Annotated in this window: 82 protein-coding genes, 2 tRNA genes, 1 rRNA gene and 1 pseudogene (1 of these 86 running past the window's edge); 59 read left to right on the top strand and 27 right to left on the bottom strand. The window is 47.5% G+C overall.

Features of this window, described 5'->3' with window-relative positions; genetic code table 11:
• From M2134_RS09955 to M2134_RS09900, 12 genes are all read left to right on the top strand, one after another.
• Positions 1-229 carry the 3' portion of a helix-turn-helix domain-containing protein gene (locus tag M2134_RS09955; protein WP_280751158.1) on the top strand. 50 nt of this gene lie to the left of the window's left edge, so 229 of the gene's 279 nt are visible here — the last part of the coding sequence; its start codon lies beyond the left edge, outside the window; the stop codon is at positions 227-229.
• Positions 230-332: 103 nt separating this feature from the next.
• Positions 333-524, top strand: a complete 192-nt coding sequence (locus M2134_RS09950; RefSeq protein ID WP_280751157.1) for a hypothetical protein — start codon at positions 333-335, stop codon at positions 522-524.
• The gene (locus M2134_RS09945; RefSeq protein WP_280751156.1) at positions 521-934 is read left to right on the top strand and encodes a hypothetical protein; all 414 of its coding nucleotides are present in this window, start codon (positions 521-523) and stop codon (positions 932-934) included. The genes M2134_RS09950 and M2134_RS09945 overlap by 4 nt, the downstream gene beginning before the upstream one ends.
• A complete protein-coding gene (locus M2134_RS09940) occupies positions 931-1,947 on the top strand; it encodes an AAA family ATPase (RefSeq protein WP_280751155.1) in 1,017 nt (338 codons plus the stop codon). The genes M2134_RS09945 and M2134_RS09940 overlap by 4 nt, the downstream gene beginning before the upstream one ends.
• 135 nt (positions 1,948-2,082) lie before the next feature.
• Positions 2,083-2,469: a RusA family crossover junction endodeoxyribonuclease gene (locus M2134_RS09935; RefSeq protein ID WP_280751154.1), complete on the top strand. Its 387-nt coding sequence runs from the start codon at positions 2,083-2,085 to the stop codon at positions 2,467-2,469.
• 11 nt (positions 2,470-2,480) lie between these two features.
• Positions 2,481-2,741, top strand: coding sequence for a hypothetical protein (locus tag M2134_RS09930; protein WP_280751153.1), 261 nt, complete (start codon positions 2,481-2,483; stop codon positions 2,739-2,741).
• A 21-nt stretch (positions 2,742-2,762) separates the two neighbouring features.
• On the top strand, positions 2,763-6,827 hold the full coding sequence (locus tag M2134_RS09925; protein ID WP_280751152.1) for a hypothetical protein: 4,065 nt from the start codon (positions 2,763-2,765) through the stop codon (positions 6,825-6,827).
• A 13-nt stretch (positions 6,828-6,840) separates the two neighbouring features.
• Positions 6,841-7,110 carry a hypothetical protein gene (locus tag M2134_RS09920; protein ID WP_280751151.1) on the top strand — a complete coding sequence of 90 codons (270 nt, stop codon included), beginning with the start codon at positions 6,841-6,843 and terminating at the stop codon, positions 7,108-7,110.
• 160 nt (positions 7,111-7,270) lie between these two features.
• Positions 7,271-7,606, top strand: a complete 336-nt coding sequence (locus tag M2134_RS09915) for a hypothetical protein (protein ID WP_280751150.1) — start codon at positions 7,271-7,273, stop codon at positions 7,604-7,606.
• A complete protein-coding gene (locus tag M2134_RS09910) occupies positions 7,596-7,853 on the top strand; it encodes a hypothetical protein (RefSeq protein ID WP_280751149.1) in 258 nt (85 codons plus the stop codon). Before M2134_RS09915 ends, M2134_RS09910 begins: the two co-directional genes overlap by 11 nt.
• A complete protein-coding gene (locus M2134_RS09905; protein WP_280751148.1) occupies positions 7,843-8,067 on the top strand; it encodes a hypothetical protein in 225 nt (74 codons plus the stop codon). Before M2134_RS09910 ends, M2134_RS09905 begins: the two co-directional genes overlap by 11 nt.
• A 323-nt stretch (positions 8,068-8,390) precedes the next feature.
• Positions 8,391-9,071, top strand: coding sequence for a hypothetical protein (locus tag M2134_RS09900; RefSeq protein ID WP_280751147.1), 681 nt, complete (start codon positions 8,391-8,393; stop codon positions 9,069-9,071).
• Positions 9,072-9,505: 434 nt separating this feature from the next.
• On the opposite strand, the gene M2134_RS09895 is transcribed toward M2134_RS09900, so the two are convergent.
• From M2134_RS09895 to M2134_RS09885, 3 genes are all read right to left on the bottom strand, one after another.
• Positions 9,506-9,754, bottom strand: a complete 249-nt coding sequence (locus M2134_RS09895) for a hypothetical protein (protein ID WP_280751146.1) — start codon at positions 9,752-9,754, stop codon at positions 9,506-9,508.
• Positions 9,755-9,934: 180 nt separating this feature from the next.
• The gene (locus tag M2134_RS09890; protein ID WP_280751145.1) at positions 9,935-10,366 is read right to left on the bottom strand and encodes a hypothetical protein; all 432 of its coding nucleotides are present in this window, start codon (positions 10,364-10,366) and stop codon (positions 9,935-9,937) included.
• 201 nt (positions 10,367-10,567) lie between these two features.
• Entirely contained in the window at positions 10,568-10,816 is a 249-nt protein-coding gene (locus M2134_RS09885; protein WP_280751144.1) for a helix-turn-helix transcriptional regulator, read from the bottom strand.
• Positions 10,817-10,888: 72 nt separating this feature from the next.
• Here M2134_RS09885 and M2134_RS09880 point away from each other — a divergent pair, with 72 nt between their 5' ends.
• The 5 genes from M2134_RS09880 to M2134_RS09860 all read left to right on the top strand — a co-directional run bounded on the left by M2134_RS09880 (position 10,889) and on the right by M2134_RS09860 (position 12,820).
• Positions 10,889-11,293: a hypothetical protein gene (locus tag M2134_RS09880; protein WP_280751143.1), complete on the top strand. Its 405-nt coding sequence runs from the start codon at positions 10,889-10,891 to the stop codon at positions 11,291-11,293.
• 24 nt (positions 11,294-11,317) lie between these two features.
• Positions 11,318-11,647, top strand: a complete 330-nt coding sequence (locus M2134_RS09875; RefSeq protein WP_280751142.1) for an SH3 beta-barrel fold-containing protein — start codon at positions 11,318-11,320, stop codon at positions 11,645-11,647.
• A gap of 312 nt (positions 11,648-11,959) precedes the next feature.
• On the top strand, positions 11,960-12,154 hold the full coding sequence (locus M2134_RS09870) for a hypothetical protein (RefSeq protein WP_280751141.1): 195 nt from the start codon (positions 11,960-11,962) through the stop codon (positions 12,152-12,154).
• A gap of 10 nt (positions 12,155-12,164) precedes the next feature.
• Positions 12,165-12,560, top strand: coding sequence for a hypothetical protein (locus tag M2134_RS09865; protein WP_280751140.1), 396 nt, complete (start codon positions 12,165-12,167; stop codon positions 12,558-12,560).
• Positions 12,557-12,820, top strand: a complete 264-nt coding sequence (locus M2134_RS09860) for a hypothetical protein (RefSeq protein WP_280751139.1) — start codon at positions 12,557-12,559, stop codon at positions 12,818-12,820. Before M2134_RS09865 ends, M2134_RS09860 begins: the two co-directional genes overlap by 4 nt.
• A 237-nt stretch (positions 12,821-13,057) precedes the next feature.
• On the opposite strand, the gene M2134_RS09855 is transcribed toward M2134_RS09860, so the two are convergent.
• The 9 genes from M2134_RS09855 to prmC all read right to left on the bottom strand — a co-directional run bounded on the left by M2134_RS09855 (position 13,058) and on the right by prmC (position 18,362).
• Positions 13,058-13,145: transfer RNA gene (locus M2134_RS09855), tRNA-Leu, on the bottom strand.
• Between the two features lie 22 nt (positions 13,146-13,167).
• A tRNA-Gly gene (locus M2134_RS09850) sits at positions 13,168-13,240 on the bottom strand.
• Positions 13,241-13,368: 128 nt separating this feature from the next.
• Positions 13,369-13,806, bottom strand: coding sequence for a hypothetical protein (locus M2134_RS09845; protein ID WP_280751138.1), 438 nt, complete (start codon positions 13,804-13,806; stop codon positions 13,369-13,371).
• Between the two features lie 8 nt (positions 13,807-13,814).
• Complete coding sequence (argH, locus tag M2134_RS09840) at positions 13,815-15,155, bottom strand: argininosuccinate lyase (protein ID WP_280751137.1); 1,341 nt, start codon at positions 15,153-15,155, stop codon at positions 13,815-13,817.
• Between the two features lie 23 nt (positions 15,156-15,178).
• Positions 15,179-15,607, bottom strand: coding sequence for an SRPBCC family protein (locus M2134_RS09835; protein WP_280751136.1), 429 nt, complete (start codon positions 15,605-15,607; stop codon positions 15,179-15,181).
• Positions 15,608-15,627: 20 nt separating this feature from the next.
• On the bottom strand, positions 15,628-16,260 hold the full coding sequence (gene pyrE, locus M2134_RS09830; RefSeq protein ID WP_280751135.1) for an orotate phosphoribosyltransferase: 633 nt from the start codon (positions 16,258-16,260) through the stop codon (positions 15,628-15,630).
• Between the two features lie 84 nt (positions 16,261-16,344).
• The gene (locus tag M2134_RS09825) at positions 16,345-17,040 is read right to left on the bottom strand and encodes a ComF family protein (protein ID WP_280751133.1); all 696 of its coding nucleotides are present in this window, start codon (positions 17,038-17,040) and stop codon (positions 16,345-16,347) included.
• A complete protein-coding gene (locus M2134_RS09820; protein WP_280751132.1) occupies positions 17,021-17,506 on the bottom strand; it encodes a regulatory protein RecX in 486 nt (161 codons plus the stop codon). The genes M2134_RS09825 and M2134_RS09820 overlap by 20 nt, the downstream gene beginning before the upstream one ends.
• 4 nt (positions 17,507-17,510) lie before the next feature.
• Positions 17,511-18,362 carry a peptide chain release factor N(5)-glutamine methyltransferase gene (prmC, locus tag M2134_RS09815; RefSeq protein WP_280751131.1) on the bottom strand — a complete coding sequence of 284 codons (852 nt, stop codon included), beginning with the start codon at positions 18,360-18,362 and terminating at the stop codon, positions 17,511-17,513.
• 694 nt (positions 18,363-19,056) lie between these two features.
• Here prmC and M2134_RS09810 point away from each other — a divergent pair.
• The 9 genes from M2134_RS09810 to sufD all read left to right on the top strand — a co-directional run bounded on the left by M2134_RS09810 (position 19,057) and on the right by sufD (position 34,003).
• Positions 19,057-21,966 (top strand): hypothetical protein, encoded by a 2,910-nt coding sequence (locus tag M2134_RS09810; protein WP_280751130.1) that lies wholly within the window; start codon positions 19,057-19,059, stop codon positions 21,964-21,966.
• Between the two features lie 11 nt (positions 21,967-21,977).
• Positions 21,978-24,929, top strand: a complete 2,952-nt coding sequence (locus M2134_RS09805; protein WP_280751129.1) for a GLUG motif-containing protein — start codon at positions 21,978-21,980, stop codon at positions 24,927-24,929.
• A 157-nt stretch (positions 24,930-25,086) separates the two neighbouring features.
• Positions 25,087-25,551, top strand: coding sequence for a ribosome assembly cofactor RimP (gene rimP / locus M2134_RS09800; RefSeq protein WP_280751128.1), 465 nt, complete (start codon positions 25,087-25,089; stop codon positions 25,549-25,551).
• 6 nt (positions 25,552-25,557) lie between these two features.
• The gene (gene nusA / locus M2134_RS09795; protein ID WP_280751127.1) at positions 25,558-26,820 is read left to right on the top strand and encodes a transcription termination factor NusA; all 1,263 of its coding nucleotides are present in this window, start codon (positions 25,558-25,560) and stop codon (positions 26,818-26,820) included.
• A 21-nt stretch (positions 26,821-26,841) separates the two neighbouring features.
• Positions 26,842-29,811: a translation initiation factor IF-2 gene (infB, locus tag M2134_RS09790; protein ID WP_280751126.1), complete on the top strand. Its 2,970-nt coding sequence runs from the start codon at positions 26,842-26,844 to the stop codon at positions 29,809-29,811.
• Positions 29,812-29,814: 3 nt separating this feature from the next.
• On the top strand, positions 29,815-30,303 hold the full coding sequence (locus M2134_RS09785) for a CvpA family protein (RefSeq protein WP_280751125.1): 489 nt from the start codon (positions 29,815-29,817) through the stop codon (positions 30,301-30,303).
• 35 nt (positions 30,304-30,338) lie between these two features.
• Complete coding sequence (gene sufB, locus M2134_RS09780) at positions 30,339-31,784, top strand: Fe-S cluster assembly protein SufB (RefSeq protein WP_280751124.1); 1,446 nt, start codon at positions 30,339-30,341, stop codon at positions 31,782-31,784.
• Positions 31,785-31,903: 119 nt separating this feature from the next.
• Positions 31,904-32,653, top strand: coding sequence for a Fe-S cluster assembly ATPase SufC (gene sufC, locus M2134_RS09775; RefSeq protein WP_280751123.1), 750 nt, complete (start codon positions 31,904-31,906; stop codon positions 32,651-32,653).
• Between the two features lie 6 nt (positions 32,654-32,659).
• Positions 32,660-34,003 carry a Fe-S cluster assembly protein SufD gene (sufD, locus tag M2134_RS09770; protein ID WP_280751122.1) on the top strand — a complete coding sequence of 448 codons (1,344 nt, stop codon included), beginning with the start codon at positions 32,660-32,662 and terminating at the stop codon, positions 34,001-34,003.
• 111 nt (positions 34,004-34,114) lie between these two features.
• Here the strand turns inward: sufD and M2134_RS09765 are convergent, their stop codons facing one another.
• On the bottom strand, positions 34,115-35,953 hold the full coding sequence (locus tag M2134_RS09765) for a glycoside hydrolase family 13 protein (RefSeq protein WP_280751121.1): 1,839 nt from the start codon (positions 35,951-35,953) through the stop codon (positions 34,115-34,117).
• A gap of 206 nt (positions 35,954-36,159) precedes the next feature.
• On the opposite strand from M2134_RS09765, the gene M2134_RS09760 reads away from it, so the two are divergent.
• Genes M2134_RS09760 through M2134_RS09740 form a run of 5 tightly spaced genes read left to right on the top strand, consistent with a single transcriptional unit; the run spans position 36,160 to position 40,017 of the window.
• A complete protein-coding gene (locus tag M2134_RS09760; protein WP_280751120.1) occupies positions 36,160-36,459 on the top strand; it encodes an STAS domain-containing protein in 300 nt (99 codons plus the stop codon).
• Positions 36,460-36,481: 22 nt separating this feature from the next.
• On the top strand, positions 36,482-36,901 hold the full coding sequence (locus M2134_RS09755; protein WP_280751119.1) for an ATP-binding protein: 420 nt from the start codon (positions 36,482-36,484) through the stop codon (positions 36,899-36,901).
• Positions 36,894-38,024 carry an ATP-binding protein gene (locus M2134_RS09750; RefSeq protein ID WP_280751118.1) on the top strand — a complete coding sequence of 377 codons (1,131 nt, stop codon included), beginning with the start codon at positions 36,894-36,896 and terminating at the stop codon, positions 38,022-38,024. The genes M2134_RS09755 and M2134_RS09750 overlap by 8 nt, the downstream gene beginning before the upstream one ends.
• The gene (locus tag M2134_RS09745) at positions 38,017-38,844 is read left to right on the top strand and encodes an ATP-binding protein (protein ID WP_280751117.1); all 828 of its coding nucleotides are present in this window, start codon (positions 38,017-38,019) and stop codon (positions 38,842-38,844) included. Before M2134_RS09750 ends, M2134_RS09745 begins: the two co-directional genes overlap by 8 nt.
• A gap of 9 nt (positions 38,845-38,853) precedes the next feature.
• Positions 38,854-40,017, top strand: coding sequence for a SpoIIE family protein phosphatase (locus M2134_RS09740; protein ID WP_280751116.1), 1,164 nt, complete (start codon positions 38,854-38,856; stop codon positions 40,015-40,017).
• An 81-nt stretch (positions 40,018-40,098) separates the two neighbouring features.
• Here the strand turns inward: M2134_RS09740 and M2134_RS09735 are convergent, their stop codons facing one another.
• Positions 40,099-40,926, bottom strand: coding sequence for a hypothetical protein (locus tag M2134_RS09735; protein WP_280751115.1), 828 nt, complete (start codon positions 40,924-40,926; stop codon positions 40,099-40,101).
• Between the two features lie 31 nt (positions 40,927-40,957).
• Entirely contained in the window at positions 40,958-43,876 is a 2,919-nt protein-coding gene (locus M2134_RS09730) for an ATP-binding cassette domain-containing protein (protein ID WP_280751114.1), read from the bottom strand.
• Positions 43,877-44,049: 173 nt separating this feature from the next.
• Here M2134_RS09730 and M2134_RS09725 point away from each other — a divergent pair, with 173 nt between their 5' ends.
• Together M2134_RS09725 and M2134_RS09720 are read left to right on the top strand one after the other, a co-directional pair.
• Entirely contained in the window at positions 44,050-45,189 is a 1,140-nt protein-coding gene (locus M2134_RS09725; RefSeq protein ID WP_280751113.1) for an esterase, read from the top strand.
• An 11-nt stretch (positions 45,190-45,200) separates the two neighbouring features.
• A complete protein-coding gene (locus tag M2134_RS09720) occupies positions 45,201-46,322 on the top strand; it encodes an esterase (protein ID WP_280751112.1) in 1,122 nt (373 codons plus the stop codon).
• A gap of 113 nt (positions 46,323-46,435) precedes the next feature.
• Here M2134_RS09720 and M2134_RS09715 read toward each other — a convergent pair whose 3' ends face one another.
• Entirely contained in the window at positions 46,436-47,590 is a 1,155-nt protein-coding gene (locus M2134_RS09715) for an alpha/beta hydrolase-fold protein (RefSeq protein WP_280751111.1), read from the bottom strand.
• Positions 47,591-47,860: 270 nt separating this feature from the next.
• Between M2134_RS09715 and M2134_RS09710 the strand changes: the two genes are divergently transcribed.
• Together M2134_RS09710 and M2134_RS09705 are read left to right on the top strand one after the other, a co-directional pair.
• Entirely contained in the window at positions 47,861-49,024 is a 1,164-nt protein-coding gene (locus tag M2134_RS09710; RefSeq protein ID WP_280751110.1) for an alpha/beta hydrolase-fold protein, read from the top strand.
• A gap of 39 nt (positions 49,025-49,063) precedes the next feature.
• Complete coding sequence (locus tag M2134_RS09705) at positions 49,064-50,632, top strand: alpha-L-arabinofuranosidase C-terminal domain-containing protein (protein WP_280751109.1); 1,569 nt, start codon at positions 49,064-49,066, stop codon at positions 50,630-50,632.
• A gap of 517 nt (positions 50,633-51,149) precedes the next feature.
• Here M2134_RS09705 and M2134_RS09700 read toward each other — a convergent pair.
• The 5 genes from M2134_RS09700 to M2134_RS09680 form a co-directional block, all read right to left on the bottom strand.
• Entirely contained in the window at positions 51,150-52,298 is a 1,149-nt protein-coding gene (locus M2134_RS09700; protein WP_280751108.1) for an MFS transporter, read from the bottom strand.
• 637 nt (positions 52,299-52,935) lie between these two features.
• Positions 52,936-53,811, bottom strand: a complete 876-nt coding sequence (locus tag M2134_RS09695) for a carbohydrate kinase (RefSeq protein ID WP_280751107.1) — start codon at positions 53,809-53,811, stop codon at positions 52,936-52,938.
• Position 53,812: 1 nt separating this feature from the next.
• Positions 53,813-55,414 carry a glycoside hydrolase family 32 protein gene (locus M2134_RS09690; protein WP_280751106.1) on the bottom strand — a complete coding sequence of 534 codons (1,602 nt, stop codon included), beginning with the start codon at positions 55,412-55,414 and terminating at the stop codon, positions 53,813-53,815.
• A gap of 43 nt (positions 55,415-55,457) precedes the next feature.
• The gene (locus M2134_RS09685; RefSeq protein ID WP_280751105.1) at positions 55,458-57,185 is read right to left on the bottom strand and encodes a RagB/SusD family nutrient uptake outer membrane protein; all 1,728 of its coding nucleotides are present in this window, start codon (positions 57,183-57,185) and stop codon (positions 55,458-55,460) included.
• Positions 57,186-57,228: 43 nt separating this feature from the next.
• Entirely contained in the window at positions 57,229-60,348 is a 3,120-nt protein-coding gene (locus tag M2134_RS09680) for a TonB-dependent receptor (RefSeq protein WP_280751104.1), read from the bottom strand.
• A 188-nt stretch (positions 60,349-60,536) separates the two neighbouring features.
• Here M2134_RS09680 and M2134_RS09675 point away from each other — a divergent pair, with 188 nt between their 5' ends.
• From M2134_RS09675 to M2134_RS09620, 13 genes and pseudogenes are all read left to right on the top strand, one after another.
• Positions 60,537-62,228 (top strand): M23 family metallopeptidase, encoded by a 1,692-nt coding sequence (locus M2134_RS09675; RefSeq protein WP_280751103.1) that lies wholly within the window; start codon positions 60,537-60,539, stop codon positions 62,226-62,228.
• Positions 62,229-62,455: 227 nt separating this feature from the next.
• The gene (locus M2134_RS09670; RefSeq protein WP_280751102.1) at positions 62,456-64,156 is read left to right on the top strand and encodes a glycoside hydrolase family 43 protein; all 1,701 of its coding nucleotides are present in this window, start codon (positions 62,456-62,458) and stop codon (positions 64,154-64,156) included.
• A gap of 144 nt (positions 64,157-64,300) precedes the next feature.
• Positions 64,301-67,390, top strand: a complete 3,090-nt coding sequence (locus tag M2134_RS09665; protein WP_280751101.1) for a TonB-dependent receptor — start codon at positions 64,301-64,303, stop codon at positions 67,388-67,390.
• A gap of 12 nt (positions 67,391-67,402) precedes the next feature.
• Entirely contained in the window at positions 67,403-69,346 is a 1,944-nt protein-coding gene (locus M2134_RS09660; protein WP_280751100.1) for a RagB/SusD family nutrient uptake outer membrane protein, read from the top strand.
• A gap of 106 nt (positions 69,347-69,452) precedes the next feature.
• Positions 69,453-71,969 carry a glycosyl hydrolase 115 family protein gene (locus M2134_RS09655; RefSeq protein WP_280751099.1) on the top strand — a complete coding sequence of 839 codons (2,517 nt, stop codon included), beginning with the start codon at positions 69,453-69,455 and terminating at the stop codon, positions 71,967-71,969.
• An 11-nt stretch (positions 71,970-71,980) separates the two neighbouring features.
• Positions 71,981-73,462, top strand: a complete 1,482-nt coding sequence (locus tag M2134_RS09650) for an MFS transporter (protein WP_280751098.1) — start codon at positions 71,981-71,983, stop codon at positions 73,460-73,462.
• A 66-nt stretch (positions 73,463-73,528) separates the two neighbouring features.
• Positions 73,529-74,608, top strand: coding sequence for an endo-1,4-beta-xylanase (locus M2134_RS09645; protein WP_280751196.1), 1,080 nt, complete (start codon positions 73,529-73,531; stop codon positions 74,606-74,608).
• Positions 74,609-74,645: 37 nt separating this feature from the next.
• The gene (locus M2134_RS09640) at positions 74,646-75,614 is read left to right on the top strand and encodes a glycoside hydrolase family 43 protein (protein WP_280751097.1); all 969 of its coding nucleotides are present in this window, start codon (positions 74,646-74,648) and stop codon (positions 75,612-75,614) included.
• 136 nt (positions 75,615-75,750) lie between these two features.
• Positions 75,751-76,767, top strand: a pseudogene (locus tag M2134_RS15785) (glycosyl hydrolase family 8); the annotation flags it as partial.
• 207 nt (positions 76,768-76,974) lie between these two features.
• Complete coding sequence (locus M2134_RS15780; protein ID WP_348525043.1) at positions 76,975-78,984, top strand: alpha-glucuronidase; 2,010 nt, start codon at positions 76,975-76,977, stop codon at positions 78,982-78,984.
• A 23-nt stretch (positions 78,985-79,007) separates the two neighbouring features.
• Entirely contained in the window at positions 79,008-80,348 is a 1,341-nt protein-coding gene (locus M2134_RS09630; protein ID WP_280751095.1) for a family 43 glycosylhydrolase, read from the top strand.
• Between the two features lie 98 nt (positions 80,349-80,446).
• Positions 80,447-82,873: a glycoside hydrolase family 95 protein gene (locus tag M2134_RS09625; protein ID WP_280751094.1), complete on the top strand. Its 2,427-nt coding sequence runs from the start codon at positions 80,447-80,449 to the stop codon at positions 82,871-82,873.
• Positions 82,874-82,929: 56 nt separating this feature from the next.
• Positions 82,930-85,569, top strand: a complete 2,640-nt coding sequence (locus M2134_RS09620; protein ID WP_280758168.1) for a glycoside hydrolase family 3 C-terminal domain-containing protein — start codon at positions 82,930-82,932, stop codon at positions 85,567-85,569.
• Positions 85,570-85,631: 62 nt separating this feature from the next.
• Here M2134_RS09620 and M2134_RS09615 read toward each other — a convergent pair whose 3' ends face one another.
• On the bottom strand, positions 85,632-89,615 hold the full coding sequence (locus tag M2134_RS09615) for a two-component regulator propeller domain-containing protein (RefSeq protein ID WP_280758167.1): 3,984 nt from the start codon (positions 89,613-89,615) through the stop codon (positions 85,632-85,634).
• A gap of 516 nt (positions 89,616-90,131) precedes the next feature.
• On the opposite strand from M2134_RS09615, the gene M2134_RS09610 reads away from it, so the two are divergent.
• The 6 genes from M2134_RS09610 to M2134_RS09585 all read left to right on the top strand — a co-directional run bounded on the left by M2134_RS09610 (position 90,132) and on the right by M2134_RS09585 (position 104,382).
• On the top strand, positions 90,132-93,116 hold the full coding sequence (locus tag M2134_RS09610; protein ID WP_280758166.1) for a glycosyl hydrolase 115 family protein: 2,985 nt from the start codon (positions 90,132-90,134) through the stop codon (positions 93,114-93,116).
• A 133-nt stretch (positions 93,117-93,249) separates the two neighbouring features.
• Complete coding sequence (locus M2134_RS09605) at positions 93,250-96,438, top strand: TonB-dependent receptor (RefSeq protein ID WP_280758165.1); 3,189 nt, start codon at positions 93,250-93,252, stop codon at positions 96,436-96,438.
• Positions 96,439-96,459: 21 nt separating this feature from the next.
• A complete protein-coding gene (locus tag M2134_RS09600) occupies positions 96,460-98,535 on the top strand; it encodes a RagB/SusD family nutrient uptake outer membrane protein (protein WP_280751089.1) in 2,076 nt (691 codons plus the stop codon).
• A gap of 12 nt (positions 98,536-98,547) precedes the next feature.
• Complete coding sequence (locus M2134_RS09595) at positions 98,548-99,264, top strand: DUF1080 domain-containing protein (protein ID WP_280751088.1); 717 nt, start codon at positions 98,548-98,550, stop codon at positions 99,262-99,264.
• Positions 99,265-99,543: 279 nt separating this feature from the next.
• Entirely contained in the window at positions 99,544-101,094 is a 1,551-nt protein-coding gene (locus M2134_RS09590; protein WP_280751087.1) for a glycoside hydrolase 43 family protein, read from the top strand.
• A 303-nt stretch (positions 101,095-101,397) separates the two neighbouring features.
• Positions 101,398-104,382 carry a sialate O-acetylesterase gene (locus M2134_RS09585; protein ID WP_280751086.1) on the top strand — a complete coding sequence of 995 codons (2,985 nt, stop codon included), beginning with the start codon at positions 101,398-101,400 and terminating at the stop codon, positions 104,380-104,382.
• Here M2134_RS09585 and M2134_RS09580 read toward each other — a convergent pair.
• On the bottom strand, positions 104,363-105,646 hold the full coding sequence (locus M2134_RS09580; protein WP_280751085.1) for a DUF2851 family protein: 1,284 nt from the start codon (positions 105,644-105,646) through the stop codon (positions 104,363-104,365). The two genes, M2134_RS09585 and M2134_RS09580, sit on opposite strands and share 20 nt — an antisense overlap.
• Positions 105,647-105,758: 112 nt before the next feature.
• Here M2134_RS09580 and dapB point away from each other — a divergent pair, with 112 nt between their 5' ends.
• Genes dapB through M2134_RS09560 form a run of 4 tightly spaced genes read left to right on the top strand, consistent with a single transcriptional unit; the run spans position 105,759 to position 109,389 of the window.
• A complete protein-coding gene (gene dapB / locus M2134_RS09575) occupies positions 105,759-106,475 on the top strand; it encodes a 4-hydroxy-tetrahydrodipicolinate reductase (RefSeq protein WP_280751084.1) in 717 nt (238 codons plus the stop codon).
• An 18-nt stretch (positions 106,476-106,493) separates the two neighbouring features.
• Positions 106,494-107,891, top strand: coding sequence for a S26 family signal peptidase (locus M2134_RS09570; RefSeq protein ID WP_280751083.1), 1,398 nt, complete (start codon positions 106,494-106,496; stop codon positions 107,889-107,891).
• Positions 107,892-107,899: 8 nt separating this feature from the next.
• A complete protein-coding gene (gene lepB / locus M2134_RS09565; RefSeq protein WP_280751082.1) occupies positions 107,900-108,739 on the top strand; it encodes a signal peptidase I in 840 nt (279 codons plus the stop codon).
• The gene (locus tag M2134_RS09560) at positions 108,739-109,389 is read left to right on the top strand and encodes a WbqC family protein (protein ID WP_280751081.1); all 651 of its coding nucleotides are present in this window, start codon (positions 108,739-108,741) and stop codon (positions 109,387-109,389) included. Before lepB ends, M2134_RS09560 begins: the two co-directional genes overlap by 1 nt.
• On the opposite strand, the gene M2134_RS09555 is transcribed toward M2134_RS09560, so the two are convergent.
• The 4 genes from M2134_RS09555 to M2134_RS09540 are packed head-to-tail and all read right to left on the bottom strand — an operon-like array spanning position 109,364 to position 114,444.
• Positions 109,364-111,619: an inorganic phosphate transporter gene (locus M2134_RS09555; RefSeq protein ID WP_280751080.1), complete on the bottom strand. Its 2,256-nt coding sequence runs from the start codon at positions 111,617-111,619 to the stop codon at positions 109,364-109,366. The genes M2134_RS09560 and M2134_RS09555 overlap by 26 nt on opposite strands.
• 11 nt (positions 111,620-111,630) lie before the next feature.
• Positions 111,631-113,001: a sodium-dependent transporter gene (locus tag M2134_RS09550; RefSeq protein ID WP_280751079.1), complete on the bottom strand. Its 1,371-nt coding sequence runs from the start codon at positions 112,999-113,001 to the stop codon at positions 111,631-111,633.
• Between the two features lie 23 nt (positions 113,002-113,024).
• Entirely contained in the window at positions 113,025-113,684 is a 660-nt protein-coding gene (locus M2134_RS09545) for an ABC transporter ATP-binding protein (protein WP_280751078.1), read from the bottom strand.
• Positions 113,685-113,730: 46 nt separating this feature from the next.
• Positions 113,731-114,444: a tRNA threonylcarbamoyladenosine dehydratase gene (locus M2134_RS09540; RefSeq protein ID WP_280751077.1), complete on the bottom strand. Its 714-nt coding sequence runs from the start codon at positions 114,442-114,444 to the stop codon at positions 113,731-113,733.
• Positions 114,445-115,262: 818 nt separating this feature from the next.
• Between M2134_RS09540 and M2134_RS09535 the strand changes: the two genes are divergently transcribed.
• Positions 115,263-115,343: ribosomal RNA gene (locus tag M2134_RS09535) — 16S ribosomal RNA — on the top strand; the annotation flags it as partial.

Here is a 115,343-nt window from a genome sequence, read left to right as displayed (position 1 = left end):
TAATGCGTTTGAAATGAAAGAAGCTTTCTTAGCATGGCATAGGGAGCTGAAAGAAGAAGCATCTCCGGCGGAAGAAATCCTTCTCACGGCGCAAGAGGCAGCAGACAGAATACCTTGTGACCCAAGCACCTTATGGCGGTGGAATAAAAGTGGGTACCTAAAGAGTATAAAGGTTGGATCAAAGGTTCGTTATCGAATGTCTGACATTCAAAAATTGATGGAGGGTTAATAAAATGAAAAAGAGCAGACCACAACAGCCTACCCTTCCTCGACAAGACAAAGGTAGTAATTCTTCTCGAATACGTACCACCGTTAAAGCCCTTTTTTCTTCAATGGGGCGATATACAGCGAAGCAAATCAACGAGATTACCGGCAGCAATGACGCACGTAAAGTAATATCCGACCTCCGTCGTGATGGCTGGGACATTACGGATATGATACTGCCGGGCGGATGTAAACTATACTGGTTAGCTAAGGACGTAAGACAATATGAACTCTTCCCACAGGAGGGGGAACAGTTATGATATACTACGACAGCCTCGAAGTAGAGCGATTAAAGAGTTTGATCGATAATAAGCGGACATATCTATCAAAGATACAGAATAAGACCTCTTATCAGCATACCGAGAAAGAGATTCTGTTTCTAACTAACGATATCCTTCCGATAGTCGCCGGCAACACGATGATCTCACACAATGACTTTGCCAAGTATGCTATTAGATCCTACAATGCAGCCATTGACTATAAATGCAACGGATTGCTAATGTACGTGCCTATAAGCGATCAGTACGAAGAACGCCCAGTCGTTGGTATAGTCAATAGCCGGGAGCTTGTACGGTTTGAATATGGAGCGATTGAAGTCTGTATTGATAACATGGACGGCTTCGGCTACCCAGTCACTCCTATTAATTTACCTCTAAACTGTGTGCTATGAAAGAAGTGCAAGTATATGATTTTAGAGCCACAGCTAAAGCGGAGGGAAATACAGAGATCGACTTACAACCGTGTCTGATTGATATTGCCGAGCCTCTTCCTGATCCGGAACCGCTGATTGTTCGTAATGGCAAGACCGTTTTGTCAAAAAAAGACTTTATCACCATATCCGGAGCGGAGAAGTCACGCAAGTCGTTTCTAGTTCACTCTCTATGTGCTGCATTTTTAGGAGCGGATAATGCTTTAGGCTTTGAAGGGACTATGATGGACGGTACTTGTATTCTATTTGATACGGAACAATCGAAGCCGTTTGTTCAACTTGCGGCTAAGCGTATACACAGGATGCTTGAATGGGAATATATCAACAATAAACGTTTAATCATTCTTGCACTCCGTGAGTTAAGTACACAGGATCGAATCATGGCAATAGAGCAAGCGACAGCAATGTATAAGCCGAGCTTGATTATTATCGATGGCGCTGTCGATCTACTGGACGACTTCAACAGTATTTCGGAATCAAATACAGTTAAGCAGTTCTTTCTACGGTTAACCTCGCAGTACCAATGCGGACTTATTACCGTGATCCACGAGAATAAAACGAATGGGTTCATGCGGGGTAATTTGGGGTCATTCTTAGCACAGAAGGGTGTAGGAGTATTGTCTGTTAAATCAGAAGGCAATCACTCTATTGTAACGCCGAGAAGCTACCGAACACTACCACCGGATGAGTTTCACTTTATGATTGATGGTACTGGTTTACCGGAATTATGTGAGGTGGGACCTTTGGCGCCAAGCGCTTCCAAGTATGAAACTATATTTTCTGATATGCTTCCTGAATCTACAACATTGTCTTATTCTGAATTGAGGGATAAAGTTATGGATAAGTTAAGCGTAAAGGTTGCAGCCGCAGAGAATAGAATTAAAAAAGCAACTGACATGGGGATCATAAAAAAGAACTCCGTAGGCAGATATTATAAAGAGTATTACCATGAAGATACTACCCTACCTTTTTGAACCCTACACCCCACCCTATATTTTTCTATATATAGAAATATAGGGTAGGGTAGGGTAAGGTAAAATAGGGTAATGTAGGGTAGAATATAGGGTAAAACATAGGGTAAGTAAAATAAACATACAATTCGATAAACAATGAAGGAAAATAATACTGAAATAATACTTGGCCAGTGTATCGGCAAAAGCAACAACTATCTTGCTGTGCCCGGTCAGTCAGGAGAGCGGCGGATCATCAAAAACGATAAGATCAGAGCCTATGAGAAGTCTTTCATCAACCAATGTCAGATATACAAAGGCAGAGGCATTTCAGGGCGGTTTAAGTTATCTGTTACTGTCTGGCATAGCTCGGTTAGGTTCGATCTTGACAACTCGCTGAAAACGGTTTTGGATTGCCTGCAATCTGTTGGAGCGATAACTAACGATAGTCAATGTTTTGCCATACAAGCGGAAAAGCGAATTGACAAGAACAATCCACGGATTGAATACAGTATCGAAGAAATCAATAAGCAATTATCAATTTAATTTTCAACAATATGAAACCAAGATTAATCGAATTTGAAGAGGACGAAAAGAACTACTATTGCCGCTTTTTAGTGAACGGTGGAAAGACTATCAGGGCAACCGTTGATAAAGTAACTAAGGAGATTCTATTTTCTATTGATGACGTATGCCAGCTACTGGGGTATAAGTCTATGAAAGATTATTTCTCCAGCGATGCGGGATTGGACGGAATCAACAGGTGGAAAGAGGCGAATCCGGGGAAAGAACTGTTCGGGGACTGTATAAAAAAATAATAACAATAAATAAGAAGAATCATGGCTGGATTATATTTTAGGATCGGAGCGGATTTTCAGGCATTGGCCAAATTAAAAGCCAAGCTGGAAGAGTTAAAGAAGCAACTTGCTACCATTGACACAGGCGCAGAACCGCAACTCGCAAAGAAGTTGACAAAAGAACTCAATGAAGTGCAAAAGAAGATTGAGACCACCGCAGAGAGGGTCAGCAAAGAAACAAATGCTATTCAAAGTGATTTCCAACGGTTGGGCACTACGATAAGTAGCACGTTTGATGGTCTCAAGAGCGCCAACGATTTCAAAGAGGCTATCACCGCCCAAAGACAGGCTATCCGTGGGTTGGAAGCGGAATTAACAAAGCTAAATGACAGTTTGCCCGAAGCAAGAAAGAGACGTAACGCAAACGAACAAACGCAGAAGAGTTACCAAGACCTTGTTAAACAAGTTGCTAACTATAAGGATGAGGTCAGGGGTGAAAAGCAGGCATTGAAGGAACTTGAGAAAGGATACAAAGATCTATTAAAAGAACAACAGAAACTTGCTAAAGAGCAAGGTAAGCCCGGAAAGACCGACACGTCTGTATTCACCCAGTTGCGTATGGTTCGTGAAGAAATGATCAAACTGGAGTTGGCCGGAAAAGGCGAAACAGCGAGATACAGAGAACTACAAGCCGAACTGGAGAGAACTGGAACGGCCTATCGGAAGATCCAACAGGAACAAAAAGCCCTTACCACTTCCGGTACACAGTTGGCCGGTATCTTCTCGGGCATGACAGGAGTTATGGGAGCGTTTACAGCAGCACAGGGCGGTATGTCTTTATTTGTTGATGATAACGAGAAACTAATAAAGGTGCAGACCAGGTTACAGGCTTTAATGTCTATGACTATCGGCCTTCAACAGATCTCAAACACCATGCACCAGACATCTGCTTTCCGGATCTCAACAGTAACGAAGATTACCCAGCTTTGGTCAGCAGCACAAAACAGACTTACCATTGCTTTAGGTGGGTCAACTGTTGCGGCACAGGTCCTCATGGCTACCCTTACTTTAGGTTTGTCTGCTGCTATTACCGGCATTGTTGTTTTGATCGACAGATACAGGAGTAAGCAAAAGCAGGCCTCCGAAGAAGCCAAGAAGTTTGCCGATTCTGTTTCTTCTTCCGCTCAGCAGACAATGGCGGATTATGAAGCATTGAGAGCCAGTTATGAAAAGTTGGGTAATGAGATCCAAAGCAAACAGAAGTTTATCACCGAGAACCAAGACGCTTTTAAGAAGCTGGGGATAGAGATAAACAACGTCAATGACGCCGACAATGCGTTTATCACCAACGCACAAGCCTTTCGAGATTCTGTTGTGTTGAGGGCTAATGCGGTAGCTGCTATGGAGGTCGCCAGCGAAAAATATAAAGAAGCGATGAAAAAAGGCATGGAAGCCGATAACACGGAAAAAAACATTGGCTGGCTGGATCGCACCTTTGGGCAGAGTGGTATGTTTCAACGTGATGGCGAAAAGGTTAAACTGCCTAAACATATTGCCAAGAAAGGGGATGAACTTCGCCAGGCTGGTGAGGAGATACGACAAGAAGGTGATAAGTATATTGCCAAGTATCTTGAGTTTACAGACAAGGCGAATGAAGCCTTAAAGAACGCCGGGATCAAGTCTGCCGGGAAGCCCACCACCTCGTCCAACTCAAACAGGATTGATGCCCTAAATGACAAAGAAGGCCTCCAGCGCATGAAGATGGAAAAGGATTTGCAGAACCGTATATCCCAGGCTAAGGTTGATGCAATGGCCGATGGTTGGGAAAAAGAGAAAGCACAATTAGCATTGAACCACAAGAAAGAGTTGAGCGATCTTGAGACCCAACAAGAAGAGTATTTGCAGAAGCTCCGTGAGTATGAACGCAAACGGTTTGAAGCTGATCCGGCCAACAAGGGAAAGACCTTTGACGCAAGTAGTGTGCAGCTGAATGCTTTGGATAATCTCTACTTTGGAACCCTGAATAAAGAAATCCTTAACAAACAGGAAAAGGAAACGGCCGACTTTGCCAAGAATCTAAAGCGACAACAGCAAGACATCACGAATGAGTTTGCCTCCGAACTTGATAAACGTCTGTTGGATATTGACCGCTACTATGAAGATGCTATCCAAAAGGCTGAAGGACATCAAGAGATGATTGCACAATTAGAGGCTGCATGGACAGAAAAGAGAAAGCGTGCAGCACTGGAAAGCCAGTTAGAGAGCAATTCCTTCAATCAGGAAATAGCTACCGGTGAGGTGGACATTAAGTTTGATAACACCGGAATGATAGAGAGTGCCGAACGTGAGAAAACAGAAATCCTCAAGCGGTATGCCCAAGAGAGAATTGCCATATTATCTCAAGTAGGAGACCAGCAGAGCCAGCAAGAAGTAAAAGCCTTACAACAAACTGTAAAGGGCTACGATGCGGCATTGAAGAAGCCGAAGGGCATTAAGCAGCTATTTGACGAGAAGGTATTCAAATCTGTACAGAAGCATTTTGAAAAGACTTCCAAAGACGCAGAAGAAGCCGAAGGGAAAACTACCGCTTTCTTTCAAGCGACCTCAAATGCCGGAGCGATAGCTTCTGATGTGGCCGGGGCGATGCAAGGTGCTTTCGGTGGTGTAAGTGATGAGTTGGACATGGCTTTGGATGCTGTTGGGAATATCGCTAAGGGATTTGCCGAAGGTGGTCTGATTGGTGGTATTAGTGCCGCTGCCGGGCAGTTGATAAGTATTACCACCGACCTCATCACAGCAAAAAAAGAAGTATCACAAGAGACGCTGGATAACTATAAAGCATACATAGATGTGCTGGATCAACTAATTGATAAGCAAATCGAATCTTTGGAGTCACTCGGAGGATCGGAGTTTACGAAAGCGATAAGCAAGACCTATACTGACCTTAAAAAGCAGATCACCGCCGCCCAGAAGTTATTCAAAGAAACAATGGCTTCCGGATCGGGCTTATTCAGCCATTCGGTTGGTTACGGAGCAAATAAGACGCTAAAGGAATACTCAAGGGAGTTGAAGAGGATTGGTATTTACCAAACCGACCTGTCAAAGATGAATGCTAAACAGTTGATGTCTTTACAGGAGATCCCAGAACTATGGGCAAAGCTACCTGAAGAGTTGCGACAGTATATTGAGCAGATCATCAACTCGACCGAGGAAATAGAGAATATGCAACAGACCTTGCAAGATATGCTCCTCGGATTCTCCGCTGATGATATAACGCAAACTATTGTAGACAGTCTGACTGATCCGTCCATTGATAACGCAATGGAAGATTTATCAGATAAGATGGATGAGTATATTGCCGGTATTGTAAAGAATATCATTACCAAGATGGCGCTTGTTCAGCCGATCACCGATGCGGTCAACCAACTGATGAAAGGTATTGCCACGTATGATAAGGACGGTAATATAAGTGGATTCAAGAACGTGAAAGACATTGAGACCAGCGTTCTATCCACCTTCAAAGATACAGTCATGGGGATTGCTTCCGGGTTTGGTGATGTCTGGAAAGACCTGGCGTCTACCTTTGGGCAGGCAGGGATCAATCTAAACGGAAAGGTTGGTGAAGAGAGTTCCTCGTCTGACAACTCAATGAAAGGAGCGTTAGCTAAAGCATCACAACAAAGTATCGACCTACTCGCCGGACAGATGGGAGCCGGAAGGGTTGCTTTAGAACGTGGCGCCAATGCTGCTGAAAGCATCCGGGATTTACTAAGCGGCAAAGGATTTGAAATTGATATGACAGCCATAGATTCGCTAAAGGAAAGTTTTCAGTTGAGTCAGGATATTATGACCAACAGTTTTGGCGAGCTTACTGCTATCCGTGAGCTAAACGCAAAGATCGAAGCAAACACAGCGCAACTGAACAGCATATCTGATCGTATGGCCGGAGGAATTGATACCATTGCTGCCAACACAGAGCAGTTGTCGCAGCTTGAGGGCATAGCAGAATCTGGCAAAGCTATTGCCGGAAATACTGATAGTGTCGCCAACTCGCTCAAAGGGACATTGGACGTGAAAATGAAAGGCGGAGGCGGATTAGGATTATAAAAAATGCAATATTATGGAAATAAGAGAATTACCTAAAGAATTCACAAAGAACAAAGAAGTGTTCACACAGATTGGCTACAATCCTGAAACACAAGTATATCTCTATAAGCGTACATTTCCACGTGGAGCAGTCGTTTATGAGGTATTCAAACGCAGAATAAACAAACGTTTTAATTGCGTGAGTTATCCCGGTGATGAGGCGTTCGGATTTTGGGCTTTGACCTTCCCGAAGTATGAACAAGCAAAGGCGCACATGGATAAAGGATTGAAATATGACGTATGAGCGATTTTAAGGTGAACGAAAATCATGTTCAGATTAAAATGGTACTCGGTATCACCTGAATAATAAAAGTGATTATTTGCGCATACAGATAATAAAAAATAAAATAGCCTCCGGGCGGTTAAGTCTTCCCGGAGAGCTTACTAAAATAGTTTTAAGTAGTATGAGAAAAAAAGACGACGGTAAAGGTAGGTTAGGCGGGCGAACTAAAGGAACGCCTAATAAAGTAACAGGCGACATTAAAGCACGTTTACAGGCTATTATCAACGGCTACGACATAGAGGCTGACCTCAACGAGTTAGAGCCGCAACAGCGCATTACTGTAATGGAGCGATTGATGCAGTATATTATCCCCAAACAGCAGTCTGTGAGTGTAGATGCGCAGATCCAAGCTGAATATAAAGAGTTAGAGAAGCTGTTACTATCTGCTCCTGATGAGGTTGTAGATAGGCTGGCAGAGCGAATACAAACACTAAATAATTTGAATCATGAAGATTAAACTATCAAAAGAACAGAAAGCAAAATTGTTGTCATCTGTGGCAACTGGAGTTTTGGATACGAGCGAGTTCCCAGAGTGGTATGAAGCGTTTACAGGATTAAAACCGATGTCAAGAGGTATGGCCAAGAAGATTGCTGTTGCCCTTGAACTGGAAGGATTGACGGATGAAGAATTAGAATCAAGAATTGACGATCTGTCTGAGAAGCTCGGATGGAAAATTATAAAACCAGCGCAAGATGGCAAGTGAAGAGAAAGTAAGGGATATCATCCGCATGGCACAAGGTAAAGATCGCAAGTATGTTATATTCTACTCTATCAACGAAGAGAATGAGATCGTCGTCTTTTCGGGGGTAGATAGTTTTCAGATCGATAAGAATGACATTCGATTAATGTTCAACAAAGGAACAAGATCTACACCAACGGACGAGGAGGTTATTAAGGCATATCATAATCGCAAATGATATACGCTTTGACTCAGCGTGAAGGGGGTGTCCTGTAATGGGATGCCCCTTTCTTTGGAGTGGAATAATTCCGCCCTAAACGCCATCCATAGTTAGGGGCTTACAAGGGGCTACCTGTAAAGGTGGAGTGTTCACAACATGGTAGATTAAGTATTCTTTACTTATAAGCACCTTGCTTATGAAAGAAAAAGTACTACTTTTGCGCACAATTAAGCCTAAATCGTGCAAAAAAGTGCTTTAAAAGCGCAAAAAAACTCATTTTTATGCTTACATTGCAAAACTATAAGAATAATACAAATGTTCTATAAACAGACGTACACGCTATGGAATCCATATTAACATATTTACTTGAAAACTGGCATGGAGCTATATGGCTAATTGTGGGTGGCGTTATTGTATGGCTTTATTTTAATATTAGAAACCATTCCAAGGATGCTAAAAAGGAAGCTGATATCGCTAACAATATTGCGGCAGAAGCTCATATTAAAATAGAGAAATTACCGTGCGAAAAACATGGGGATAAAATGGAGGCATTGCGCACTGAGGTAAGCAAAATAGACGCAGTAAATGCTAAAATAGACGGATTATTACTTGCTATACAAGCATTGCAACAGAACAAAGAAAAAGCGATTGTTATGGCACAAAGCCCTATAAAATTAACACCATACGGAGAACAATTAGCTAAAGAGTTGAAGTTTGAGTTTTATGTAGACCAGAATTGGGATAACATCCATGCAAACATAGAAGCTAATTCAACATCTATGAATCCGTATGATATACAGCAATTATGTTTTAATTTTGTTGTATCAAATCCAGAAGCAGTTCTGACGGATGAAGGATATAATAATTTAAAAACAAAAGCTTTTGCCATAGGGGTTGCTTCTGTAAGTCTTTTACAAGGCGCATCTATTATCATAAGGGATAAATATTTTAAAGAACATGGTATTTCATTAGAGGAGGTCGACAAACATGATCCCACTAAACAGTCTTCTGAATCTGAATAAAGCAGATAAAATAAGCACTATAGAAAGGCAGACTACCCCTCTGCCTTTTTCATTTTCCGAAACTCCAATACGATTTTAGCCCGATGCCCCAACACTACTGCATGCGTACCTTGCATTGCATAGTACCGCTTTGATGATGCTGGCATAATTTAGTAGATATTATCTTCTATGAGCTTCTTTATATCAGAAGGAAGGAAACGAGTAGATCTACCGATTTTTACGACTCTTAACTGACCTTTTTTAATCAGTTCGTACACAGTCGTTGTCTTGATCTGTAATGCCTTTTCTACGTCTTTGATTGTCCCATAGTATTACTCCATTGGGAAGCATTGTTATGTCGATGGATTTCTTCTCCATGGTTAGGATTGAGGGTAATGAAAAGAGGTAGGGTAGGAAAAGAAAAAGAATAATCTTTTTACAGGAGTGGTTTTAGTTTATGCTTCAACCATCTCCAGTAATTCACTGTTGATATTATGTAATTGTAATGACTCGCCTTCATTTACATAATTTGCAAGCAATCTATTTATCTCAGCTTTATCTATGCTATTTTTTTTATGATTTCCTCTTTTAGGGTAGATATCTAACAAAATTATACTTTTCTTTTCTTTGTGTATTAAATAAATTAACCTAAAACCATTTGCTTTTGATAAATTCTGCCCAGAATTAGGCAGTCTCAATTTCACAATTCGAAAATTCTTTTCATCACGCATCCAGTCGTAAAATTGAAGTATATCATTGTGATTGTGCTTGCATAGTGCATCACAAATGTCATTTTTAACAGAACTATATCCTTCTTTAGGTTTCTTTATTAGTAAATTGAGGCTTTTTCTGAAATCAGATGTAGAGTAAAATTTGCACACTGTTTAAAGATCGTTTATTATGTTAACAAAGTGTTCGTACTCACGATCTTCATCCAATTCGATTCGGAATATACGGAAATCATCAATAGACTCTTTTAGATTGTTTATGCTACAATGTAGATTCTTGATGTATGATTTTGCAACTAAATAGCACTTTTCATCGTTCCGTTCTTTCACATAAAGTTCTACTAACTTTTTATGCAAAGAAACTAAGCCCTTCTCGATTTTATAAAATTCTTGTATCGATATTTTGTTTTGTGCTTTGATAATACTCTCAGTAAGTTCATCTATTGTGTCATAAAGGCTTTTGAGTGATGCCTGATAATCTAAAACAATATCAAGAAACTTATTAAGTTGAGTCTCCATAGACTCAACGGTTTCATAAGACTCTTTTACCGTAGAAATATTATTACTTATAACCTCAATATAACTCATAGAATAAATTATTGATTGTAATTCCTTGTAGATAAAACAATTAAATAGGTTCTATTGTTTTGCTTCATAGCTTAATTTAACAGTATACCGCAGAACTTTCTCTTCAAAAAAGCATCTTTGTAAGAAATTTTGCGCTACAAATATAGTTATGTTTTGTCACAAAAGTGTTAAATAGGCAAGAATTTACATGTTTTAAAACTTTTACTCCTTTCCTATCTTTATCTTCCCACCACAATGCGGACAATTCACAACGTCTTTCGCCGGTTGCTCGAAGAGATCAGACATTGAAACTCCTAACGCAGTAGCTATTTTTTGTAATGTGTCTAATGTGGGATTACCATTTTCACCTAATGCCCGGCTAAGGCTTGTTTGAGTTGTGCCTATTTGTTCTGCAATAGAACTAATAGTTACTCCTTTCTCTTTACACAGTTCTTTAATTCTTGTACTCATCATTATATCTTTTATGTTATATCACAAAAGTAATAGAATAATACCAATAAATAGCATGAAAGATATAAAATAATGTTAAATATAGCTTTTACGGTAAAAATAGTTGGCAAAACGCTTGCACGGATATATCTTATACGCTATATTTGCAGTATAGAAAAGAACATAAAAGATATAATCATGACAACATCATCAAAAATAAGCAAGAGAGACGTAATGAACCGGGCATGGAACATCTACCGTCGTGGAAGTTATTCTAAGAACTTCGGTGAATGTCTGTCAAGAGCTTGGTGGGTCGAAAAAGAAACTATCATCTACAACGCTAAGCAAGCAGCTATCGAAGCAGAGAAAGAAAGATTAGCTAAGTGGCACGCATCTGACGAATACAAAGCGTTACAGGCGCAACCAAGAAAGGTCGATGCAAGCCTCATCGCTTCAATGGAAAGAACATACAGCGCTTGGGCTTATTCAGGGGATTAATACAAACACTTAAATACAACGATTATGAGTACATCAAAAAGAAACGAGTTAAAAGGAATCATGGCAATGGCATGGCGCTTATTCCGGGTAACGGGTGAAGCCTTCGCAGATTGCCTACGTAAAGCATGGGCAAACTTCAAGCTGGCAGCAGCTATGAGAACAGGTATTGTAAAGTTCTACTATCAGAAGGTAAACGGTGAGGTTAGGCAGGCGTTCGGCACTTTGTCTGATAAGTATATCAACGTTGAGGTGAAAGGGACTCAAAGGGCAAAGAATGACCTACTTTTTACTTACTGGGATACCGAGAAACAAGCGTTCCGCTCATTCAAGAGGTTTAATATTCAATCAATCTAAAGCCATTAGGGGCGATTTGCGGTGTTATTTCGGATTTACAGTATAAGTTATGGTTTGAAAAGAAAACGTCTTAAATCGCCTTAAAATGGCTTATAAATTAAAGATGGGATTTCCCATATTAAAAAACAACATTAAAAACAGTACAGACATGGAAACAAAGTTAGTATTTAGATCATCCACCCACCTAAACAGCAACGAACTGTTAAAGGCATTGGGGCGTAATGACATCAAAGAGATCACAACTACCGACATCTACAATTATTCGATTGATGAAGGTAAAGTTTACGAATGCACACTTTATGAGGTAAGGTTATGAAAACACCACTATTCACACTTGAGCCGGGCGACCGGTTCAGGTTTCTTCACGAGAGAAGCGTGTACAGGGTTACGGATAGAGATTTCAACGACTTTCACGGCACAGAGGTAGTCTTTGTTCGCCTTGTCACAGAAAAGGCTTATTTAGCCACAGGCAACGCAATAAACAACGAAGTAATAATAATCAACTAAGTAAAGCAACATGGAAACAATACTAATAGACGAAAAAGAAATAAAGAACAAGTTGGTCTCTAAGATTAAAAGCAAGAACAAAGAACTACGTTCTCTAATGAGGCAAAAATCAATTGATATGGGCATAACCCCTGATAGCTATTTAGGTGGTTTGTCTTACGCCATAAGTAGCGAAGAGTTAAGCCTTGAATCCAATATCAACAATCTGTTAGCTGTGTATAATAACAACTTTGTAGAAAGTGTATTCTTTCAACTTGACAATATAAAGAAAGATAGAACGCTCGGCATAGTGCTTGCTTATTTACAAAGCCGTGGACTTGAAAGCGATTTCTCCCAATTCAAAGATAATATGATGAAAGAAGCGTCTGCTAAAACTCCAATCAAAACAAAAAGTATAGAAGCATGAAAACAATAGACATCAACAAAGTAAAGATCGAAGCTGTGCATACCGGATTACTCGAAGTGATTATAGCATTAAAAGAAGCACGCAACAAAGTTAATGCCCTTATGGACACAGAAGAGTTAGAACCTTATATTAAGCGAACCGAGAAGCTCGGCAACATAAGCGACACCTTATGCGAGTTCGGGACTGATATAGCGGAACTGATAGGTGTTTTCTTTTTTGATAGGGCAGAAGAGGAGATCAACAAGCAGATTGAGAACTAACAGAAGTATGACAGGATGCCCCCGGATTTCAGTTGAGGTTCGGGGGATTTTTATATCTTTACAGGTGAAATGCCAATCGGTATTTTAATCGCAATAAAAGGGCTGTTTGTCAAGAGTGATAGACGGCTCTTTTTATGTCGTATCATGGTATAAAATTAGCGAAGTGACATTTAAGTGACACAGAAGGGCAAAAGAAAAACGTCAACAGCTTGATAATAAGCTACTGACGTTAAAATATGGTACTCGGAGCGGGACTTGAACCCGCACAGCCGCAATGGCCAAAGGATTTTAAGTCCTTCGTGTCTACCGATTCCACCATCCGAGCATCCTTTTCTTTAAAAGAGATGAGCGAAAGACGGGATTCGAACCCGCGACCCTAACCTTGGCAAGGTTATGCTCTACCAACTGAGCTACTTTCGCATTGTGTCAACGTGTGCATCACGCGTATTAGCAGAAGATGCTTCTATTTGTTTTGCGTGTGCAAAGGTAGAGAAATCTTTTATTTGTGCAAATTATCGGGGTGAAAAAAGTTATAACGATACTTCCAATCAATACTGAATAATCAGTTCCTGGCCGTTGGGGATGGTGTTAAACTTTCGGAGCATATACTTGGAGGGGCCGCTCGTGGGGCTTCCGGTGCCGTATCCGATATCGTACACCGTGTTGCAACTCGGGCAGGTAGCTGTGCCATCCGTATTGGGCACAATGGTCTTGTTTCGCAGGGCTTCGTGCGGACAACAGAGCTCATAGGCATGATACACATTATCGAAGCCACAGACCACCAAAATGCCCGCATAGCCAACATATTCACTGGCCAGCCTCGGTTTGGTAAATGTCTTATAACTTAATATGCCATTTAAATCATGATCCTGTCCACTCAGATAGACCTTAAAATTAACAGGAGCGTAGGGCATATCCGGGTTTTCCGACTTTTCGCATGAGGCGAAAGTAAGGAGCACCAAACATATCAACAACACCCTTTTCATTCTTCTTCTTATCCTTCGATTAGTTTCTTTTCGGCCTGGCTGACCTTCTCAAAAGAGAATTCGTCGATCACATGTTGCATCAACACCTTAATATGATCATTGCAAAGGTTGCCTACGCTGCCCTCGTGCGTATGCCGCACAGTCTTGTCGGGCGTAAACTCCCCGGCTTCGATCGCCAGTCCCACCTCTTTGTAGGCATCGCGGAAAGGCACCCCTTCCAATACCCGGCGGTTCACCTCCTCCACACTGAAGAGAAGCGCATATTTCGGATCGTCCAGGATATGGCGGTTCACCTCAATCTCACGCATCATAAAGGTCACCATGCGCAGACAGTCTTTCAGTTCGTCGAATGCCGGCAGGAATACCTCTTTGATGATCTGCAGATCGCGGAAGTAGCCCGAAGGCAGGTTGTTGGTGATCAAGGTGATTTGCTGTGGCAGTCCTTGTATTTTATTACATTTCGCACGTGTCAATTCAAACACATCCGGGTTCTTTTTATGCGGCATAATACTCGATCCGGTGGTGAACTGATCCGGCAGTTTCACGAATCCGAAGTTCTGGCTGTTGAACATACAGGCGTCGAAAGCCAGTTTGGAAAGCGTAGCCGCTATACCGGCCATGGCAAAAGCCACCGTCCGTTCCATCTTACCCCGTCCCATCTGTGCATACACCACGTTGTAATCCATCGAGTCGAACCCAAGCAGATCGGTTGTCATCTGCCGGTTCAGCGGGAAAGAAGAGCCGTAGCCTGCCGCAGAACCCAGCGGATTCCGGTTCGTTATCTTATAAGCCGCCTGCATCAGTTGCAGGTCGTCGACCAGGCTTTCGGCATACGCGCCAAACCACAGTCCAAACGAAGAGGGCATCGCTACCTGCAAATGGGTATACCCCGGCAGGAGCACCTCCCGGTATGCATCGCTTTGCTCGATAAGTACCTCAAACAATTCATTCACCAACACCACCAGTTCCCGGATCTCAGCCCGCGTATAGAGCTTCAGGTCGAGCAATACCTGGTCGTTGCGCGAACGGCCGCTGTGGATCTTTTTCCCCACATCGCCCAGGCGGCGGGTCAATATCAACTCCACCTGTGAGTGAACATCCTCTACCCCCTCTTCAATCACGAACTCGCCCCGGTCGGCCATCGCATAGATCGATTTCAGCTCTTTCAGAAGCAACGTTAGTTCCTCCTTCTCGAGCAGGCCAATACTCTCCAGCATCGTGCTATGTGCCATCGATCCCAACACATCGTACTTGGCCAGATAAAGATCCATCTCCCGGTCCTTGCCGACCGTAAATCGTTCAACCTCCTGGTCGACTTTTACGTTTTTTTCCCAAAGCTTTTGAGCCACGTGGATTAATTATGAATGGTGAATTATGAATTATGAATGGAAGAGTAAGGAAGACTGGCGAGCATGTCGGCAATCTTTTCTACTCCATCTTGTAGCGGTTTAGAGACCATCGGCTTGATCAGCGGGCTCAGATCCGCACGCACAGTGACGCGCATGCGGGTATCATCTTCGGCAACCGTTTTCAGCTGTATCCACAGAAAAAGGGGAACAGGCGAATTGGAGGTTGCAAATTTGATGGTTTTGTTAGGCTCGCGCTCAACGATCTGAAAGGTGATCGTGCCGACGGGGTTGACATTGAGACTACAGCTATCGCTGTCGAAAGTAAAATCTTTGATCTTATCTTCCGGAATCCGGTCGCGTACCTTTTCCAGATTGGACAGGTCGGATAGTGTCGCAAAAATATATTCATCCTTGTGCGGGATCGATTTTGTCCCGCTCACAAATTCTGTCATTCCTTCTATTTGTCAGATTATCAGGGTTTCCAGTGCGCCGGATCCTTGCGCCATTCCTGCAGGGTAGCAATCTCCGATTCGTCGATATAATCGGTGCGCAATGCCTCTTCGATCACAGCGTCATAGTTGCTCAGCGTCGTCAAAGTCACTTTCGCTTCTTTGAATTGCTGTTCAGCCACCGGGAAACCATGCGTAAAGATAGCGACCATACCGATCACGTCGCAACCGAAATTGCGTACGGCTTCAACGGCTTTCAGGCTGCTTCCCCCTGTTGATACAAGATCTTCAATCACCACCACCTTCGATCCGGGCTTCAATTCGCCTTCGATCAGATTTTCCAATCCGTGATCTTTCGGGGTAGAACGAATATATACAAACGGCAGTCCCAACAGATCGGCCACCAACGCACCTTGGGCGATGGCTCCTGTGGCAACTCCCGCGATAGCATCTACGTTTTCATATTTTTCGCTGATGACACGGGCCAGTTCCAACTTGATAAAAGTGCGAACGTCCGGATAAGAGAGAGTTTTTCTGTTATCGCAATAGATCGGTGATTTCCAACCGGAAGCCCACGTAAACGGATTGGCCGGTTGCAGTTTGACAGCTTTGATCTTTAATAATTTCTCTGCCACTAATTGTTCGAGTGTTTTCATACAGTCGTAATATATATATTTTTGTATCAACCGACAAAAATAGGCAAAACTCACGGATATTTGTCTATTTCTTAACGCTTATTTTTATTGCGCGGCCATTGTTAACGCGAAAACACTTATCCGGACACCCGGAACGACAGAGAGCGCATCCATGCAGGCACCTATCGTTGATCCGGAGGTGATTACGTCGTCGACCAGGAGAATATGTTTGCCCACCAGTCGCTCCGGTTCGATCACCGAAAATATATCTTTCACATTCAGCCAGCGGTTGTACCCTTTCAGTCGGGTCTGACTTTCGGTCATCACATCGCGCCGGATGGCCGTTGTCAATAGAGGGATCTTCGTCTCTTCCGCGATCCCGCGCGCGATCCATTCCGACTGGTTATAACCCCGTCGTCGTTGTTTTTTGGGGTGAAGAGGCAATGGTACGATGAAATCGGCCTTTTGGAAAGGATGATCCGCCTCCCGCCATTCCCTGGCAGCCTGGCGTCCGAACTGATAACCCAATTCCTTATGGCCATAATATTTGATGAGATGAACCAGTTTTTGCACCTGTCCGCCCTGTTCATAATAATACAGCGCGGTCGCGGCCTCCAATGCCTGGCGGTCGATCAACAGATGGAATACCGGATTATCGGCATAATCCCGGTAACCCGTCCGGGGCAAATGATAAAGACAGTCGAGGCAAACGGCCGTTTCCCCTTCGATCAATACTCTTTTACATAGTCTGCACAGGTTTGGATAAAAGAGGTTTATGAGGCTAATCAGTATTTTCTTCATAGTCGTCGGTTTCGATATCGAGTTCTTTCAGGCAGCGGATCGTTTCACCACTTTCAAATCCGCGTCCGGCGGCAAAGCGCAATAGTTTGTAGAACACCTCCCGCTGGTCTTTCCCCCGCACCGATCGTTTTTTCTCGCGAAGCAGACCGGACAGGATCGCGCGGTATTCCTCCATATCGAAGCCCTCCAGCGCGTCGGCATAACAGCTATAAGGAATGTTCCTCCGGCGTAGCTCGTAGCCCACTTTCACCCTACCCCATTTGTTGAAACGGATCTTATCGCGGACAAAGCTCCGACAGAAGCGTTCCTCGTCGATGAATTTCTCCTGCAACAGGCGGGCTATGATCCGCTCTTTGGCCTCCGGTGGCAGATCGGCCGAAGCCATTTTCTTCTGAATATCCTGTATGCAATGTTCGCTGCCCGAGCAGAGGGCGGCCATACGGTTTAATAGTTCGGGTTCTGTCATGGCATCAATCGATTTTGGCTTTGATAATCCGGTCTTTGCCGGAAAGGTCTTTGATCAGTTCAATCGCCCGGTAGCCCTCTTCGCGGAGCATAGCGACCGTTTCGTTTCCCAACAGGGCATTGATCTCGAAATAGAGCCATCCCCCTTGGTTCAATCGTTCTTTCCCGAAGCGGGCAATCGCGCGATAGAAAAGAAGCGGATCGTCGTCGGGCACAAAAAGGGCGGTGCCCGGCTCGTAGGCAAATACGTTTTCTTTCATCGCACTTTTCTCTTTCTCCATGATATAGGGCGGATTGCTGACGATGATGTCAAACTTGTCGGGCAACCCCACCAATGCCTGCCCGCAGTCGAGGATATCGATCTGTCTGAAACAGACATTGTCGCAATCAGCCTTTCGCGCGTTTTGCGTGGCTACAGCCAGTGCTTCCTCAGCGATATCAATGCCAGTGACCGTCGCCCCGGGCAGGTGTTTGGCCAGTGCCACGGCGATGCAGCCGCTTCCCGTACCGATATCCAATAGCGACAGCGACTCTCTCTGCCGGTTGTCACCAATAATCAGCTCCACCAACTCCTCCGTTTCGGGGCGGGGAATCAGGGTGGAGGCATTCACCTGAAACAGGAGGTTATAAAAAGTCGTTTCGCCTATTATATATTGTATAGGCTCTCCCGCTTGCAGCCGTTCGACAATCATACGAAGCCTTTCCGCCTGTTCATCCGACAGCGAAGGCCGCGTCATCAGGATCCGGTAGTAGGGCATACCCCAGAGATCTTCCTCAATAAGCCGTAAAAGCGCCTCCGCCTCATCCGCCGGATAGAGACCACTAAGCGATTGCCGTATATATTCACCTGTTTCCATACTATGATACAAAAATAACAGGATTCGGATGAAACCACAAAAAGAGGGGGTTTTTCTTTTTTGCCTTAGGAGGTTTTGACGATCGAATTAGACAGTTGTAGGCAGATCAGCCCAACTATCATTTTGTCAAAATCGACCGACTTTTTTTCCGTAAACGTAGGGGTATTTAAAATTACCCGCAGGAGTAACACTTTTTAACGTATCATATTGTAAAGCAAAATGGCGATTTTGCTTACACTTTGCATTTTGAGAATTTCATAAGAAAGGGGAACACAGATTACGCAGGTTTTTCTTCAAATCGGAGGAAATGGGAAGGTTTTAGAAAGCCCGAAAGGGCTTCAACCCGGATAACCCCGTGCAAACCGTAGGTGCAGCTCGGGGTAGACGTAATATATATATCATGAGTTCCGTAGGAGGTCAACTGTTGAGCACCTACGGAGCTCGTTTCTATGACACAATCAACCCCGAGCTGCGCCTTAGCGGCTTGCACGGGGTTATCCACATCTAAGTCCTTGCGGACTTTAGAACCTTCACATTTTACAATATCTGAAGACACCCCTTTCTCCTTTCTCCTTTCTCCCATCTCCTTCACCTCTCCTTCACCTCTCCTTCTTCGGATATACTCTGCTCATGTAAAAAGTAATAAAAAAAACTTATCTTTGTCACGTACAAACAATTAGCTAAACCAATTGGGATGAATAAAATAAGTCGTTGTTTCTTCTTCTTTCTGTTGAGTCTGTTTACCCTTCTGATAACCGGTTGTAATAAAGATAATGACGAACCGGATGAGCCTGTTCCTCCCCGGGATGAATATGTAGGCATCCACAAAATCCTCACCTATCTACAGGAAATGAGGGAGTTGCAGGAGGGTGAGTTTGTCTGTTATCTGCGAACGGATAAGGGTGAGATCATCAGCCGTGTGGCGGATCATTCCCGTCGACAGCAGGTGTCGACACTCCTCTTACGGGATGGTTTGAAAGAGGGTGTGTATGAGTTTCTCCGCATGGAGTACGAGAGCAAAAAGGAAGATGCGACCATCCGTATGATGTCGGTCGGTTTCGGTGCCCAGCTTCAGGTGACTGCCGAAGGGATTACCAACAGGCGTGACTACGACCCATCGGTCGGCTTTTTCGGAGCCGGCACAAAAGAGAGTCCCTATATTATCAGTGCCGACAACCATTTGTTGAAGTTGGCTAAATTGGTCAACGACACGAACGATGAGCGATATCTCCTGAAAGAGGGAAGTTTCTTCCGACAGACCGATGACATCGATATGGACGACATCAGTTATGAGAGCGACCATAAATATGGCTGGCGGCCGATCGGTTTAGAGCCGGGACTCCCTTTTGTCGGCAGCTACGACGGTGGAGGCTATTCGATTACCGGACTCTACACGACACGTCCGAACACCACCGGTGTAGGGCTGTTTGGCTATGTTTGTCAATCTTATCTTCAAAATATCGTTATCGAGGGAGCCTCCATAGGGGGGAATAGCAGCGTGGCGGCTTTGGCCGGCAACGTGGTGACCTACGGCAACGAACGCGCCCGCACGATTATCCGCAACTGCCGCGTTGAACAGAGTCGTGTCGTGTCGGAAAAAGGTGGGGTCGGCATTGGCGGACTATTGGGCACGATCGACGGTCGCGCCTTGGTCTTTATCGATTCCTGCTCGGTTGATCAGGAGAGTACGATCGAAGGAGATACCGGTATCGGCGGACTCGTAGGTATGGGCTTGACCTTCTCCTCTATGTTTATTTCCAATAGCGACAATCACGCGTCTATCCATGCTGATAACACCGGAGCGGGCGGAATCATCGGGTTGGCGGATACGCTCTTAGTGGTGACATGCGACAACTACGGCTTGATCCGGGGAGCTATAAGCCCAAAAGGCGAACACGAACGATATGGTGCCGGAGGCATTGCCGGGGGAAGTGGCAACGCAGTCTATGCCGGTTGCTCCAACCTGGGGTCGATCCAGGGTGAGCGAGGCGTAGGGGGCATTCTGGGCAGCACCCTGGTTAATGTCGACGAATGCATCTACAACAGCATCGCTATGCAATCGTGCCACAACAACGGCGAAGTGAAAGCGACCCAATATGCCGGAGGCATCTGCGGCGAAGCGCAAGGCATGATATCAGACTGTTTCAACCAGCAGACAGTCCAGGTCACCAGCGGATATGTGGGTGGCATTATCGGTTATCTACCGGGAGGTACGATCTATGATGTAAGTAATTTCGGCACGATCGTCAGCACAGGTAAATGTGGCGGTATCAGTGGAAAGACAGATGTCGGCATTATCGGAATCGCCAACAACTTTGGTGAGATACAGGCCAACGGTGAATGTGTCGGTGGTATTCTCGGCATGGGCGGCAGCAGTAGTATGGTGCATTATTGCAGCAATTTTGCCTCAGTCAAAAACCCTGGTGGGAAGAATACCGCAGGGCTGGTGGGTATGATCGGTGATATGAGAGAATGGACCGACGAGGATATAGCCAACATCGTTATGGGAGCTATCGATATTGTAGGAGGGGCTATCAGCTTTGCGACGATCGGTTTAGAGGCGTTGGAGGGCGGATTGAAATTGGGGCTCGGCATTGCCGGGATCGTCACCGCTGGCACGATCTGGATTGGCGACGCTACGCTGTTTACGCTCGGATTTCTATTGGAGGACTACGGTCTGTCGGAAGAGGCGCATTTGTGGTCGGATGCCATTCAGGCAAAGCTGATGGCAAAAGCCCATCTGTTAGACAGCCAATACGACCAGGCTATTCATGAGGCGATGGGGAAATGGAATATTAAGTTGGATACGAATTTCAATAAAGCGGTGATCGCGGATCACTTCAAGGCGAATATTTTTCAGCTGAAATCGTTCTATACCAATCAGGCGAATGAAGGTGCCAATTCTATTCTTTTCAATAAAAATGTCAATCAGGCGCGTGACGACAGAGGTCTGCTTGTAGTCAAAGAGAAGGACGATAGAAGTTTGGCGCATACCATCATATCGGGCATCTGCATCGGTTTGGCATTGGTTGTCACTGTTGCTAGTATTGTGGCTACGGTCGTTTCAGCCGGGACACTCACCGCGGTGGCGATTGGCGTGACGGGTGGCTTGATAGCCATTGTGGGCGGTGCGAATACGATTCATGGCGTATGTACCGATTTTGCGGAAAACGTTTGTGTGGTCGATCAATGTATGAATGCCGGAGATATCACCGGTGGCGACAACACCGCCGGGTTGGTCGGCACACTGGAGCAGAATTGCAGGATCGCGAACTGCATCAATATAGGAAACGGCAATGGCAATAGCCCTGCTTTTGCCCATATCCATTCCAATACCGAGGTGGAGAATTGCCTAAATGCCGGTATGTCCTGGAAAAAAGTGGTCGATACGACAGGTGAATACGAAACGGTCACCAATTGTTATTCGCTTAAAAACAATAATGAAAGCTTAGGACGCTGTACCCCGCTCGAATCGGGATTCAACAAAGCCTCCACATACCATGGCTGGTCGATAAACGAAAAGGAATCGCCTTGGCATATCCCCGAATCGACAGAGGGTGCTTTTCCTATTCCCTATTATTCGCAGATGCAAAAAGAAAAATAAGATATAATAATATGAAAAAGAACCTATTTGTACTTTTCCTATTATCGGCCTTTTGTTTTGCCGGTTGCCAGGATGAAAAGGATCCGGTTATCGAAACCAACTCTTACGGATCGACCAAAGAGATCAGTGGCGATTATAAAATCAGCCGCTATACGATTTCGAACAGGATATTAGAAATCAAAGAGAAATTGGGCCACCTCAATCATCACCTGCGTTCCGTTGAGAGCGGCAGGGAGTACACCTTCGAAGGTCGCTTGGCTGAAGTGGGCGATATGTTGCGTGTGGAGATGTTGATCCCGCTGCGCGAAGAGCTGGCTGATGGTGAATACAGTCTGTGTTTCTCGACGAAAGCCGAGGAGCGGTTGGTGGCTACATTCCAGATTAAGGTTGCCAATGAAATGGTCTCCGCCGTTACCGTCGAAAAGATCGATTACGGAAATAAATTCAAGGGTTCGGGTACGAAGGCGGATCCCTATATCGTTGAAAAACTAAGTACCCTCTTCAGTCTTCTTCATAAGGACAGCCTGCAACACGCCGCCGGCCTCCATTTCCGGCAGAGCAATATCTATCAGCAGATCGATATGCAAGGCTCTGATTGGGAAGGACGCGGGCATACGCCGTTCCCTTTTGCCGGTCATTACGATGGAGATGGGGTCATTCTTGATCGCTTGGTCCACCGGGGTGATCAAAACGCGGAGAAAGACTCCTACGTGGGACTTTTTAGTGAATTGTTGGATGGAGCGGTTGTCGAGAATGTGCATTTCACCAATGTGGATATCACCCGACCAGCGAAATATGTGGGGGTAGTTGCCGGCTATTCGTCTGGTGACGTCACATTGAATAATATCTCTGTCAGTGGCCATATCATTGACGCTCTCTCCTCTGTCGGAGGACTGATAGGGCGCGCGGGCGACGGTCATGTATCCATCCGGGATATCAAATCGAATCTCTATATTGAAGGGACAGATTTTGTCGGTGGGTTGATCGGGGAGGCGCTTAAGGCAGAACTGTCGATCTACCGGGTTGATTTCGAAAGAAGCAGCCAGATCATAGCGAAAAGATATGTCGGAGGGCTTATCGGTTGTGCGAAAGAGAGCCATCTGGATATAAATAATATTGGGGCGGTCTACCGGACAGATGACGAGGATGGCGATCTCTCGACCATGAAGGCAGAGGGAATTTATCTTGGATTTATTGCGGGTTACCTATCTCATGACGCCTCTTATGGCTATGTAAAAAACGTGAGATGCAAGGCGCCTTTACAAGGCAATGGCTATGTGGGTGGCCTGTTTGGTTATGTAGAGGGAAAGAATGGCACGCTTGAATTAAAAAACATAAAAATCAATGGCTATAAGATACAGAACAACGCCAACTACACAGGTGGTGTCGCGGGCCATTGGGTGAGTTTAGGACTGAGAATAGACTCACTCGATATGAAATCTTCCCTGATAGGAAAAGAATACACGGGAGGAGTGCTCGGAAAAATATCGAGTATTGCCTGGGAGAAAGAAAAGATTACGCGGGTGATGATTCAGCCAGCCGATGGCATCACTGGTACCAACCATGTAGGTGGTGCGTTTGGCTCTATTTCAGGCGGTTCATCGGTCGTGCCGGCTCATACGAAAGCGTTTGTTTTTTCAACTTCGACCTCGGTCAATGGCGCAAATAATGTGGGCGGATTTGTCGGCTCCGCTGATAATATCGATTTTGAAGGGGATGTCTATTTCGATAAGGATATAATTAAAACGACCGATATCACCGGCGAATCGCTCTTTGGCGGGAAGGTGAATGAAGGCTCCAAGTATGAAACCAGCGCGATAGATGTTGGGGGGCTTTTTGGGCGTTTACTCGGTTGTACCGTCTCCCATGTGATGGCCGACGGGGTAGTAAAAGGGAAACACCGGGTCGGTGGGATCGTTGGGCTGGGTACTATTGCTACCTTAAAAACCATTGCCCGGAAAGGCGAAGAGGTAAGGAGTAGTGATGGTAACGTGGGAGGCATTTGCGGCACGCTGACCAACGAGACCGGGAACCTGGAATTGTTGGTTAATTTCTCATCGGTGGTAGGCAATGGCAATAGCCATAATACCGGCGGCATTATCGGATATACCGATCCCAACGTGATCACGATCACCAACGCGATCAATCGGGGGAAAGTCACCGGAGGTGAATCAATCGGGGGTATTGTTGGCAAGATATCGACCAAAGAGAAGGGGCACAACCGGGGCTCTCTGATGGCGATCAAAGAATCGGTCAATTACGGTGTCATCACCGGAAGCTATAAAGGAGGAAGTGTATTACGCGGCTTGGGCGGTATCGCCGGGGCGATAGAATACTGTGTGGAGGTCACTCGTTGTGCCAACCACGGCGCTGTGACGGCAGATACCAATACGACCTACAATGGCGTTGGCGGAATCGTTGGTGTCGCCGGGCATGACGGAACGCTTCAAAGCAGTGACAATCAGATAAACGTACACCATTGTTGTAATACTGGAACCATTACGACTAAGATGGGAACCGGTAATAAGAAATGGGCGATCGGCGGTGTTGTCGGACGGCTCTATTTCGGCTATCCGGGCGATCTCACCTCCGCTCGGGTGCATAATTGCTACAACACCGGCACGGTCGTAGGAGATTCCAATAAAGACAACGGAGGCATTGTGGGCACGTTGGAGAACTATGGGCATGTAAACGAATGTGTTAATATCGGGAAAGTGAATTATGGCAACGGAGGTGTCGGAACACATACCGGTGCCACTTATGACATCAATAATGTGTATTTCCTGAGTGGCTCCGGAAGTGATTGGAAAGCCAAGAAATTCACTACCTCCGACAAAGGTAAGAAGAGCTCTTTTTCTGGCTTGACCTTTAATTCCTCATTCTGGGCTATCGACGCGAGCCATATCAAGAACGATGGTTACCCCTATCTCTCTACTTGTTATTATCAATTCCGAAAAGAATAAAAAGAAAGGGAAGAGGTTGTTTTTTTGGTGTCTATTAGCGAATTAAAGATCAATATTTTGGAAAATTCGGGTAGTATATGTATATTTGCACCCGATTTAGAGAAGTTGAGGAGGGGGCGGGGTCGTCCCCTTCTTTTATTATAGTGCCATATAAAGGATGGATAAGGACAAAATAAAACAAATTGTAGAAGAGGGACTTGCCGGAACAGAACACTACCTGATAGAGGTGGCGGTGAAGCCGGGCAATCTGATTCTAGTGGAGATCGATAGCGATCAGGCATTGGGAATCGACGACTGTGTAGCCCTCTCAAAATATATAGAAAGCCGGTTGGATCGGGAAGTGGAAGATTATGAATTGGAAGTAGGTTCCGCCGGTATCACCTCGCCTTTTAAGGTGCTTCGTCAGTATCAGAAAAATATAGGTAATGAAATCGAAGTCCTGACAAAGGACGGAAAAAAGCTGACGGGTATACTGAAAGCAGCCGATGAGGCAGCCTTTGTATTGACAGTGACCAAGCAGGTGAAGGAAGAAGGTGCTAAGCGAAAAGTGACGATTGAAGAGGATTGTCGTTTCGCGTACGAAGAGATAAAATATGCTAAATACGTAATAAGATTCAAGTAAAAAATTATGGCTAAGAAAGAAGAAGCAATCAGTATGATCGATACCCTTGCGGAATTCAAAGAACTTAAAAATATCGATAAAGACACGATGATCAGCGTTTTGGAAGAATCCTTCCGGAATGTAATCGCCAAAATGTTTGGGACAGACGAAAACTATGACGTGATTATCAATCCGGAAAAGGGAGACTTCGAGATCTGGCGCAACCGCACGGTGGTGGCCGATGATGAGCTGGAAGATTCGAATCTGGAGCTTACTTTATCACAGGCTCGGGAGATCGACCCGGATTGCGAGATTGGCGAAGAGGTGACCGATGAGGTTCATTTCGCTAAATTCGGACGCCGCGCTATCTTGAATCTGCGTCAGACATTAGCTTCGAAAATATTAGAGCTCCAAAAAGACAATCTGTTCGCTAAATACCGCGACAAGGTTGGTACAATCATAGCGGCGGATGTCTATCAGGTGTGGAAGAAAGAGATCCTCCTATTGGATGACGAAGGCAATGAACTGTTGCTTCCGAAATCGGAACAGATCCCTTCGGACTTCTATCGCAAAGGCGAGACGGTACGTGCCATCGTACAACGGGTAGATAATATCAATAACAACCCGAAGATCATCCTTTCGCGTACCGACAAGGTGTTCCTGCAACGGTTGTTCGAACTGGAGGTGCCGGAGATCAACGACGGTCTGATCACCATCAAAGCCATCGCCCGTATCCCGGGAGAGCGTGCCAAGGTGGCGGTGGAGTCGTACGACGATCGCATCGACCCGGTAGGTGCCTGTGTGGGGATGAAAGGTTCGCGTATCCACGGCATCGTGCGTGAGTTGCGCAATGAGAATATTGACGTGATCAATTATACGGCCAATGTGGCTTTGTTTATTCAGCGCTCGTTGAGCCCGGCGAAGATCTCTTCGATCCGTGTCAACGAGGAAGAGCGCAAAGCCGAAGTATATCTGCGGCCGGAAGAGGTGTCGTTGGCTATTGGTAAGGGAGGGTTGAATATTAAACTTGCCTGTATGCTGACCGAATATACGATAGATGTGTTCCGTGATATTGACGGAGCTGATGAGGAAGATATTTATCTGGACGAATTCTCGGACGAAATCGATAGCTGGGTAATTGAAGCGCTGAAAAACATCGGCGTCTACACGGCGAAAGCGGTATTGGCCATCTCGCGCGAAGAGATCATCGAACGTGCCGACCTGGAAGAACAAACGGTCGACGAAGTGTTAGGGATTTTATCGGCTGAATTCGAAGATGAAAAAGAATAAGTTTTTACGACAAAGTGAAATATGCCTATTAAATTAATAAAAGTACAGAGAACGTTAAACGTAGGAAAGAGCACCGTAGTGGAGTTCCTGCATAAAAGAGGTCATGATATTGAGGACAACCCCAATACCCGGATCAGTGATGAACAGTATGCTTTGCTCGTAAAGGAGTTTGGAAAAGATTTGTCGGAAAGTGAACGTATGGCCTTATTGACCGAACAAAGTTCACCGAAAGAGAAACCGCAATCTCCCCGAAAAGAAGAAAAAAGAGAAGAGATAAAGACTGTTGTTCCGGATGAGTATCGTCCGAAGATCGTCACCAAAGGACATATTGACCTGGAGAAGAAAGCTCAAAAAGAGGAAGTGGCAGAAAAACCTGTGGTGGAAGAGAAGCCCAAGGTAGAAGCCAAACCGGAAGAGAAGCCGGTGGCTAAGCCGGAGCCGGTAGCTACCCCTCCTGCCGCAGTGGTTGAAGAGAAAAAAGAAGAGAAGAAAGAGGCGAAAAAGGAACCTGCCAAGCAGGAAGAGATCGCTAAGCCGGAACCTCCCAAAGCCGTTGTTCAGGAAGAGATCAAAGAAGAGAGAAAGCCTGAGCCGGAGAAAAAAACAACACCTGTTGAACCACAACAACCCAAGATGGAAGAGGTCGTAGAGACGGTGGCTGTGGAAGAGGACTCATCGGAGCCTTTCCGCCTGAACACCCCCAAGATCGAGTCGAATATCAAAGTAAAAGGCCATATTGACCTGACAGCCCTGAATCAATCGACTCGCCCGAAAAAGAAAACAAAAGAAGAACGTCGCAAAGAACGCGACGAGAAACATAAACCGGCAGCGGGCAACCGCCCTGGTGGACAGAATCCTCCCCGCAAAGAGGGTGATGCTAAACCGGGACAAGGCAACCAGGCCGGACAAAAGAAACCGGGAGAAGACCCGAATGCGAAGAAGAAACGTACCCGTATCAAGAAAGACCGGGTAGACATCAACAACACACCGGGTACCAACACACGTCCTTCACGCCCGCATGGCGGTGCCAGTGGTGGCGACAGTCATCACAAATCGCGCGTTAAACGTCCGGTGAAAGCCGAGGTGAGCGAAGAGGATGTACAAAAGCAAATCAAAGAAACACTTGCCCGCCTGACTAATAAAGGCAATAAGGGTAAGGGTGCCAAATACCGTCGGGATAAACGTGATGCGGCTGTTCGCCGTGAGCACGAACTGATGGAACAGGAGGAAATGGATAGCCGCGTATTGAAGCTGACCGAATTTGTGACGGCGAACGACTTGGCTAACATGATGAATGTGCCTGTGACGCAGGTTATCGCGACTTGTATGTCGATCGGTATCATGGTGTCGATCAACCAACGCTTGGATGCGGAAACCATCAATATCGTTGCCGATGAGTTCGGATTCAAGACCGAATATGTGAGTGCGGAAGTGGTGGAAGCCATCAAAGATGATGAAAATGACAACGAAGAGGACTGGGTATCACGTCCGCCGATTGTGGCTGTGATGGGACACGTAGACCATGGTAAGACATCGTTGCTCGACAATATCCGTAAAGCGAATGTGATCGCGGGCGAAGCCGGTGGTATCACGCAGCATATCGGGGCATACAATGTGAAGCTGGCGAGCGGCGGACGCATTACCTTCCTGGATACACCGGGTCACGAAGCCTTTACGGCGATGCGTGCCCGTGGTGCGAAGGCGACCGACATCGCGATCATCATTGTGGCTGCCGACGACAGTGTGATGCCTCAGACGGTGGAAGCGATCAATCATGCTTCTGCAGCAGGCGTTCCCATTGTGTTTGCTATCAATAAGGTGGATAAGCCGAGTGCTAATCCGGAAAAGATAAAAGAGGAACTGGCGAATATGAACTACCTCGTCGAAGAGTGGGGTGGTAAATACCAAAGCCAGGATATCTCTGCTAAGAAGGGACAAGGCGTTGAAGAGTTGCTTGAAAAGGTATTGCTCGAAGCCGACCTCTTAGACCTGAAAGCCAATCCGACGAAACGTGCTACCGGTTCGATTATCGAATCCTCTTTGGACAAAGGACGTGGATATGTTTCTACCGTACTGGTTGAAAACGGAACGCTGAAGATGGGCGATATTGTTATTGCCGGAACACATTACGGACGTATCAAAGCGATGTTCAATGAGCGTAATCAACGGGTAGAGAAGGCAGGTCCTTCCGAACCGGTACTGATACTCGGTCTGAACGGCGCGCCGCAGGCAGGTGATACCTTCAATGTACTGGAAACAGAGCAGGAGGCTCGCGAAATCGCTACGCGCCGCGAACAGTTGCAACGTGAACTGGGACTTCGTACGCAGAAAATGCTTACGTTGGACGATATCGGCCGCCGCATAGCGGTTGGAAGCTTCCAGGAATTGAACGTGATTGTGAAAGGTGACGTGGACGGTTCTGTTGAAGCACTGTCGGATTCACTGATCCGCCTCTCAACCGAAGAGATCCAGGTGAATGTGATTCACAAAGCGGTAGGGCAAATATCCGAATCGGATGTGGTACTGGCTGCAGCTTCCAACGCGATCATTATCGGATTCCAGGTGCGTCCTTCAGTGGCTGCTCGTAGGAATGCCGAGAAAGACGGTGTGGAGATCCGCTTGTATTCAATCATCTATGATGCTATCGAAGAGGTGAAGAGTGCGATGGAAGGCATGCTTTCACCGGAAATCAGAGAAGAATTTGCCGCCAATGTGGAGGTACTGCAGGTGTTCAAGATCACGAAAGTGGGAACGATTGCCGGTTGTATCGTGAAAGAGGGAAAGATCAAACGAACGAACAAAGTACGTCTGATCCGCGATGGTATCGTGGTGCATACCGGAGAACTCGAATCGCTGAAGCGCTTTAAGGATGAGGCGAAAGAGGTGGTATCCGGTCAGGAATGTGGTTTGAATATCAAGAACTTCAATGATATCCAGGTGGGCGACATCGTGGAAGCATACGAAGAAACAGAAATCAAAAAAACTCTATAAACAATGAACTGGTTGGACATCGTCATGCTATGTCTGGCAGGAGTAGGAATTGTGAAAGGCCTGTTTGATGGAATCATCAAACAGGTTGTTTCGCTTGTAGCCCTGGTTGCCGGTATTTTCTTTTGCGGAAAAGCGGCTCTGTGGCTGCGTGGCTACATTCTCGAACTGGATTGGATTCCATCGGAAGGGGTGACTATCATCAGCTATGTGTTGGGATTCTTCCTGATCGTAGCGGTGGTCTTACTCGCCGGAGAGATCGTCAACCGGTTAGTGGGGGCGACGCCTTTGAGTATAATAAATCATGTGTTTGGTGGGGTGTTTGGCCTATTGGTGATGATCCTTTTCATTAGCCTTGTCTTCAATCTGCTGGAAGCGATCGACAGTGGCTCGGTACTGATCCGCATGCAAACCAAATTGGATTCTCGTTTTTATTATACGATCAAAGAGATACTACCAACCATTTTCCCTTCAGGTTTGTTCTCTTTACAATAGGAAGCCCCGAAGGTTTCTCAATAGATCATTAATTTATGCAAGACTCAAATGCCATTATAAATGAGGTAACAAACAGCGATTATAAATATGGCTTTGTTACCGACATCGATACGGAACTGATCCATCGTGGGTTGAATGAACAAACAGTCCGTATCATCTCTGCCAAGAAAGAGGAACCGGAATGGTTGCTTGAATTCCGCCTGAAGGCTTTTCGCCACTGGCAAACCTTGGAGATGCCCGACTGGGCGCATCTGAATATTCCTCCTATCGACTACCAGGATATCATCTATTACGCGGCTCCCAAACAGAAAGAGGGACCGAAAAGCTGGGATGATGTCGATCCGGAACTGGTTAAAACATTCGATAAACTCGGTATTCCCCTGCACGAGCGCGCCCAATTGGCAGGTATGGCGGTCGACGCGGTGATGGATAGTGTATCGGTAAAGACAACCTTTAAGGAGGTGTTAGCCGAAAAAGGCATTATCTTCTGTTCGTTCAGCGAGGCAGTACGCAACTACCCCGATCTGGTCAAGCAGTACCTGGGCACGGTAGTCAGCTACCGTGATAACTTCTTTGCTGCCTTAAACTCGGCGGTATTTTCGGATGGTTCGTTTGTTTATATACCGAAAGGGGTGCGGAGTCCCATGGAGCTGAGTACCTATTTCCGTATCAATGCCGCCAATACGGGTCAGTTTGAACGCACCCTGATCGTGGCCGACGACGAATCTTACGTGAGTTACCTGGAAGGGTGTACGGCTCCGATGCGTGATGAGAATCAATTACACGCGGCCATTGTGGAGATTATCGCCCTGGAACGTGCCGAAGTGAAATACTCCACCGTGCAGAACTGGTATCCCGGTGATAAAGACGGCAAAGGAGGGATTTATAATTTCGTGACCAAACGGGGTATTTGCAAAGGAGAAGGCAGTAAGATTTCCTGGACACAGGTAGAGACAGGCTCTGCCATCACCTGGAAATACCCAAGCTGTATACTGGCCGGTGATAATTCGGTGGGCGAATTTTATTCCGTCGCTGTGACCAATAATCACCAGCAAGCCGATACGGGCACGAAGATGATCCACCTGGGCAAGAATACCAAAAGCCGGATCGTATCCAAAGGGATCTCCGCCGGATTCAGCCAGAACAGCTACCGGGGCTTGGTGAAGGTATCGCCCAAGGCGGTCAATGCCCGAAATCATAGCCAGTGCGACAGCCTGCTGCTCAGCTCCACCTGCGGTGCGCATACCTATCCCTATGTCGATATCCAGAACGAAACAGCCGTTGTCGAGCATGAAGCAACGACCAGTAAGATCAGCGAAGACCAGCTTTTCTATTGCCAGCAGCGGGGCATCGGGGTCGAAGAGGCGGTAGGACTCATCGTAAACGGCTATGCCAAGGAGGTGATGAATAAGCTGCCGATGGAGTTTGCTGTCGAAGCACAAAAACTACTTACGATCTCGTTGGAGGGAAGCGTTGGATAAGATTATGAAGAAGAATTATGAATTATGAATTATGAATTATGAAGAGTTCCCTACACGCTGGGAAATAATCTCTTTGTCATTCATAATTCATAATTCATAATTCATAATTAAATAAAGTTATGTTATTAGAAATTAAAAACTTACATGCCGAGATAAACGGTAAAGAGATATTAAAAGGGATTGATCTGACGGTGAATGCCGGTGAGGTGCATGCGATCATGGGGCCAAACGGTTCCGGAAAGAGTACGCTGAGCAGCGTATTGGTCGGGAATCCTATGTTCGACGTGACGGAAGGCTCCGTTCGTTTTGGCGGGAAAGACCTGTTGGAACTGGAACCCGAAGACCGCAGCCGCGAAGGTATTTTCCTTAGTTTCCAATATCCGGTGGAGATACCGGGGGTCAGTATGGTGAACTTTATGCGCGCCGCCCTGAACGAACATCGCAAATACAAAGGACTGGATCCTATCTCTGCCTCCGACTTCCTGAAGCTGATGCGCGAGAAGCGGGCGATTGTCGAGCTCGACAATAAATTGGCCAGTCGCTCCGTGAACGAAGGATTCTCCGGTGGAGAGAAAAAGCGTAACGAAATATTCCAGATGGCTATGCTGGAACCGAAATTGGCTATCCTTGACGAAACAGATAGCGGATTGGATATCGATGCCCTGCGCGTTGTTGCCAATGGCGTTAATCAGTTGCGCACACCGGAAAATGCCGCTATCGTCATCACCCACTACCAGCGCTTGCTCGATTATATCAAGCCCGACTTTGTGCATGTACTATACAAAGGCCGCATCGTCAAAAGCGGTGGCCCGGAACTGGCCCTTGAATTGGAAACCAAAGGCTATGACTGGCTGAAGGAAAATGAATAAAGAATTATGAACGCTGAACAACAATATATAGAACTATTTGCCGGGTATGAAGATATGGTTTGCCGGCATAGTACGCCGGTGATGAATGCGCTCCGGGCAGAGGCGTTGGCTGATTTTACCCGGTTGGGGTTTCCGAAATATAAATCGGAGAACTACCAACATACCGACGTAGCCGGGTCGTTTGCCCCCGACTATGGCATCAATATCAACCGGGTCAAGATACCGGTGAATCCCTACGATGTATTCCGTTGCGACGTGCCCAACCTGAGCACCGCCCTTTACTTCATCGTCAACGACGCCTATTACGAGAAAGAACAACCCAAAGGCATATTCCCCGAAGGGGTTTATGTCGGCGGACTAAAAGCCTTCACCGAGCAACACCCGGAATTGGCAGCCCGCTATTATGGCAAGGCGGCTCCGAGCGCCCAGGACGGCCTGATCGCCCTGAATACCATGCTGGCGCAGGATGGTTTCGTGGTCTATGTGCCCAAGAATGTCGTTGTTGAGAAACCGATCCAACTGGTTAATATTTTTCGTAGCGATGTCGATACGATGGCCAACCGGCGTGTATTGGTGATTCTCGAAGAACATGCCGAAGCCAAACTATTGGTGTGCGACCATAGCATCGACGATGTGAAGTTCCTCTCTACGGAGGTGATCGAGATCTTCGCAGCTGAAGGGGCTGTGTTTGATTATTATGACCTGGAAGAAAGCAGCGAGTCGACCACCCGGTTCACCTCCCTGCACGTGAAGCAGGCTGCCCATTCCAACGTATTGGTGAATGGCATCACCCTGTATAACGGATTGAGCCGCAATAATTACTACATCGATCTTAACGGCGAACAGGCGGAGACCACCCTTTGCGGCATGTCGATCCTCGACAAGGAACAGCAGGTCGATATGTATAGCCGTATCATTCATGCCGTTCCGCATTGTACCAGCAACGAATTGGTAAAGAATGTGCTCGACGATCGTTCGCAGGCTGCCTTCAGCGGTCGTATCCTGGTGAAGCAGGAGGCGCAGAAGACCCAGGCGTATCAGACCAACCGCAACCTGGCGTTGACCCGCGAGGCGCGTATCTTCAGCAAGCCGCAACTCGAGATCTATGCCGACGACGTGAAATGTTCGCATGGCATGACCACCGGCCAGCTCGATGAAAACGCTCTTTTCTATATGCGAAGCCGCGGTATTCCCGAAGCGGAAGCGCGTATGTTATTGAGCTTAGCCTTCACCGACGACGTCATAGAAAACGTGCGCCTCGATATCCTCAAGGATCGACTCCACAAACTGGTGGAGAAACGCTTCCGTGGCGAACTGGCCAAATGTGCGGGGTGCAGGATTTGTAATTAAGGAGCGAAGCAACTTTGAAATATACCCTCAAAATTTCTCCTCCTTTGCTAAGGAGGAGAAATTTTGAGGGTATAACCTTCCATGATCAAGGAAAATCGGAACAGTTGCCTGTTACATCTCAATGATCAGACTTTCTTTTGGTTCCAAGGTAAGGGTTTCTTTCAAGGCGATGGTGCGTCCTGAAAGGATTTCTTTGCCGCTTTCTTTTCCGTGTAATACCTCTGCGTAGCGGGCAAGGGGTAGATCCACCTTGTTATTGGTACCATTCAATACCACCAAAACACTTTTTCCGTCCAGATTGCGTTCGTACACGTAGACACCCTGATTCACCTGGAAATGTTTCATCTTGCCTTTGGCAATCACCTCATTGCCTTTGCGCCATGTCAATACTTTCTGCAGGAAATCCCAGGCTTCGTTCTGAATAGCCGTACGCCCGGATGGCTCAAACTGATTAACCGCATCGCCCGGCCAGCCTCCCGGCACATCCCGGCGGACATTCCCGTCGCTACCGTTTTTCTTTCCGTTCATCAATAATTCCTGTCCATAATAAAGCTGTGGCATGCCCGGAATAGTCAATAGGAAAATATGCGACTGCTTAAACGCCTTCAGATCCTTCGGCATCTCGGGCAGGAAGCGTTCGGTGTCATGGTTTTCGAAAAAGCGCAATACATTGTCGATATCGGGATAGACATAATCGTAACACATATGTTCGTAGATCGCGCTCAAGCCACTGCCCCAGCCGGTCTCTTCGTGGAAACAGTTACTGCCAATAGCCGCCAGCCGGAAATCCATCACCGACTTCAACTCCGTATCGCGTCCGAAATTCAATTTACTTCCCGTTTGCCAATAGGCCGAACCGATCGTGTAGTTCATCCAGGCCTCTCCTACAATATTGTACTGCGGATATTCAGCCATCACATCGCGACACCAGTCGATCATCATATCCAGGTCGGCATAGGGGTAGGTGTCCTGACGAATACCATCCACGCGGGCGTATTCGATCCACCAGATAGAATTTTGAATCAGGTATTTTGCCACATGCGGATTCTTTTGATTCAAGTCGGGCATGGTCGGCACAAACCATCCGTCGAGCATTTTCTTCCGGTCGAAGTCCGATGCATAGGGATCGAAATAAACCTCTTTCGCATGGTTGGTTTCCATGTATTCATCGAGGTTATTGAACCAGTCGTGGCTCGGCACATCCTCCATCCAGGGATGATTGCTGCCACAATGGTTGAAGATCATATCCATCACCACACGCATGCCCCGCTGGTGGCATTGGTCGATCAGGCGTACATAGTCTTCATTCGTGCCAAAACGGCGATCCACCTGATAATAATCGGTCGTTGCATACCCATGATACGAACCGCCCTCCATATCGTTTTCGAGCACCGGATTGAGCCAGATAGCCGTTACGCCCAGGTCTTCGATATAGTCGAGGTGCTGCTCGATACCCGCCAGGTCGCCGCCATGACGCGCGTTCGTGTCGTTGCGATCCACCTTGTAGGGCTGTTTCATCGGGATTTGGTCGTTCGTCGGGTCGCCATTGGCAAAACGGTCGGGCATGATCAGGTAGAGCACATCCGAAGAATCGAACCCGGCGATATCCGCCGTACTCGCTTTCCGCTCTTTCAGTTCATAGGTGTGTTTTATCTTTTTCTTCCCGTTCGTGAAGGTAATAGGGAAAGTACCCGCCGCAGCATCGGCAATATCGAGGTATAACAATAGGTAATTCGGGCTCTCCAGAGCAACCGCGCTTTTGATCCGTACACCCGGCCAGTCCACCGAAGCACGATATGAACCGATGTCTTTTCCATAAACCATCAACTGCAGTTCACTGTTTTTCATGCCGCTCCACCAGAAGGCAGGCTCCATTTTCAGATTTTGGGCAAATGTCCCACAGATCAATAGAAAAGAAAAAAGAAACGAAAGGCTTAGTCTTTTTCGCATGATATAGTTTTTTTTATGGTTATAGCTTTCTCGCAAAGATATGAATTCTCCTACAAAGCAGCGTGCTCTCGCGGATGAACTCCCTGAAATAGAATGCAATCGTTTGCGAATTTAGCCTCCTACTTTTGGGCAGACGTATGTAAATAATGGTGGCGTAGCAACCTGTTTTTGAAGAATATCATTACATTTGTCAAAACAAGGATTTTATGAAGATACAAGTAGAACCAGGAAACGAGACGGTGATTACCCTTTCCGGGCAGTTGGACACCCTGGCTGCCGTCGATTTTGAGAAAGAGATACGGACCGTTTTAGAGAGTGATGCCCAGGCAGTCGTACTGGACGGTGCGGGATTGACCCATGTGAGTAGTGCCGGTTTGCGCCTTTTATTGACTTTGCAAAAAGGGATGACGGCCAAGAAAGGAACGTTGCGCCTGACGCATATCAAGGGGGAAATCATGGAGATTTTCCATATTACCGGATTCTCTTCGATCCTTACCATCGAATAATTGTAGCGAACGACCCTCGTCTATGGTGAACGAAGTACACATCGTCAACGATCTCGGCCAACTGCGGGTATTGAATGATTTTGTTGATCGAACGATTGAATCGTTCGGGCTGAATCAGCGAATGAGTATGCCGTTGTTTCTGGCGCTGGAGGAGGCGGTAGTCAATATTATCATGTACGCCTATCCCGGAGAACAGGGGAAAGATATTCTGATCCGCATGGAACGGGAGGAGGAGAAGCTGACGGTTACCCTGGTCGACTCCGGCGTCAGTTTCGACCCGACAGCCCAGGCGGAGCCGGACACGACGCTTTCCTTGGAGGATCGTCCGATAGGAGGGCTTGGCATACACCTGATAAAGAAACTTATGACAGAGGTGTATTATTGTAGAGAGGGGGATAAGAATGTACTTACCATGGTTAAAGAATTGAACGAATATGGCTGATTTTAATGTAAAAGAGATACAACAGTTAAAGCTCAAGATACAGGTTGGGGAAAAGGTTGGCATTGGCGCAGCCGTACTGACTGGTGTCGCTCTCTATTATGATTGGGATACCTGGATCGGATTGCTGATTGCTTTCCTGATCGTCCTGTTGATCGTGATGTCGCGCTGGAAGAAGAAGCTCCGTCAAAAGGAGTACCTGGCCAAAGTGGTGGAAGAGCGTACCATAGAACTGCGTGTGCAGCGCGATCAGGTATTGAAAGAATCCGAAAAATTATCGAACACCTTAGACGCCCTGGCGGAGGCGCAGGATGAGCTGGTGCGCAGCGAACGTCTGGCAACGGTGGGACAACTGACCAAGGGGCTGGTCGACCGCATCCTGAACCCATTGAATTATATCAATAATTTTGCCGGTCTGTCGGTGGAATTGGTGGACGACCTGCGGAAAGACCTGACCGACGAAAAGGCGGTGATGAGTCGGGAGGCCTACGAAGATTCCCTGGAGATTATGGAGATGTTGCAGAATAATCTGCAAAAAATAACCGAGCATGGCGCCAACACGGTGCGCATTGTGAAAGCCATGGAAGAGCTATTGAAAGATCACAGGAGCAGCTTTACGCAGGCCGACATCAGCAACCTTTGCAAGGTGAATCTCGACGTGGTAGCGAAACTATTCGAGAAAGAGATTGGTGATAACGATATAAAAATTGATTTCCAAGGGCTTGCGCTGCCTATTATGATCGATATGCACATCGAACAGATGAGCAAGGCCTTGCTCAATATCTATAAGAACGCCGTGTATGCCTTACTGAAAAGAAGAGAGAAAGAGGCGTATGCACCCGAACTCAGTGTGCGAGTGAGGCGGGAGGGCTATTCGATTGTGATCTATATCACCGATAATGGGATCGGGATAGAAGAAAATATCCAGAGTCGCATCTTTGAACCCTTCTTTACGACGAAGCCTACGGCGGAAGCGGCCGGGACAGGGCTTTACCTGAGCCGCGAGATTGTATTGAACCATCGCGGAACGATCGAGGTGAAGAGCGAGAAGGGGAAAAAGACGGAATTTACCATCACCATCCCGATTAATCAACGTGTGGAAATAAAAAAGGAAATAGATGAATGAACTGAAGGAACGAATCGACTACCTGGAAAAGCAGCTCAAACGGCAGGACAAATTGGCTTCGCTGGGTATGCTCAGTGCCGGAATCGCACACGAGATACAGAATCCGCTTAATTTTGTGATCAACTTCAGCAAGTTGTCGTCGAAACTATTGAGCGAAATGGAGGAGATACTGGAAGAGGCGGGTGATCTGTTTACGGACGAATCGAAGGATGAGTTTCAGGAGATTATGGACGATCTGAAGGGGAATATGCAAAAGATCGAAGAGAATGGGAACCGTGCCTCCAGCATTGTACGGGGCATCCTATCCTATTCGCGCGGGAAGGATGAACTGATCCCGACAGATCTGCAGCAGCTGATCCACGAATATATCTGGCTGTCGTACCACGCGGTGCGTGCCAACAACAAGAGCTTCAACGTGACCATCCAGGAAAACTACGGAACGGATATCCCATTGGTTCGGGTTATTCCGCAGGATCTGAGTCGGGCGGTGATCAACCTGATGAACAACGCCTGTTATGCTGTGTTTGCCCGGGCAAAGAGAGCCTCGGAAGGTCCTTATGTGCCGACGATCAAGATAGACCTTCGGCAAGAGGGCGATTGGGTGAAGCTGACCCTGGAGGACAACGGTACGGGAATGCCTGCCGAGGTGTTAGAGAAATTGTATACCCCCTTCTTCACCACCAAGCCGGTTGGTGAAGGCACCGGACTGGGTCTTTCCCTGACCAAATCGATCGTTGAAAAACATAAAGGAGAGATCCAAGTAGAGACGGAAGAGAACCTGTTTACCCGTTTCACGATCTCGATTCCTGTTACCCAATAATAGATAGATATGGCAATCAAGATACTAAGTGTAGATGACGAACAGGACCTGGAGATATTATTGACACAATACTTCAGGCGTAAAATAAAGAAAGGCGAATACGAGTTTACCTTTGTGCACAATGGGTTGGAAGCCCTGCAGGCGATATTGGCAGAGCCCGATTTCGATATTATCCTAAGCGATATCAATATGCCGGAGATGGACGGGCTGACACTGTTGACCAAGATCAACGAATTGCGCAATCCGGCCATGAAATGTATTATGGTGTCGGCCTACGGCGATATGGAAAATATCCGTACGGCGATGAACCGCGGCGCTTTCGACTTCACCACGAAACCGATCAACCTGGAAGATCTCGACATGACCATCGAAAAAGCGATCGAGCAAATCCGCTTTGTGAAAAACGCGCAGAACGAGCATCTGCAACTGAAGTCGATACAGTCGGATCTGAAGGTGGCGCGTGAGATACAGGAGACGATCCTGCCAAAAGTGTTCGAGCCTTTCCCCCATGAGAAGCGATTCGATATGCATGCCTATATGAGTGCCGCCAAGTATGTCGGAGGTGATTTCTATGACTTTTTCACGATCGACGACGACCGGCTGGGGTTTGTCATCGCCGATGTATCGGGGAAAGGGGTGCCGGCGGCAATCTTTATGGCAATCAGCCGAACGGTGATACGGGCGATTGCCCTGAACGAAAACTCGGCGGCTATGTGTATGAAGCGGGCAAACGATATCTTATGCAAAGAGAGCGTGAACGATATGTTCGTGACGGTCTTCTACGGCATACTGAACATCCATACGGGTGTGGTCACCTATAGCAATGCCGGGCATAATCCGCCTATTCTGATGAAAAACGACAAAAGCGTGTCGTTTGTGCCTCTTACGGGCGATCGGATCTTGGGTGCCCTGGACGATTCCGTGTATCACGAGAAGGAGTTGCGATTGACACCCGGCGACAGCCTGTACCTTTATACGGACGGGGTGACGGAAGCGATCAATAAAAGCGGTGAATTGTTTGGCGAAAAGCGGTTATTGGCTTGTTGTGAGGCCCTGATCGGAAAGCCTTCCAAAGAGATTATTGAAGAGGTAACGAAAAGGGTAGGCGACTTTGTGGTGGGTGCCATCCAATCGGATGATATTACCCAGTTGACCATTTCCTACAAAGGATAGTCTTTCAAATAGACACATCAAAAAAGACCTTAAAGACGTTGAAGTCCTTAAGGTCTTTTTTCTATATATAACCGTCTTTGTTTATTTCAATAATCCGTCGCGGATAGCCAGGATATCAGCATTGGCTTCGCGGGCAGCCTGGATAGAGATCGGTTGATCTTTCAGGGGAGTAAGCACTGCCGCCAAAGAGGTCAATTCCGGGTAGTAAGCGGAAAGATCGCTGGTGATCTCACCTAATACCGCTACTCTTTTTTCCATATTCTCTGATAAACCGGCTGAAGTAGCATCGCCTTTCACTACCAAAGAGGGATTAGCAAACAGACAAGCATATTCCGCTGTGGCACCACCAAGGATCTCAACGGCATAATTGATCTTATCATCATCGGCAAGCGCGGTGATCAGTTTCTTTTCCTGCGCGTTGAAGAAGGCTTGCAACTGTTCGTTTGTCGCATTCTCCGGAGCAGCCTCTTTCAGGATGTTTAATACATAGGAAATATTCAGGTCGGCAGTCAATTTAGCCAATACCGCTTCTACTTCCGCTGTTGCTTGTTTCGTTACCGATAAGATATTATAATCGGAAAGATAGATACCGCAAGCACGTGCTTTCTGAGAAGGAGTCGTCAGGTCGGCCGCCTTGGCAACCGGCAACATATATTTCAGATCGCCAACACTCACCGTTACTTCACCCGAAGCAATGCGATGAGGGATGTCAGAATTAGGCATGTCATTCAACAGCTGAATGGTTTCTGTTTTCAGCTCTTCTGTCAACAGACTCTTCGGAATGCTTCCTGCGATAACCGCAGCCTCTTCTGCTTTGGTGGCATCTTCCTTCGCTTTTTTACCACTACAGGAAGTCATGCCAAATACGACTGCCGCTATGGTAAGCAGGCTTACAATACTTTTTTTCATAACATTCATTTTAATTGTTTTATCTTGTTTTTTATTTAATCTTCCGCCTCCTGATATATATCGTGGGAAACTCTGCGAATATAGCGATTATGGCTAAAACTGCAAAAAAACCGAGAACCAATAAATTAAATTTGTGTGTCGGAACCTCATTCCCGGCAATATTCTTCACCGGCGAATAGAAGTGGGCACGCCCCCATGGGCTGTCGGGATTGAAATAGATAATACCTACCTGGGGGTAAATCCGATCGTTGCTTTCTTTGTAGAAATGCTTTGTACCGGTGTTCATCACAAGCTCTTCTATTGCCAGGTTGTGGTTGTTTTTCTTTAGGTCATTGAACCACGCAGTCGTATGATCCCGTATCATTTCTTCTTGCCGCTGATCCAGTAGGGCGGTGAAGTTATGGGCTCGTTGGTGCAACGCTTTTTCTGCTTTTTCTAAATAGGGCAGGGGCATTTCCTCCTTTCCGATGGGAGCTATACGCGCGGCGCGAGCTACGACCGCCAGTTCATTTTGTAACGTTTTCCGGATAATAGCGCTGTCTTTCCCCTCTTGATTATGAATCAGTGCGCGCATCTCGGGCAGGTGAATGCTTTCGTAATACTGCGCTTGAAACTTTTCCTTTTCGATATGAAAGAAGTGTTTGTTGTAGGCATTGCTTTTGAACTGTTCAACCACCAGCCCCTCGAACGCCCAGCGCGAAGGGATAATCTCGCCGATGAGAGGCACGATATTCTTTTCAGATGCCTTGGTGTTCAAGTCGTCAAAGCTAACCACCAGTCCGCATAACAAGATCTGAGGGATCAATAATAGCGGGATGGTGATGTAGATGGAGACAATCGAACTGAGGGTTTGCGATAGCCAAAGACCGGTCAGATTCGCCAGGAAAGCGGTCATCCACAAGACGCTCCACCAGACGCCCAACATATCGAATCCGACTCCCATAATAAGATTTCCCACCAGGATAAACAACAGACTCTGTATCCCCGATAAGACACCCAGGTAGATGATCTTGGAGGATAGGTAGCTGCCCCGGCTCAGCTGCAGGAAGCGTTCCCGCTTCAGGATGATTCGGTCTTTGATAATCTCTTCCGCGCTGATGCTAAGGCCTATAAAGGTCACCACGATGATGGCCATGAATATGTAGGAGACAAAATTCTTGTTGGCAAAAAGGGTATAGGTATCCCCCTCTACATAGCGTGTCAATAGCGCCACAATAATCGCCAATAGAGGCGCTTCGATCAAAGCCAGCGTCAGGTATTGTTTGTTGGTCAACTTTCTGCGGATATTCCTTTCGGAGAATATCATGAATTGCTTCCACCAGGGTGGTTTCTGCTGGCGGTTATCGGGCAGATGATGAGTCGCCACCCTCTTTAAGGGCGGACGCGATTCCCGGTAGCGCTCATGCCATTCCTCCGGCGTGAATTTACGGATATTGGTCGGATGTCCCGAGTCGTCGATCTTCTTCGAGTCGATGATATTCAGGATCAGTTCCGGATTGACATTCCCACAGGTGCTGCAAACGCTGATGTCCTGATCGGTATAGCGCGCCGCCTGTTTGAAATAGGTGATGGCTTCGATCGGGTTGGCGTCGTAAATCGGATAGCCCCCTTTGTCTAATAGCCACAAACGATCGAACAGCTTGTAGATATCTGATGAGGGCTGATGAATATTCACCACCACCAGGCGCCCCTGATGGGTTTGCTCTTTTAAGAGCATCATGACCTTTTCCGAGTCGGTCGACGAAAGCCCTGAGGTGGGTTCGTCGAGATATAGAATGGCCGGTTCCCGGATCAGTTCGAGGGCGATATTTAATCGTTTGCGTTGTCCGCCGCTGATCGTTTTATGCAAGGGGGATCCTACTTCTAACTCTTTGATCTCAAGTAGATCCAATTCGGCTAATACTTTGTCTACACGCTGCTCTATCTCCTCTCGCGAGAAGCCGTCGAAAGAAAACCGGGCAGTGAACCAAAGATTCTCGAAAACAGTCAGTTCCTCTATCAATAGATCATCCTGGGGCACAAAGCCGATCAACTGTTTGACCTGAGGCGAACCGATCGGATGCCCATTTACGGTAATAGCCCCCTTATCAGGTGTGATATTCCCGTTCATGATATTTAATAGCGTGGATTTGCCAACCCCGCTACCCCCCATGATCGCCACCAATTGCCCCGACCGCAGATCGAAAGAGAAGTTGTGCAGCCCGTTCGAGCTGTTTTGAAAGCAAAACTCCACCTCTCTGCCGGCCAGATGAACCACCTCTTTTTTCTCTTTTGTATTGAAGACGGCCTGTAGGTCGCTATGGTACACAGGCAAAAAGAGAGGCCCTTTCACAACACTGCTATGCTGCCAGGCATAAAACATATGGGGCGTAAGCGGAATATCGTTCATAAACACCAACTCATGCCCGTAGTAGGTGAAAATGTATGTGTCAAAGCGTTTAATGAAATAGACAAGGAAATGTCCCTCCAATCCTTCCCGATACAAATGATTTTCCCGCGAGGACGATTCCTTGCCATCGATCAATAATAAAGCCGGAGAACCACTTCCGGTTACAAAAGAGAGTATCTCTTCGAATTCCGCGGCAGAGAGGTTGAATATCTCCGCGACAAGGCGAAATATATGCAGGTGGTTTTCCAATTCATCACTGTTGGTATAAGCAAATTCCAGGAAACGCACCAGCATGAGAAATTGCTCTTCCGTTGTTAGCTTCATCTTCATCTGCGCGCAGATATTCCGAACAACATCTTCTTTGTTGACAGCAATCAGATCGTCATCGTAGACGCTTCGCAGTTCTTTGTAAAGCTCGATGTATTCTTGGTGTGAACGTACGCCGAAATGGCTTGAGAGGTAGGCATGTACGGCTTGTATGGCTCGCTTATCCTCTATGTGTACCATAGAAGCAAAGAGAGCAAACAAATTAAGCAAACCGTTCAGGATACTTTCATTCATGGGTTGAATACCAATTTATAAGATATCTCCGCAAATTTACATAGAAAATGTTATCCAAATAGATAATTTAGAATTTATCCGCTTGGAATGATAAATAATCCACCTGTTTCCTTTTTGTATGTCTTACGTTTGTATCAGTGATTTTTTGTTTATACTATTAATACCACTAATTTATGAAGAAGACATTGATTTTGAGTGTTGTATTTTGTCTCTTTATGGTCGGATGCGGCCAAAAAGAGGCAAATGACGGGCGTCCGCGCCGCCTGTCGATTATCTCGCCGGAGGTACATGCCGACCATACGGTTACCTTCCGTTATCTGGCGCCCGATGCCAAAGAGGTAAAGGTCGATCCTCAGTTTATGGAGGGCATGGCCAGTATGGAAAAAGACGAAAATGGCGTATGGAGCGTCACCTTAGGTCCCATCGAACCGGATATGTATCCGTATGGTTTTGTCGTTGACGGTGTCACCGTGATGGACAACAACAACCCGTTCTATTTCGAGAACGAACGATTCAAAGGCAGCATCGTCGATATCGAAGGAGATTCACCGCTGGTACATGCCATCAAGGATGTTCCTCATGGCACGGTCAATTATGACTATTACCCATCCGACGTTTTGGGTACTACCGGGCGTATCTTGGTGTACACCCCTCCCGGCTACGACGAAAACCCGGATCAGGACTATCCGGTGTTCTACCTGATCAGCGGTACCACCGACACGGATGAGACCTATTTCAAAGTAGGACGCGCCAACTTTATCTTCGATAACCTGATCGCTCAGGGATTGGCTAAGCCGATGATTGTGGTGATGCCGTACGGTAACCCCGCCGCCTATTTCGACGCAGGCGACCCACGCGGCATGGAAGCCGGCCGTCGCTTGAACGACGACTTCCTGCAGGTGATGATGCCATACGTTGAAAAGAACTACCGCACGATCAACAATGCGGATAACCGTGCCATCGGCGGGTTCTCAAGAGGTGGCAACCAGGGCTTAACGCTCGGCATGAACAACCTCGATAAGTTCTCTTACCTCTGCTCGTATGCCTCTTTCGCAGGCAACGTGGCCGAATTCGAGAACCTGTTCAAACACTTCATCCAACATCCGGCACAGACCAATCAGCGCATCAATCTGTTCTGGCTTGGTGTAGGAACCGATGACTTCCTGTATGATAACGCGAAACTTTTCATGGATAAACTGGAGAAAAACGGCATCGAAACCACTACGATGATCACCGGTGGCGGACATACCTGGATGAATGCCAAGTTGTATCTGGCAGAATCTGCCAAGCTTTTGTTTCAACATAAAAAATAAAAATAGAACGTATGAAAAGAATAAATCTCCTATTGATATACAGCCTGGCATGCCTGTTTTTCTTCGCGGCGGACGCTCAGGCACAGATGATGAGATACCAAATCGTATCGCCTGAAGTGCATAAAGACCGTACGGTCACCTTCCGTTACAATGCGCCCGAAGCGACAAAAGCAGAACTCAGCGCGCAGTTTCTGAAAGAAAATCTCCCGATGACCAAGGATGAGAATGGCATCTGGAGCGTTACGACACCGCCTGTGGCTCCTGATTTATATCCTTACAACTTCATTATCGACCAGGTGACGGTAAACGACCCGAACAATGTCCTTATTTTCCCGAACGAGAAATTCAAAGGCAGCCTGGTGGATGTGCAGGGCGATACCCCGCCGACTTATGCTGTATTGGATGTGCCTCACGGAAAAATATCCTATCGGTTCTACACCTCTAAAACGTTGAACGACACCCGTCCGTTGGTGGTCTATACCCCTCCCGGATACGATCCGAATGACAAAAGTAAAACCTATCCGGTGCTTTACCTGATACATGGAGCGACCGACACACACGAGACCTGGTTTAAGGTGGGACGTGTCAATTTCATTCTGGACAACCTAATCGCTCAGGGCAAGGCAGAGCCTATGATTATCGTTATTCCTTATGCGAATCCACGCATGACCTATGCCGGTAAAAACATCGAAGGTAATCCGGTTGATTTCACCGACGAACTTATCAAAGAGGTTATCCCCTATACGGAAAAAAATTACCGCGTTCGCACCGATGCCGACAGCCGTGCCATCGCGGGATTCTCTCGTGGCGGTTCTCAAACGCTGAATGCGGGTCTTGGCCATCCGGAATTGTTCCATTACATCTGCCCGATGGCTCCGGCTGTCAACGCACAGCGCGTGGATGAGAGCTTCAAAAACGGCACGTATGCCTCAGTTGATGTGTTGAAATCCAACCTGAAACTGCTTTGGCTGGGTTGTGGCACGGAAGACTTCCTGTATGAAGGCGCCGTTGGCTTTGCCGCTAAAATGGACGAACTGGGTGTCCCCTACGAAAAGAAATACACCCCGGGCGGACACACTTGGATGAACTGCCGTATATACCTGTACGAGATAGCTCAAAAGCTGTTTAAGTAGCCCTGCCCTTTCAGAGTGGATCAACGTATTGATTCCATTCCATTAAAATAGTAAACCCGGCATACCTCAAACGAAGGTATGCCGGGTTTACTATTTTTTTGACAATCAAACTTTTATTTGAAAAGCTTCGAAGCCATACTATGCAATGACTTACGCCATACCTGCCATTCGTGGTCGCCAGGGAAGGTTTCGAAGGTGACGTTCAAGCCATATTCTTTGAACAGACCGATCTGTTTTCGGGTGGCATCGATACGCATATCCTGTTCGCCTACCGATATATAGAGCAATTGCAATTGCTCGTTGAACCGCTTCGAATTGGTCAGTAAACCGGGGATCTCTTTTTCGGCATCGAACGCCGGCGTATCTTGCCGGGCAATGCCTCCGAATATGCCTGAGCTGAAAATACCTACGGAACCAAACAGGTCGGTGTTCTGTAATCCGGCGTAGAATGCTTGCCCACCACCCATCGACAAGCCGGCAATGGCACGGTTCTTCTGATCGGTCAATACCCGGTAGTTGGCTTCCACGTAAGGAATGATATTCTTTGTCATCTCATGGATAAAAGGCTCCATGCCTTTTTTGTTGTATCCGCCTCCGCCCCGGCTGACATTGCCGTTGGCGATCACTACAATCATCTTTTCCGCTTTCCCGTCGGCAATGAGGTTGTCGAGTATGGTGGCTGTTTTTCCCTGAACGGCCCATCCCCGGTGGTCTTCGCCTCCGCCATGTTGAATGTAAAGCACCGGGTATTTCCGGCCACTCTCTTTGCCATAACCCGGTGGGGTGTATATATTGATCGGGCGCCAGCTATCCGTTTCATTCGAATAATAGTTCGTGGAGCGTATGACACCGTGGGGCACATCCCGCAAGGCGTAGAAGTCGCATCCCGCTTCGGGCACATCGATCGCGCTGCTCATCTTCCCGCATCCGTAGAACGATTCGCTGGCCGGATCAGACACGCTAACACCGTCGACGATCAGGAAATAATAATGAAAGCCCGGCACCTGCGGATCGGTCGTGCATGTCCAAAAACCATCAGCGTCCTTTTGCATATCATATTTCTTCCCCAGGTCGAGCTGCACCCGTTGCGCGTCGGGGGCTTTCACTCCGAACATAACCCGCAAATCGGGCAGGATTCTCGGATAGGATTCTGCGTTGATATTGGTCTCTGCCGCTATGCCCGGCAACCGATTCTGTCCGAAGGCGACATTGGATAGGGCAACGAATAGGAGCATTATAAGCATCCTGCATTTGGTGGTGTGATTCATGATGTGATTTGTTTGATTATGTTGTAAATTCTATAAGATACAATTACTCATTTACAAACTTAGGAGCTATTTCCGGCTTCGGGGATTGTTATTCTTTCTAATTGGCGGACTTTTCTATTTTTTGCTTTTGCTCGCGATGATAGCGTTTCGTCCACCAATAAAGTCGAATCGTCCTCCATGCTCTTCTGTTCTTTCTCTACATTAGCTTGCGATTTCGCATGTGCGTAAGTTTTTGATATACCAACAATTTATTTATCTAATATCTATTTTATGAAACGATTCATACTGATTTCTTTTTGTTTGTCGTTAGCTTGCTTTGTCATGGCACAGGGCGGGTTTGCAGAGGAGGAAACGCTTCCCGGGAACCCTTCGGAGACAAATGTCAGGGGGGCGAAATATCCCCGTATCCTTTCCGACAACAGTGCTGTTTTCCGGATCAAAGCGCCTGAAGCACAAAAGGTGCAGGTACGCATTGGGCGGGATTATGATATGACCCGCGACGCGGAAGGCGTATGGACTGCCACAACAGCCCCTTTGCGTTCCGGTTTTCATGCCTACTCGTTTGTGATCGACGGGGTGGCGTTTAACGATCCGGGCACGGACACCTTTTTTACCACCGGACGTTGGATCAGCGCGATCGAAGTGCCTGAGGCCAATGTCGATTTCTACCATATCAAAGAGGTGCCCCATGGCGATGTGCGCCGTGCGCGCTATCTGTCTGCCGAGTCCGGCCAGTGGCGGCAGTTGTATATTTATACCCCTCCGGCATACGATGCCGATCCGAACAAAAAATATCCGGTACTCTACATACAGCATGGTGCCGGCGAGAACGAATCGAGCTGGAGCACGGCCGGTAAATTAGATATAATTATGGACAACCTGATCGCCGACGGAAAAGCCGTTCCGATGATTGTGGTGATGTCCGACGATTACCTGGTGCCCGATATCGGGAAAGGTTATAACACCCCTTCGACCAATGCCTTTTTCGATATGTTCGCTCGCGACCTGTTACATAGCATTATCCCTTTTGTTGAAAAGCATTACCGTGCGATACCCGACAGAAGGCATCGTGCCCTGGCCGGGCTGTCGATGGGCGGAGGCATTACATTTCGTGTTGGCTTGAACAACCTGGACAGCTTTGCTAATGTTGGTGTGTTCAGCACCAGTGCCCTTCGTGGGAAAGGGGAGGATATCTTTGACATAGAGGCGCAGGTACCGGGATTACTTTCGAAGCCGGCGCATTTCAACAAACAGCTCGATCTATTCTATATCTCTAACGGAGAGCAGGATGGCTCGTATAAATACACAATAAAAACGGTAGAGACACTTCGTGCTCATGGGGTAGAAGTGGAGCTGAAAACCTTTCCCGGTGTCCACGAATGGCAGGTATGGCGAAAGGCATTACATGACTTCGCACCCCGTCTCTTCCGATAACGACTGAATCCATTCATTCATTAATAAATAAAGTATCTTATGAAAAAAGTAGTATTTGTTACGTTGGCACTTCTGATGTCAGCCGGTTTAATTTCCGCACAGCAGGCAAAAATCAAGATTGACGTGGACCGTACGATCGGTGAAATCGATCCGAATCTCTATGGTAACTTTGTGGAACATTTAGGTCGCTGTGTCTATGGTGGTATCTACGAACCAGGCTCGCCTCTCGCGGATGAGAATGGCTTTCGGAAAGATGTCATGCAAGCGGTGAAAGAGTTGAAAGTGCCCTTGACACGTTATCCGGGTGGTAACTTCGTGTCTAACTACCATTGGCAAGACGCGGTAGGTCCCGAACGAATCCCTCGTATGGACTACGCCTGGCAACGCCTGGAGACCAATAAATTTGGTACCAATGAATTTGTAACCTGGGCAAAACAGGTGGGTACGGAACCCTATTTCGCTGTCAACCTGGGCACCGGCACCATCGAAGAGGCACAAGGATGGGTAGAATATTGCAATGCCGATGGCGGTTCGTATTATTCGGAACTGCGCAAAAAGCATGGCTATCCGGAACCACATAACATCAAATATTGGGGACTGGGCAACGAGATGGATGGCCCGTGGCAGATGGGACATCTGAATGCAGAAGACTATGTGAAGAAAGCCCGCGAAGCAGCGAAGCTGATGAGGCTGGTATCCCCGGATATCAAACTGATTGCTGCCGGTTCATCGCATTATTCACGTGAAGCCAATCCCGACTACTGGAACCGCACCATCCTGGAAGGACTGGCCGAACAGATTGATTATATCGCCCTGCATATGTATGTGGGCAACCTGAACGATAACTATTATAACTTCATCTCGACCCCGATGGTGATGGACAGCCGCACACAGGTGGTTCGTGGCATGATTTACGAACAGGTACAGCGTATGAGCCGTCCGAAACCTATCTACATCGCCTGGGACGAATACAATGTATGGTATAGAGCACGCACCGGCAAAGACGCGGTAGGCGAACGCGCGTTGGAAGAGCATTACAACCTGGAAGACGCCCTGGTGGTAGCCGGTTTCCTGAATGTGTTTGTGCGCAATGCCGATATCGTAAAAATGGCCAATATGGCACAATTGGTGAATGTGATTGCACCGATTTTCACCAGCGAAGAGGGCATGTTCCTGCAAACGATTTATTATCCGTTGCAACTCTTTGCTAACCACATGAAAGGCACCTCCCTGGATGTATTGGTAAGCTGTGATACCTATAATACCCAGCAGTTCGATAATGGTATGAACGAACGCTCATCGCAACAATCCAATGTGCCTTACCTCGATGTGTCGGCAGCGGTCGATGGCGATGATATAACGATCTGCGTCGTGAATCGTCATAAAGACAAGGCCATTTCAGCGGATGTTCTTTGCCAGGAAGGCAGCTTCCAGGGTGCTTTTGAAGTGTACGAAGTGAACGGTCCTGATATCAAATCGATGAACGACTTCGGAAAAACGCTTGTTGAAACGAAGAAGAAAAGCGATATCAAAGCGAAAGCTGATAAATTTACCTATTCCTTCGCCCCGCACTCGGTGACAATGATCAAAGGGAAAGTGAAAAAGTAATAGCTTACTTCCCCCTTTTTTGGTGAAAATCCCAAAATGCAAAGTGTAAGCAAAATCGCCACTTTGCCGTACAATATGATACGTTAAAAAGTGTTACTCGCCCGACTAATTTTAAAAACCCCTACGTTTTTGAAAAATTAGTCGGGCGTTTTTGACAAAATGTAAGTTTGGCTTAGGCCGATCTTCGATTCGCTTAGCACAGCGTAAAGCAATACAAAAATGTTGGTTGGCCATAAAAAAAAGGGGAAGAACCTTCCCCAATCTCTTTAAAACAGAAAAGACTGTCATCCCGACAGCCCAATCTTCATTGTTAACCTTAAATCTAATACCATGAAAAACACAGTGCAAATATAAGGCATTTTATGCTACAAAACATAACTTTCCGACATAAAATGCACGATATTTGCATTATTTAACACAAAACATGTTTTGAAGCATAAAAAACACCCCGATAATCTCAAAAAAAGACTATCGGGGTTTACAGACTGATCAAGACTGAACAAGATCAATCCATACACTATTTCTTTAAGCGGGCAGCAAACAGCATAAGATAGACCACCCCGATTGCCATCACCAACAACGCACCGGCCTGGCTGTGCATCGCATCGGAAGCAAATCCCATTACCAAGGGGAAGAGAGTTCCGCCAAACAATCCCATAATCATAAGCCCCGACACCTCATTCTTCTTATCCGGCATACGCAATAGAGCCTGCGACATAATGATCGGGAAGATATTGGAATTACCGAAGCCGATCAATGCGATACAGATATAGATCGCATAGAGATCGTTCAGGAAAAATAAGCCGCCGAATCCCAACGCCATCGAGAGGGCGCTAAGGATGAAAAAGGGCTTCGAAGAACATTTGGCCAGGATGAAAGTGCCCAGAAAGCAACCGATCGTGCGGAAAAGGAAATAGACACTGGTCGCATACACGGCATCGTGCAACGACATACCCAACCGTTCGATTAACAGCTTCGGCGCAGTCACATTGGTACCGACATCAATCCCGACATGACACATAATACCGAGGAACGACAATAGGATCATCTTATCGCCCAGGAGCGCAAAGCATTGTCCGAAGGTTGAGGCTTCGCTTTTCTCGTCGTCCTCCCGGATAGCGGTCATGCCCAGAAACAGTACAGCTGCCATGGCTACCACCATGAAAATGGGGAACATAATGCGCCAATTGTCGAACTGCGTCGCGCCCCAGCTGGCAATCAACGGGGTGATAAACGAGGCGATGGCTTTGATGAACTGGCCGAAAGTAAGCGAACTGGCCAATCCTTTTCCCGACACCACATTCGAGAGCAATGGATTGATCGACACTTGCATGATGGCATTCCCTATCCCCAACAGGGAGAAAGAGAGTAACATACCGACAAACGAGTAATTCACAATCGGTATCAACAGAGAAACGGCCGTGACCGCCAGGCTCAATAACACCGTCTTCCGGCGTCCAATTCGGTTCATCAACATACCGGTTGGCACCGAGCATAATAGGAACCAGAAGAAAACCATCGACGGGAATAGATTGGCCATACTATCCGACAATCCCAGATCGTCTTTCACATAATTGGTGGCCGTGCCGACCAGATCCACAAAACCCATGGCAAAGAATGCCAGCATAAGGGGGACAAGCTTGAAAGCTATATTTTTTTCTTTCATTGTTTTAATTATTTAAGTATCATTTATTCATAATTATTTTGTATTTCGCTAAGCGTAACTGTTAGTGGTTGCGCTGATCTTCAAATTTTGGGAAAATTGGAAGGTGGGGAGCGCGCTGCCAGCGCGAGATTATGCATAACCGTATGCAAGCGTAGCGCAGCTTACGGTATAGCGACTCCCTGTCAGTCAAGCGCCGCAGGTGCGAGATCCGCCATAATCCCGCCCCATGCGGGGCTTTTTATATAGATGATTCACTACCGTAAGCTGCGCTACGCTTGCATACGGTTATGCATAATCTCACGCCTGCGGCGTGCATCCCCGCAACCTTTCTCCTTTCCTTGCATCTTCCAATTTTGGAAGATGTGAAGATACTGAAGTCCGGAAGGACTTATACTTGGATAACCCCGTGCAAGCCGTCAGGCGCAGCTCGGGGTGGGTTGTCGCAGAGACACGAGCTCCGTAGGGGCTCAACAGTTGACCTCCTACGGAGCTCATTATATAGATTTACCTCCACCCCGAGCTGCGCCTGACGGCTTGCACGGGGTTATCCAGGTTGAAGCCCTTCCGGGCTTTCTGCAAATCTTCCCCTTTCCTCCTACTTGAAAATCAACGCCAGCCACCGCTTAACAATTAACAATTAACCATTAACCATTAACTCATACGCCGGCCAGGCCCCCTGCTGTGTACATACAAACGCGGCTATTTCTACCGCTTTCTGATGCGATTCGCTCAGCGATTTACCGGAAAGGATAGAATAGATAAAAGCACCCGAGAAAGAATCACCTGCACCGACCGTATCGGCCACCGTCACACGTGGAGTCGGGATAGTCGACTTTTCGGTTGTCGAATAAATGGTGCTGAACTGACTGCCGCCGGTCAATATAAGGTAACGCAGATCGAAACGTTTCATAAACCAGGCGCACACCTCGTCGTCGCTTCCCTCCAGGGCGAACATCGGACGCAACAACAGCAATTCTTCATCGTTCAATTTGAATACGTTTGCCTTTTCCAAGGAAGACTCGATCAATTCCTTACTATAATAATGTTGTCGCAGGTTGATATCGAAAAAGCGAAGCGCCTCGGGCCGCGCATACGACATCAGGGTAGAGATCGTTTCATGCGATACCGGCGAGCGTTGCGCCAGGGTGCCGAAACAGATCGAGTCGGCTCGTTTCACCAGGTCGATAGCCTGTTGTGTGAGTGGCAGATAGTCCCAGGCAACCCCTTCGATAATCCGGTAGGTAGGCGAGCCCTCGTGGAGCTCCACCAGTACGCTTCCTGTCGGATGCTCTACCTTCTCAATGTAATTGCAGATATTGTTTTTCTCCAGTTCCATGATGATCTCCGTACCGAAAACATCATTTCCCACCGCGCTGATGGCACAGCCTTCGGCTCCCATCTGGGTAGCATGGTAGACAAAGTTGATCGGAGCACCGCCGGCTTTCTTCTGATCCGGGAACACATCCCAGAGCAGTTCCCCGAGTCCTACGACTAATGGCTTATCTTGTTGCATATTACTTGGCTTTGTCTGATGATACGTCCTGTTTCCAGATGGAACTCAATTGGGTAATTGAGCCTTTAGTCAGTCCGATCACTCCGTCCTGCGTGAACAGTTCCACGGTGTTGAACGGCTCGGAAGGGTAAAAGGTATTCGTCAAAACAATGCGATTACCTGCGGCAAAGAATTCAACGGAAGAGACATCAACCAACAGTTGCCAGTCGACCTGCGGACTGTTAATGATATAGGGCGCGCCATGCAGGCTGGCAAACGACGGAGAGAAGGTCTCGCCGGTAGCATTGGTACGGTCCACATAGAACACCTTATTCAGGTTATCGTAGCCAATCGCTATATACTCGCCCTTTTCATTTTTCAGACGGATACCGTATTTGGTCGCAAAGTTCATCTGGGTATTATTCTCCTGGTTGAAGCGCAGATTGATTTCAAGCGGCGCTGTTTCAAAGGTGATCAGATCGGACAACAGGAGGGTCTTATTGATGGTGGTCGGTTGTATGTCTACGGTTTTTTCCCGCAGGCGATCCAACTCTTTCACCGGGGTAGAGGTCAACAGGTAGATCGAACCGTCTTTCACCAATCCCATCTCACGCGGGAAGGTGGCGGCTCCGCTCCATACCGTAGTCGGTTCATGCCCGGCATATTGCCAGTTATTCATCCAACCGATCAGGATTCGGCGGTTGTCGGGCGCGTCCGACCAGGTCACACCGGCGTAATTGTCTTTTCCATAATCCATCCAAAGCGTCTCTTTTTGATCAGAAACGAACTGCTTCCCGTCGAAATCGCCTACAAAATACTGCGAAGCCGATCCACCAGCCGGGCCGCCCGGGTTGATATTCACGATAAGCACCCATTTCTCTTCGTCGGAATTCGATACCTTCAACGGGAATAGGTCAGGACATTCCCATACGCCATCGTGGTTGCCTTTTCCGCTTCCAAATTCACTCAGCTCATGCCACGCCAGGCAGTCTGTCGAGCTATAGAAACGGATCACCTGCCCGGAGGCTACGCTCATGATCCATTGCTTGGATGCCTCGTGCCAGATCACTTTCGGGTCGCGGAAGTCGCGGATGCCAGGGTTCTTCACCACCGGATTCTTGGCATACTTCGTCCAGGTGCGTCCTTTATCCAGACTGTAGGCGATCGCCTGCGACTCGATATCGATCTCGCCGGCTTTCTCTTTCGCCATATCGTGATAGGTGAAAAAAGCGATCAATGGAGGGTTCTCTATTGTACCTAAGCCCGAGCTGTTGTTCGTGTCTACCACCGCGCTACCGGAAAAGATATATCCCATCTCATCGGGGTAGATCGCGATCGGCTGGTGTTCCCAATGAACCAGGTCGCTACTGATCGCATGCCCCCAGTGCATAGGTCCCCACTTTGTATCTTCCGGATAGTGCTGGTAGTAAAGGTGGTATTCGCCTTCATAATAGACCATGCCGTTCGGATCATTCATCCAGCCGGAAGCCGGAGAGAAATGGATCTGCGGGCGATATGATTCCTGGAATGCCAGGTTTTCTTTCGATTCGTTCTGTTCACCCTTCTGGCTGTTGCAGGCAGCCAACAGGCAACAGCCAATGATTACTAATGTCAGATGTTTCATGATATATTGTTTTTTGTGTATGGATTAATCTTATTCATATTGTTTATTCCCATCCGTAGTTTTGCTGATACAACTTCTTGCTGAAATTGATCTGCGCTTTGGGAATCGGGAAATATTCATCGCGGTTTTTAGTAAATTTCGCCTCCTGCAGGTAAGCACCACGGCGTACCTTCTCTACGGCCAGGTATTCGTTGACCGTCTCCGAAGCAATGCCCCAGCGTACCAGGTCGAAGAAGCGGTGTCCCTCCTGGGAGAATTCCAGGCGACGCTCGAAGCGCAATGCTTTCCGGGCAAAGTCCTGTGTCCATGCCGGGCAATTCACGCCGGGCTGATAGGTTGCTACATGGAACTTGGCTATCGCATCACCCTGCACATCGACCAGTTTCGCTGTGCTACGGCCGGCACGCTCCCGGATCGCATTGATCAACGGCAATGCCTCATCCTGACGACCCAGTTCGATCAGGGCTTCCGCCTGCCACAACACGACATCGTCGTAACGGATCACATCCCTGTTCTTGGAGCTCGACATAAACGGATCTGCCTTGGCAAAGCAGGGGCAATCGGGCAATACAGTCTCTTTCATCGACATAAACGGCCCGTAGGTTTGAGGGCTGCGGTTCCAGTCGGTCTGGAAAATAAACTCCGGATTGTATTTGTAAGGCAATCCCGGAATAGCCACCGTATGATTGAGGCGCGGGTCGACATTGTTCTCCAACAGATCGTCGGGCGTCGTGATACTCTTTTCATTGAATGTGTCTAACAACGGCAGCCCGCTGGCATCCGTACGGAAAGCATTCACCATATTCTGTGTTGGCTGATGGAAGCCGCAGCATCCGTATTCAGGATTCATCGGATAGTTAAGCATCGCACCCCAGTCGAGGCGTCCGCGCAACGTACCGTCGCTATGCGAATGTTGGATGGCAAAGATCGATTCGGGACCGTTCTCTGTTTCGCACAGGAAGTTGTCGGCAAAGTCGTTCGATAGCGCGTAGCTGCCTCCCAACTCTTTGCATAAAGCGGCTACCTCTTCCAATTTTGTCTTGTTTATATTCACCACATTATGCTTTTCATCCTGTTCGTAAGCCGAGAAGAGCAATGCCTTGGCCAGGTAGGCTTTGGCCATACCTTTGTTGGCGCGTCCTTTGTCCTCGTTGTTATCCGGCAGGTTTTCCGCAGCAAAACGAAACTCCGCTACGATCTTATCCCATAACTCCTGGCTACTATATTCCACATTGGAGATATTGATATACTCCTCTGTCGGAATGGTTTCATCGACAAAAGGCACCTGTTTGAATAATACCTTCAGTTCAAAGTAGTAATGCGCACGCAGGAAACGCATCTCTGCTTCGCGGATCTTCTTCTTCGGATAGTCACTTTCGGAAGCAGCTACGATACGGCCCAGGGCATCGTTTGCGCGGGCGATGTTGATGTATTGCCCATACCATTTCTGATCCAGGTAACCCAGGTCGTCGCGCATATAGACAAATGTCTCGAAGGTATTGAAGTCGCCCATATCACCCGGGCCGTCGCCTCCTTTGTGGGAGTCGCCGCTGCGCAGGTCGCCATAGGGCCAAAGCGCATTCATGCCCCGTTGGTAGTTATCGTTCCCCAGAGAGGAATAGGCCGCAATGACCATTTTTTCTATTTCAGCCGGTGTATTCAAGGCTTCCGAGCCGGCCACTCCTTTAGGTGATTCGTCCAGAAAAGAATCACATGCCGCCATGGGAAGTAATAAGGCGGCCGATATGGTTATGTATTTTAATGTTTTCACGTTACTAATTATTAATGATGAATGATGAATAAAGAATGATGAATTAAAAAGAGACATTCAACCCAAACGTAAACGACCGTGGCACCGGATAGGCAAAACGAGGTGTTTCAGGATCGACACCGGTGAAGGCATCTTTGCCCCAGTTTTTCTTGAAGGTCAACAGGTTCTGCCCGGAGATATAGAGACGGGCACTACTTATGCGTGCCGCTTTCAACAGATGTTCCGGCAGGCGATAGCCTATTTCCAGGTTAGCCAATTTCAAGAAAGAGGTGTTTTCCACAAAGTAATCCGAGGTGCGGATCTCATTGTTCACATCACTTCCCGACACAGCCGGAATGGTCGTGTTCGTATTATCAGGACGCCAGCCGTCCAACAGGCGTGTTCCGTAGTTCTGTCCGCCGAAGAATCCATAGAAATCGGTAAACTCTTTCAACCAATTGTAGGTATACGATCCGACCTGTCCGTTCCAGAACATAGAGAAATCGAAATTCTTCCAGGAAGCAGCTACATTCAGTCCATACAGGAAATCGGGATCTTCCGTACCCAGCCAGGTGCGGTCTTCGTCGTTGATCTTATTGTCGCCATTCAGATTTTTGTAACGGATGCGTCCGAGGCCTTTACCGGGTTGATCCACATGGGCATCGACCTCTTCCTGCGTCTGAAACAGTCCGTCGGTCACATAGCCGAAAAGCGATTTCCAGGGGCGTCCCAGAATCGTCTGGTCGTTGCCGTTACCCGGATAGGAGTTGATTACATCTTCCGGCAATTTCGTGATCTTGTTGCGGTAGCTGGCGATATTGCCTGTCACGGCCAGATCCACTTCGCCGATCTTTTGGTTATAGGTCAGGGCAAATTCCAATCCCCAGTTCTCCATGCTGGCACCATTCACATAGCTGTCGCCGCCAAAGCCGATCGTAGCAATGTAAGGAGGCTTCACCAGAATATCGTTTGTTTCTTTAAAGAAGTAATCGACAGATCCGACAAACTTCTGATCGAACAGACCAAAATCGATACCAGCATTATGCTGTGTGGTAGCTTCCCATTTCAGGTTTTCGTTCGGACGTTGGGTGCGGATAAATCCGGAAGGCAGGGTTCCCTGGTTGTTTCCGTAAATATCATAAGCTGTTCCCTGATCGCGTTCCCAGGTAGGATCGGTATAGTAGCGAGCCTGATACAAACCGTAAGCCGCGTAGTTGTCGATCTCCTGGTTACCGGTCATCCCCCAGCCATAACGCAGTTTCAGATCTGAGAATACACTCTTCGCTCCTTCAAAGAAGCTCTCTTCGGTCAAGCGCCATCCCAATGAGAAGGCGGGGAAGGTACCCCAGCGATTGTTTGCCCCGAAGCGCGACGAACCATCGCGACGCAGGGTGAAGGAAGCCAGGTATTTATTGTCATACACATAGTTGACCTTACCAAAGAAAGAAGAGAGTGCATAAGAGGTAGCGCCACCGCTGTTACGGAAGTTAACCTCTCCGGCAGAGAGATACATATAGTCGGGCGATTCCAATACAAAGCCATCGCGTCCTGCCGACATATCTTCAAACTGATATTTCAACATTTCCTGACCCACCAGAATATCGATGGCATGCTTTCCGAATGATTCTTTGTAGTTCAACGTATTACTCAAAATCCAGTTGCCACCGTAGTTGGCATGTGTGTCCAGGCGTGCCGTCTCATCCGAGAGGAACCCCGACTGATAGCTCTTTTGCATATAGCGTTGCCAGAAGGCGGTGTAGTCGATACCCAATTTCGAGCGGAAATTCAATCCTTTCAATATCTCCACATCCAGGCTGATATCACCAAACAGACGAACCACATCTTTGTAGTTATCTTTATTGTCTTCGATCATACGCACCGGATTCTGCCGGTCGCTCATATTGCTGGCAGGACCACCCCAGCCGCCTTCCATATCGTGGACTGGCACCAAAGGCTGAATCAGGCGTGCCCGGTCTTGCAGGTTGGCCGCGTCGAGAGCAGACTCACGCGTTTTCGACACCGAGAGGTTTTCACCAATCGTCACACGGTCGTTAAACAATTTATAATCGCTGTTGATACGTGCCACGATACGGTTGAAGTATGAACTCTTGATCGTTCCGCTATTGCCGTAATAATCCACCGAGAAAAGTGCGCGTCCCTTCTCATTCCCGTTGGTTACGGTCACATTGTAATTCTGAATGAAACCGGTGCGGCTGATCTCTTTCACCCAGTCGGTATCGGTCGCTTCCATGGTGGCCACGCCGCCGACATACAGGTACTCAGGCAGATTCACCCTGTTCAACACGGGGTTTCCATTGGCATCTTTGTTCCAATCGAATGTATAGTTACCATAGTTAGGGTCGATCTTATCGGTCATAGCCGCCAGCCACTGTGCCTGTCCGCGCTCTTCGGCATTCAACAGATCCACCGAACGTTGCCATTGGGCAGCTGTCAGGGAGGCACGGAACTCTACATGTGTTCCGCCGGCTTTCCCCTTTTTCGTGGTTACGATAATCACGCCGTTAGCCGCACGCGAACCATAGATACTGGCTGCCGAAGCATCCTTCAATACCTGGATGGATTCGATATCCGACGTCGCAATCTCATTCATCGAGCGCGTGCTCGGCACCCCGTCGATGATATAAAGCGGACGGCTATTGCCTAAGGTAGAGACACCGCGCACCTTCACGTCAACGTCGCCGGTCGGATTTCCCGTATTGGTGATGTGAACACCCGGCACACGTCCCTGCAACGACTGCATAGCATTGCTGGTATTGATGGTCTTCACCTCGTCCATCTTCACCACAGACACCGCACCCGTCAAGTCGGCCTTTTTCTGGGAAGAGTAACCGGTTACAATCACATCGCCGAGCTGCTGCACATCTTCCGCTAATAGAATCTGTAGAGGAGCCGCGTTGTCGATAATGATCTCCTGCGTGATATAACCAATGTAGCTGATCTGAATGGTCGCTCCTTTAGGAACATGCAAGGTGAACTTCCCGTCCAGGTCGGTCACATTACCATTCAACGTACCTTTTTCAATAACAGATGCACCGATAATCGGGTAGTCATCCGTCGCCGAGATAACAGTACCCTGCACGGGTATCTGCTGCGCATAAACCACTTGTGCCAGGAATAACAGCGTTATCCAGACACATAATTTACCAAGAGGTGATGTTTTCATAAAATCTGATTTATAATTGTTTGACATGATATTCTGTCGCAAATATAGTTGCCGCCCTACCAGCCAAGCATAACAAATCAACCCCCGACTATCACATTTGTACCCTATGCGACAAATGTGCAAAAGATGTTACAAATGTGATAGTCGCAACGGGAAAGAATAAAAATTCCCTACTTTTGCCTATAGATATGAAAACAAGAAAACAAGCTATCCTTTTTGTGTGTTTGGTATGCGCCACGTTGTTTATTCAGCCAATGCGTGCGCAGGAGTTACCCAATCCGTTCGATTTCCCGATCCTATTGAGTGGCAATTTCGGGGAGCTGCGTTCAAATCATTTCCATGCGGGGATCGATTTCAAGACGCAGGGGGCGGAAGGGAAACCGGTACACGCGGTGAACGACGGGTATGTATCACGTATCTCGGTGAGTCCCGGCGGGTATGGGAATGCCCTCTACCTGGATCATCCCGATGGCACGACCACGGTCTATGGGCACCTATTACGCTTTACCGATTCGATTGCCGCCTACGTCAAAGAACAGCAATACGAACAGGAGCGTTTCAATGTCAACCTGTATCCGGTTGCCAATCGGTTTCCGGTACGCCGGGGAGAGGTGATTGCCCTGAGCGGAAACACCGGCAGTTCGGGTGGTCCTCACCTCCATTTAGAAGTGCGCGATACCAAATCGGAAGAGATACTCGACCCCCTCCCTTATTTCAGCCGGCAATTGACTGATAAGCGTCCGCCACGTATTCAGGGCGTTATGTTTTATCCGGTGGAAGGAGAAGGAGTGATCAACGAGAGTAAACGCAAACGGGAATACAAACAATTCACCCCTCAGAACGGTGGGCAAACCCTCGTCGGCACGATTCAGGCCTGGGGAAAGATTGGCATAGCCGTCAAAGCCTACGATTATATGGATAACACCCACAATGTGTATGGCGTCAAAGAGATTGTGCTCAAAGCGGATGGTGATACCCTCTACCGAAGCTATATCGACCGGTATGCCTTCGATGAGTCGCGTTATATAAACAGTTTTATCGACTACGAAGAATGGATCGACCGTCGTTCGTTCTATATGAAAAGTTTTGTCGAACCGGGCAATAAACTGCGCTTTATCGAAAGCCGCAACCGGGGCTATCTGACGATCCAGGAGGAACGCATCTACCACCTGGAATATATCCTGACCGATGGTATGGGCAATCAAACGCGCCTCGCCATCCGGGTGGATGGAAAAGAACAGGACATCCCCGCCCCGGAAACCACCGGCCGCGAACTCTTCTTCTGGGGATCCGACAACCGTTTCGGAGCCAAAGGCATCCGCCTGACTATTCCCCGTGGGAATCTTTACGACACCTTCTATTTCAAATACGAAGCGAAAGAAGACAGCTCGGCGTTGGCGCCCGTGCACCGGCTCCACGACAAACCGCTTGCCTTCCATCAGCAAGCACAGCTCTCCCTGCGGTTAGAGAAAGACAGCTTGGAAAATAAGCAACAATACGGTATCGTACGCATCCACAAAGGACGCCGTTCGTGGGTGGGTGGCAGCTACCGCAACGGCTGGCTCGACGCAACCATCCGCGAACTGGGCAACTACTCCATCGACATCGATAATCAACCGCCCACCATCACCCCCCTCGACCCGGCCAATTGGATCCGGAAGCAACAGTTCAGCTTCCGCCTCTCCGACAACCTGAGCGGGATCAACACCTACCGCGGCGAGATCGATGGGCAGTACATCCTATTCGAAATGAACAACCGCTCCGTGCTCACCTATCGCTTCGATAAAGAAAAGCTCACACGCGGCGCCCACACCCTCACCCTCACCGTAAAAGATGGTGCCGGCAATGAGAGCCGTTACACCCATGACTTCGTTTGGTGAAAATACGAAGGAGCAATTTGTATTATCGTTTTTATGCGGGCATGTATGTGTAATGCGATGTGTATTAGAGCGTTACATATTGTATATGTAACATAAACAACAACATCTGTAACAAATTATCTAAAAATGTAACATACACGAAAAAATGCGTATCTAATCGGAATGGTTCTTTCCTTCTCTTGTCTCTATCTTTGCCCTGAGACTAATGAATATTTATTTTAATGACCATGAGAACCACAACGCTATTATCGTTATGCCTTGTATTGTCGTCTGCCTTGTTTATCACCTCGTGTGAGCAAGCTGTGCAGGAAGAACCTGTTGCTTATTATGACTACCTTGTCTATACGGGCAACGACAATTTCTACAACGAAAATCCTTTGTCCGGTAAGGATCAATTCTATAATCCGATTCTTCCCGGTTGGTATTCTGATCCCAGCATATGCACGAATGGGGAAGATTACTTTCTGGTGACCTCTTCGTTTGCCTATTTCCCGGGGGTGCCTATCTTTCACAGCAAAGACCTGGTGAACTGGAAGCAGATCGGGCATGTATTGGATAGACCGTCGCAGCTGACCAATATGGAAGGGAGAGGTATCAGTCGAGGTATCTTCGCACCTGCCATCGAATATAATCCGCACAACCAAACGTATTACATGATAACCACTAATGTTTCGGCCGGAAATTTCTTTGTAAAGACAAAAGATCCTTTCGGCTCCTGGTCGGATCCAATCCCCCTACCTGAAGTAGGGGGGATTGATCCCTCCTTTTTCTTCGACGAAGATGGTCGTGCCTATATCGTCAACAATGACGGGATGGACGGAAAAGAATTGTATGAAGGACATCGTTCGATCCGGGTGCGCGAGTTCGACGTAGCGACCGACAAGACCATTGGCCCCTGGAAGATGATCGTAAACGGTGGGGTGAACCTGGCGGAAAAACCAATATGGATCGAAGGTCCTCATTTATATAAGATAAAAGGTAAGTATTATCTGATGGCTGCCGAAGGTGGCACCAGTGAAGAGCATTCGGAAGTGATCTTCGTGAGTGATAGCCCGATGGGTGAATTCAAACCCTGGGATAAGAACCCGATCCTTACGCAGCGACATCTGCCGGGTAATCGTCTGAACCCGATCACCTGCGCGGGGCATGCCGACCTGATACAAACCAAAGAGGGCGACTGGTGGGCCGTGTTCCTGGCTTGCCGTCCGATCAACAACCGGTTTGAGAATCTGGGACGCGAAACCTTCCTGATGCCTGTGCGCTGGAGCGACGACGGATTCCCTTATATGACGCGTGACGAGGAGTTGATCCCCATGATCTCTCAACGAAAAGGAGTGGAAAGGGCTGAAGAGGTTACTTTCGGTAATTTCACTCGGAAAGATGATTTTAATGAGAGCAAACTGGGTATGGAATGGCTGACCCTGCGGACACCGGCAACCGATCTCTATTCGCTCGAGAAGCGCCCCGGACACCTGGCGTTGACCTGTTCGCCCGTCAAGGCAGCGGAGATGAAAACACCGGCCTATGTGGGTCGCCGGATGCAACATCATCAATTCACCTGTGAGACCCGTATGCATTTCCATCCGGAGAATGAAAAGCAAGCAGCCGGGATGTTGTTGTTCAAAGACGAGACACACCATTATTTCTTCGCCTTGCGGAAAGCAGCAAATGGCCATGCGATCTCCCTGATACAGGTGAGCGATGCAGGAGAGAAAACGCTGGCGGAAGCACCGGTGAAACAGGGAAAATTCATTGATATGAAGGTGGTGTCGACCGGTCTTCACTATGCCTTCTATTATGCCACCCAAGAGGGGAAATGGGAGCTGTTGACCGATCAGGTCGATGCCCGCTACCTCTCTACGGCCAATGCCGGCGGATTCACCGGATCGATCATTGGCCTCTATGCCACCACCGACGAGAACGAATAAAATCGACTAAGCGTAATAATAATGATGTTAAACCATTAAAAAGAAATGCCTATGGGATAAAAATCGAAAGTGAATAATTCCTATGAAATAACTATTTTCTCAATGATGTTTATAGATAAAGACTAACTAAAACAATCTAATAGAATGGATAAAAAGAATGAAACTTTACACGGAGAGGTTTCCGTAAAAAATAGGAGACCCCTATTAGCTATCCTCTTCTTATTGATAAGTGTATGTAGCTTACCATTGTTCGCACAGAACAGAACCATTACCGGTAAAGTCGTAGACCAAACAGGCGAAGGCGTTATCGGTGCTAATATTCAAGTGAAAGGAACCACACTTGGTGCAATTACAGATTTAGACGGGAACTTCAGTTTTGAAGCTCCTCAGACGGGAACACTCGTTATCTCTTACGTAGGTTACAAAACCCAGGAACAGCCCTTAGGCCGGACCACTTACAATATTAAATTGGAAGAGGACTCGGAAGTATTAGGCGAAGTGGTGGTTATTGGTTACGGTACGCAACGCAAATCGGACGTAACCGGTTCGATCGCTTCTGTGGGAGGTGATTTGATTCGGGAAGTGCCGGCAACAAACATTACCTACGCGTTGCAAAACCGCGTGGCCGGTGTGGATATGGCGCAGAGTTCTTCTCAACCGGGAGCCACTATGCAGATCCGTATTCGTGGTACTCGCTCTTTGACTGCCTCGAATGATCCGTTGATCGTATTAGACGGAATCCCATTTATGGGTAATCTGTCGGATATCAGCACCGGAGACATTAAGAGCATGGATATTTTGAAAGATGCCTCTTCGACGGCTATCTACGGTTCGCGTGGTGCCAATGGTGTGATCCTGATCACAACCAATAAAGGAAGCCAAGGCACGCCGGCTCGCTTTACTTACAACGGATATGTAGGGGCGAAGACGGTTTTCTCTCCTTATCCGATGATGGATGGCGAACAATATGCCGCTATGCGTAAATTAGCCGGTAAGTTCGACAACTCATTGGAAGAGTCGGACGATATCAATACCGACTGGCAGGATCTGATGTATCGCAACGGTATGGTTACTTCTCATGATGTGGGCGTATCGGGTGGAACCAATAAAGGAGCATACAGCTTCGGAGCCGGTTACTACAAAGATCAGGGCGTTATCCCTACACAGAGCTATACCCGCTACTCCCTGCGTGGATCATTCGACCAGGGTGTGGGCGACTATTTCCGTATGGGTTTGACTACCAACTCCAACTATAACACAACAACCGGTTCGAATATCGGTCTGTATAATGTGTTGTCGATGACACCGATCGCCAATCCGTATAACGCGGACGGTTCCTTGAAGCGGACCGTGAAAATGGCGCAGGACGAAACCTTCGTGATCACCCGTGACGTGGTGGAAAGCCTGGAAGACACCTGGCTGAACGAAACGATTGGTTACGGTACCTATAACAACCTATTCGCGGAATTGACATGTCCGTGGGTTGAGGGATTGAAATACCGTGTCAACTTAGGGTTGAACTATCGTTCCAGCAAAGGGGGTGCGTTCACCGGTGAAGGCGTGAACAGCTCGACAGCTACAACCCCTTCTACGGCATCTCTTAGCCATTCGGAAACGACGAACTGGACAGTGGAAAACCTGTTGAGCTACGACCGTACATTCGGCAAACACCAATTGAACGTAGTGGGTATGTTCTCCGCGGAAGAAACACTCTATACCCGCTCGAGACTCTCCGGGAAAGATATTCCGGCGGAGTATTTCCAATATTATAATATCGGACGCGCCGAAGGAACCATCACCGTTAATCCGGGCGACTGGAATTACCAAAAGAGTGGCTTGCTCTCTTGGATGGGACGTGCGATGTACACCTATGACAACCGCTATATGTTTATGGCAACCGTTCGTGCAGATGCCTCTTCCCGTTTGGCAAAAGGACATCAGTGGCATACCTACCCGGCTGTTTCCGCCGGTTGGAATATCCGTCAGGAAGAGTTTATGCAAGAGGTTGATTGGCTGGATATCTTAAAGCTGCGTGTTGGCTACGGACAAACCTCCAACCAGTCAGTAAACCCGTATTCAACCTGGGGAACCTTATCAACCCGTCCTTATAACTTTGGTCCTACAGGCTACGCAACAGGCTATTATGTGTCTGCGCTGCCGAACCCATCATTGGGCTGGGAGTACTCCTCTACATGGAACTTCGGTCTTGACTTCACCCTGTTCAATGGTCGTCTGTCGGGAACCGCTGAATATTACATCTTGAAAACGCATGACCTGTTGCAAAACGTGAACCTGCCGGGTACCTCAGGGGTAAGCAGCTATGTAGGTAACGTAGGTAAAACGCAGAATAAAGGGTTGGAGTTGACCCTCAACGGTACCATCCTCGATAATTACAACGGTTGGACCTGGGACGCTACGCTGAACGTGTCTGCTAACCGCAACAAACTGACGGAATTAGCTTCGGGAGCTTCCCGCGACGAATCGAACCACTGGTTCGTAGGTTATCCTATCGACGCTATCTATGATTACGAAAAGGTCGGTTTGTGGCAGGAGGGTGATCCGTACCTGGATATTCTGGAACCGGGTGGTAACGTAGGTATGATCAAAGTGAAATATACCGGCGAGTATGATGCCGATGGCAAGCCGACACGCCAGATTGGTCCGGACGACCGTCAGATCATCAGCATGGAACCCAAATTCCAGGGCGGTTTCAGCACACGCGTTGCCTATAAAGGCTTCGACCTGAATGTGATCACCGGCTTCAAATGGGGCGGCAAATTGATCAGTACCCTGCATCATGCCAATGGATACCTGAATATGTTGACCGGACGTCGCGGACAGGTAGATGTTGATTATTGGACACCTGAAAATACCGGAGCGAAATATCCGAAACCAGGCGGTAGCCAGAGCGGTGATAACCCGAAATATGGTAGCACCCTGGGTTATTTCGATGCCTCTTACTGGAAAGTACAGAACATCTCGTTAGGCTATAACTTCGGCGCGCAAAGCTGGTTGAAGTCATTAGGCGTACAGAGCTTACGTGCGTATGCAACCGTGCAGAATCCGTTTGTTATCTATTCTCCCTTCCATAAAGAATCAGGCTTGGATCCGGAAACGAACTCGTATGGAAATCAGAATGTAGCAGTAGGTGGTATCCCCAGTCGTTTCCTGACTGTGGGGATTAACGCGCCCGCTACACGGAACTATTTATTCGGTATTAACTTAACATTCTAAAAACACGTAATTATGAAATCATTATTTTCAAAGATAACAGTTTTAGGAGTGGTTGGTCTGATGCTTCTGGGAGGAGCTTCCTGCTCGCATATTCTGGATGAACAACCGCGTAGTTCCTATGACCCCACTTTTTTCAAAACAGAACGAGGCGTAGAGGGGGGGATTACCTCCATGTATGCGCACTTACGCTATATTTATGGTCAGGCCTATTATTATAACGCCTGTCTGACCGGGACCGATGAAGCGACCTATGGACAATCGGCCGATGGTAACTTCAAAGATGCCGACTTGTCGGGTGTAGGAAGCCTTACGTCAACCAGTAGCCGTTCGGATGTGATATGGGGAACCGCTTTCGCCAATATCAATACGGCCAATGGGGTGATCGAAAACGGTGCTGAAGTAGGTGTGTCGGAACAGCTGATCTCCGAAGCACGCTTTTTCCGCGCGTTCGACTATTTCCTGTTGGTACAAACATTCGGTGGTGTGCCACTGGATCTGGGAGCAGGCGAATTGGCATTCAATATCAATCCTTCGCGTGTTTCTGTTCGTAACACTGTGCCGGAGGTATATACCAAGGCTGTATTCCCCGACCTGCTTATGGCGATCGAGAATCTGCCGACGAATCCTCGCTTGACGGGTGGTGTAACCAAAACGGTGGCCCGTCTTTATCTGGCGAAAGCCTATCTTACCTATGGTTGGTGGCTTAAGAACCCGAATGGTATCCCGACCTACCCTGAAGTAGCACGGACCGATCCGGATGGACACGATGCAGCCTGGTATTTCCAGAAAGCCTATGATCTGGCTGTTGAGGCGATCGATAATCCAGGTCCTTTCGGATTGGAAGATAGCTTCTTCAAAGTGAACTGGGGTCCTAACGACCGTAATAAAGAGATCCTCCTATATGCCGACCATACACAGGAAGATGAATACTACAATGGTGGTAGCTTGACCTATGGTAGCGGTGGCGCGCCGGATAACTTTGCCGGTTGGATGATGAACTGGAACTACACCGACCATTGGGCTAAGGTGGATGGGAAAAATGTGAATCCGATTATTCGTGTGGCTGAACAGTCTTATGGCCGTCCTTGGACACGTATGGCTCCTCCTCATGGTGTATTCACCTATACCTTTGCTGATAAGACGAACGACTCACGCTACGATGGTACGTTTACTACTGTGTATCGTGGAAACTGGTCGACCAATAACCAAACATGGCCTTCGGTTGTCAATGCGAATGGCATGAGCGTAGTAGAAAAAGAACCTCTACTCACGTTCCTGCCGGAAGAAAATCCGGCGATTCAATATCCGAATGGAGCAGGCGATAACAACGTTGGAGCCGGCACATTGCCCGGACGTGCTGACTATGTATTGGCACCCAGCGCTATCAGCCGCCGTGTATACCCCGGCTTATGGAAGTTAGGTACATATCGTACGGACAACGGAACAGGTGCCGGTCAGCCTAATGCCGGTAGCACTCGTCCGTATAATATTGCTAAATTCTCTGAGCTTTACCTGGTAGCTGCCGAGGCGGCCGTTCAGGGAGCCACTGTCAAAGCGGGAAAAAGCGCGCGTGAACTGGTGAATGTATTGCGTGCCCGTGCCGGTAAATGGACTTTCAGCAATGCGCTGAACGCGGACTATGTAGCTGATAATAGCGCAGCTATGACAGCGGCTACTCCGCAGGTGATCGATATAAATTATATCCTCGACGAACGTTCTCGTGAATACTTTGGTGAAGGTTACCGTTGGTACGACCTGGTGCGTACGCAGAAATGGAATGAATATGCTGACACCTATGTGATTTGTGGAAATGATAGAGGTGACCGGAACGCGGTTACATACAAACGGACTATTGAGAAGTATCATTACCTGCGTCCTATCCCGCAAGGTCAGCTTGACGGTATGGAAATGACGAAGGAGGAAAAAGAGGCTTATCAGAATCCGGGTTATAAATAAAAAATGTTATGTAGTATAATGCTTTTTTGAGTTAATTAAACAGTTGTCGTCGTTGTGGGGGGATTCGTTCCCCTGCAACGACAAGACAACAAACAGTTCTCTATCCATGAAAAATGTAAAAATAACTCTACTCTGTTTATGCCTATTGCCGATCAGTCTGATGGCGCAGATAGGTACATTTGTTACCCCTGAAGATAAGGGGGATTGCTTTCCATTGACCAAATCATCCCTGACTATTCCTCTCTATATCGATCCGGCGGAAGATCCGGGCATACTTCGTGCGGCCGACAATCTGAAAATGGATATCAACGCCGTAACAGGCCAGACGCCTTCTTTAAACAAAAACACAACACCCTCGGGTGATAGAAACGTATTAATAGGAACAATCGGAAAAAGTAAACTGATCGACGGATTGATCCGCGAAGGAAAAATCGAAGAGCAGGAACTAAAAGGAAAAAGAGAAAAATTTTTGATCCAGACCGTTGCCAACCCCCTGCCGGGCGTAAAAGAGGCATTAGTGATTGCCGGTAGCGACAAACGGGGAACGATCTATGGCATCTATGAACTATCCGCCCAGATCGGTGTATCGCCCTGGTACTATTGGGCCGATGTTCCCGTGAAAAAACAGACCGATCTCTATGTGAAAAAAGGAACTTATACGGATGGCGAACCGGCCGTTCGTTTTCGTGGCATCTTCCTGAACGATGAAGCCCCGGCCCTCAGCGGGTGGTCTACGGAAACATTCGGTGGCTTCAATAGCCAATTCTATGAAAAAGTATTTGAATTGATCCTTCGTCTGAAAGGAAACTTCTTGTGGCCCGCCATGTGGGGCAATGCCTTGTATGACGACGATCCCCTGAGTGGGCCGTTGGCCGACGAGATGGGTATCATGCTCGGTACCTCCCACCATGAGCCGCTGGGCCGCGCCCATGTGGAGTGGCAACGCTATGGAAAAGGTGCCTGGGACTACAGTAAAAATGCGAAAGAATTGACGCAATTCTGGACCGAAGGCATGGAGCGGATGAAAGACTATGAAACAGTGGTGACCATAGCGATGCGCGGTGATGGCGACGAAGCGATGAGTAAAGACACCAATGTGGCTCTGTTGGAGAAGATAGTAAAAGATCAGCGCAAGATCATCGCCAAAGTAACCGGCAAGAAAGCCTCCGAGACACCCCAGGTATGGGCGTTATACAAAGAGGTGCAGGATTATTATGACGAAGGCATGCGGGTTCCTGATGATGTGACCCTATTGCTTTGCGACGACAACTGGGGCAATGTGCGCAAGCTCCCTGAACTAACCGCGAAACCCCGTAAAGGCGGATATGGCATGTATTACCATTTCGACTACGTGGGGGGGCCGCGTAACTATAAATGGCTGAACGTATCGCAGGTGCCTCGTATCTGGGAACAGATGAACCTGGCCTATCGTTACGGTGTGAAGGAGTTGTGGGTGGTTAATGTGGGCGACCTGAAACCGATGGAATACCCCATCCAGTTCTTCCTCGATATGGCGTGGAATCCCGACCGTTTCAATGAAAACAACCTGTTCCAGCACACGGTCGACTTCTGTGCCCGTCAGTTTGGCGAGAAATATGCGGAAGAGGCGGCGCGATTGATCAATCTGTACACCAAATACAACCGCCGCGTCACACCGGAGTTGTTGAATGCGCGCACCTACAGCCTGGAGAACTACAACGAATTCGAAAGGGTCACCCAGGAGTACAAAGAGTTGCTGCTCGATGCGATGAAGCTGAATTACCTCTTGCCTGAAGAGGCACATGATGCCTACGATCAGTTGGTGCTCTACCCGATACATGCCTGTGCGAACCTGTATGAAATGTATTACGCCGTAGCTAAAAACCAAGCTCTGGCGGCAAAGAATGATGTTGAAGCCAACAGCTGGGCAGATAAGGTAAAAGCTTGTTACGAGCGCGATTCCCTTCTGACAATTCACTACCATACCGTGATTGCCGATGGCAAATGGAACCATATGATGTCGCAGACACATATCGGATATACCTACTGGCAGCAACCGCCGTTCCAGGTGATGCCAAAGGTGCAATACGTGCCTGAAAAGAGGATCCTGTCGGTGCCGGTATTTATTGAAAAAGATAAATATGTATCGATCGAAGCCGCAAACTATTCACGGGCGATGCAACCCGGCGATGTCTCCTGGATCACGATTCCCGACCTGGGGAAAACTGTTTCGGCGGTAACGACTACGCCGGTAACCGCCTTCCCGGATGCGGAGACCTACCTGGAATACGATATTGAATTTGCTTCTGCCGGAGAGGCCAAGGTGACAGTCTACGTGGCACCGACATTGAACTTTAACGGAAATCGGGGATTGAAATATGCCCTTTCCATCGGTGGTGGCGAAGAGCAGATCGTCAATTTCAACGGTCATTACAAAGGAGAATTAGGCCGCTGGCAGGCGGAAAGCATTATAAAAACAACCACGACGCTTCAGGTGCCGGCTACGGGTGTGCATACCCTGCGCTTCCGGGCGTTGGATCCGGGCATTGTATTGCAGAAGATCGTGGTTGACCTGGGTGGGGTTAAGCCCTCTTACCTGGGACCACCTCAGAGTGAAACAAAACAACCGATATTACTGAACTAAATGATAAAAATATGAAGACAACTTCACAAAAAGTCTCGTTTGGCGAGAAAGTAGGATACAGTCTGGGTGACGGTTCCGCGAATCTGATTTTTCAGATGATGATGATGTTCCAACTGTTCTTTTATACCGATGTATTCGGCATAAAGGCAACAGCGGCCGGTATGATCCTTTTGTTTGCCCGTTTTTTCGATGCCTTTGTCGATCCGGTGGTGGGAATCCTTTCCGACCGCACCAACACACGTTGGGGTAAATACCGTCCCTGGTTGATCTGGACGGCGATCCCATTTGCTGTATTCTTTATCCTGGCCTTTACGACGCCCGACCTCTCGGAGCGGGGTAAGATCATCTATGCCGGGATTACCTACACCTTATTGATGTCGATCTATTCATTCAACAACACGCCCTATTCTTCGTTAGGCGGTGTGATGACCAGCGATATCAAAGAGCGTACCAGTATCTCCACCGTTCGTTTCGTGACGGCGACCATTGCCACCTTTGTGGTGCAGGGATTGACCTTGCCCTTGGTTACTAAGTTTGGTGGAAGCACCACCTCACAGAGCGGATGGCTATGGACGATCACCTTGTTTGCTGTCGTCGGCGTGGTCTTAATGGTTATTACCTTCTTCACCACCAAGGAGCGTATCACCCCTCCGGCCAATCAGAAGACTTCCATCAAGCAAGACTTTAAGGATATCCTTTCCAGCCGTCCCTGGCTGGCGATGTTCATCCTCACCCTCTTCCTCTTTACCACGTTAGCGATGTGGGGAAGCAGCATGTCGTACTACTTCAATTATGTGGTCGATAAAGATGCTCTGTTTGCCTTCCTCGGCAATATCGGCCTGACAGGCGACGTAGGTGCCTTGGGCTTCTGGGGAAGCATTCTGGATGCTTTTGGATTGATCGTGTATGATCCGGAGAGTGTATTTGCTGTCGGATTCAGTCTTTTCAATATGATCGGATCTGTTATCCAGCTATTGGGTGTGATCCTGTTGTCGGGCTTCCTGTCGGGTATCTTTGGCAAACGCAATGTGTTTATTGTTTGTCTGGCGCTGACTGCTCTGTTTACCGGCTTGTTCTATGTCGTGCCTGCGGATAATATCCAGGCGATATTCGGTCTTAACATCCTCAAGAGCTTGGCGTATGCGCCGACCGTGCCTCTGTTGTGGGCTATGATGGGTGACGTAGCTGACCATTCTGAATGGGTGAACCATCGTCGCGCAACCGGATTTGTGTTTGCCGGTATCGTATTTGCGCTGAAAACCGGTCTGGGACTTGGTGGAGCCATCTGCGGAGGTATCATCGACTCTTTCGGATTTGTGGCTAATACGATTCAATCGCCGGAGGCTATCCAAGGGATTAAGCTTACCTCGGGGATTATTCCTGCTATTACCTTTATGATTGGTGTGATCGCTTTGACATTCTATCCGATCACGAAGAAGAAAAATGAACAGATTCAAGCCGAACTGGCTGAGCGTCGTAGTAATCAACAATAATAGTAATCATAAAAATTGACAACCATGAAACGAGTAATTAATTTTTTGCTGGTGACGTTCATTCTGATGTCAACTGCTTGTAACTCTCAAAAGACAGAAGTAAACACATTGAAAGATGCGTTGGAGGGTAAGTTTTATATTGGCGCGGCCCTGAATGCCAATCAGATCACCGGGAAAGATACTGAAGGTATCCGGGTATTGAAAGAGCATTTCAGTTCTATCGTAGCGGAAAACTGTATGAAGAGTGGAGAGCTTCATCCGGCGGAAAATATGTATGATTTCGCTTTGGCGGATAAATTTGTAGAGTTTGGTGAAGAAAACAATATGTTTATCATTGGCCATACCCTGATTTGGCACAGCCAGCTGCCGCGTTGGTTCTGTGTTGACGAAAACGGGGAGAATGTGTCTGCCGAAGTCCTGAAGACACGCATGAAAGATCATATCTCAACCGTAGTGGGGCGCTACAAAGGACGCGTGAAAGGCTGGGACGTGGTGAACGAAGCTATTATGGAAGATGGTTCTTACCGCAAGAGCAAATTCTATGAGATATTAGGCGAAGAGTTTATTCCCCTGGCTTTCCAATACGCGCAGGAGGCTGACCCGGAGGCGGAGCTTTATTATAACGATTACAACGAGTGGTACCCGGGCAAACGGGAGACGGTGACTCGCCTGATCCGCACATTGAAAGAGAGAGGTATCCGCATCGATGGCATCGGTATGCAGGGACATGTGGCGATGGACAGTCCTTCCTTGGAAGACTATGAAGCAACAATCGTGGGGTATGCCAAAGAAGGTGTGAAGGTGATGGTGACAGAGTTTGATATCTCTATCCTTCCGAGCCCTCGTCGCGACGTAGGTGCCAATATCGGTACCAACTTCGACTATCAGAAAGAGTTGAACCCCTATACCGAAGGTGTTCCGGCCGAAGCGCAGGCAGCGTGGGATAACCGCATGACGGATTTCTTCCGCTTGTTCCTCAAACATTCTGATACGGTTTCACGTGTGACCATGTGGGGTGTTGCCGATGGCGACTCCTGGAAGAATAACTTCCCGGTACGTGGACGTACGGACTATCCGTTGTTGTTCGACCGCGCACACCAACCGAAAGGGGCTATTCAGATGATTATCAACGAAGCAACAAAATAAGGCTTCACCTTCAATAAAAAGAATAAAAGAAACAAGTATGAAAAAAGCAAGATATTTAGTTCCGGGCGATTATATGGCCGATCCGGCTGTGCATGTGTTTAATGGCAGATTATACATCTATCCCTCCCACGACTGGGAGAGTGGTATCGAAGAAAATGACAATGGCGATCACTTCAATATGAAGGATTATCATGTGTTCTCGATGGATGATATCGACGGAGAGGTGATCGATCACGGCGTGGTACTCGACACGAAAGATATTCCCTGGGCGGGTCGTCAGTTGTGGGATTGTGATGTGGCCGAGAAAGACGGGAAGTATTATATGTATTTCCCCTTGAAAGATCAAAACGATATCTTCCGTATTGGTGTGGCTATCAGCGACAAACCGGAAGGACCGTTCATCCCTCAGCCTGATCCGATCAAAGGCAGCTATAGCATTGACCCGGCTATCATCGAAGAGAATGGTGAATACTATATGTATTTCGGTGGTCTTTGGGGCGGACAATTGCAACGCTATCGCAATAACAAAGCGTTGGAATCTGCCGTTTTGCCCGAAGGCGACGAACCGGCTCTGTGTGGCAAGATCGCCCGGTTGAGTAGTGATATGCTTGAGTTTGCCGAAGAGCCGCGCGACGTGGTGATCCTCGACGAGGCGGGCAAGCCGTTGACAGGTGGCGATACCGAACGTCGTTTCTTCGAAGCGTCGTGGATGCATAAGTACAATGGGAAATACTACTTCTCGTATTCCACTGGTGATACGCATCTATTATGTTATGCCATAGGCGATAACCCGTATGGCCCCTTCACCTACCAGGGTGTGATTCTGACGCCGGTGGTTGGTTGGACAACGCATCATGCGATTGCGGAGTTCAAAGGCAAATGGTATCTGTTCCACCACGACAGCGTTCCTTCCGGTGGAAGAACCTGGCTTCGCAGCCTGAAGGTGGTCGAACTGGAATATGACGCGGATGGAAAAATAATCACACTGGATGGCCAGGGTATTTAGGAAATAGACATTGTATCAAAAGTGAAAATCAACTATCTAAGGTTTTTTCCCCGGTCGGGGAAGAACTTTAGGTAGTTGTTTATTACTTTTATAACCTCTTTTACCAGACACACAAACGATAATAAATTCAACGATTATGAAATACCAGAAAATAGCCCTCTCTCTTGCTCTTGTATTCGGATTCTTCTTACTCCCGGACGTGGCGTGGGGGCTGAAACCCTGGGAAGCCGGGGGCATGGAGACCCGTCAGTATCGAAATCTCTTTGTCGAAGCCGGTTATGCACCCGAAGCGGTGGAGGCTCGTCTGCAGGAGATCTTCCACGGGGTATTCGAAGGCCCTGATAAAGTCTATTTCGAGGTAGGCGATTCCATGGCCTATATCTCCGATATCAAAAACAAGGATGTGCGCACAGAAGGTATGTCGTACGGGATGATGATCGCCGTTCAGTTCGATCGGCAGGATATATTCGACCGTCTCTGGCGTTGGGCTGTGAAATATATGCAACAGCAGGAAGGCCCCTACAAAGGCTATTTCGCCTGGAGCTGTAAGACCGACGGCACACGCAATGCGCAAGGACCTGCCTCCGACGGCGAATTGTATTATATAACGGCTTTGATCTTTGCCTCCAATCTCTGGGGCAACCAAGGCGATATCAACTACCTGGCTGAGGCACAACAAATCCTGAATATTGCAACGAATAAGAGCCAGCAGAGTCGGGTGACCAACCTCATCCATCCGGAACATAAGCTGATTACCTTTGTGCCCGACAGAGGGGGTAACCAGTTTACGGATCCCTCTTACCACCTGCCGGTATTCTATGAAATATGGGCACGCTGGGCCGACGACGGACGCGCTGATTTCTGGCGCGAATGTGCGGCCGAAAGCCGGAAATACCTGCACAAAGCGACTCATCCTGTGACCGGATTGAACCCCGACTATTCCAACTACGACGGAACGCCTTTCGGACGGGGGCGCCTTATTGGTGAGGCTTTCCGCTTCGACTCCTGGCGGGTGCCGATGAATATAGCGATCGATTATGCCTGGGCCTGTGCCGACAAAGAGTGGCAGCAGGGCTATGGAGAACGAATTCAGAATTTCCTGTATGAGCAGGGCGTAGAGACTTTTGTGGATCAATACAATGTAGACGGCACACAGGTAGAGCAAATCCTGGGCGCCGGTGGCTATAAGGCCTTGCGTCATTCCCTGGGATTGGTGGCTACGTCGGCTGCCGTTTCATTGGTCTGCTCCCACGATAAGAGCAAAGAATTCATCGATCATTTCTGGAATTCACGCCATGTACCGTACGAGGATGGTTATTTCGACGCCTACTATGACGGCCTGTTGCAGCTCTTCTCCTTTATGCTGATGAGCGGCAATTACCGGATTATTCACCCGGTAGAAGACGGACATCAGCTCTGGTTGCGTGGCGAAACAGCGCCAGGAGCCAAGGTGACCGCCAACAAGAAAAGCCCGACCATCAACATTGCCAAAGAAGAATTGGCAAACGGATGGAAAGGGGGCGAGGTAAAGCTTCGCTTGCAGAACTCCAAAGAACTGCGTGCCTTGGGAAGAGATGGTTTCCGTATCACGGGCAACAGTAAGCAGGTCGATATCATGGCATCAGCCGAACAGGGGCTGCTCTATGGCGCTTACCACCTGTTGCGCATGCAGGAAACGGGTCAACTAACTGAGAACATACAGGTAGAAGAAAAGCCTGCATTCGATATCCGTATCCTCAACCATTGGGATAATCTGAACCGGACGGTTGAACGTGGCTATGCCGGTTACTCGCTTTGGCGCTGGGATCAGTTGCCTGAGGTGGTTTCTCCGCGCTATGAAGCCTATGCACGAGCCAATGCGTCGATCGGTATCAACGCGACGGTGCTTAACAATGTAAATGCTTCGCCCGACATCCTGAAAGCAGAATACCTGCAAAAGGTAAAGGTCCTGGCCGATATCTTCCGCCCTTACGGCATCAAAGTATATCTGTCGATCAATTTCTCTTCGCCCAAGATCCTCGGTGGATTGGAAGATTCCGACCCGTTGAACCCGGCTGTTCCCCTCTGGTGGAAGGAGAAGGTGAAAGAGATCTATAAACTGATTCCCGACTTCGGTGGCTTCCTGGTGAAAGCCAATTCGGAAGGGCAGCCCGGTCCGCAGGACTACGGCCGCACCCATGTCGATGGCGCCAATATGCTGGCTGATGCCTTGAAACCCTATAAAGGGATTGTGATGTGGCGTGCCTTCGTGTATGCGCCCGACGAACCTGACCGTGCTAAGCAGGCTTATGCTGAGTTTATGCCGTTCGACGGTGAGTTCCGCGACAATGTGATCATACAGGTAAAGAATGGACCGGTCGATTTCCAGCCGCGTGAGCCTTTCAGCCCGCTGTTTGGTGCAATGCAGAAAACGCCGGTGATGGCCGAATTGCAGATCACCCAGGAATACTTAGGCTTCTCTAACCACCTGGCTTATCTTTCTACCATGTGGGAAGAGTTCTTGAAAAGCGATACATACAGTAAGGGTGAAGGCTCGACCGTAGCCAAAGCAACCGATGGAAGCCTTTTCAACCATGCGCTGTCAGCCATATCGGGCGTAGCCAATATCGGTGTCGACGACAACTGGTGCGGACATCATTTCGCGCAAGCCAACTGGTATGCTTTCGGGCGCCTGGCCTGGAACCATGCATTGACATCGGAAGCGATTGCCGATGAATGGATCCGTCAGACATTCACCTCCGATCCGGAATTCCTTGCTCCCGTCAAGAAGATGATGCTGGATTCGCGCGAAGCGGTAGTCAATTACATGATGCCGTTAGGCCTTCACCATATATTCGCCGAAGGCCATCACTACGGCCCGCAGCCCTGGTACGACCGGGCGGCACGCGAAGACTGGACCTGCGTCTACTACCATAAAGCCTCCAAAGAGGCGATCGGTTTCGACCGTACGACGGGTGGCAGCAACGCCGTTGCCCAATACTTCTCCCCTTTGCGCGAGCAGTTCAACAACCCGGTTACCTGTCCGGATGAATACCTGTTGTGGTTCCACCATCTGCCTTGGGATTTCAAGATGAAAGATGGCAAAACCCTTTGGGATGCCCTCTGTTACAAATACGACAAAGGTGTGCAGCAAGCGCGCGAATTCCAGCAGATATGGGATAAAGCCGGTAGCCTGATCGACGAACATCGCTTCCGACATGTGCAGTCGCGCCTAAAGATACAGGCGAGCGATGCCGTGTGGTGGAAAGATGCCTGCCTGCTTTACTTCCAAACCTTCTCCGATAGACCGATCCCGTACGATATCGAGAGACCGGTGCATGAATTGAATGACTTGAAAAAGATCAGATTGAATATGAGACATACCAACTAATGAACATTTTAAAAAGAATTACCATGAGAAAAAAATCACTATTACTATTGTCATGCCTATTATGGATTGTCGGTTCCCTACACGCGCAGAATCCGCTTGTCACCGGCCAGTTTACAGCCGACCCAACGGCAAGAGTGTTCGAAGGGAAAATCTATGTATATCCTTCGCATGACATCCCCAGTCCGATCGAAAAGCTGTCGGAATGGTTCTGTATGCCCGACTATCATGTGTTCTCTTCCGAGAACCTGACCGACTGGACCGACCACGGCGTGATTGTAGACCAGGCTAAGGTGCCTTGGGTCGATGCAAGCTCATATACCATGTGGGCACCCGACTGTATCTATAAAGACGGTAAATACTATTTCTATTTCCCGGCAGCAGCCGGTGATCCGGCCCTTGGCAGAGGCTCGATGATCGGAGTCGCTATTGCCGATAAGCCTTACGGTCCTTTCATTCCGCAGGCCGAGCCGATCAAAGGCGTACGTGGCATCGACCCCTGTACCTTTATCGACAAAGACGGACAGGCTTATATCTATTGGTGTGGCGGCGGTATGTTTGTGGCCAAGCTGAAAGACAACCTGCTTGAACTGGCTTCCGAACCGAAGCGTATCGAAGGACTGCCGGCAGGCGGAGGATTGAAAGAGGGTCCTTTCCTGTTTGAACGCAACGGCAAATATTACTATACCTTCCCTTGGGTTATAGAGAATACAGAGGCTTTGGTGTATTGCATCGGTGACTCTCCGATGGGTCCTTTTGAATACAAAGGAATCATTATGGATGAATGGGCTGACGGATGCTGGACCAACCACCATTCGATCGTTGAGTTCAAAGACCAATGGTATCTGTTCTACCACCACAACGATTTTTCACCCGAATTCGACAAGAACCGTTCGATGCGTGCCGACTCGCTCAATTTCAATGCTGACGGTACTATCCAAAAGGTAACACCCACCCTGCGCGGTATAGGGGTGACCTGTGCGAAAAAAGAAATCCAACTGGATCGTTACAGCCACCTGAGTGAAAAGGGAGCAGAGATAAAATACCTGGATCGCTTCGATAAGTTCAAAGGCTGGAAGACCGTTCTGACCGGCGAAGGAGCTTGGGTACAATACAACAGTGTTGATTTCGGACAACAAACACCCGCCAAGGCAAAAATCCGCGTGTTTGCCGAGAGAGGTGTTACGCTGGAGGTTCGGACAGGAGGTGCTAATGGCGCATTGATCTCCGAAGTGAATGTGCCCGGCCATTTCGACTGGATCGTGCTTGACGCACCGGTAACCGGCAAACCCAAAGGGATGCAGAACCTATGGGTTGGGCTCAAAGGAAATGGTAAAATCGAGATCGACTGGATGAGTTTTGAATAAATAGGAGTTTATTAGGGGTTGACCCTTGGGTCAGCCCCTAATAATCATTTTATTTTGATAATTTTGGCAGACGAGAAACAATAGAAATAAAAGAAATCATGAAAAGACTTTGCTTATTATTTAGTTTACTGATTATCTCTGCTTATACGATGGCGGAGGAGTTGAAATTATGGTATGCTTCCCCTGCCAAGGAATGGGTGGAAGCGTTGCCTCTTGGAAACTCGCGCCTGGGCGTGATGGTGTATGGTAATCCGGCCAACGAAGAGTTGCAACTCAACGAAGAGACGGTTTGGGGTGGTGGGCCTCACGACAACAATCAGCCCAATGCCATACATGCGCTGGCGAAGGTGCGCGAACTCATATTCGCCGGAAAGAATGTAGAGGCAGAAAAAATGATAAACGAAGAATTCAAGACACCGCAAAACGGTATGCCTTACCAGACAATCGGTAGCCTGATGCTCTCGTTCGACGGGCACGACGCATATACCGATTATTACCGTGACCTGAACCTGCAAAACGCGGTGGCAACGGTTCGCTATAAAGTAGGCGAGGTGACCTATACCCGCGAAGTCTTCACCTCATTCACCGACCAGGTGATCCTGGTTCGTTTGACAGCCGACAAAGAGGGGGCACTCTCTTTCTCCGCAGGCTATCAAACACCCTTGAAAGAACATGCCGTCTCAAAGAAAGACGGAAAACTAATCCTTACAGGCCATGGACAAGAACATGAAGAGATACCCGGTGCTATCCGCCTGGAAACGCAAACGTCCATCAAGACAGAAGGCGGGAAGGTAACCGTTGAGTCCGATAAAATAACAGTCGCCAACGCCACGGTGGCAACAATCTATATCTCAGCCGCCACCAATTTCGTTAACTATAAAGACGTCAGTGGAAACCCGACGAAAAAGGCCACAGCCTATCTAAAGAATGCACAGAAGAACCCGTACGACAAGGCCAAAGCCGATCATATCGATTATTACCGGAAACAATTCGACCGCGTGAAGCTGGATCTCGGCACATCGCCGGCAGCTGAGGCAGAAACCCATATCCGCGTGAAGAATTTCAATCAAGGCGAAGATATCTCCCTGGCTGCGTTGATGTTCCAATACGGACGCTATCTATTGATCTGCTCCTCACAGCCGGGCGGACAAGCAGCCAACCTGCAGGGTATTTGGAACAACAACCTGTTGGCTCCCTGGGATGGAAAATACACGATAAACATCAATGCCGAGATGAACTACTGGCCGGCAGAGGTGACTAATCTGAGTGAAACGCATCAGCCACTATTCCAAATGTTGAAAGATATGTCGGTAACGGGAGCTAAGACAGCCCGTGAGATGTATGATTGCAACGGATGGGTGGCTCATCATAATACCGATATATGGCGTAGCTGCGGGGTGGTCGATGCGGCTGCCTGGGGCATGTGGCCCAACGGAGGCGCCTGGCTGGCACAACATCTCTGGGAGCATTATCTCTATACAGGTGACAAAGCATTTTTGGAAGAGGTTTATCCGGTGTTGAAAGGCTCGGCCGACTTCTTCTTAGACTTCCTGGTGGAACATCCTGTTTACAAATGGATGGTTACCTCTCCCTCTACTTCGCCCGAACACGGGCCGGGTCCTTCGACGATCGTTGCCGGATGTACGATGGACAATCAGATCGCCTTCGACATTCTTACCAGAACTCGCCAGGCTTGCCTGATCCTGGGCAAAGAAGCGGCCTATGCCGATAAATTGGATAAGATGATCCGTCGCCTTGCTCCGATGCAGATAGGACGCTACAATCAGTTGCAGGAATGGCTGGAAGATGCCGATGATCCGAAAAACGAACACCGCCATGTGTCTCATTTGTATGGTCTCTATCCATCCAATCAGATATCACCTTATACGCATCCGACCCTGTTCCAGGCAGCGAAGAACTCGCTCGTTTACCGCGGAGATATGGCTACCGGTTGGTCTATCGGCTGGAAGATAAACCTGTGGGCACGCCTGCTCGATGGGAATCATGCCTATAAAATCATCAAAAATATGCTGGTATTGGTGGAGCCCGGCAATCGGAACGGACGAACCTATGTCAACCTGTTCGACGCCCATCCGCCCTTCCAGATCGATGGCAACTTCGGATACACGGCGGGAATTGCTGAGATGTTGATGCAAAGCCATGACGGAGCGGTTCATCTATTGCCTGCCATACCCGACGAATGGCGCACGGGAAGCATCAGCGGCTTGAAGGCACGCGGCGGATTTGAGGTAGATATCACATGGGATGGTATTCAGTTGGAAAAAGCAACGATCACCTCAGCGCTTGGTGGAAACCTGCGTCTCCGCTCTTACGTTCCTTTGAAAGGAGAGGGGCTGAAAGAGGCGAAAGGCGAAAACCCGAACCCGTTCTATATGCGTCCGGCTATCAGTGATCCATTGGTGACCAAAGAGATCGACAGTCCGCAGTACCCTGTATTGAATCGTATATACGAATACGATATACAAACGGAAGCCGGAAAGAGCTATACCGTCACCAGACTTTAATAGTATCCATGCGGATCATCTGTTGAGAATGAATTATTATTAAAAAAGATAGATATATGAAGAAACAGTTGTTTATTCCTATGCTGGCATGTATTGCCATCCTGTTTTTGCCCGGTTGTGCGCAAAAATATGAGTATCCGTTTCAAGATCCGAAGCTGCCGATCGACAAACGGGTAGAGAACCTGCTTAGTTTGCTTACGCCGGAGGAAAAAGCCGGCTTGATGATTAACTCTTCTAAACCGGTCGAACGCCTGGGTATCCCCGCCTACGACTGGTGGAACGAAGCCTTGCATGGCGTAGCCCGTGCCGGACGTGCTACTGTATTTCCGCAGGCTATCGGTATGGCGGCGGCCTGGAACGAAGCGGGTCATTTGGAGACCTTCGATATTATCTCCGACGAAGCACGTGCCAAATACAACGAAGCGATGCGGGAAGATAACCATGGACGCTATTACGGATTGACCTTCTGGACTCCTAATATCAACATCTTCCGTGATCCGCGCTGGGGCCGTGGACAGGAAACCTATGGGGAAGACCCTTACCTGACGGCACGTCTGGGCGTAGCTGCCGTGAAGGGCTTGCAGGGAAGCGATCCCAATTATTACAAATCGCATGCCTGCGCGAAGCATTATGCCGTGCATAGTGGACCGGAATGGAACCGCCACTCCTATGATGCCATTGCTACGGGACGCGACCTGTGGGAAACCTATCTGCCTGCCTTCCAGGCGTTGGTGCAGGAAGGAAACGTGCGCGAGGTGATGTGTGCCTATAATGCTTACGAAGGACAGCCCTGTTGCGGTAGCGATGTGTTATTGAACGATATCCTGCGCAATCAATGGAAGTTCGACGGTATGGTCGTATCCGACTGTTGGGCGATCAACGACTTCTTCTTGCCGAACAACCACGCGACCCATGAAGACGCGGCAGCGGCAGCAGCCGATGCGGTGATCCACACCACCGACCTGGAGTGTGGTAGCGTGTATGAAAATCTGGTGCTCTCTATGGAAAGAGGCCTGATTACCGAAGCGCAGGTAGACGAATCGCTTCGTCGCGTATTGCGTGGCTGGTTCGAACTGGGTATGCTGGATCCGGTGGAATTAGTGCCCTGGAGCAATCTGCCTTATTCTATCGTAGACTCTGAAAAGCATCGCGCACAAGCGCTCAAGGTAGCCCGTGAATCGATGACCTTATTGAAGAACAATAACAATGTATTGCCGCTGAAGAAAGATATCAAACGCATTGCCGTGATCGGTCCGAATGCAGCCGACAGCGTGATGTTGTGGGGTAACTACAACGGATTCCCCTCTTCCACCGTGACTATTCTGGACGGTATCAAAGCCAAACTGCCGAACGCAGAGATCATCTACGACAAAGGCTGCGACCTGGTAGACCCGTGGGTAAGAACCTCTCTTTATGAAGGCTTCACAAGCGAAGCGAATGGTAGTAAGGGCTTAAAAGTTGACTTCTACAACAACAATACCTTTGACGGACAACCGGTTGCCACCGTGATCAATGCCGAAGGCATCAACTACAACAACTCAGGCGGTACCGCATTGGCACAAGGTGTTAATATGGATAACACCTCCACCCGGATCACCGGTCTGTTTACGGCTCCTTATACCGGACAAGTGGTATTCTCTGCCCGCACTTCCGATAAGTACACCCTCTTTATCAATGACAAAGAGGTGATGACGCAATCGGGACGCGAAGCCAGTGTGCCTTCCGAATATCCGTTGAATGTGGAAAAAGGAAAAACATATAAAGTGAAACTGGAACATGCCCAGACCGGTCGTCGCGTAAGCATCGACTTCTCTGTCTACCGCAAGGAACGGGCTGAGTTCACCGAACTGACCAACCGCATCAAAGACGTTGATGTTATTATTTATGCCGGAGGACTCTCTCCCCGTTTGGAAGGCGAAGAAATGCCGGTAAGCGCGGAAGGTTTCAAGGGTGGTGATAAGGTATCGATTGATCTTCCCGGTGTGCAACGCCGCATTTTGGCCGATCTGAAGAAGACAGGCAAACCGGTGGTGTTCGTCTTGTGTACCGGTAGCTCGCTGGCTCTGGAACAGGATGAAAAGAACTACGATGCCCTGTTGTGTGCCTGGTATGGCGGACAAGCAGCCGGAACAGCCGTAGCCGATGTGTTGTTTGGCGATTATAACCCGGCAGGACGTCTACCGGTGACCTTCTACAAAACGCTCGAACAGCTCGATAACGCCCTGGAAAAGACCGACGACCCGGCTCGCCAGGGATTTGAAAACTACCACATGACCGGACGCACCTACCGCTACATGACCGAAGCGCCGCTTTATCCTTTCGGACACGGATTGAGTTATGCCCAATTCGATTACGGACAGGCAAAGATCGCCAACAAGATCAAAGCAACGAAAGGCGCGACCATCTCCATCCCCGTCACCAACGCATCTGATAAAGGGGGCGACGAAGTGGTACAGGTATATGTGAAGCGCAACAACGACCCGGCAGCTCCGGTGAAGTCTTTGCGTGCCTTCGAACGCGTCTACATCGATGCCGGCCAGACGAAAACCCTGGAATTAACCATCCGTCCCGACGCCTTCGAATTCTACGACGAAGCAGCCAACGGCCTGGTAGCCAAAAGCGGCAGCTACACCATCCTCTATGGTGGCACCTCCGCCGATGCAGGCCTGAAAAAGGTGGATGTAACGGTTGAGTAACAACCGAAGGAATTGACTAATAAAAGAGGGTGTGTCAGCTTTTGACACACCCTCTTTTATTCCTATATATCCTCCATCTCTTGCGAACTATATTCTGTAGGCGAAACACCATAAAACCGTTTAAACATGGTTGAAAAATAAGCTTGATTAGAAATACCGACAGCATATGCCACCTGTGAAACATCTATTCTTTTTTCCTTAAGTAATATCGCGGCCTGTTTTAAACGAATATTGCGAATGAAATCAATGGTCGATATGCCTGTCAATTCTTTCATCCGTCGATGTAATTGGGAGCGGCTAAGGCCAACCCTTGATGCCAACAACTCTACATTTAAATCAGGATTACCCAATTCGTCATTGATTACGTGAATAATCCGTTCCATCAGCTTTTCATCATTTGATTTTAATGCAGGAGGTTTTATTTTGTCTTTCTGGTTTTGCATTTCTAAGAATTTCCCTTTTAATAGTTGTCTGTTCTTAAGCAGATTGGTGATCGTCGTGAGCAATTCTTCTATCAGGAACGGTTTTGTTAAATAAGCATCCGCTCCTTTTTTTAATCCATCCAAACGATCTTTAAATTCGGTTTTGGAGGTTAACAGCAATACGGGAATATGACTTGTATTACTATTGCTCTTGAGTTTTTTTACCAAATTGATGCCATCCAAATTCGGCATCATAACATCTGAAATAATGAGATCGGGTTGTTGCAATAAGGCTATTTGAAGCCCTTCTTGTCCGTCGACTGCCGTCAGGGTATGATAAAAGTCTCTTAGTTCTTGCACGAGATATTCCCTGATTTCTTCTTCATCATCTACGATCAATACTTTATAATTCGTTTTCCGCTTGGGTAGTTTTTCTCTCTCTTTTTCCTTGCGAATAGGTAGGGTTTGTTTGGGCATGTATGGATGTTCAAGCTCTTCTGTCAAATTCTCTTTCTTTATATGTTTTTTACCTAAAGGAATGCGGATAACAAAACAGCTTCCCGATGTCTCTTCCCTGTTATGAGCAGTGATCGTTCCATGATGCAGGTTTACCAGGTTTTTCGTCAGGTTCAAACCGATCCCGGAGCCAAGATTCATATACACTTTCTGGTTTTCCCCTTGATAAAACCTGTCGAATAGTTTATCGATCTTCTCTTTTTCCAGACCAATGCCGGAATCCGTTATTTTAATTTCCATATAATGATGCAGGGCTCCCCGGTTTGTTTTATCAACACCTGTATCCAGGGTGATGATAATCTCTCCTCCGTCGAGTGTATACTTGAATGCATTCGACAATAGATTCATCAACACCTTATCGAAGTTGCTACGGTCAATCCAGGCAGTCAAATCATTTGTTTGATATTCGAAAACAAAATGAATACCCCTTTTATTCGCCTGGTATTCAAATACCTTATATATCTCATCGATGAATCTCACCATATCGGTTTTAGTATATTGGAGTTTCATTTGTCCCTTATCAATCTTCCGGATATCCAGCAGTTGATTGACCAAATCCAATATACGGTTGGCATTTCGATACATCCCCTGAAGGATTTTTTGTGTGGCAGGATCCATATCCTCTTTCAGGAGCTTCTCCATAGGGCTTATAACCAACGTCAACGGCGACCTGATTTCATGAGAAATATTTATAAAGAACTGAAGTTTTGATTCATTGATTTGTTCTTTTCTTTTTTTGCGGATCAGATTAGCCACTAACAATGACAGGCTGATAAAAAAGACTAAGTAAATAAACCAGGCTAACGGGCTTCTGTACCAAGGGGGAGAAATGATGATAGAAACCTGCTTAACAGGAGAATGAACACCATATTTCGATGCTTTAATTTCTAAGGTGTATTTCCCGGGGTTCAAGTGATTGTAGGCAATCTGTCCTACTCCGGGCAGGGTGGATATCCATTCATCACTCAATTCTTTCAAACGATATAAGTAATAAATGTTTTCAGAGTCTAAAAAATCCATCGTTGAGAACGCAAAGGCAAATGTATTATCCTCATAGGAAAACCTAAACTCTTCTGCCTCCAACAGGCTTGTAGAGATGACGGGCTTATTCCCGGATACTGTTTTGCGGTTAATTGGTTTATTATGAATGTATACATCTGTTATCAGTGTTTTATTCTGATAACGAGGGTTTTCTATATCCATTGGAGCGAAAGAGGTAATGCCGTTATCTCCTCCGAAATAGATCCTGTTATTGCCCTGAAAGTAGACCCCCCGGATATATCTTTTATCCATCAAGCCATTTCCGGTATAGTAATTGATGATCTGATTATCTTTTCGTTGCAACTGATTGATGCCATTAAACGTGCTGCACCATATATTGCCCTCCTCATCGTGAGCCAACCCACAAATCACATTACTCGATAGCCCGTTCTCGGTTGTATATTGCGCGTATTCACCTGTTTGTTTATTGAAGCAAAACACCCCGTTATACGTTCCGATCCATATCCATCCCTGTTCATCCTCAATGAGCGACAGGCAGACTTGTTCCGATAAGTTATCTTTCTGTTTGAAATCTATAAATCGATTATGTTGCGGATCAAAACAGGAAAGGCCTTTGTAATGTCCCAGCCAGATGAGATTGTCAGAATCCGACAATATGCAGTTTATCCAATTGTTGGTTAATCTGCCGCGTCCTGTATCTGACTGTCTCATATCATACTTCTCCCATTGATGGGTCTGCATATCATAACGGATAAACCCTTGTCCAAACGAAGAGATATATAACTGCTGATCGCTCCCTTCGGCTATTGTTTTCATATAATACCCGTCAAAAGGGATATGCAGGAAGTCTATCTTCCCAGTGTGCGTATTGAATTTCCCCAACCCTTCCGTATAAGAACTTACCCATAGAGTGTTTTGCGAATCTGTATAGATGGCCATTATTTTCGTGTAATCCTTATAAGCAGCTATGACTTCCCCTCTGTCGTTTAATTGAAACAATCCTTCCCGATTGATCGCATACCAGATATTCCCTTCATGGTCTTCCGAGACGACAGTGACTTTTTTGCCCCGCAGATCCTCTTTGTCAGGAACTTCCCAAAACTCAAATCCTGTAGGAGAATTATGTAACATGAATATCCCTTCCTGAAAACATCCTAACCATATATTCTGATCCCGGTCTTCAGCAATAGCAGGTATTCTGGCTGTGGTATAAATAAATGAGTTATACCTGTTGTCGATAATCGGTAAGACACTGCCTGACCGAGTGTCTATGTACATAAGCCCTTGTCCGTCTGTCGTAACATAAATAGTCCCCTGGCTATTTAGAAAGATATTCGTAATAACGACTTCATGCTCGCTACGAATATTTAAAGAAATGAAATTTTGTTTTTCCCGATCGAAGACATAGACTGAAGCGGATGTGCTGAGATAGAAAACCCCGTCTTGGTCTTCCAGCATGCCTGTGATATTTTTCTTCGATATGTCAGCGTGATCCAAATGTAATGAATGATGAGTTACGGGGTCAATACGAAGCAAATCGCCCAATTCTGTTTCAACCCATAGAAAGTGTTGGCGATCTTCATAGATATACCCCGGATGCAGGCCGGTTATCTCTGTTATCTGATCCTTATATTGAACGGCATACGTGTCCGGATCAATGGAGAATATGCCTCCGCCGGAAGTCGTCACCCATATTTCGCCGGTGTGAAGTTCCATTATTCGAGAGATGTGCAAGGATTTGTCTCCGGGGAAAGCTATGGTTTTGAAAGCGTCTTCATCGGGATCATAATATTGCAATCCCTGACTGCTGCCCACCAGTAATGTTCCTTTTTTGTCGATCAACAAACAGCGGACGTTGTCCGACAACAGCGAATTTTCCTCTTCATCGTTATGTAAATAGGGGGTAAAATGTATGCCATCGAACTTATTTAATCCATAGTCAGTGGCAATCCAGATAAACCCATACTGATCTTGTACGATCTTATTGATCAAATGGGAGGTTAATTTTTCCGTTTCAAATTCCCGCACACGATAAGGAGTTACAGCCTGCGCATACAGAGAAACCGAACAAACGAATAGAAAAAGAAGCGTATATAAATATCTCATATAGCTATCATATATTTTAGGAAATGAATAAATCGGGTGGTATATGCTGATTATGTGTGAATTACGTAATGCGAATGGTCTGTTTGGCTTGAAGATAAGACCGTGGTTTTTGTCTGCTTACAATACGCTTATTATTTACAAAGATACAGTTTTTTTTGATTTCGACCTCATCAAGACCCTGAGAGCCTCAAAATAGTAAAAGGATATTTTGGTAGGGTGTTTTTTTTGCAAAAGGCGGGACTATTTGTTGGTCGAGCATGGTCAGCCAAATGGTCGACCACTATCGGCCAATTGGTTCACCATGCTCGACCAAATGGCTGACCACTGTCAGCCAATAACTTCTCCTACAGAAAAAAAGGAGAGTGCGACAAAAACAAAAGCAAATGCAACATAATCAAAAGTGCATACAACCTTTACAAACGGATGAGAAATAAATAAAACCGCTTTTTGAGAAGCAGCTACCTACCTTTGTGTCCGAACACACATGCCACAAAATAAAAGAAATACTGTTATACAATGAGTACACCTACTAAAAAAAGATTTATACTCTCTTTACTGGGGGTAATGGCTTCTCTGACGCTCTTTTCCCAAACAGAGAAAATAGCGTTTCAAACGTCGTCTCCATACATACTAAACAGCTTTTCCGAAAAAGCTTTCCCACTTGTTGCCGAGGGACACGTGGCTTCTATCTATGTGGATCCGCAAGAATGGAAAGGGGTGATCCGGGCCGCCAAAGATTTAGGGGATGACATCCGAAAGGTATCCGGGAAAGCGGCCGAGGTGATTGAAAACACGGAAATAAAGGCAGGATCTGTCTTAGTAGGAACAATTGGAAAAAGCCGGATCATTGACCGGCTGATTGAAGAGGGTCAAATTGACATCAGCGAAATCGAGGGACAATGGGAATCTTTTCTGATACAAACTGTCGGGGATCATTTAGTTGTTGCCGGAAGTGATAAGCGAGGCACTATTTATGGTATTTACGATATCTCCGAGAAGATCGGTGTTTCTCCCTGGTATTTTTGGGCGGATGTTCCACCCAGAAAGAGCAACACATTATATGTACAAGCGGGTAGATACCTGCAGGAGTCACCCAAGGTGAAATACAGGGGTATCTTTATCAATGATGAAGAACCCTCGTTTGGCGGATGGTCAAAAGCACAATTCGGTGGTGTTAATGCTAAAATGTACGTGCATATGTTCGAGTTATTATTGCGCCTAAAAGCCAACTACCTCTGGCCGGCTATGTGGGGAAAAGCATTTAATGAGGATGATCCGATGAATCCTGTTTTGGCCGATGAATATGGCATTGTCATGGGAACTTCCCATCATGAGCCGATGATGCGTGCCCATCAAGAATATACCAAACGACGCAAGGAGGTAGGTCCCTGGGATTATTCTGTCAATAAAGAGAAGCTGGATCAGTTTTTCCTTGAAGGATTGGAAAGAAACAAAAACTATGATAACATGATCACTATCGGGATGCGGGGAGATGGCGACGTGGCGATGAGCGATGGGGGCGATGAAGAAAACATGAAGACACTATATAAAGTAATAGAAGGCCAACGTCAGATTATAGAAAAAGTATATGAAAAAGATCCGGAAGAAGTGCCTCAGCTTTGGGCTATTTTCACCGAGGTGCAGCGCTATTACGATGCCGGGTTTACCGTGCCCGATGATGTGATGTTGCTTTTGTGTGACAATAACTGGGGTTATATACGCCGCATAGCTCCTCCGAAAGAGCGAGAACGGAAAGGGGGGCTGGGACTCTATTATCATATCGATATGAATGGCGGGCCGTGGAACGACCGCTGGGTAAATACGACGACCATTCCCAAATTGCGTGAGCAGTTTCACCTGGCTTATCAAACAGGAATTGACAAATTGTGGGTGGTCAATGTGGGTGACCTGAAACCGAAAGAGTTGCCGATCGATTTCATTATGCGTTACGCCTGGAACCCGGATGCTATACCTGCCGACAGAACATGGGCTTATACCGTAGACTGGGCAACCAGGCTGTTTGGTGAAACCTATGCGGAAGAAATAGCGGATATCGTCTCAAAATATAATAAGTATAATCTTTGGCGAAAGCCAGAGGCACAAGCCACGAGTATTTTCAGTGTGGTGAATCATCTGGAGGCAGACCGGGTGATAGAGCTCTGGCGTGATGTAGCAAGCCGGGCGGAAGCGCTTGCTCCTAAAATAGCCCCTGAAATGCAAGACGCTTATTATCAGTTGGTACTTTATCCGGCAAAAGCATCCGCCGGTGTGGGAGAAATGTATCTGGCTGCCGCAAAAAACAATCTGTATGCGGCACAAGGACGCATAAGCGCGAATGATTACGCGGCGCGCGCCCGGGCTCTTTTTGAAGTCGATAATCAGTTGAGCACCTATTATAACGATCAGTTGTCGGGAGGGAAATGGAAAAACATGATGTCGGATATCCATATTGGCTACGTTAATTGGTTTATGCCTGAAAAGAATGTGTTACCGGAACTGATCGAGGTGACTCCATTAGACCGACCTCATATGGGGATAGCCGTAGAAGGCTCTGCCCTGGCCTGGCCCGGTGCAACCGAGCAGGCAGAATTACCTCTGTTTGATGTATTGAAAAACCAACGATATTATATCGATATTTTTAATCGTGGAACCGGTTCGTTTGAATTCAGTGCAAAAACAAAACAGCCTTGGATCAAATTAAATAAACAAAAGGGGCATGTCGAAAAGGAAGAGCGCCTGCATGTTTGGGTGGATTGGGATTTACTCCTTGATGGCACATCCGAAGGGTTCATTGAGATCAAGCAGGGGAAAAACAAAACATCCGTTAAGGTTCAGGCGGTCAAGCAGCCACTTCCCCGTGTCTCCGGACATTATTTCGGTAACCTGACAGGCGAGTTTTCTATTCCAGCCAATAAATATAATGCCAACATTGCCGGGAAGAATGCCCGATGGATCGAATTGCCCGACTTAGGGCGGGCGGAGGCTTGTATGGGTATTTCTCCGGTAACGGCTTCCAGTGCGACCATAGAAGATGCACCGACGTTGGAATATACTGTTTTCTTTCCTGAAGCAGGGAATGCGATTGTTTGCCTTGGCATACTTCCTACGCAGGATGTTTATCCCGAACGGGGATTACGAATAGCTGTCGCTTTAGACAATGAGACACCTCAAACGATAGACGCCCGCAAGGGATTGATAGACACGTTTGGAGAGTATACCCCTCAAAACCTGTCCATGTCTAAGGTATTACAACCGCTCCCTAAACCAAATAAAGAGATTGCCTTTATCGGCACAGGTCAGCATCGCCGGAACGAAGTGTTCGACAATCTGCGGTGGTTAGACGCGGAGGTGGAAGTGAAAACTCCAGGCATACATACGCTAAAAATATATATGGTTGATCCGGAAATAGTGCTGGAGAATATTATCGTAAATCCGGATAACAAATACCCCAGTTATTTTGGCATTCCACCGCTTCTGCACAATGCATCGGAGAGCAAATAAGGAATGTTTCTGAAAATAAATAAGTCTAACATTAAAGAAATTGCCTATGAGAAATCTTAAAGAACAATTATGAAAATCCCATTTAAAGTCACATGGAGAGTATTAACATTAATAATGAATTAATTATCTAATAATGAACAAAAGAAATATACAAGGAGGTTTCTTTCGATACAATCGGAAATCTCTGTTTTCCGGATTATTGCTTTTACTTTTTTGTCTTTTCAGCATGCAAGCCTTTGCACAAAACAGAACGATTCGCGGTACGATAATAGATGCGGCGGGTGAGCCGGTCATCGGGGCGAATGTTCAGGTCAAAGGGTTAACTATTGGCAGCATTACGGATGTAAACGGTGAATTTACGTTTGAAGCGCCGCAAAGCGGTACTTTAGTCATATCCTATATTGGTTATAAGACACAGGAGTTACCGTTAGGACAGAACAACTATAACATTACGCTTTTGGAAGATAGCGAAACGTTGGAAGAGGTGGTTGTCATTGGGTATGGTGTTCAAAAGAAGCGCGACCTGACCGGCGCTATCACGCAGGTAAGTTCTGAAAAACTGATGGCGACAGCACCTACCACTATACAGGAGGCTTTGCGCGGTAAGGCGGCAGGCGTGATGGTGGCAGGAGCAGGTCTGAATAGTGATCCGATGATTCGTATTCGTGGGAATCGTTCCATCAGTGCGTCGAATGACCCGCTCTTTGTAATCGACGGAATACCCTCTTCCAGTGGGGTCAGTACGATAAACCCTGCCGACGTGGCATCCATGGAGGTCTTGAAAGATGCCTCCGCTACTGCCATCTATGGTTCGCGTGGGGCAAACGGTGTTATCTTAGTGACGACCAAAAAGGGGGAAGAGGGCAAGGTAAGCGTGGAATACAGCGGTTATCTGTCTATAGGAAAAAGAGATAAATACCGGAGAGTACGCAATCCGGAGGAATACCTGGAATACCTGCGGGAAGCCGACCGCAAATATATCTATGACGGAGTCGGTGGATACAGCATTGACCCGAATGCCGTTTATCCTTCCGAGTCACCTAGTTGGGAGTATGATCAGCAATTGGAATATATCGCTTCGCGTGACCTCTCCGGTTATGTATTGGAATCAGTGCGTCAGGCATGGGCCGGCGGCAGCTACAATCCGGCCAACTTACGCGGCTTCAACTGGCAGGAAGCAGGCTTTCGCGACCAATCTGTCTCTCAAAATCATAGCGTTAGCATACGTTCTGGAACTAAGACTACTAAGCTTTTTATTTCCGGATCGTTCATGGATAATGAGGGTTTAACACCCCGCTCTTTCCGGACAAGATACACCCTGCGTATGAATTTAGATCAACAGGTAGGGAAATACATCACTGTGGGGGCTACCAGCAACTTTGCTTACTGGGAGTTTTACAATGGAACAGGTGTTGGAGGCAACTGGAACCCGTTAGGGACTCCGTATTATTCACCTGGTGGAAGTGGTGAGTATGGTGTTGGCGGTGACGTAACGCAAGTAGGTGATCCTGCCTTAGGTTTAGTGGTTCATCCAACCGGTGAGGGTATGTTGTGGAATCCTTTTTATGATTTCACAGGAAACCAGGGTAAGACAAAGAGAAACCAGATTGACGCAACATTGTATGCGCAGATAAAATTGAACAACGGACTTTCCTATCGTGCCAACTTCGGTACCAACTACTATAGTGGACAGGCGCAATCATTCAATGCTTCCGAATCTACCCAACAGAAACATGGGGATGCGTTGGCCAGTCAGAGCCTTGCCTTTGAAAGGGGTTGGACATTTGAAAACATCTTAAGCTACTCCAAAAAATGGGGTGAGCACGACCTGAATCTCACCGCCGTACAGTCGAGTCAACGATTTATACAAGAACCCTTCTCCGGAGAAGCGCTGGGTTTGCCTATTGAATCACAGTTGTACTACAGCATGGGAACTGCTACCCAGCAGTCGGTAAGCAGCGGGTATACGCAATGGACCATGATGTCCTGGATGGGACGTGCTATCTATGGATTCAAAGATAACCGCTATATGCTTACAGCCTCTTTGCGTTATGACGGTTCTTCCCGTCTGGCAGAAGGTCATAAGTGGGTTGCGTTCCCCTCTGCTTCTTTGGCGTGGCGTGTTTCCGACGAGCCATTCTTTAAGGAGCACATAGAAGTTATCAATAACCTGAAGCTGCGTGCCGGTTACGGGAAAACAGGTAACTCCGCCGTAAGCCCTTATCAGACGATCGGGAAAATCGGCAGCAGCCGTTATACCTGGGGAGAACAGGGGGTCGTAGGCTATGCGCCCAATTCACTTTCCAATAACACCCTGACCTGGGAAACCACCGGACAATACAATCTCGGGATCGATTTTGGTCTGTTCAAAGGACGTCTGTCGGGAACTATCGATGTCTATCAGCAGAATACCTATGACCTGTTGATGCCTCGCGTTCTTCCGGAAGTATCCGGTTTCAGCAGCATTGTACAGAACGTAGGAGAGACACAAAATAGAGGCTTGGAAGTAAGTCTTGAAACAGTAAACTTCCATACCAAAGATTTTAAATGGACAACAAACCTGCAGTTTGCTACCAACAAAGAGAAAATCGTCAAGCTGGCTTCCGGTCTGGAAGAAGATGTGGCCAATATGTGGTTTGTCGGCTATCCGGTAGACACCTACTACGATTATGTCAACACCGAATCTGTTTGGGGTTATTCCAAGGAGGACATGGATGAGATGAGTGAGTTTAATAAAAACGGACTGGGTTACAAACCGGGCGACCTGCGTTTTGTCGATCTGAATGGCGACTATAAGATAGATGATAAGGACCGTCAGATCAGAGGACAAAAGATGCCTAAATGGACAGCCGGGATGGGGAATACGCTTAACTATAAAGATTTTGATCTGTATATCTTTATGTATGGCATGTTTGGGCATACGGTTTACAGTGATCCGGGATATGGACATGATGGACGTATGAATACCCGCTATGGCAGCTACTGGACACCTAAAAATACCCAGACAAATATTCGCAAACCGACGAAAGGAGATGCCGATCAGCCCCACCGGGAAGCCTATTGGTATAACAGCGGAAACTTTGTACGGATCTCCGATATCACCTTCGGATATACGCTTCCGGCAAGTGTAAACAACTTTTTAGGTATATCGAGAGCCCGCTTCTATGTGCAGTTACAAAACCCCTTTACGCTGACCAACTATCCTAACAACGACCCGGAGGGTTCGGTAAAAGCGACCCGTAACTATGCCAACAAGCACAATGCTTATGGAGATCCGACAACGACAAAGAACTATATGCTCGGATTAAATTTAACATTTTAACAGTATAAAAAACGGAAGAATATGAAAAATCATATCAAACATATCGCCTTCACCGGCATTATAGCGCTTTTCATGGGTTCTTGTTCCGATTTTCTGGATGAAAAAGGATACAATACAGACTACACCTATTATGAAACGACTGAGGGGTTGGAAACATTAGTTGTCTCTTGTTACCAGAACGGACGCGGTATGTTCTCCACATCCAATACCCCTTCAGGTATTGCTTTCCAGGAGATCGGAACCGACCTGTATACGATCGGCGGAGATGGATCAACGGACTTCGGCCTCTACACATCGGCCATGAATCCTTCCAACGAAACATTCTCCTCTTTTTGGACCGATTGTTATAATGGGGTCGCCCGAGCCAATCTCGGGTTGAAATACCTTTATGCCAACAACACCATGGCAGAATCGCTCAAAAACATACGCGAAGGAGAATTATTGTTCTTACGCGCTTACTACTATTATGTACTGGCTGTTCATTATGGCTCTTGTCCGCTCATATTAGAACCGGTGGATGAGCCGAAGTTCGACTTTGCCCGCGCTCCCCAAAAGGATATATGGGATCAGATCGTCAGTGACGCCACAAAAGCGTGGGAACTGCTGCCTTGGGCCGATGCCAACGGAAATGTAACAAATGACTATGGCCGCGCCAGTAAAGGAGCTGCCGGGCATCTCCTGACAAAAGCACATCTGTTCCGTTATTGCGGATATAAGTATGCGTCTAATCAGTCCGACAGCAATATGAATGAAGATCGCGGTGGCTCGGATGGCGACTTGGACAAAGCAATCCAGTATGCCAGTGCCGTTTGTAATTTTGGAACAGGGGCAGGTAGCGGTAGCAACCATGCACTTGCCGAGAACTTTGCTGACCTTTGGCGCTTCGATCCCAAAACAGGAGGTCCAACTCCTGGTGATTATGCCGGACCGGAAGTGCTCTTCAGCATCCAATTCTCTACAGATCATTTCTACAATAACCAGGCACCATCGGCTACCAACAGCGGAGGTAACTGGCTGCATATGATGTTTACATCCCAGGTAGAGGGTATGCCGATGGTCACGGTCAACGGTAAAGGAACTGAGAATGTTTCGCTGGGTACCAGTATGGGGATCGGCAGAAACCTGATTACAGGGCGTCCCTGGAGAAGAACTTCGCCTACTCCCTATCTGTATGCTGAAGATGGTCTGTATGGTCCGCAATATTATGCGGGAGGAAAAGCCGGTAAACTCATCGACTCACGTCTGTACAAATCGCACGTATGGGTCTATTATGCCAATCAGGTGCCTAACACCACTTGGATTACCTTTGAAAACGCTGCCGGCAGCTTCAACCCGGCTAACATCGGTAAAGAGGAAGGGACGCAGCGTTATGAGAAAGGAGATACAGCTGTTGTCTTCTCTGTAGAGAACATAGACAAGCGCTTCGCAAACGGTACCACGTCGGAAAAACTGGCTCTCTCACGTGCCATGTCTCGCTTCTGGTATATCCCGATGCCATCGATTACCCGTACCAATTTAGGCAACCGGGGTAACCGAGATGGCATTACCAATACCTTCCCCACGCTGATAAAATACTTAGATAGCCGTCGGGGATCAGCCGACTACCAGGCAGGCTTCAGAGATTATTTCTGTTACCGTTTGGGAGAAACCTATATCCTATTGGCCGAAGCGTTGGCCATGAAGGGTGACTATGATGGCTCGGCAGCAGCGTTGAATATTATTCGTGAACGGGCTGCCTGGAAAGAGGGAGAAGAGAAATACACCCATTTCTATCTGTTCGATGGTGGAAACCCAGCCGACTTCACCAAATCAACCGTGGAGGATATGAAGGTAAACGGTGCTTTTATCTCAGCCATGAACGACCAGCAACGATTGGTATTCTTCGCTGATGAGAGCGGAAGAGAAACAGAAGGGGAATTACACCGCTTTGAAAATCTGGTGCGCAATGGAGCCGACTTCTTTGTCAAGATGGTGAAAGAGCGTAACTATTACGCAGAGCCTAATATCAAGCCCTTCCATCGTTTTCGACCGATCCCGCAGAAGCATATCGACAGACTGGATCCAGCCGATCCCAATCCACAAAATTATGGTTACTAATTTGCTGAAAATATGAAATCATCTGTTTTATGGATTGGCTGTTTGCTCTTTTGCCTCACCCAAGGACATGCACAAACAGCTCTAAACAGCCTAAGTGAAAAGGAGCATAAACAAGGGTGGATCTTATTATTCAACGGCAAGAACCTGGAAGGATGGCAATCGGTCGGAAAATCGACCCCTCCGGAAAAAGGCTGGACCGTGGAAGAGGGAGTTCTGACTGTAAACAAAGGAAAACCTCAAAGAGGAGGAGACATCATCACGCAGGATACCTATTCCAATTTTGATCTATATTTTGAATTCAAACTGACAAAAGCAGCCAACAGCGGAGTAAAATATCTCTTTACGATGTATGAGAAAGGCGGTTGGTTAGGAAATGAATATCAGGTGCTGGATGACGAGTTTCATCCGGATGCAAAAGCAGGTGTCAACGGAAACCGTAAAACGGCTTCTCTCTATGATGTGATACCGGCAGGTAAAAAGAACCTGAAGCCAACGGGAGAATGGAACCAGGGGCGCATTGTGGTGAAAGGCTCCAAGGTTTCCCATTACCTGAATGGGAAAAAGGTGCTTGGCTACGACCTCAAAAGCAAAGCTTATTTCAAAGCTGTTGAAGGAAGCAAGTTTAAGGCGGCGTCTCCTGTCTTTGGGACTGTAGGCGAAGGGCATATCTTGCTTCAGGATCATCAGGATGAAGTATCTTTTAAGAATGTAAAATTGAGACGTCTGTAACAGACAAAATCGAAGATAAACATCCTGAGAGGATTGTTTGGTGATCCATTCTATTTCAAGATTCAACTGTCAAGAGAAGGTGTAATATCCTGCTCTTGCAGTTGGATCTCTTGTTTTTTTAGGTATATTCCCCATCAAATGTAACATTCGGAAAGACTTTTGCGGCAAATAATTGTGGTAGATATTGAAAGAACTATATCTTTGCAGCAAAAGGAGATAAGGAGTAAAAATCATAGGTTAACATGAGATATGTTGTATAATCATTAAAGAATAAATGAAATGAAAAAAAGTTGCACACTATTACTATTAGTGCTGCTCGTTATGAGCGGATGTAAAGAAAAACAAGCTTTGGTAAAAGAAACATTTACGAATCCGGTTATTTTCTCTGATGCGCCTGATATGGACGTCATACGGGTAGGAAGTGATTTCTATATGGTCAGCACGACCATGCACCTGATGCCCGGTGTACCTATTATGAAATCCAAAGACTTAGTCAATTGGGAGATTATCAGTTATGTGGTGCCTGAAATCAAAGACAGCCCGGAGTACGACCTGGAAGGGGGTAATGTGTATGGACAAGGACAGTGGGCCTCGGCCATCCGTCACCATAAAGGGAAATTCTATATCTTCTTTGCGACCAATCGTCCGCAGAAAACCTATATCTATAGCGCTGTCGATCCGGCCGGAAAATGGGAGAAAGTCATGGATCTCGACCAACGATTCCACGACACCTCGCTGCTTTTCGACGATGATGGCAGAGTCTATATTGCCGGAGGAAATGGTAGCATTCGTTTACGTGAATTGAAAAGCGATTTGTCGGGCGTCAAAGAGGATGGCATCAATGTGGAGGTGATCAACGGAAACGAACGCGACCTCAAAGGACTCTTAGAAGGAACACACCTCTGCAAATACAACGGCAAATACTATATGTTCCTGATCTGGTGGCCGGGAGGCGGCATTCGTACGCAGCTCGCTTTCCGTTCCGACAAGATTGAAGGGCCATACGAGCATAAGGTGATCCTCTCCAACGACATGGACCGCAAAGGTGCTGGTGTAGCACAAGGTTGTATTATTGATACCGAAGCGGGCGACTGGTACGGATTCCTGTTCCAGGACCGGGGAGCCGTAGGCCGCGTACCGGTATTGATGCCTTGTCGTTGGGAAGATGGCTGGCCGATTTTGGGTGATGCCGAAGGAAAAGTGCCTTTAGTGATGGAGCGCCCTGTGCAGGGACAGCCGGCCACACCGCTGGTGATCAGCGACGAATTCGATGCCACCAAGCTGGCACTCAACTGGCAGTGGAACCATAATCCTGATAACTCATTATGGTCGTTGACCGAACGCAAAGGCTATATGCGTCTGAAAACCGGTAAGGTGGTAGAAACCATTTTCGAAGCGCGCAATATGTTGTCGCAACGCACCGAAGGACCGGCATGCCAGGGCATCGTAGCGATGGATGTATCGAAAATGCAAGACGGCGATATCGCCGGATTAACCGCCTACTGTTCGGAACCGGGTATTATTTCTGTCAATATGGAAGGAGATAAAAAATACCTTGTCATGACCGACCGTACCACCGAGAAAGAACGGGTTGAATTGCTTCAGGATGTTGTCTACCTCCGCCTCGATTGCGATTTCAACGGTGGAGCTGATAAGGCGAATTTCTATTATAGCCTCGACAATAAGGATTGGACGAAGCTGGGAACAGAATTCCAGATGGTCTACAACCTGCGTCACTTCATGGGTAACCGCTTTGGCATCTTTAACTACGCTACCAAAGCAGCCGGCGGCTATGTAGATCTTGATTTCTTCCATTACAAAAAGATCTAATGTAACTAATGCCGTGAGCGGCGATCTTCAGTTCAGCCTAAGTCCGTAAGGACTTCTATGTGGATAACCCCGTGCAAGCCGTCAGGCGTAGCTCGGGGTGGCTCTCTATCCCACACAAAACAACCCCGTAGCGGGTTGAACCCACTTCGGGGTTCAGAGAGGGAAGTGATCTGCTACCCCGGGTTGAGACCCGGGGTTATCCAAATCAAAGTCCTTGCGGACTATGGCTGAACCGAAGGTCGCCGCTCACGGCATAAATACCTTATAATTCACTTCACTCAATGAATCTTAAATATTTATATGATGAAAAAGATCTACTTTCTCATACCCATTCTTTTATTTTCTATCGTAATAGATGCCTTTGCACAAGAGCAGAAACCAGACCCTAATTTCTTTATTTATCTCTGTATAGGGCAATCGAATATGGAAGCAGGTGCTCGTCCGGAAGAGCAAGACAGTAAACCTGTTGATCCAAGATTTCAAATGCTTTCCGCTGTTGATATGCCTCAGTTGCAACGTACAAAGGGCAATTGGTATGCAGCCAATCCGCCACTCAACCGGGGCGAAAACAGGATGGGACCGGTCGATTTCTTTGGGCGGACTATGGTAGCCAATCTTCCGGAAGAATACCGCGTTGGAGTCATTAATGTATCTGTTGCCGGAGCAAAAATAGAACTTTGGGGGAAAGACACCTATAAGGATTATTTGAATAGTGCCGAGACCTGGATGCAGAATATCTGTAAACAATACGATGGGAATCCCTATCAACGCTTGGTTGATATGGCCAAAATAGCCCAAAAAGAGGGCGTAATCAAAGGACTTCTCATTCATCAGGGCGAATCAAATTCCACCGACCCCGAATGGTGTCATAAAGTCAAAGGCATTTACGATAATCTGGTAAAAGATTTGAATCTCAACCCTGCTGAGTTTTATACGTTGGCCGGCGAACTTAAAAGCGCAGAAGAAGGCGGTGCCTGTGCCGCTTTCAACACGGAGATCCTGGCTCATCTGCCTGAGGTGCTTCCTAATTCTTATATTATTTCTTCCAAAGGATGTAAAGGCGTTAATGATCCTTTCCATTTCAATCTTGAAGGATTCCGTGAACTGGGCAAACGATATGCTATTCAAATGTTGGAATGCCAGAATATGCCTGTTATTACACCCTATCATGTTGAATTAAATGTGAATAAATTGGGCATACACATTAGCCCCACACTGAATGGTATTTTTTATGAAGATATTAATCAGGCAAATGATGGTGGAATTTGTGCGCAGTTAATTCAGAATAATTCGTTCCAAATGTACAATGTGCCCGGTGCTCCACAGAAAGAATTTTCTGTATCTCCGTCGGACATTTTCGGATGGACAATTATAGAAAAAAATGGATCGAAAGGTACAGCTGTGCCTGTTGATAATAAGCCCTTGGTCTCCCATACCAAATACTATGATTTTGATAAACGTGATTCATACAATGATGAATTGAAATACAAACAATACTGCATCCGGTTTGATATTAAGAAACCGGGTGATGGGTTTGGTTTGGCAGCCAATGGATATGGCATTAACGCTTACGGACCAGAAAAAGAAGGACATTATTATTCCGTAAACACACAAACTCCCTCTTTGCCGATAGTAGCAGGCGTGACGTATGATCTGGGACTCTATCTGCAAGGCAAAAAATATAGAGGCACGATCCAGGTATATCTTGAAAACGCTGCCGGACAACGCAATTCAAATATTTTATCTTTCAAAGGATTAACGAATGACTGGACAAAATTCACCGGCAGCCTGACAGCTGAACGAAGCGAAGACAGTCGGTTAGTCATCATGGCTGATGCGGCGGGAACCTTCTATCTTGATTTTGTTACGCTTGTTCCGGAGGCCTCTCAATTATGGCATAATGGTGATGCCGGACATTTTCGGAAAGATATGCTGGAAGCGTTAGAAGGGTTAAAACCAACATTTATGCGTTTTCCTGGTGGTTGCGCTTCGGAAGGACCAAACTACTGGGGGCAGGTCTTCTGGAAAAATTCCATAGGCCCGATAGAAGAAAGGATTGGATTTAGGAATCATTGGGGTACATGGACATCCCAACACATCGGTTTCTATGAATATTTCCTGATGGCGGAGGCGCTTGGTGCCAAACCGCTTCCGGTACTAAACAATGGGGTGACATGCCAATTCGCAGGTCACTCATACGTTGCTCCGCTCAATACAGAAAAAGATCGCCAACGGTTTCATGCGATTTATGTACAAGATGCACTGGATTTGATTGAATTTTGTAACGGAGATGCTACTACCAAATGGGGAGCAGTGCGTGTAGCTCAAGGGCATCCTGCACCGTTTAATCTGGAATATCTTGCCATAGGCAACGAAAATAGTGGAGAAGCGTTTTGGGAACGATTTGATATAATCTATAAAGCCGTAAAAGAAAAATATCCGGCGATAAACGTTATAACAACTTCCGGCGCCCGCCATTCCGGTAAAGAATTCAATACCAATTATGCTATTATTGATGAGAAATATCCGGAAAGTATTGTTGACGAACATTATTATTCGAGGGACGAATGGTTTTACAACAATACGCATCGCTATGATGCTGACCAGGTGCGTGGAGACCAAAATAAAACCTATGACCGGAAAAACCCAACACGTGTATTTGTGGGCGAGTTCGCCAATAATGGAACAAATAATGCCTATGTGTCAACGTTGGCCGAGGCGGCATTTTTTACCGGATTAGAACGTAACTCCGATATGGTTGTGATGGCGGCATACGCCCCTCTTTTCTGTAAAAAAGGCTTCAACAAATGGAACTCAAATCTCATTTGGTTTGATAATCGAGGTCTTTGGCGTACTACCAATTACTACTATATGTCCTTGTTTGCCAATAATGTGGGAAATAGAGCATTTGAAATCTCTCCTTTTTATAAAGGTGACACAGAAGACAATTCAGTCTATACGTCGTCGACTATTGACACAAACACGGGAATCCTTTATGTGAAAGTGGTGAATTCGGAGAATGCAACGAAAGAAACCATGATTCATGTGAATGGAGATGAGAGTAAAATGTATCGGGTAACGATGGAGTATCTCACCTCAACCGATACATCGGTTAAGAATCAGGGTGATCAAAATTATTATAGCAATGCTCCTCATGTGGAGAATTTTAATTATAATGAGCCGATTACCCCCCAAACGTTAGAAATAGGAACGGTTTCCGGTGCATTTAGAGTGGCGCTCCCGGCTCATTCCGTCAATGTGATCAAGCTTATTCCTGTGGAGAAGTAATTCTCTTGAGAAAACTATAACCGATGCGGCAATAGAGGCATTTCTTTGATTCGCAATAGGCTCGTTTGAGCTGGATCAATGCCTGGCTGTCGCCTGCATGGTGAACGGGCACTCCTGCTTGTTGGAAAATTTGTACGATGCTGTTTTTTTCAGCGGGTAGAATTTCCAGTAGGCGTAGTGCCCGTTCGTTGTATTGGGGCAGGTGATGCTGCTCGCCATAGGCAAAAAACATAGGGACGACGGTGTTGATCAAGAGGATATTCAGGGAGTTCTCGCCGATGCGTTTCTCTTTTTCCGGGGAGGCATAGCGAAAATGATAATGCGTTTTCCAATAGTCGGAAGGGGAGATGCGGAAATGATCTTTGAGGGCGCGAGGCGTACCGGCCTCCAGGAGGTTGGAGAAAAGCGTGTCGTAGCGCACCCAGAGGGCTGCCAGTTGCGCCAGCCGTTCGTAAGGGAAATTGCCGGGGCGCACACGCAGGTTCTTAAACAGCGAGCCGTCCAGGGGGCGGAGTCCATATTTTTTCTGAAAAAAGTGGTATTCGCGCTGCAATAACCGGTAATAGTCGCAGTTGCCGGGCGCGTCGAGCATGCCTGCCTGTCCGAACAACAATGCCTCCACCTGTGAATGACTGTTACGCTGCTTGCGTATATACTGAAAAGGAAGGCTTTTCGCCAGCCACTCAAAAGCATCTCCGTTGATGCCGAATCCGAAGCTACGGGTGAGGGAGATGTAGAACACCTCGTTCCAATCGTTATTATATTGCTCCAATAATTGGAAGATAGCCTCCGTCTTCCGCTCCAGCCGCTCTTCCAACAGCGCCGCCATCCAGGAGGCGAGAAAGACTGGGTCGACCTCCGGCAGAAAAGCAAGACAGGCAATGGCTTTCTTGTCCTGATGGAGTAGCCAGTCGATATTTTTGCGCACCGACTCCGGCACGGTCAACACCAGTTGTGGCACCGGCTCACCATTGGTACGGAAGATGTCGGCATCGTTCTTTCCCGTAACGTGCAGGATGACCGCGTCGTAGGCTCTATCCTCCTGGTGCCCGTGCTGCAGCCAGTCGGAGGCTTTGTCGTGAATCTCCACACAACCAGCCCATACCGTGTCGCGGACTTTTATTTTCGCGTTAAAAAAGTCGGGACCTGCATCATTGTTGTGAATGCCTACGTCTATTATGTGTAAAGGAATGCCATCGGTCGTTGTGAGCGAAGCGGGATCGTACAGTTTATATTTCCAGATATAATGCAAGAGACGTTCCATAATTCTTTCATAGTTAAGATTGATTATCACAAATATAATTCCTTTTTCCGTATATTTGTAGCCTTATTGCCGTTTATTCGGCTGAATTATTTATACTTAGAACACAGGAAAGATGAAGATTGCATTGATAGGTTACGGCAAGATGGGAAAGACCATCGAGCGCATTGCCCAGGAGAGGGGACATGAGATAGTTTCTATTATAGATATCAACAACCAGGAAGACTTTGCCTCGGAGGCATTTAAAAGCGCGGACGCGGCGATTGAATTTACCATTCCCGCGACAGCTTACGATAATTATATGAAATGCTTTGCGGCCGGCGTACCGGTGGTTTCCGGCACAACGGGCTGGCTCGACCGCCTGGACGAGGTCAAAGCCACATGCGCCAACGAAGGGAAAACCCTCTTTTATGCTTCGAACTTCAGCATCGGCGTGAATATTTTCTTTGCGCTCAATCGTCACCTGGCCAAGATCATGAATAACTTCCCGACCTACGATGTGCGTATGACGGAGACACATCATATCCATAAACTGGATGCACCCAGCGGCACGGCCATCACCCTGGCGGAAGAGATGATGCAGGTGTTGGAACGCAAAACAGCCTGGAGCCTCGACAAGGCCGATAGCCCTGCCGACCTGATGATTCAGGCCTTCCGGGAAGGCGAAGTGCCGGGTCGTCATGAGATTATCTATGAATCGGGCGTCGATACGATCCGCATCGAACACGATGCGAAAAGCCGCGAAGGCTTTGCCTTGGGTGCGGTGATTGCGGCTGAGTTTGCCGCCGGAAAGAAAGGGTTCCTGACCATGCAGGACCTGTTGACATTTTAATTATAAAAAGCAAATCACATGAAGAAATTTTCAAAAGCGCAATGGATCAGGTTCATCATTTGGGGAACATTATATACGCTCTTTGCTATCTGGATGCAGAATCTTTGGTTGTTGTTGGGATTGATCGTATTGGTCGATATCTTCCTGACCAAATATATCCCTTGGGGAGCCTGGAAGAAGACAAAGAATCCGAAATTGCGCAATGTGCTTGAATGGGTAGACGATATTATTTTTGCCCTAATCGCCGTCTATATGATCAACCTGTTTGTGTTTCAGAACTACCAGATACCGAGTTCCTCGTTGGAGAAATCGCTGTTGGTAGGCGATTATCTTTTTGTGAGCAAACTAAGCTACGGACCACGCGTGCCCAATACACCGCTCTCTTTCCCGTTGGTACAAAACACTCTGCCTATTGTGAACACGAAATCCTATTTCGACTGGCCACATTGGGAGTATAAACGGGTGAAAGGACTGGGCGAGGTGAAGCGCAATGACATTGTCGTGTTTAATTTCCCGGCAGGCGACACGGTGGCCCTAAAGGTACAGAATCCGGATTATCACACCTCGGTGGCGATGTACGGACGGGAAGCTATCCACCTGAACAAGCAGATCTACGGCGATGTGATCTATCGTCCGGTAGACAAACGGGAGAATTACGTGAAACGCTGTATCGGTATGCCCGGCGATAGCTTGGAGATTCGCGATAACCAGGTGTATATCAATGGTGTGGCAGCAGAGAACGCGGAAAAGATGCAATTAAACTATATTATCGAAAACAACGGATCGCCTTTCACGGAAGAGCAATACCGCTTGATGGAGATAAGCAAGGAGGATCGTGAACAAATATCACCGGCTATCGCCCAATCTCCTTTGCATGACTTTTTAGGTTTCCAGAAAAATGCTTCCGGTCAATACAATCCGCTTTATCGTTTCCCGTTGACCAAAAAAGCCTTGGCCATCGCGGAGAAATTGCCGAATGTGGTGAAAATCGTAGTCGACCGGGAAGAGATCTATCAGCGTTCGCCCTATTATCCGTTGGGCTATGAGACCGGTTGGAGCCGTGATAATTACGGGCCTATCTGGATTCCGAAGAAAGGGGCTACCGTTGAGTTGAATGAATTCAACCTGGCGATGTATCATCGTTGCATCCGTAACTACGAAAACAATGAGTTAGAGGTGAAGGACGGCGTTGTTTATATCAACGGAAAGCCGGAAACCACCTATACCTTCCAATACGATTATTACTGGATGATGGGCGACAACCGCCATAAGAGTGCCGACAGTCGCTCGTGGGGATTCGTGCCGGAAGACCATATCGTAGGCAAGCCAATCCTGATCTGGCTGTCGTTGGATAAAGATCGCTCGCTTTTCGACGGAGGTATTCGCTGGAACAGACTCTTCCGCACGGTTCACTAAAAGAAAGAATGACATCATCTGTTGTATGGAAATGGATCATCGCCCTGGCGATCGCATTTGCTGGTATCCTTGCCTTGAGGCAATGGGTAGTGGCCTCTTATTCTATTTCCACGCCTTCGATGGAGAAGACCCTGCAGGAAGGCGATTATCTGTTGGTATATAAAGGAAAGAGGAAACCCGAACGCAACCAGGTGACACTCTTCACCAGCCCGCTCCATCCGGAGGGTATCAAGCCACCGCTGTTGATCAGCCGTTGCCTGGGTATGCCGGGCGATACCCTCTCTGTGATGCCCGACGGCTTTCTGGTCAACGGACATATGACACCTCACGCGCCGCAATCCCTACATACCTGGCTGGTCGTGGATCACCGGAAAAACAGTTGCCTGGACGCTTTGCAGCGGCTGCGTATCGACCTGCGGGAATGGGCCCGGCGGGAAAAGGGCTATAGCCTGCGCCTTACCTCCTTCGAGGCCTGGCAGGTGATGGAAGAGATGGGTGAGAAAGAGGCCCTGCAACGCTATGGCGAAGCGGTGCCCTACCGCCTGATCGTGCCCCGGAAGGGACATACCTACCCGCTCGACGAGCAATCCTTGTTATTATGCGAGGAGGCTATCCGGCAGGAGACAAACGGTAAAGCGCAGTTCCGGGAGGGAAAACTCTACTTAGACGGACGGGAGGTCAGTGCTTTCGCATTCAAAAAAGATTACTACTGGATGATATCCGACAACCCGGAAGAGGCAGTCGATTCGCGTCACCTGGGTTTTGTGTCCGAAGACCATATCCAGGGCGTGGCGCGTTGGTGCTGGTATAGTAAAGATCATTCACGTATATTCAAACCGGTACATTAATGGAATCAGCCGTTTATCTATCGACCGCCTACCTGGGGCCTGTGCAGCAATACACCAAAATGATTGCTTACGACCGCGTTTTCATCGAAACAAAAGAAAACTACCTGAAGCAGACCTACCGCAACCGGTGCACGATTGCCGGAGCCAACGGGCCGCTTTCGCTCTCTATCCCCATCGAAAAGACGGAGACAATCAAATGCCTTACCCGCGATATCCGCCTGTCGGATCATGGCAACTGGCGCCATCTACACTGGAACGCGCTTGTTTCCGCCTACCGGATGAGCCCTTTCTTCGACTATTATGAAGATGATTTTGCCCCCTTCTACGCGAAGAGGTATGCGTTTCTCTTTGACTTCAACGAGGAATTGCGGAGACTGATCTGCCACTTATTGGATATCCAGCCTGACATTGTCTATACGGAGGAGTATCAACCCGAAGTAGTCAATAACTTCCGGGAGGTGATCCGCCCGAAACATCCCGCCGAAGACGTCACCTTCCTGCCAACACCCTATTGGCAGGTCTTTCAGGAAAAACATGGTTTCCTACCCAATCTGAGCATCGTAGACCTGTTGTTCAATATGGGACCGGAAGGACTCTTGGTCTTACGCGATTCGGTAGCCGGCCTTACTCCATCTGGAATTTCCGGCTAACCTTCAGTAAGTTCTTCGTAAACATCAAGACATTCTGCAACTCATGCAGGATATTGAGGTAGAGCAGGCTGGTCTTTGTGCTGGTTGTGTTGCCCTCCTGCTGAATGCGTTTCAACTCGCCCCGCTTGTATTGCGTCAACTGATTATCCAATGTATTGGCTTCCGACACAAGGCTTGTCAGGTTGAAATACTCTCGGTCGTGAATCATATTAGCTCCCTTATGCAGGAAAGAGACGATATGCGGCAGGAATTCATGCAAGTCTTGAGCCTCCTCTTCGCTTAACGGATTGAAGTTATTGTCGATATGCTCCTTGGAGGGGCGGGTAAAGCGGAGGATGCTGTAGACCACCTCACTGGCAAAGTCGTTCCCCTGGTAGTAATAGAGTCCTTTATCCACGGCAATATCATTTTCAATCTGCGTCACACCCAGGTTACCCACCCGCTTGATCTGCTTGAGATGGGTCTTCTTCTCCTCGAGTTCAGTGATGGCTGTGCGCAACTCCTTGAGGTTCCATTCGGTAATGCCGCCGATCGATTTGTTCAACATATCGGCTGCAAAGCGCAATAAGGCCTGATTCTCTTCCCGGCTATGCTTACGGAAAAGAGCAAGTGCCTCGCGCGAGTTGGTCGTCTGGCTCAATTGAGCCACCGTTTCGTTTACCTCTTCTTTCAATGCCTCTTTCTTCATGCGCTTGCGATAGGCCATCTGGCTACGGATCAACAAATAGGCTGCCAGGGCTACCATCGCCACCATCGCCGGAATGCCTCCCCAATAGATCAACAGAGCCACCACGAAAGCAATGGTAAATGCCGCCCCGGCGGTGATAAACCAGCCACCGATCACCGACAAGACCCCGGTAATGCGATAAACCGCGCTCTCACGTCCCCAGGCACGGTCGGCCAGCGAACTACCCATAGCCACCATAAAAGCGACATAAGTGGTAGAAAGAGGCAACTTGAAAGAGGTACCCACGGCTATCAATAAACCGGAAAGCACCACATTCACCGAGGCGCGCACCAGGTCGAAGCTGGCTTTGTTTTCCAGAATTATCTCGTTTGAATTGAAGCGGCTATCGATCCAGTTCTTGGTAGATGCCGGAGTGATACTCAACAGAAAAGCAGACATATTGCTTGCCTTGCGCACCAAGATACGGGCAACGGGCGATGTGCCGAAGTTCTCATTGCCCTGCCCCTGGCTGGCCAGGTCGACCGAGGTCTTGATCACATTGTGCGCCTTTTTGGAGGTAAACAGGGCAGTCACCATAATGACACCGGCTCCGACCAGGAAATACCAGGGCGTTTTGGCCGATTCCAATAGCGAACTCATCAGGAAGGTGTCGGGCGCTCCCCCCGCTGCCTTCATATCGATCAGGGAAGAGTAGCCTACCAGCGGCACACCGAGGAAGTTCACCAGGTCATTACCGGCGAAAGCCAAGGCCAACGCAAAGGTACCGAGCAATACCACCACCTTCAATACATTCACCTTCAGCCAGGTCAGTATTTGCATTACCACACTGAAGAAGACAAAGCTTCCCAACAGCAATATGCCTGTATAGTTGTCGATCAACGCTTTCAGCTCCGGTGTCATAAACGAGCTTCCTTTCAATCCTTTGATCAACATGAAGTAGATAATCGAGGTCGTTGCGATACCTCCGAATATACCTCCGAAGTATTTCAGCGGTTTCCGGTAGTTAAAGGTAAAGATCAAGCGGGAGATATACTGCACCAATGCGCCGAAGAAAAAGGCGATCGCCACCGACATGAAGATGGCCAGGATCATGGTAAACGCCTTGTCGGTATTCAGGAGATCGACAAAATTCAGCTCTCCCGCCGAGTGGTAGACCTTCATCATAGAGACCGCTACCGTGGCTCCCAATAATTCAAACACCAAAGAGACGGTGGTCGATGTCGGCATGCCCAACGAATTGAACACATCCAACAGAACTACATCCGTCAGCATCACCGCCAACAGGATAAACATGATCTCTTCAAAGTAGAAAAACTGCGGCTGGAATATACCGTGCCGCGCCACATCCATCATGCCGTTCGACAAAGCCGCCCCGACAAAAATACCGATAGCCGCCACGATCATGGAGGTACGGAAAGAGGCCGCTTTCGAGCCAATGGCCGAATTCAGGAAGTTCGAAGCATCATTACTTACCCCTACGTTAAGGTCGAAGATGGCTAAGATGAAAATAAAAATGACAAGGAATAAATAGAAAGTCTCCATAAAAAGTTATGTTAGAATAAGTTTTGTATCAGTTTTAACACACCCAGTTCGTTTAAAAATACCAATCCGATCAATACCGGAGCCACCCATTTCATGAAGAAGGCATAGGTATTGAAGAAGTAGAACGGGATCGTGCCTTCGTTGGTCAATTCCGCTTTCAGGATTTTCCGGTCGACACGCGTGCCGACAAAGACGCAGATCATCATCCCGCCCAACGGAAGCATGATCTTGGCTGTCACATAATCCAATAGGTTGAAGAAGGTGAGTCCGAATATCGTAAAGTCTTTCAGTACACCGAAGGAGAGCGAACTGATGACCCCCAGTATCAATACACCGGCGGAAACCAACAGAGCCGCCTTCTTGCGCGACATATGCATCTCTTCATGCACGTAGGCAGTCGCTACCTCATGCAACGAAATGGTCGAGGTGAGCGCCGCGATAGCCAATAAGACAAAGAAAATAATCGACCAGAGATTGCCCATTGCCATCTTGGCAAACACATTGGGCAAGGTGATAAACACCAACTCAGGCCCTGCCGTCGGTTCGATGCCAAAGCTGAACACCGCCGGGAAGATCATCAACCCCGCCAATACGGCCACTAAGGTATCCAACAGGGTCACCTGAACGGCGGTCGTTTGTATGTTCGTTTTCTGACTGAAGTAGGAGGAATAGGTGATCAGGCAGCCCATGCCGATGCTTAATGAGAAGAAAGCCTGTCCCATACCGCTCAGCAACACCGAGGAGTCGATCTTGCTGAAATCGGGTTTGAAGAGAAAAGACAATCCCGCGCTGGCGTTGGGCAGCGTAACCGAACGGATACAGAGGATAAACAACATCAGAAACAATAAAGGCATCATAATCTTCGAAGCCCGTTCGATGCCGTTTTTCACGCCCGACACAATAATAAAATGAGTGACAGCGATAAAAGCAACCGTCCAGAATATCGGGCGGAAGATACCGGAAGAGAACAACTTGAATTCCGCTTCGAACACCTCGACCGTCTTTCCGGAGAGCGAAGTCGTCAGCGATTGAAAGATATATTCAAAGGTCCATCCGGCAATCACACAGTAGAAACCAAGGATCAGAAACGCCGCCAGTACGCCGTTGTACCCGATCAGGCTCCATTTCGTGCCCGGCACCATCGCCTTGAAGGCGCCCGCCGCGTTGCGGTGGGTATGCCGGCCGATAAACATCTCGGTGATCATCACCGGAAGCCCCAGGATTACGATACAAACAAAATAGACGAGTAGGAAGGCCGCGCCTCCGTTCTCGCCTAACATATAGGGGAATCTCCAGATATTACCTAAACCAACCGCGCTACCGACCGTAGCCAAAATAACGCCTAATTTACTCCCGAAAGTTGCTCTTTCATTATTAATCATAGGGTAGTCCTCCTTATTGTGGTTTATGATGTCGGGACAATAATACCGTCCCGTATATGAATCACGCGGTCGGTATCCGCCGCCAGCTGTTCGTCGTGGGTGACCAATACAAAGGTCTGCTTCATCTTATCCCGTAGTTCAAAGAAGAGGGCATGCAATTCCTCTTTATTCTTTGTGTCTAAGCTGCCCGAGGGCTCGTCGGCCAGGACGACGGCGGGGTTATTCACCAGGGCACGCGCCACGGCCACGCGTTGCTTCTCGCCTCCCGACAACTCGGCCGGCTTATGCGTCATGCGATCAGCCAATCCCATAAAATCGAGCAGTTCTTTCGCGCGTTTCTCCGCCTGTCCCTGCTTCTCGCGGGCTATCAGGGCAGGGATCATCACATTCTCCAATGCCGTAAATTCGGGCAATAACTGATGAAACTGGAAGACAAAACCGATATTCCGGTTGCGAAAAGCCGACAATTCCGTGTCGTTCATCCCTACAACGGGTGTTCCGTTGAGGATCAGCTCTCCGCCGTCGGGCGAATCCAGGGTGCCGATAATCTGCAACAGGGTGGTTTTCCCGGCTCCGCTGGGTCCCACAATAGCTACCACCTCGCTCTTCTCGATCGAGAGGTCGATGCCTTTCAATACCTGAAGCGAGCCGAAGCTTTTTGTTATTCCTTTTGTTTGTATCACGCGCTTATAATATGTTTATATAACATGCAGGGTAAAAAAATAGTTATCACAAATGACGAATAACATGCGACGCCAGGAAACAACCGAAAATGGCAGGCATATACGATACCGTGCCGGTGGTTGTCTTCTTGCATGCCTCGCCTTCCACCTCGATCACCGCCTCCGGATCGACCATCTCGGTGGAAAAGACCACCGGAATGCCCCGGCGAATACCCAACCGGTGTAACCGCTTGCGTACCATCTTGGCCAGCGTACAATTAAATGACTTGGAGATATCCGCCAGTTTCACCTGCGCCGGATCCATCTTCGCACCCGCACCCATGGAGGAGACCACCGGGATATCATGCTTCACCGCAAAATGCAATAGGTAGACCTTCGGGCTCAATGAATCGATCGCGTCTACAATATAATTGAAAGGAGTCGATAACAGGAGCTCTTCGGTGCGTTCATCCCGCAGGAATTCATGCAGGACGGTCAGCTTCAGGCGGGGATTGATATCCATCAACCGCTCGGCCATCACCTCCGCTTTCGGGCGACCCACGGTGCTATGCAGAGCAGGCAACTGGCGATTGAGGTTGCTCTCCTGCACCTCGTCGGCATCGACAATCGTCATCCGCCCCACGCCGGCCCGGCAAATCTGTTCGGCGGCATACGCCCCGACACCACCCAGCCCAACCACCAATACGTGGCTTCCGGCCAAATGATCCATACGCTCAGCACCGAGCAATAACTCTGTTCTATTATTCCAGGGATAGCCCATCTCGTTAATTTGTCGACAAACATACAAAAAAACTGGAAATCTTTTTTGATCTTACCCCGGATTAGCACGTAATCTTATGGATCAACACAATCACTGGGATTGTTCAAATTCCCCCAGGTTTCGAATTTTCCGATTTGTCATTTTGCTCTGCACTTCGTTTCGCTCACTAAGCGATTTACAAATTGTCAAAAACGCGGGAGTATTTTTCCAAAAACGTAGGGGTTTTTAAAATTAGTCAGGCGAGTAACACTTTTTAACGTATCATATTGTAAAGCAAAATGGGTTTTTTGCTTACACTTTGTATTTTACACATATATATATAATAAGTCGAAAAAGGACGGCCTTAAATATCCTCTAACGGAGGTCTAAGTATTGTAAGAATAGGTAGGGGGTAGGGAATAGGGGTAGGGGCGTTTTCTCCTTCCCATTTCCTCCAATTGCCCTTTATATAGATGAGTTTTAATAGCGCTTTTTCCCCAAGGGTGAGAAAAAAGAAAAAGATTTTCCGAAGCGTAATGTCGTCAGTTTGAGGACTTAGTGAAAACGACAACAAAAAACTTTGAAAAAAGTTCACGAAATATTTGTTTTGTTAAAAAGAAAGGCGTTATCTTTGCACCCACGTTCGCTAAAAAGTTGGCGAGTTCGTAAAAAAGAGTTCTTTGAAACATTTACATAATCAACAAAGTAGTACAAGAAACGCGTGTACTTTTTTGCTTTATATAATATGTATAGAGTGAGGGAGTATACAAAGAAAGAATTAGCTACCGTCAATAATCATTTATATAATGAGCCGAGGAAATTTAGAACAAACAATTTTGACAACGAAGAGTTTGATCCTGGCTCAGGATGAACGCTAGCGACAGGCTTAACACATGCAAGTCGAGGGGCAGCGGGTATTT

The organism is Parabacteroides sp. PM6-13 (assembly GCF_029892605.1).
Taxonomy (GTDB): Bacteria; Bacteroidota; Bacteroidia; order Bacteroidales; family Tannerellaceae; genus QVMG01.
Note: the sequence above shows the minus strand (reverse complement) of the source record. Positions and strands in the feature narration are given on the sequence as shown.

Coding starts and splice junctions, on each gene's coding strand:
- M2134_RS09950 (WP_280751157.1), top strand. CDS start 333: ATGGGGCGATATACAGCGAAGCAAATCAACGAGATTACCGGCAGCAAT.
- M2134_RS09945 (WP_280751156.1), top strand. CDS start 521: ATGATATACTACGACAGCCTCGAAGTAGAGCGATTAAAGAGTTTGATC.
- M2134_RS09940 (WP_280751155.1), top strand. CDS start 931: ATGAAAGAAGTGCAAGTATATGATTTTAGAGCCACAGCTAAAGCGGAG.
- M2134_RS09935 (WP_280751154.1), top strand. CDS start 2,083: ATGAAGGAAAATAATACTGAAATAATACTTGGCCAGTGTATCGGCAAA.
- M2134_RS09930 (WP_280751153.1), top strand. CDS start 2,481: ATGAAACCAAGATTAATCGAATTTGAAGAGGACGAAAAGAACTACTAT.
- M2134_RS09925 (WP_280751152.1), top strand. CDS start 2,763: ATGGCTGGATTATATTTTAGGATCGGAGCGGATTTTCAGGCATTGGCC.
- M2134_RS09920 (WP_280751151.1), top strand. CDS start 6,841: ATGGAAATAAGAGAATTACCTAAAGAATTCACAAAGAACAAAGAAGTG.
- M2134_RS09915 (WP_280751150.1), top strand. CDS start 7,271: ATGAGAAAAAAAGACGACGGTAAAGGTAGGTTAGGCGGGCGAACTAAA.
- M2134_RS09910 (WP_280751149.1), top strand. CDS start 7,596: ATGAAGATTAAACTATCAAAAGAACAGAAAGCAAAATTGTTGTCATCT.
- M2134_RS09905 (WP_280751148.1), top strand. CDS start 7,843: ATGGCAAGTGAAGAGAAAGTAAGGGATATCATCCGCATGGCACAAGGT.
- M2134_RS09900 (WP_280751147.1), top strand. CDS start 8,391: ATGGAATCCATATTAACATATTTACTTGAAAACTGGCATGGAGCTATA.
- M2134_RS09890 (WP_280751145.1), bottom strand. CDS start 10,366: ATGAGTTATATTGAGGTTATAAGTAATAATATTTCTACGGTAAAAGAG.
- M2134_RS09885 (WP_280751144.1), bottom strand. CDS start 10,816: ATGAGTACAAGAATTAAAGAACTGTGTAAAGAGAAAGGAGTAACTATT.
- M2134_RS09880 (WP_280751143.1), top strand. CDS start 10,889: ATGTTAAATATAGCTTTTACGGTAAAAATAGTTGGCAAAACGCTTGCA.
- M2134_RS09875 (WP_280751142.1), top strand. CDS start 11,318: ATGAGTACATCAAAAAGAAACGAGTTAAAAGGAATCATGGCAATGGCA.
- M2134_RS09870 (WP_280751141.1), top strand. CDS start 11,960: ATGAAAACACCACTATTCACACTTGAGCCGGGCGACCGGTTCAGGTTT.
- M2134_RS09865 (WP_280751140.1), top strand. CDS start 12,165: ATGGAAACAATACTAATAGACGAAAAAGAAATAAAGAACAAGTTGGTC.
- M2134_RS09860 (WP_280751139.1), top strand. CDS start 12,557: ATGAAAACAATAGACATCAACAAAGTAAAGATCGAAGCTGTGCATACC.
- M2134_RS09845 (WP_280751138.1), bottom strand. CDS start 13,806: ATGAAAAGGGTGTTGTTGATATGTTTGGTGCTCCTTACTTTCGCCTCA.
- M2134_RS09835 (WP_280751136.1), bottom strand. CDS start 15,607: ATGACAGAATTTGTGAGCGGGACAAAATCGATCCCGCACAAGGATGAA.
- pyrE (WP_280751135.1), bottom strand. CDS start 16,260: ATGAAAACACTCGAACAATTAGTGGCAGAGAAATTATTAAAGATCAAA.
- M2134_RS09825 (WP_280751133.1), bottom strand. CDS start 17,040: ATGAAGAAAATACTGATTAGCCTCATAAACCTCTTTTATCCAAACCTG.
- M2134_RS09820 (WP_280751132.1), bottom strand. CDS start 17,506: ATGACAGAACCCGAACTATTAAACCGTATGGCCGCCCTCTGCTCGGGC.
- prmC (WP_280751131.1), bottom strand. CDS start 18,362: ATGGAAACAGGTGAATATATACGGCAATCGCTTAGTGGTCTCTATCCG.
- M2134_RS09810 (WP_280751130.1), top strand. CDS start 19,057: ATGAATAAAATAAGTCGTTGTTTCTTCTTCTTTCTGTTGAGTCTGTTT.
- M2134_RS09805 (WP_280751129.1), top strand. CDS start 21,978: ATGAAAAAGAACCTATTTGTACTTTTCCTATTATCGGCCTTTTGTTTT.
- rimP (WP_280751128.1), top strand. CDS start 25,087: ATGGATAAGGACAAAATAAAACAAATTGTAGAAGAGGGACTTGCCGGA.
- nusA (WP_280751127.1), top strand. CDS start 25,558: ATGGCTAAGAAAGAAGAAGCAATCAGTATGATCGATACCCTTGCGGAA.
- infB (WP_280751126.1), top strand. CDS start 26,842: ATGCCTATTAAATTAATAAAAGTACAGAGAACGTTAAACGTAGGAAAG.
- M2134_RS09785 (WP_280751125.1), top strand. CDS start 29,815: ATGAACTGGTTGGACATCGTCATGCTATGTCTGGCAGGAGTAGGAATT.
- sufB (WP_280751124.1), top strand. CDS start 30,339: ATGCAAGACTCAAATGCCATTATAAATGAGGTAACAAACAGCGATTAT.
- sufC (WP_280751123.1), top strand. CDS start 31,904: ATGTTATTAGAAATTAAAAACTTACATGCCGAGATAAACGGTAAAGAG.
- sufD (WP_280751122.1), top strand. CDS start 32,660: ATGAACGCTGAACAACAATATATAGAACTATTTGCCGGGTATGAAGAT.
- M2134_RS09765 (WP_280751121.1), bottom strand. CDS start 35,953: ATGCGAAAAAGACTAAGCCTTTCGTTTCTTTTTTCTTTTCTATTGATC.
- M2134_RS09760 (WP_280751120.1), top strand. CDS start 36,160: ATGAAGATACAAGTAGAACCAGGAAACGAGACGGTGATTACCCTTTCC.
- M2134_RS09755 (WP_280751119.1), top strand. CDS start 36,482: ATGGTGAACGAAGTACACATCGTCAACGATCTCGGCCAACTGCGGGTA.
- M2134_RS09750 (WP_280751118.1), top strand. CDS start 36,894: ATGGCTGATTTTAATGTAAAAGAGATACAACAGTTAAAGCTCAAGATA.
- M2134_RS09745 (WP_280751117.1), top strand. CDS start 38,017: ATGAATGAACTGAAGGAACGAATCGACTACCTGGAAAAGCAGCTCAAA.
- M2134_RS09740 (WP_280751116.1), top strand. CDS start 38,854: ATGGCAATCAAGATACTAAGTGTAGATGACGAACAGGACCTGGAGATA.
- M2134_RS09735 (WP_280751115.1), bottom strand. CDS start 40,926: ATGAAAAAAAGTATTGTAAGCCTGCTTACCATAGCGGCAGTCGTATTT.
- M2134_RS09730 (WP_280751114.1), bottom strand. CDS start 43,876: ATGAATGAAAGTATCCTGAACGGTTTGCTTAATTTGTTTGCTCTCTTT.
- M2134_RS09725 (WP_280751113.1), top strand. CDS start 44,050: ATGAAGAAGACATTGATTTTGAGTGTTGTATTTTGTCTCTTTATGGTC.
- M2134_RS09720 (WP_280751112.1), top strand. CDS start 45,201: ATGAAAAGAATAAATCTCCTATTGATATACAGCCTGGCATGCCTGTTT.
- M2134_RS09715 (WP_280751111.1), bottom strand. CDS start 47,590: ATGAATCACACCACCAAATGCAGGATGCTTATAATGCTCCTATTCGTT.
- M2134_RS09710 (WP_280751110.1), top strand. CDS start 47,861: ATGAAACGATTCATACTGATTTCTTTTTGTTTGTCGTTAGCTTGCTTT.
- M2134_RS09705 (WP_280751109.1), top strand. CDS start 49,064: ATGAAAAAAGTAGTATTTGTTACGTTGGCACTTCTGATGTCAGCCGGT.
- M2134_RS09700 (WP_280751108.1), bottom strand. CDS start 52,298: ATGAAAGAAAAAAATATAGCTTTCAAGCTTGTCCCCCTTATGCTGGCA.
- M2134_RS09695 (WP_280751107.1), bottom strand. CDS start 53,811: ATGCAACAAGATAAGCCATTAGTCGTAGGACTCGGGGAACTGCTCTGG.
- M2134_RS09690 (WP_280751106.1), bottom strand. CDS start 55,414: ATGAAACATCTGACATTAGTAATCATTGGCTGTTGCCTGTTGGCTGCC.
- M2134_RS09680 (WP_280751104.1), bottom strand. CDS start 60,348: ATGAAAACATCACCTCTTGGTAAATTATGTGTCTGGATAACGCTGTTA.
- M2134_RS09675 (WP_280751103.1), top strand. CDS start 60,537: ATGAAAACAAGAAAACAAGCTATCCTTTTTGTGTGTTTGGTATGCGCC.
- M2134_RS09670 (WP_280751102.1), top strand. CDS start 62,456: ATGAGAACCACAACGCTATTATCGTTATGCCTTGTATTGTCGTCTGCC.
- M2134_RS09665 (WP_280751101.1), top strand. CDS start 64,301: ATGGATAAAAAGAATGAAACTTTACACGGAGAGGTTTCCGTAAAAAAT.
- M2134_RS09660 (WP_280751100.1), top strand. CDS start 67,403: ATGAAATCATTATTTTCAAAGATAACAGTTTTAGGAGTGGTTGGTCTG.
- M2134_RS09655 (WP_280751099.1), top strand. CDS start 69,453: ATGAAAAATGTAAAAATAACTCTACTCTGTTTATGCCTATTGCCGATC.
- M2134_RS09650 (WP_280751098.1), top strand. CDS start 71,981: ATGAAGACAACTTCACAAAAAGTCTCGTTTGGCGAGAAAGTAGGATAC.
- M2134_RS09645 (WP_280751196.1), top strand. CDS start 73,529: ATGTCAACTGCTTGTAACTCTCAAAAGACAGAAGTAAACACATTGAAA.
- M2134_RS09640 (WP_280751097.1), top strand. CDS start 74,646: ATGAAAAAAGCAAGATATTTAGTTCCGGGCGATTATATGGCCGATCCG.
- M2134_RS15780 (WP_348525043.1), top strand. CDS start 76,975: ATGCTGATGAGCGGCAATTACCGGATTATTCACCCGGTAGAAGACGGA.
- M2134_RS09630 (WP_280751095.1), top strand. CDS start 79,008: ATGAGAAAAAAATCACTATTACTATTGTCATGCCTATTATGGATTGTC.
- M2134_RS09625 (WP_280751094.1), top strand. CDS start 80,447: ATGAAAAGACTTTGCTTATTATTTAGTTTACTGATTATCTCTGCTTAT.
- M2134_RS09620 (WP_280758168.1), top strand. CDS start 82,930: ATGAAGAAACAGTTGTTTATTCCTATGCTGGCATGTATTGCCATCCTG.
- M2134_RS09615 (WP_280758167.1), bottom strand. CDS start 89,615: ATGAGATATTTATATACGCTTCTTTTTCTATTCGTTTGTTCGGTTTCT.
- M2134_RS09610 (WP_280758166.1), top strand. CDS start 90,132: ATGAGTACACCTACTAAAAAAAGATTTATACTCTCTTTACTGGGGGTA.
- M2134_RS09605 (WP_280758165.1), top strand. CDS start 93,250: ATGAACAAAAGAAATATACAAGGAGGTTTCTTTCGATACAATCGGAAA.
- M2134_RS09600 (WP_280751089.1), top strand. CDS start 96,460: ATGAAAAATCATATCAAACATATCGCCTTCACCGGCATTATAGCGCTT.
- M2134_RS09595 (WP_280751088.1), top strand. CDS start 98,548: ATGAAATCATCTGTTTTATGGATTGGCTGTTTGCTCTTTTGCCTCACC.
- M2134_RS09590 (WP_280751087.1), top strand. CDS start 99,544: ATGAAAAAAAGTTGCACACTATTACTATTAGTGCTGCTCGTTATGAGC.
- M2134_RS09585 (WP_280751086.1), top strand. CDS start 101,398: ATGAAAAAGATCTACTTTCTCATACCCATTCTTTTATTTTCTATCGTA.
- M2134_RS09580 (WP_280751085.1), bottom strand. CDS start 105,646: ATGGAACGTCTCTTGCATTATATCTGGAAATATAAACTGTACGATCCC.
- dapB (WP_280751084.1), top strand. CDS start 105,759: ATGAAGATTGCATTGATAGGTTACGGCAAGATGGGAAAGACCATCGAG.
- M2134_RS09570 (WP_280751083.1), top strand. CDS start 106,494: ATGAAGAAATTTTCAAAAGCGCAATGGATCAGGTTCATCATTTGGGGA.
- lepB (WP_280751082.1), top strand. CDS start 107,900: ATGACATCATCTGTTGTATGGAAATGGATCATCGCCCTGGCGATCGCA.
- M2134_RS09560 (WP_280751081.1), top strand. CDS start 108,739: ATGGAATCAGCCGTTTATCTATCGACCGCCTACCTGGGGCCTGTGCAG.
- M2134_RS09555 (WP_280751080.1), bottom strand. CDS start 111,619: ATGGAGACTTTCTATTTATTCCTTGTCATTTTTATTTTCATCTTAGCC.
- M2134_RS09550 (WP_280751079.1), bottom strand. CDS start 113,001: ATGATTAATAATGAAAGAGCAACTTTCGGGAGTAAATTAGGCGTTATT.
- M2134_RS09540 (WP_280751077.1), bottom strand. CDS start 114,444: ATGGGCTATCCCTGGAATAATAGAACAGAGTTATTGCTCGGTGCTGAG.